This window comes from Egbenema bharatensis FJBBOT/2019 (assembly GCF_048077055.1).
GTDB lineage: Bacteria > Cyanobacteriota > Cyanobacteriia > Elainellales > Elainellaceae > Egbenema > Egbenema bharatensis.
Genome location: NZ_CP182236.1, coordinates 6,933,650 through 7,048,992 on the forward strand (window position 1 = coordinate 6,933,650; position 115,343 = coordinate 7,048,992).

Consider the following 115,343-nt stretch of genomic DNA (forward strand, 5'->3'; position numbering starts at 1 on the left):
CCAGACATTAATGAACTTATACTGGTCAGAACTTTATCAGTGAGAACCTTTATGTCAGTCGTTGTCTTCGGCAGTATCAACATGGATTTGGTAGCCCGTACTCCACGCCTGCCTGCACCGGGGGAAACGTTGACCGGGCATTCCTTTGAAACCGTACCGGGGGGAAAGGGTGCAAATCAGGCGGTGGCGGTGGCGCGATTGGGTGTACCCACGCAGATGGTGGGCAGAGTCGGACAAGATGCCTTTGGGCAGGAGTTGCTCAAGGGACTAAAAGCCAGCAACGTTGAGTGCGATCGCGTTTTGATTGATCCAGCCACCCATTCGGGCGTAGCGGTGATTGCTGTAGATGATGCCAGCGAAAACAATATTATTCTGGTGCCGGGAGCCAACGGCCAGGTTGATGAACGGGATGTCGATCGCCTCAAGCCAGTCCTCCCCCAGGCGAAAGTCCTGATGCTTCAGCTCGAAATTCCCCTGCCGATGGTAGTGGCGGCGGCCAAAGCGGCAAAGGACGCAGGTGTGATGGTAATGCTCGATCCGGCTCCAGCGCGATCGGACTTACCCAATGAACTGTACCCGTTGATAGATATCATGACACCGAATCAGGTGGAAACCAGTCAGCTGGTCGGGTTTGCAGTAGATGATTTGCAAACGGCAGCCAAAGCAGCCCACGTTCTTCATCAGCGTGGCATCCAAACGGTGATCACAAAACTCGGTAAGCTGGGTGCATTCTGCATTACCCCAGAGGAAACCTTTGAGATTCCGATTTTTCCCGTGCAGGCGATCGATACGGTTGCAGCGGGAGATGCCTTCAATGGCGGCTTGGCTGCGGCTCTGGCTGCAGGATTGAACTGGAAGGAAGCAACTCGTCAGGCATCAGCCGTTGCGGCCATTTCTGTAACGCGCCTGGGAGCACAGCCCTCGTTGCCGACGCGGGAAGAGTTGGAGGAGTTTTTGAAGATGAGGAGTGAGGAGTGAGGAGTGAGGGGCGCGGCTTTCATCCTAACGTTGGACAGCGTTTGCGACAAGCTGACAATGAGATCGTAATCCATACCTCCCAACCAGCCTAACCACCATTTTGCTGCTTGACTTGCTGCAACAACTCTTGAATGGATAAAACGGGTATAGGTGAATTCAAAAACCCTTGAGCATCACGGGTCACAATTGCTTCTAATCCTTGAGTAACGGCGCTAAAAATTTGAACAGCGTCTTCAAAATCAACCAAGCCAGAGTTGAAAGCCAATTCCAGAACGACTCGGTCAACCGGACAAATCATCATGGCGGTCAGTATTTCTGAGACTGCTTGCCGCGCTTGCTCACCACTACGGGTGTGTCTGCGTGAGATATGGAAAATATCCGTTAGTATTGTTGCTGTAACATAGCCAACAATATCGCCTATATCAATTGCCTGAACCAGCAGTTCTGCATCCTGAAAAAATGGTTTTCGTTGCAGCAAAAAATCTAGAACAATAGAAGCCGCTTGTACCGGGCTTTGTGACGATCAGCCCGTTTAGCAAAATTTTTAATAAGGTGATCGCACTGATAAAGAGCCTGCTGCTTTCTCTCCTTTGCAACTCACCGATCGCCTCTGTACCGTCCGCACCAACGCAGTGTTCGACAGCTGGCACTACCTTTGGACAAAACGCTGAGACAAGAACATTTGTTCACAATACTTGCAAGCATGCTGCTTTGGCAGTAGCATGGGTACCTGGTTTTAGTTTCGCGTCCGAAAGCATGGCTACCCAATACATCTCTGTAAAAGAGACATCTGAAATCTTAAACTGCTCAGAGCAATATGTTCGTCAGCTACTCCGGTGTGGCGAAATCAGTGGTGAGAGGATCAGCAGTCGGTGGATCGTAGCATCAGAGTCTGTTCAGAACTACCGTATCAAGGGAGAAGATACAAGCTTAAGCATTCCCGATCATGGGCGGCGTGCGTTCGGCAAACCTGGTCTAAAAGCGTTGAGTTTTTTTTCTGGTTGTATGGGTTTGGACTTGGGACTAGAAAAGGAAGGTATCCAGGTGTTACTTGCTTGTGAAATCGATGCAGCCGCCCGGAAAACTATTGAAATCAATCGACCAGATATGGCACTGATCGGGGATATTCGCGATTACTCAGCAGCAAAAATTCGAGAGAAAGCAGGACTGAGTTCGACTGATGAAATTGATGTAATGGTTGGCGGTCCGCCATGCCAAGCCTTCAGCAGTGCGGGAAAGCGCCAAGGATTCAATGATGAGCGAGGCAATGTCTTTTTAACATTCATCGATTTAATCATTGAACTTAAACCCAGATTTGCAGTAATTGAAAACGTTCGAGGATTGTTATCCGCTCCATTAAAACATAGACCTCATGAAATGAGAGGAAAGAATTTTCCACCATTATCTCAAGATGAACAAAGAGGAGGCGCATTACTTTTCATTACACAAAGGCTAAAAGATGCAGGATATAGTGTTTCTTTCAACCTGTACAATGCTGCTAATTTTGGGTCTCCACAACAACGAGAAAGGGTTGTCATCGCTTGTAGTCGTGATGGAGAAAAACTTCCCCATCTCGCACCCACCCATTCAGAGAAAGGTTTATATGGACTGCCAACATGGAAAAGTTTACGAGAGGCTCTAGAAGGTCTTCCTGAGGATGGACATCATTTTGTCAAGTTTCCTGAAAAACGACTCAAGTATTACAGGTTGCTAAAGGCTGGACAATACTGGCGGGATTTACCAGAAGAGTTGCATCAAGAGGCATTAGGGGCTTCTTATCATGCAGGAGGCGGAAAAACTGGTTTTTACCGCAGGCTAGCTTGGGATAAGCCTGCCCCGACGTTAGTAACTCATCCGGCTATGCCTGCAACTGACTTAGCACATCCAGAAGAAGATAGACCCCTCAGTATTGAAGAATACAAGCGTATTCAAGAATTCCCAGACGATTGGATTATCTCAGGTACTTTACTCGATCAATATCGGCAAGTTGGTAATGCCGTACCTTGCTCTCTAGGAAGAGCGATCGCTAGGATGTTGCTATCTCACTTGAAGGGTGAGATGCCTGTTACTTACCCAGATTTTCCGTATTCTCGCTACCATAAAACGGATGATGTCAGTTGGATGAGTGATATGGGTTGTTTTGAGAAATCCTCAGCAAAACAACTATCTCTTAACTTAGTTGGATGAATCCGATAAATCCTTCCAAGGATTATCCACTTCAATAGCCAAGGCATCTGGATTAACAATTAGAACTTGTTGAACAAAGGCAACAAAGTTTTCTTCCGAAAAGCGATCTGTATCGTACTTATCATTGAAATAAAACCATCGATAGGAACCTGTTTTGGCATCAACTCGATACCACTTTTCAATGGGCTGCTTAATTCTTACTCTGGACGATGAACTGTTTTCCGAGTTGCTGCGATTTTTGACCTGTAAGAGAGAACCATCGACATTGCAAAAATCTACGTGCCGAACAGATTCTCCCCAACAACAATACCAACCATAATCAGCAAGTTGCTCAGCTAGAAATTCCTCTAGTAGTAGTCCTTGAATATTTTCGGCGGACATCGATAGCCTATGGGCATATTTGATTTGCTCAAGTTGCTCTATTGTTAGTCCGGTCAGTCGAGCGTTGATGATTATACTGACGATTGGATCGGCAACTGTGCCTGGGAGTTGTGAGATCCGCCTTGAAATTCGATTTTTATAGCTGTCGTTATACTTCTTTAACCAAGCCTTGGCTAGCCTTTCTGGGGTGCTAGCTTTTAGAGTTGGAGAAAGTCCTGGATTTCTGTAGCAGGCTGAGAGAACCGTTTGGTGTGCTTCAAGCAATAGCTGATCTTGTCCAGAGAACGCATCTTCAAAAATCTTTAAAAAATTTTCTTCGGAACTTGAGGTGCTAATAATGCTATCGAAGTTAACAGGCATCTGATGTTTTCCCTCGGAACGTACAAATCATGCAACAGAAATGTCCACAATTGTACGCCACAGTGATTTTCCTGGATTTGCGCCTCAAAGCTTAAACGGTTGTCCTCGAACAGGTAAGATACCCCTCTTTAATCACTCTAAGCAGATGAAAAGATCAGTTGCCAGTTCAAACAACGCACCCGTGGACAGACAAACTGATTCATCTGGTGCATCAATTGCTCAAATCCAGCTTCTAATGACGCGATCGGGAAAACCTCCAACCATCGTTTGAGCCAGTTGAAACAAATCAACGGTTGAATGATCAATCGCAGGTTATTCAATAAATTCTGCCAACCGCCTTGATTGTTCTACCAAGGGTGTTGTGCAAACTGCTGATGAGCCAGGGGACAAGCATCATTGAAAGCATCGGCAAACAGACTGACCATGAGAAAGGCACTCATGACCAACTCCCACCATTTCTCAATCTGCTCATAGCTTGTCATGCGAAAGTCAGCCCAACCCAGTGTATCTTTGGCTTGCTTGAGTCCATACTCAATCCAGGTTCTAAAGCCATAGTGGTTGCCAATTTCACTCAAAGCGACCGCAGGGGCACAGACCATGACAAAGGAAGTCGAGTTGTCAGGTAAGGCTTGGGGGTCTGTGGTGAGCAGCCAATATTGCTGGCGACGACGCTTGCCATAAATCACCTCTGCCATGTAACGCACCTCCGTCGTGCCATTGCTGAAGGTGCGCTTGAATTCCTGCCAAGGTTCTTGGTAAACCTCCTCTTCTTCGGGTAACCAGAGTCCGTGGTTGCTGCGAATGGCCAGGATATAGGGCAACTTTAACTCGTCGAGGACATTGACAAAGTTGACTTTGCTTTCGCCGTACAAGCTGTCTGCCAGCACCAGTTCAAACTGAAATCCCATTGCTTGCAATTGCCGGATCATCTTAGCTGCAATTTGTGGTTTGCTCTGGTATTGCTCGCTGTCCTTCAGGCGTTCTCTGGGCTTATACACCTCAAACGTCAAAGGAAGAATCATCCCGTCTACCAAGCCATAAGCCGTAACCGCAACAATCCCGTTTTCCTTCTTGCCCACATTGCCAATGTATTGCCGTTTGACGTAATCGGTACTGTTTCCCTTTTTGCAATCGCCCGTCTCATCGATTAACAGAATCAAGGTTCTGCCATTAAGCACCTTGAGAATTAACTCCAATCTCTTTTGACGCAGTTGTTCTCCACTCCAGGGAGATTCAGTTAAGAAGTGATGTAACGATTGTTGGTTGTCTAAGCCGACCACTTTTGCAATCGCAGGCAAGGACTTGCGCTTGATGTCACTGATCATACCCAAGTGGAGGAGTTTGAAGGCTTCAAAGCTTCGCACTTATGGAAACAACCCCTCATACAATTGGCAGTATTCATCGACAAATCGAATCGTGGGTCGAGCCTCTCTTGAAGCAGACATAAATTCCAAAGCATCTTAAAACTCTCTATCCCCATTCTAAATTCTTCTCCTTAGATTAAAGAGGGATATTAACCTTCTTGTGGGATGGGCATCTTGCCCGTCCTTCTTTTTTCCGATCGACTCATCATCCGATCGACTCATTAGGCAGTCTGTAAAACCAAGGGCGATTCACAAAAAACAAGGGCGATTCACGAATCGCCCCTACAAACAATGGATGGATTGTTTCAACCGACCTTTTACCGATCGACCGATCCCATAATGATGTCGATGCTGCCCAGGATGGCGACAATATCTGCCACCTTCACGCCCTTCAGGATATGGGGCAAAATTTGCAGGTTGTTGAAGTCTGCCGCCCGAATCTTAAACCGCCAGGGAAACACATTGTTATCACCAATGATGTAAATTCCCAGTTCACCCTTACCGCTTTCCACCCGAACGTAGTGTTCGCCTTCGGGAATCTTGAAGGTGGGAGCGACCTTCTTACTGATGAACTGATAGTCCATACTCTTGGCCCACTCCGATTTCGGCCCTTCCGCAATCCGTTTGGCTTCCAGGTTTTCGTAAGGACCACCCGGAAGGGCATCCAACGCCTGCCGCAGAATCTTCACCGACTCGCGCATTTCCCGAATTCGGACAACATAACGGGCAAAGCAATCTCCCGCCGTTTCCCAATGGACTTCCCAATCCAACTCGTCGTAGCACTCGTAGTGATCGACCTTCCGCAAATCCCACTTCACGCCAGAAGCCCGCAGCATTGGGCCGGACAATCCCCAATTCAAAGCCTCATCATGGGTCACAGTACCCACTCCCTCAATCCGCCGCCGGAAGATGGGGTTGTTGGTAATCAGCTTCTCGTACTCATCCACCTTGGGCAGGAAGTAGTCGCAAAAGTCGTGGCACTTATCCACCCAACCATAGGGCAAGTCTACGGCCACCCCCCCAATTCGCCAGTAGTTGTTATTCACCATGCGGTAGCCCGTTGCAGCTTCCCACAGGTCATAGATCATTTCCCGTTCCCGGAAGATGTAGAAGAAGGGGGTTTGCGCTCCCACGTCCGCCAGGAAGGGCCCCAACCACAGCAGGTGATTGGCAATCCGGTTTAGCTCCAGCATGATGACGCGGATATAGCTGGCGCGTTTGGGGACGGGCACATCAGCCAGTTTTTCGACCGCATTGACGACGACCGCTTCGTTAAACATTCCCGCCGCATAGTCCCATCGGCTGACATAGGGAATGTACATCACCGGAGTCCGGTTTTCGGCAATCTTTTCCATGCCCCGGTGCAGGTAGCCAATCACTGGCTCACAGTCCACCACATCTTCACCGTCCAGGGTGACAATCAGCCGCAACACCCCATGCATAGAGGGATGGTGCGGTGCCCATGTTGATCACCATCGGTTCGGTTTTGGTTTCGATCATCGTCATAGGTCTATCGTCTCCCCGATCGCGTTTCGGCAGTTAGCAGGCGCAGAGGCGCAGAATTGTTCACTCTTCTTAAGATTATACGGATCGATCGGCAGAAAAGGCAGGACTGAGGACTAAGGACTGAGGACTGAGGACTGAGGACTGAGGACTGAGGACTGAGGAGAGTATGAGTAGAGTAGAAGTAGGGTGGGCACTGCCCACCACTATGACTGAGCGCAAGAGGCACCAAGATCAATACTCCCAAAAGATCCGCTGCAACTCTGCCGTATCATCCGTTTGGGTCAAAGCCACTGCTGCCAAGATACGAGCCTTCTGCGGATTGAGATCGTTGATAATCGATTCAATTACGACGGGAGTATTGTAAGCAATCACAATCCGTCGTCAATGGAAGAAAAGGAAAAGAAATAAGAGGAAATCAGCGAAAATCAGCCAGATTGTCAAGAAATCCTCACAGTAGTTAACAGTAGATATCCTAATTAAAGCCTCTATGAGGCCTTTAGTTTGCGTACTGCCTATCTTGCATCCAGACTCGTATCCAGACCGATCGCCCTACCCTTCCTCTAATTTGGCGCGAAGCTGCTCCAGTTCTGAGTCGATTTCAGCCGATTGAGCCGTAGACGGTTGATTGGAACCAGAGGGCAGACTGGAAGGGGTAGAGCCACCCGTCAGTTGTGCTTTGAGGGAAGCCAGTTCTGCATCGATATCGCCGCCCCCTTCTAAGGCTCTGAATTGCTTTTCAACATCATCTCCAGCGGCCAATTCAGCCGTCGCTTCTGCCTGAGCCTCCATTTGCATCACTTTTTCTTCCATCCGCTCAAACGCTTCGATCGTCTTGTTCGTGCCGGTGCGGTTGAGCATTTCATTTAACTGCTGAGAGGCTTTAGCAGAGCGAGCACGGGCAATGTACATATCCTTCTTGGTTTTCGCCTCAGACAGTTTGCTTTCCAGCGTTGCCATATTTTGCTTCAACTGAGAGACGATGCTTGCCTGTTGACTCAGTTGGCTGCGGAGGGTATCGGCTGTGTCTTGATAGGATTTGCGCCGCGTCAGGGCCTCTCGTGCCAGGGTCTCATCGCCCTTTTGTAATGCCAGCTGCGCCCGCTGATACCATTCTTCAGCCATTTGGGCAGACTGACTGGCTTGACGTTCCGTGCGCTTTTGGGTGGCGATCGCCTGGGCTACGGCTTGCCGCAATCGGACGAGTTCATCCTGCATTTCGATCACGGTTTGCTCCAAAATTTTCTCTGGATCTTCTGCCTGACTAATCAGGCTAGTCAGATTTGCTCGAATGACCCGTCCAAGGCGATCCAAAAATCCCATGATGGAACCCCGCTACCATATGACTGAAATGCTGAACGCTAAAAACGCCACGACTGCCAAGTGCGATCGCAAGCTAACTTTATAGTATCGTATCCTTTCGATCGGCTCGTCCGTCTTGTGAGGGACAACCGGGTAGGGAGCAAATCTTGCAGGGAACAATTGGCATCAGCGGTTCTGGGAGGTTCATTCATGTCCATCACCATCGATCAAACTCGTCGCGCCGATCGGGTGGTGCTGTATGGCATCAGTTGGCAACAGTTTGAAAACCTGCTTACAGATCTGGGCGATCATCGCGCTGCCCGTGTTGCCTACGATCGAGGCACCCTGGAAATTATGACACCATTACCCGAACACGAATATTTCAAAGAAACGATCGGCGATGCTGTCAAAGACATGGCTGAAACCCTGGAGCTAAATTATGAATGTTATGGCTCAACAACCTGGCGGCGAGAGCTGAAGCAGGCTGGGGTAGAACCGGACAATTGCTTTTATTTTCAAAACGAGGCTCTGGTGCGCGGCCAGTTAGATTTTGATTTGAATCAAGACCCACCCCCCGATCTGGCGTTGGAAATTGATATCACGAGCAAATCCCTTAATCGCTTCCCGATCTACATTCGCCTGGGGGTTCCAGAACTTTGGTGCTACGACGATGGAGCATTGAAAATTTATCACCTGAATCAAGACCGCTACGAGGAGGCAGAACGGAGCCTGGCCTTTCCCATGCTCAACGTTCGGGAATTGCCGCAGTTGATTGAAGCCCACCGCAGTGCTGGGAAATTGGCGTTCCGGCGATCGGTGCGAGCCTGGGTGAAGGCGCAGGTGGAGGCTTGATTGAATACGGGGTTAATTGACTGGAAGATAATTTGACTGGAAGATAATTGGCTTGCGGGCAGGCAAGATGCCTGCGCTACGGATTCTGTGGACTGAATGGTTAGTATTAGTTGGGCTTCATGACTTCCAGCAATGCAGCAAGAGCCTTGTCCTCTAAAGGATTCACCTGACGATCGAGTAAGGCAATTCCCACCGCTTTGGAAAGGGCGATCGCCGCCACATCTGCATCCAGCCCTTCCATCAGTTGATCCAGCGATTGCGGGACTCTTAACGCCGATCGAATTCCCAGTAGAGTTTCTTCCGCGAAGCCAAGGGATCTCAACTGCGGTTCCAGATTATCCCAGTCCACCGGACGATCGGGATCGCCCACCTGAATCACGTAGGCTAATAATCGCTGAAGTTTGGATTCTTGCTTAGGGGTAAGTTGCACGATCGACTGTCCGCCCTCATCCCCATTCTTTGTCGCTTGCAAATTATCTAGAATCTGCTGCCAGTCTCGATCGTCGCAGGCCTCCGGCTTACCCACCACCAACGACACGCAAATTCGATTGGATTCCGCATCAATCTCCGTCACCTCTGCCCGAACACCCAAAAAGCCCAACCACTGAGCAATCGTTTCCACCAGGGTTGATCGGGTTGCTTGCGTGTTTGCCAGTAGCCGGATTTGGGTGCGAACCATCGGGCGCACAATTTGTGAAAGCATAGCGGTTCATGCGAAGGGGATAAGGTAAAGCAGACAGAATCGCTGAGGGCAGCTCCTGTTCCTAAGATGATCCGTAGATCATCCCTTGTGGATTGCAGCAACTTTCACGCACCTGAACGGTTCTATCTGTTGCCATACACCATAGAATATCAGGCATTTCAGGTTCGGTATTTTTACGATCAGAAATATCTCGGATTTCCCGCGATCGCTACGAATATTGAATGGAGTAGATGTGATCCCCAACACAAGACCCGATCGCCCAACCCGGTACAATCTTCCTGAAATTCTTGCTCCGCCCAGTCCTTTCCCTGCCAATGACGAAGCCTGTCACCTAAATTCATTGGGTCAGTCACTTTTACCAGGGATTCTGGGAACACTCTATTTCGTAAGAGAATGTCCTGCATCCCCTATGGCTAACTCCTCGTCTCAACGGCGTGCCCTGGTCGTCCAACAAAACTTCTCACCGTTTAGCAACAAGCTGGTACAGTCTGGCTTTGTTAGCGGTGAGCAGATGCAGCAAGCCCTCATCGAAAGCCGGAAAACAGGCAGGCCGCTGACTGATATTCTGGCCATGATGACGGGGCAGCAGCTTCCGCCAGACTTGCTCCGCCAGTATAAAAAGCAGCAACTGTTTGAGCTTAAGATTCTTTACGGTGTTGAATCGCTGGATCCGGAAATCAGCCAGATCAACACCAGCCAGATGAATCAGTTGATTGAAACCCTGATTCCGATCGACCTTTGCCGTCGCTATCGCCTGATTCCCCTCTCCCGCAGTGAGTCAGAACCGCCCTTTGTGCTGGTGGCGATGGTTGATCCAGACGACCTGGCAGCTCAGGACGACCTGAATCGGGTGTTGCGCCCTCAAGGGCTGGCATTGCAGCGGATGGTGATCACGGCTGAGGATTATCAGCGGATTATTTCCCAATATCTAGACGAGCAGGTTGAACGGCAGAAGATCCTGGAGTTTCAGGCTAAAACCGACGTTAAAAGCGATATTGAAAACCTGGAATATCTGGAACTGGAAGAGGCGCTGGATGACGATGCCGAAGCCAACCTGGATGCAGCTCTCCAGGATCCAGAGGCGGCTCCAGTCGTTGCCCTGGCGAACAAAATTCTGGCAAAAGCTCTCCAGGACGGCATTTCTGATATTCACATTGAACCCCAGGAAGAACACCTGCGGGTGCGTTTTCGTAAGGACGGGGTGTTGCGTCAGGGATTAGACTCGCTGCCGAAGAAAATTATTCCCGCCCTCACGGCCCGCTTCAAAATTATGGCCAACCTGGACATCGCCGAGCGCCGACTGCCCCAGGACGGACGGATTCGCCGCTTATTCGATGGACGTAAGGTGGACTTCCGGGTGAATACCCTCCCCAGCCGTTACGGGGAAAAAGTGGTTCTGCGGATTCTCGACAACTCTGCAACCCAATTAGGGCTGGACAAGCTGATCACCGACCCTGAAACGCTGCAAATTGTTCAGGATATGGTGTCTCGTCCCTTCGGACTGATCCTGGTGACGGGGCCAACGGGTTCGGGTAAAACTACCACCCTTTACTCAGCCCTGGCCGAACGAAATGATCCAGGAGTCAACATCAGTACCGCTGAAGACCCGATCGAATATACCCTACCGGGTCTGACTCAGGTTCAGGTGATTCGGGAGAAAGGGATGGACTTTGCCTCCATTCTGCGGGCATTCCTGCGACAAGATCCAGATGTGATTCTGGTGGGAGAAACGCGAGACAAGGAAACCGCTAAAACGGCGATCGAAGCTGCTCTGACCGGACACCTGGTACTGACAACCCTGCACACGAATGATGCGGCGAGTGCCGTTGCCCGCCTCGATGAAATGGGGATTGAAACCTTCATGGTGTCCAGTTCGCTGATTGGCGTATTGGCCCAACGACTGGTACGGCGGGTCTGTCCCGATTGCCGGGTTCCCTACAATCCCACACCGGATGAGCTAGCCCGATTTGGACTCTCTGCCTCTGGTGAAGCCGATGTAGTCTTCTACAAAGCCAATACCCTCAGCGCTGAGGAAGCCAATTACGCCAGAGAAACGGATACCCTCTGTCCCACCTGTAAGGGCATTGGCTACAAGGGACGCTCCGGGGTTTATGAAGTGATGCGGGTGACAGAACCGATTCAGGCATTGATTACCGAAGGTGCGCCCACTGAACGCATCAAAGAGGCAGCCGTGGAAGAGGGGATGAAAACCCTTTTGGCTTACAGTCTCAATCTGGTTCGACAAGGGGCAACCACGCTGGAGGAAGTAGAACGGGTCACATTAACCGACTCTGGGGTAGAGGCAGAACTCAAAGCCAAGCGCAAAGCTTCCCTCACCTGCCGCTGTTGTGGGGCTGCTCTAAAGCAGGAATGGCTGGATTGTCCTTACTGCACCACATCGCGCTATCAGGACTAGAAATTTTGAATTTTGGATTGGCTAGATTGGCGATTTCGGCTTAAACCAGTCCCAATCAAACCCAAAATCTAAAATCCAGAATCTAAAATCGCTTGATCACCACTGAAGGGAGACAGACAACATGGAGTTGATGATCGAAGACTTGATGGAACAACTGATCGAAATGGGTGGTTCAGATATGCACCTGTCGGCAGGACTTCCCCCCTACTTTCGGATCAACGGTAAGCTCACCCCGATCGGCGATGAACCGATGACGGCAGAGCAGTGCCAGCGGCTGATCTTCAGTATGTTGAACAACACCCAGCGGAAAAATCTGGAGCAGAACTGGGAATTGGACTGTTCCTATGGGGTCAAGGGCCTCGCTCGCTTCCGGGTGAATGTTTACAAAGAGCGCGGCACCTATGCAGCCTGTTTGCGGGCTCTCAGCTCCAAGATTCCTAACTTTGAGAAGCTGGGCTTACCCGATGTGGTGCGGGAGATGTCTGAGAAACCCAGAGGTCTGATTCTGGTGACGGGTCCAACGGGGTCTGGCAAAACCACCACCCTGGCAGCCATGATTGATCTAATCAACCGCACCCGCGCGGAACACATCCTGACGGTAGAAGACCCGATCGAATTTGTGTACGAACCGATCAAGAGTCTGGTTCACCAGCGGCAACTCAGCGAAGACACCAAGAGTTTTGCTAACGCTCTGAGAGCCGCCCTCCGGGAAGACCCAGATATCATTCTGGTGGGTGAAATGCGAGACCTGGAAACCATCTCCCTGGCCATTTCCGCCGCCGAAACCGGGCACCTGGTCTTTGGTACATTACACACCAGTTCCGCCGCCCAAACCGTTGACCGGATGATCGACGTATTTCCTGCCGATCGCCAAACCCAGGTGCGCGTTCAGCTCTCCAACTCCCTGGTCGCTGTCTTCAGCCAAACGCTGGTGAGCCGAAAGAACCCGAAACCCGGCGAGTTTGGTCGGGTCATGGCCCAGGAAATTATGGTGGTTACGCCCGCTATTTCCAACCTGATTCGGGAAGGAAAAACGGCCCAGATCTACTCCATGATTCAAACAGGCGGTAAGCAGGGAATGCAGACCCTGGAAAAGGTGCTGGCTGATCTGTACAAAGCAGGAACCATCTCCTTTGAAGCGGCCATGTCCAAGACCTCCAAAGCCGATGAACTGCAACGGCTGATCGGCGGCGCGAATCCGGCGGCTCAAACCGCTAAAGCGGGGGCAGCCAGATAAACTCAATAGAGTTGAGGGTGTCCATCCGGTACGCCCTCATTCATCGTTTAAGCTGACTTTATTTAAAAACAGTTCATTCACCGATCGCTTTTAGATATCCTAAGGAATGAAAATTAAATTGATGTAATTCTTGTGGGGTGGGCATCTTGCCTGCCCAATCAACCAAATGGAACGGTAGAAACCTACCTCCTAAACCGGATTCATCCGCTGCCACCGCATTTCTCCTCGCTGAAGAGAGTCTGATTATGCCTACCTACGTTGTTCGTGCTAGAGACACCAAAGGAAATCTGCGCCGGGAAAAAATTACCGCTGAAACGCCCTCAGATGCCCGTACCAGTCTGCGAGAACGGGGGCTGTTTGTTCAAGATTTAAAGGAAGAGCGGAGCCTGCTGGAAACCCTGAAAAACACTGACCTGAAGGACATTCAAAGTTCGATGGCTAGTGTTACGGTGAAGGATAAAGCTGTCTTTTCCCGGCAGTTTGCTGTGATGATCAACGCTGGGGTCGCCCTGGTACGCAGTTTGGGGATTCTGGCGGATCAATGCTCAAATCCCAAGCTGAAAAAATCCCTCCAGGAAATTAGTGGTGATGTACAGCAGGGGACTAATCTTTCTGATGCCATGCGGAAACATCCCAGTTGTTTTGATGGATTGTACGTCAGCATGGTGCAGGCGGGAGAAGTCGGTGGGGTGCTGGACGAGGTGATGAACCGTCTGGCAAAACTTCTGGAAGACGTGGCTCGGTTGCAAAACCAGATTAAGTCGGCCATGACCTATCCGGTGGCAGTGGGCTTCATTGCCGTTTCTGTATTCCTGGGCATGACGATTTTCCTGTTGCCCATCTTCGCCCAAATTTTTGAAGACCTGGATGCCCAGCTTCCTCCCTTCACAGAACTCATGATGGGCATCAGCCGCTTTCTCAGGAATCCGGTACTGATGGGAATTTTGATCGTTTCGATCGTCGCGCTGATCTTTGCCTATCGGCAGTACTACAAAACCAAGTCTGGGCGCGTTACAATGGATGGCTTTTTCCTGAAAATGCCCCTGTTTGGTGATCTGGTACAAAAAACGGCCACCGCTCGCTTTTGCCGTACCTTCGGTGCCCTGTCTCGTTCAGGGGTGCCGATTCTGACCGCTCTGGAAATTGTTCGAGATACGGCGGGTAATCAGGTGATTGCCAACGCCGTAGACGAAGCCCGTAAAGAAGTCCAGACCGGTGGCATGATCAGTCTGGCCTTACAGCGGGAGCAAGTCTTCCCCACTATGGCGATTCAGATGATCAGCATTGGGGAAGAAACCGGTGAGATTGATACCATGTTGATGAAGGTAGCAGACTTCTACGAGGATGAAGTGGAGCAGGCTGTAAAAGCTCTGACCAGCATCATGGAGCCGATTATGATTGTGGTGCTGGGGGGAATGGTCGGGTCAATTCTTGTTGCCATGTACCTACCCATCTTCAGCATTATGGATGCAGTCAAGTAATGGCACGGTGCAGTTAACCCAGTTCCAGCAGTTCCAGCAGTATGGCGGTCAAGCAAATCTACTACGAAGAGGTACTGGCGGAGTGTAGTGATCAGGCGGGGGCGATCGGCTTATTGAAGCAGTATCGACCCTACCTGGAAAAGATTCCCAGTATGCGTCGTCCTCACGAAAGTATCATCACGATTCCCCTGCCTCTGATTCGGATTCGGGGCAGTATTTCTCCGGCTGTATCCGGTATTGCCAATGCGGTGTCGGGGGAAGCAGTGCGTTTACCCTGCGATGTAGCGGTGCTGATGTGTGACCCAGAGTGGAAGATCAAAACGGGTGTTGAGATCTTTATTTTCATCCATCAGCCCAATGAAGATTTTTCTCACTTTCTAGGACGCTGGCGGCAAACCCAAATCTATCTAGATAAGGGCTATGAGTGGTTCATGCCCAAACGGTATCAACACATTCTCAGCGAAGGGGCTGAAGAAACTCGCCCGCTCTTTGTCACCTTCCCGGATACCCCCGATCGCATCCATCGGGGGCTACGTGGAGCCTACCTGCCCTTTGTGACGCGATCGGTTTATGCACCGGAGGAACATGATCCTCATGACCCAGACGCACTTCCATCAGACCCTTTACAGACTGATGAGGGCGATCGATTGCGGGATTTAGATTGATGCCCCTGGCTATGGCAGTACTCTAATCACCGGAATGTATTCCAATGTTGCAGTTGCATGACCAATATTTCCCTGGCAGGCAAGATTCCTGCGCTACTCCTCAGTCCTCAGTCCTCAGTCCTCAGTCCTCAACTCCTCAACCGAAACAGCAAAAACTGCGTCGATTGCAGCAGATTAAAGTTATCATCGCTGACTAGAACCAGGCTTTGTGTTCCATCGGGCAACCTGGGCCCGATCGCCATACCTTCCAGATTATCCAGGGGAATACCGAGTTCTGCTAAATTCAGTTCGAGCTGCTTGTAAATTGACACAATTCCCGCCGTGTCGCCCTTCAGTTCTGGAATGCTTGAAATATCAGTCGCTCCTCCGATCGCCAGTTGGAAAATCTGAGCATTGAACCCAGTCAGCAACCCAAAGGAACGCTCCAGGCTCAGGAAATGCCCCCCTTGATCCAGAGTCACTAGTTCCGCCAACCCATTCATCGTGGCTCGTTCAGGGGGTGGCTCCACTAGATAGAGATGTTCAGATAGCAGGGTCGATCGGTTCTCACTGACCAGATAGTGAACCATCCGGGCGGGCAGTTGGGAAGATTCAGTCTCGGCTGAGGAGGACTGATCTGGAGCAGGTAAATCTTGATGCAGAGCCGACTCCGTGGCAGCAAAAATGCGGAAGGGTTCAATTTCTCCTACCCCATAGCCGTTCGCACTAATGGTCAATGCTTCAAAACCCAGATTATCCTGTACGCCAATCGGTGCTCCGGCTTCCGTTGTAGCAGGCAAATAGCGATCGGGCGTGGGAAGTTGCCCCAGCCATGCTCCAGTCTCCAAATCAAACTCAGCCACAAAGGGGGGAATATTGCGACGACTAACGCCTTCACTGGCAATAAACAGCGAATGCCTCGGCGAAAGGGCAATTCCTTCTAAATCAATCGTTCCCCGTTCAAAAGCATTCCCCGCCTGATCAAGCAGCGGAGTCACTTTCTCAACGTCCACCGATTGAATGCCACTTATGGTTTCTGAGGCTTGAGGATCGATCGCTTGAGGATCAATCGCTTGAGGATCGATCTCCGTAGCGGCAAACCGATCGGGGTTGAGATTCAGCTTCAGGGTATAAAATCGTGCCGGACTGTGTTCGCTGCGATCGTCTGAGATGGCATAGAATCGATCGAGCTGGCGATCGTAGGTGATGCCTGAGAGTCCGCCCACACGGGTTCCATCAAAGCTGAGTTTGGGTAGACGGTATTCCCCCAAAAAGTCTAAGGAAACCTCGAGAAACAACCGATCTTCGGCTTTAACCTGCGGTAAGTTGCAACTGGAAAGGAGGAGGGTGAGTCCCAGAACTAATATCAAAAACGATCGCTTCATTCGCTAGAAGTGGTTTCTAACCACAGATGCCTGATCACTATGTTTGGAACGCTGAACTGGAACGCTAACCCTACAGGGATTCCAAACACAGATCCTAGTGTACCGCTCTAGCAACTGCTACACATACTGAGGCGAGGCAACAAACGAATCAATTGCACCAGGTCGTCCAGGTGTTCAAACGGTTTACTGATAAAAACGTGATTTTCTACCCAATACAAGGCAGAATCATCAATGTGAAGCGTTTTTAAGATGCATCCTCGATCGGCAGCAAGTTGTGAAACTTCAAGGGTATTCATTTGGGTGGTAGGTTAAAGTAATAAATCGACAGTCAACTTGGGGAATTCAATAACAGCGTTAGAGAATTTAATCTTATTTTTAGAGTTTTTGTGGAATTCTTAATTCAGTGTTTTTGAGGATATTTCGCGGACTCTGGCTTAAGGTTCAACTTTTCTCCGCAACTTTAACGAGCTTCTGGAACAGTCTTTCCGTAGAGCAATCGCTCACTCATCACTCACCCACAGAAACTCCTCCCCGAAGCGTCTGCCTTTACCTTTCGCCTTAGATGCATTTATGACCCTGAAACTCTCGCAGATTCAAGATATCCTTAATGCCAAGCGGAATGAGTTTACAGCTTTTAGCCAGGAGACATGGCAACAGTTGCAGCAGTACCGCACCATGCTGGCACATCTCTCGCCTCAAGGAGAAGCTGATCTGCTAAAACAGCTCAAAAAGCAGCCGCGTGATGTGGGTGCCCGACTGTTAGAACCAATGGACAAAGCGGTGAATGGGGTAATTCCCGCTAAGCTGACCTGGCAAAATCGAGAGCAAAGTTTGGCCTGGGTACGCGATCGGCTCACAGGAATCAAAACCTTTGCGGTAGATGGTTCGCAAATCTACCCCGGCAAAGACCTATCAATTCCGGTGGCTCTGGTGCAAATCGGCTGGTTTGAAAATCCGCACCTTCCCCTAGGAGGTTATGAGAAAGACGTTCGAGTCGATGTGATGACTCCCAGTGATTTGAAAGCGGGTCATAGCGGCGAACCCGTCGATCGGCGAGTGAATATGCGGCGGTTTCAGATGGAAACTCAGCGGCTGGTGGAATACATCAAAGCCAATGACCATGCTGAAGATTGCCTGGTATTTCTGGATGGTTCCCTGGTTGCCACCTTTGCAGAGGCGTTTGATGCTCAAAGTCGTCAATTCTACGTTGATTGCCTAGTGGAATTACTGCAAGCCAGTGAAACCTATCGAGTCCCCTTAGTGGCCTATATCGATACATCCTATGCGCAGGATTTATCCGTAATGCTGAAAACCCTGTTTCAGCTACCCGACTCTCAAACCATTCATGATGCCTTGCTCCTCGGTAAATTTATGGAATGGGGCGATCGCACTCCCCTATTTCAATGCCAGCGTTCCGGCATCCTCAACGATTATTCCGCCCATCGGAATCAGATTGCGTTTACTTATCTCAAAACCACCCGTGAAGGACAACCCGCCCGTCTAGAGATGCCGATCTGGATGTATGAAGCTGCGTTGGTCGATCGGGTAGTGGATTGGGTGCGGGGAGAGGTGATTATTGGCAGTGGTTATCCCTACGTGATTGAAACGGCAGACCAAACGGCGGTATTGCAGGCGGAGGATCGCCAGACGTTCTACCGCATCTTGCAAGATTGGGCCGAACAGGAAGATCTGGATCTGCGGTTTTCTCGCAAGATGGTGAGTAAAGTCAGACGACGGTAAATGGAAAAATTTATTTTTCCGGAAAAATTGGGGAAATGCTGGAAGATAAAGACTAATTGTAGGTTGCGATCGAAACTAAGTTGGAAATGAAAATTTACTCAATTTACTCAAATTCTGATTCCTGGTAATAGGAGTCTAATTGTCAAAGCTGTACAAATGGGGAGTTTCAGTTATTAAATTCACAACCTTTAGTAAAAAAAGACATTCCTTCCATAAATTATTGCTGCTTGAAGTAAAGCTCACAATAGCTTTATTTTTCAGCGAAATCTAGTAAACTTTTCAGAAAGTGTGTTCAAATAACTAGAAAGAGAGAACCGAAGTAAGCGATTTTCTTAGTATCAAGCCATCAGACTTCAGTAATTTTAAGGTTTTAGCGACATACGGTTCAAGTTGGGTGCATTGACCTCCAGATTGTGTGATTCCGTCTCCCTGTTAAACAAGCTTGCTTGAGATGAGGAATACAACGAGAGTAGCTGATGTGAGGCTGTACCGCATTCCCATTGTCGTTTTATGAGTTTTTAAGTACTATGACCACCTCACGCGCCTTAGCCTTTTCCGTGTTTTTATCGGGGGTCGTATTTTCCGGTGCGACCCTGTTTCTGGTGATGACAGGTTCCCGCCCACTCACCATTCAGCTTGAAGATAGACCTGTCTTTAGTGGTCGAGTTCAAGATTTAGCATCCCCCTACTTAAGTGTTGTAGCTGGATTGAGTGTTGGTATTGGACTAACCTCCTTCACGCTATTGGGTTGGCGAAATGCTGTTCAGGAATTAGAGCAGGCAACGGAACAGGTTTCCATCTTAAAGCAACAATTGCAGCAGCAAGAAGGCATGGTAGAAAGTCTCAGATTTTCCGAGGCCAAACTACATGCATCAGGGCTGAGCTTTTTTGTGGATTCGGCAACGCCTGCAGGAGTCACTTCAGCAGTGCCTCTGAATTCAGCGAGCCAACCCATCTTTTCGGTCAATCCTGACCCGAACACCCCAGAACCAGTTCTTTCCAGGGAAGCCGTACCAATTCAAGCTCAGACTCCACCCCTGCGATCCCAACCCCAACCCCAACATCATCCTCAACACCATCCTGCCCAAATTGAAGAGTTAACGAATTCGCTGCGCCAAATTATGAACCAAATTGAGCAATTGAAAGTTGCTCAAGCATCCGATCGCACTGATGCGGTAGATGCTTCAATCCATATTTAGTTTGGTGATTCTACTCATATCTGGGTGATCTCCCCTCATATCTGGAAGAACATTCATCAGCTTATTCATCCTGCCTTCAGATCGGTTGAATCAAAAATTTCTTACATCCTGAAATTTCAGGTTTGATCTTGCGGATTCCTGAACCTGGTGTTTGTTTGGTTATTTGCTGAACTAATTTGTGTTCGCAAAGCATTGGTTTGGTTAAGCACCGGCTGTCTGGATTGAAGTAATAGTGTTTCTCAAATCGTGTCTCTCAAGCATATCTCTCAAGTCACAATTCTCAGAGAACTACTGCCTTCATGCCGTTGGCCTGTGCATTCTACGGCAAGTTTCCCTAGGGATTGAGTCCGCTTTCGATGCCCCTTCAGAAGTAACCATTATGATTCCCCCTTCTCAGTTGCGGTTGCGCTCTTACCGTCTCCATCGTTTAGCCTGGAGCAGTCTATTAAGCCTGGGGATTTGGAGTATGGGATTACCGCCGATCGGAATGCTCCAGGTTTCGGCTCAGACCGTTCCTTCTACCGTTCGTAGTGCGTATACCTTGTTGGATCAGGGCTTAGTCAATCAAGCCATTACTCGGTTTGAACGAGCCGTGCAGCAATTTCCCGAATCATTGGAAGCGCGCCTGGGATTAGCGATCGCCTATCGTCGGGCCGGACGGGATGCAGATGCGTTTCAAGCCTATGAACGAGTATTGGAACTTGAACCAAACAACCGTTTAGCCCTTTTAAGCTTAGGAACGCTGGGGGGATTTCGTCCCGAATGGCAGGAGCGAGGCATTGCTGCCCTGACCAGCTTACTTCAGCAAAATCCAAATGATGGAGAAGCCCGATCGCAGCGAGCCTTACTCTACATCTATGAAGGACAGTTTGAAGCAGCTCTAGCTGATTATGAGCTAATTTTGCAAGATAATCCCGGTCGGGATGCAATTGGTGGAGCTGCCCAGGCCTATGCTTACTCTGGCAATTATGAGCAGAGTTTGACTCTATTCAATCGCTATCTTCAAGGTGGAGGGACGCTAGCAGGAGATGCAGCAACGGCCTACGCCAGAGCCTTACGGGAAACGGGAGATGCCGCCGCCGCCGTCCAGATTTTAGAAACGCAAATTCAACGCCAGCCGGATCTGACTGGTTCTGTGATCCGAATGCGAGCGGAACAAGCTTTAAACTATGCTGCGATTGAACGGTTGAATTTAGCCACCGCAGTATTGGCTCCGTTGCGGGGACGGGAAGATGCTCGGATGGTGCTGGGACGAACCTTAATTGCGATCGGACGGCTGAATCAAAATGAAACCTTTTTAGAAGAAGGAATTCGCCTGTTTCAAGCGATCGCAACGGCAGCCGATACGCCGATCGTTCTCAAACGCGAAATTGCCGCAGTGCTGGCAGGGTTTCCTGCATCCCAATCTACAGCATTAAATGTGTATCAACAACTGATTCAGCAATATCCCGACGATCGCGGCCTACAAACTCAGGTTGCAGTCTTGCAGTATGAAACGGAGCAACTCTCCGAGGCAGAGTTGCTGACGCAGTTGTCCCAAATTCTCCGTACAATTCCCACGGATCTAACCCAGCGATCGTTGATTGTTCAGGCTTTAATTCGGCTCAGAACTCCCAGCCCCCAACTGTTGCCACTTTACGAAAATCTGGTGCGGGCAGGCGTAACCGAACCGCTGCTCTATTTCCGGATTGCTCAAATTTACCTGCGGCAGGCGGACTTTGCCACGGCGCGATCGGTGCTGGACACTTATCAAGCCAGCCGTCCGGAATTGGTCAGACAATCTGGGGCGATCGATCCGGCAGCGGAACTATTGCTAGCCGTGATCGATCAGCGAGAGGGTAAATTGCAGGAAAGTGTGCGTCGGTATCAGGCAATTATTGACAGTAATCCCAGAGATAAGAGCATTCTCAGTGGAGCACTGCAAGGGTTGGCTGGCATTTATCAGGGACAGGAACGATTCACAGAAGCGATGGTGTTGTACAACCGGGTGATGGCGTTGAATCCAAATGACCCGGTGAAACGCTTGGGACAGGCAGCTTTAGAGTATCAAGCCGGCGTATTGGCGCGATCGGAAGCGGAAGCAATTCTCAGCCAATGGTTAATGACCCAACCGCTGACCCAAACTCCTCCTGAACTGTACAGCTTGGTAGGCGCGTTGCCTGCCGCATCAAGCCGGGACTTGCTTTACCAGTCATTACTTCAGGTTGATCCGACGAACGTGCTGGTGCAAACCCGCTATGTCGAAATGCTGGCGAGCCAAAACCCCGGCGCGGCTATAGCCTATGTTGAGGCGTTAATCGCCCAAAATCCAGAGAACATTGACCTTTACTTTCTCCAGGGAAACATTGCTCAACGACTGGGGGATCTACGGCAAGCAGCGGCAGCTTATGAATCGGTTCTATCCCTGACTCCGGAAAATATTGATGCTCTCTCCGCGCTGGGGGGAATCCGGTTCCGGCAGCGACGTTATCAGTCAGCAGCAGAGTCCTATAGTCAAGTGTTAACCTTGCAGCCCGATCATGCCGTTGCCAGGGCTGCGCTGATCGACCTGGAACTGATCCTGCGGAGACGCTTTCCTGTCCTGCGCCAGGCAGAGCAAATTCGGCAAGCAGATACAGTTCAACCACCTGATCTGAGCCGGATACAGCCAGTTCCGCCATCCGAGGTTGAGTTTTTGCCCCAGGGAGATGTTCCCCTGCCCTGGCACGAGTGAAGCTGGGCATGATTACTCCTCCGATCGCCTGCAATCAGCACCCTTCAGTACGAATCTATGACTCCATCTCGCTGGTATTTCAAGGTGTCTCTAACCTCACTCTCAATCCTGATGGTTTTGATGGTCAGTTGTTCTCCCCCTCTACCAGGTGGATTTCCAGGAGCCGGTTCATCCTCAGCAGACTCCTCGATCGCTGCTTCTATGTCCCGTTCGGAAATCCTACAGGAAAGCTGGCAAGCTTACAAACGTCAATTTATTCAGGCTGATGGCCGGGTGATCGATCGGGAAGCCAACGATCGCACAGTTTCTGAAGGACAAGCCTATGCAATGCTAAGAGCGGTATTAATAGATGATCCAGAAACATTCTCGAAAACGCTGGAATGGGCGGAGAGTAATCTGCAACGAAGAACATCAGACGGACAGCCCAGTGATGCGCTTTGGGCATGGAAATGGGGAGAAGATGCGAACGGAAATTGGGGGGTTTTAGATCCCAATTTTGCCAGCGACGCAGACTTAGATGCGATTACCGCGTTGATCTTAGCGGCTCGTCGTTGGAACCGTCCTGACTATTTGACCCTGGCTCAAACCAAGCTAGACGATCTCTGGAATCTTTCTACTATGAGGGTTCCGGCTACTGCCCAACGCTACCTACTGCCTGGGCCAGCAGAATCGTTTGTGCAGCCCGATCGCCTGATCTTAAATCCGTCCTATCTCGCCCCCTATGCCTTCCGGCTGTTTGCCCAGGTGGATTCACGGGATTGGCTGAGTTTAGTTGACAGCAGCTATCAGGTCTTAAACGAAGCGGCATCCCTGTCGTCACAAGGATTACCAGGAGATTGGGTCGTGCTCAATTTGGGAACCCGGCGGCTAGAGGCAACTTCAGCGGATGAAACAGAGCCATCCATCTATGGGTTTGATGCCTACCGGGTCTGGTGGCGTGTGGCGCTCGATGCAGTTTGGTTTGAGGCTGATCAGGCTCAAGCTTTTTTACAAACCCATCTTCAACCTTTGCGGTATCAGTGGCAGGCTGAGCAAAAGATTCCAGCGCAGATGGATTTGCAGGGAGAAGCGATCGTCCCCTATGAATCAACTGCCCAGTATGGTATGCTCTATGCCGCTTTTTCCCTAGTTGATCCAGCCGTTGCCGCTGAAATTCAACAGCAGAAACTCTTGCCCACCTACCGTAGAGGAATCTGGGATAGCAATGATGCTTACTATACGCAAAATTTGTGCTGGTTCGGGCTGGCGTTTCCCTACGACGCGATCGCAGATTGGTTAAACGCAGAGGAATAAATTCAGGGTGTGCATGGATAGGTTAACCCCAATAATTGAGTGATGACAATAACACAATGAACAAAACCCCCAATCGTAGCATGATTGATTCCATCAATGTTTCTTCTAAATGAACAGAAATAGTTCATAAATTGCTAACTTAACCATTCATTTAGCTGTACTCAATTTACTGAATCCTATGATGCCGAACTGGTTTAACTTCGCTCGTCTCTGGCAGTTCTGCCGCAGAATTAGCCGCATTACCCTACTGCTTACCCTATTTGGTCTGCCGATCGGAGCTGTCAGCCTTGTGCCGGTTGTTCTCCATGCCCAGGAAACCCAGCCGGTACAGCAAGCAGAAGATCAGATTATTCGGCAATTTGCCCTGCCTGAAGCGCCTGCCCAACCGCCCGTCTATCGATCGCAACCTGCTGCCCCCGCTGCACCACCCCCCTCTGCGCCACCCCCAGCAGCACCTCCTCCCTCTGCGCCGCCTGCCTCCAACCTGACTCAAACTCCATCAGAGACAGAATCTTCAAGGGCTGAGGCAACTGAAGCGAATACTGAAGAAACCCCCATGCCTGATAGCGAATATGTGTGGGAATTCAACCGCTACCCTGAAATGGGCAATCGCATCCGGTTAGAGGGAGTTTATCCAACCGCTCGGTTTGGCTTTACCCGTCCGCGCAACTGGGAAGTTCAATCGGCTAAGGCTGTGATTCAGTTTCGTCAGTCTGCATCGCTATTGCCCGAAAAATCGAATTTGACGGTGCGAATCAATGACACCAGCGTTGGCACGGTTCCCCTCAATCGCACCAATGGGCAGATTGGCAATGTAGCCTTTGACATTCCCCCCAGCCTGATTCAACCTCAAAACGAGATTGCCATTCTGGCAGAACAACAAACCTCGGAAAGCTGTACCAACCCGAATACACCAACGCTCTGGACAGAGATTCTGCCTGCCTCTAAGCTGGTCTACACCTATCGCACGCAAACTATCCCCCTCGATTTCAGCCGCTATCCTTACCCGATCGTCGATGAGTATAATCCTGATCCCAATCAGATTGCCTATTTACGACCGCAGGCTATGACATCTGAATGGTTGACAGCGGTGAGTCGATTTCAGGCGCAGCTCGGACGACTGCTAGACTACCGCCCCGTCCGCTCCCGCGTGATTGACAACATCAGCCAGTTAACGGCACAGGAACAACTGGTGGTATTAGGAACCCCCAATAGTCAACCTTTACTGGCGAATCTAGAACTGCCTTTTACATTGAATCAAGGCAAGATTTTGGATGGACAACAAAAGCCTCTGCCGGATGATGTGGGTGTGCTCATGTTGACGACATTAGAAGAGAGCGATCGCACCACTCCAGTTCTAGTGGCGACAGGAAATGCGACCAGCGGTATGACGAAAGCAGTACAGTTTTTAGTTCAAGCGAAAGACCGACAAATTGGTACGGGACAAGCCATTACGGTGAATAATTTGGAAGAAATGGCTTCCCAAAATCCCCGCAGTTGGATTGGTCATTTGCCAAACGCTAATCGGTTTAAGTTTAGTGACTTAACCCTGGAAACCGATCGCTATTTTGTTGATACAACTGTCCATGGTTCTAACCCTGCTGCCATTGCAATTCCGTTTCAGGCATTACCCGGCGATCGCATTGCCCGGGGGAGCACGATTACGCTGGACTATACCTATGGCCCTCAACTGAATCCCCGCACATCAGCCGTGGAAGTCGCGCTTGATGACATTACCCTGGGAGCAGAGCGGCTCTCATCTAAAACGGGGGGGAGCCGATCGTTTACCGTCAATCTACCCGATGATGTCGTCCGTCCAGACTCAAAACTGTACGTCCGGTTTGTGCTAAACCCATTGCAAAACGGAGTATGTGGTATAGAAGCTGAGCAACAGCTTTGGGGCACTGTCCACAGCACCAGCCATGTCAACTTAACTAAAGATACGGTGACGCGCTTACCCGATTTGAACTTACTGAGGGTCGGTTATCCTCTGGCGGCTCCCCAGGATCTGAGCACCACTGCCCTGATCCTGCCCGATCGCCCCACGAATGGCGAATTTGATGTTTTCCTGAGCTTCAGCCGTCGCCTGGGGCAAATTACTCAGTCTGATTCCATCAAGCTCAATACCTACCTTGCTAAAGATCTCCCAGCCCAGGTGAAGGCAGAGCAGAATTTGGTGGCCATTGGGGTACGCGATCGATTACCCACCCCAGAAGCCCTGGTCACGAAGGGAGGGTTGAACTTACATACCGCTTCTCTGCGGCAGATGGGAGCCACTCAAGTCCAGGCAATACCCGATGGGGAAGGTGTGGTTAAAGCAGTGCTGTCTCCCTGGAATGAGAATCGACTGCTGCTGGCTCTCACAGCCCAACGGGATCAGGGCTTGCGTGATGTGCAGGATTTGCTCGACAACGATCGCTTATTTGGGCAGTTGCAGGGAGATACAACATTAATTCACCGCAATCAACCTGACCCTAACCCCTATGACAGAGAAGGTTATAGCATCACTTCCTTAAACAATGCCCCCCAGGAGCGCACCGTGGTGCAAGCCAGCTTTATGGGAAGACTGGTCATGTTTTTCCAGAATCACTGGTTACTGCTGCCCGTTGGGATTGTTCTGCTGCCGCTCTTGCTGTACGGATTTTCTCAAATCTTTCTAAATCACGTTGCCAATGGAGGAACCAGATCATGAGCCAAATGTCCTCTATCGATTCACCTAATTCTCGTTTTCCGGTACTTAAACGCTGGTTCTTAGGCATCCCTGGCTTGCTCGATCGTCTCTTCCCCAATGCTGGAAAATGGCAACTGTTTGCAATTGTAATACTGTTATTAGCGTTCTCGATTCCGTTCATCATTACGCCACTAACCATTTGGCAACAGGGAACGGTTGCTCTTGTTCTGAGCCTCATGGGATGGTTGATTGTATGGTCAGAACAGCGGCAAATTAATCGACGGGTCAGTGAGCATTTGCACCTGTTTTTAGCGTGGATTAGCATTATCACAACGCTACGCTATTTGTATTACCGCATCCAGTACACGTTGAATTTAGACACCTGGCTTAACGGTAGCTTCAGCATTCTGCTATTGGTTGCAGAGCTATACGCGATCGGGACACTATTCCTCTCCTATTTTCAGACGCTCCGTCTGCGCGATCGATCGCCAGTTGATTTGTCCTCCATTTCCCAGTCCCAGTGGTTTAGCGTAGACGTATACATCCCCACCTATAACGAAGATGTGGAGATTGTCCGAAAAACGGCTCTGGCGGCAATGGCGTTGGAGTATCCGGCTGACAAAAAGCGAGTTTATATTCTGGATGATGGACGGAAGTTTCCCCAGCGGCGGCTGAAGCTGCAAAAAATGTGTCAGGAACTAGGCTGTACCCTTCTGACGCGGGATACCAACGAACACGCTAAGGCGGGAAACATTAATACTGCCATGCGGCGAACGCAGGGAGAACTGATTTTGATTCTGGACTGCGATCATATTCCGGCGCGGCAGTTCCTCCAGCACACAGTCGGGTTTTTCTATAATCCGAAAGTGGCACTGGTGCAAACGCCCCACTGGTTCTATAACCCTGATCCGTTCGAGCGAAATCTGCTTACCGATGGTCGGATTCCAGTTCACAACGAACTGTTCTACAAAGTGATTCAAAAAGGGAATGACTTTTGGGGAGCCTCGTTCTTCTGCGGGTCAGCAGCTGTGATTCGCAAACAGCACGTTCTGGAAGTGGGTGGCATTGCGGTGGAAACGGTGACAGAGGACTGCCATACCTCGATGCGGCTCCATTCTCGTGGCTATGAGTCGGTTTACTACGACAAAATTATGGTGGCGGGACTGGCCCCTGAAAAGTTCTCTTCCTATGTGGGACAGCAGGTGCGCTGGGCCCGGGGCATGGCCCAAATTCTCCGCCTGGAAAATCCGTTGTTTAATCCCCGACTGAAGTTAACTGTGCCGCAGCGATTATGCTATTTCTCGGCTTGTTCCCACTTCTTTTTTGGCTTTCCCCGTCTGATGTATGCCTTCGCGCCGATTCTGTATCTGTTGCTTGGGCTGAATTTGGTGCGCGGTCTCGGTTTAGAAACCCTGTTTTATGCAATTCCCCATATCGCTCTGGGTCTCTACGCCAACTACATCACCAACAAAACGGTGCGGTTCTCCTTCTGGAATGAGATCTTTGAAAATGCCCTGGCGTTTCAGGATGGGATTGTCACTTTCCTGGCTTTAATCAATCCTAAGCTTGGCTCATTCAATGTCACAGACAAGGGAATGCAGGTCGATCGTCGGAGCTTTGATTGGCGATCGACCCGAGGCACCATTGGAGTTACGATTTTGCTGGTACTCTCGCTCATGGCGGTTCCCCTCTGGTTGGTGAATCAACCTCAGGCCCGGAAGCCATTATCATTAACGCAGCCTGGGCGGGCTTTAATCTATGCTTGCTGACCGCTGCTTTGTTAGTTGGCTTTGAACAACCCCAACTGCGACGCGCTCATCGGCTCCAGCGTCAACTCCGAGCTGTGATTCACAGTGCCGACCATACTACCTGCAACGGTATCACCTTTGATGTCAGTGAAACTGGAGCAAATATTCTGCTGGATTCCTGGGTTGATCTGCCTGATATTGTGGATTTGGAGCTTTTGGGCGATTTTGATGCTAGCGTTTCTCTCAGTGCCCAAATTACTCGAATCACTCCGAATAATACTAATCAGGTGACGATCGCCGTTGAGTTTGTTGATTTAAGTCAGGCCCAGTCCGATGCGCTCGTGCGAGTCATTTACTCTGATGTAGCAGACTGGTATTCCCAGGAGCGACAGGAAATTGATAAGCCGCTCAATTCCTTTGGGTTCTTAATGACTGGAATCGTTCGAGCCTTTCGCACTCGCAAACCCGCTCCCAGAGCAGTTCGTCAAAAACCAATTCAGGCTCCTGTACAGCTTTACTGGAACGGCAATTTTTATCCAGCAATTGCCACGGCTATGAACTCTCGATCGATTCACCTGGAGCTATATCCCGATGTGCTGGCGGATTCAGACCTGCTTCAAGTGGAGCGTCCCCCGGTTGGGCTGCTGCTGAGTTCTGACTATCAGGATCAGCATCCAATTCGCTTAATTGCCCAGGTTGAATCCGTAATTTGTGCCGATCGATCGTTGTTTATGGCGATGACTGATTCGCTTCAGTCTTCTGGATTAAGTTTGGAACTTCGCTTTCCCAAACACTTAGATGGACAACAGCGTACTAAAATTCGTCAACTATTGAAGACGCTGTAGGTTCAGATTGCTTGCGAACTAACGCAACATTGCCTCAAACTGCTGCTCCCAGGACTCATGGTTTCCCTTGGCCACCTGAATGATCGGCGATAGCCCCACCAGGGAGTTTACCGTCCAGTTCACCAGGGAGAGGGGAAACTTCAGAGGACGGGCAATGTCTAAAAACAGCACGACTCGGTAATCGTTCGTATCATTCCAAACTTCGTGGGGGAAGGTGTCATCAAACAGCAGGACTTTCCCCTCTTCCCAATGGGCGATTTCGTCGGCAATGCGAATTCGACAGGATTCTTTGGGTTCTGGGACTTTTAAAGCTAAATGACAGCGAATAATTCCCTTGTGCTTGCCCCGATGGGCTGGAATATGTTTCCCAGGAGCCAGAATGGAGAAAAAAGCCACCTTTAACCCTGGAATTTGCTTCAGGATTTTAGCCGTTTCAGGACAGCGATCGCAGTTTTTTTGTGATCGATAGCCAAAGGCGCAGAAAAAGTAAGTCTTCCACCGATTGTCATCCGCAATACTAGACTGGCGCGGGGAAATGTCCTGGAAGTTGGGTAGTGCGTCGGCATAGGGCATGACCTGATCCAACTCCTGCCGAATCACCTGCCAGTTTGCTTCCAGCATCTCTGTCCAGGGAAACTGCTCCTTTGAGAAGAAAATGGAATCTCCCACTAATGAATACCTGGGTACCAGATTTTCCAGCTTTTGAACAATGCTCACTTGTTCCAGGCGTACCCGTTCCAGCCGGGCGATCGTCTCTTTCCAAATCCCTTGCATTTACTCCTCCCTGTTTGGCTAGCTTCCATCCAGGACGGATAAGCAGTCGCCAGAAAAAATACAAGCAATATTGTATCTTTCCACCTGGCATTTCTGCTGGACTTAACCGAAAAGCCAATACAGAATTTTATGGGCGATCGCTGGACTGAGGAACCCGCCCATCAATGCAGCCAAAAACAGCGGGGTAAAATGATCGCTGCCCCCCTGGGTAAAGAGATTAAAGAATATGGCGATCGCGCTGGCGAGCAGGCAAGCCAACATCGAGCTTCCCAGTAGCCCGACTCCTTGAAAGAGTAGAACGTTGTCTCGCCTTCCCCAAAACCAATACCCAAACGCCGTTGACCAGGCACCCACAATCAGCCCGGTTCCCAGAAAAAACGGAAAGAAGACTACCAGTAAACCGATTCCGCCCCCCTGAGATTCAAAGGTTTCTGGCGAGAAGATTTGTAAGGCAGTGTAGCCGCAGATGACGGTCAGAATTCCACCCCCCACAATAAAGCCAATCAGGAGTAGCAACGCAACCAGAGATCGTCCTTTGATCAGGCTGAGAATACCGGCGGCAACAAAGGAAGAAATGAACAGTCCGAGTAGAACCTCCATCAGCGTTTTACCTCATCAATCTGCTACGATTTTTCAAATATCTATCCTGCCTGTAGGATTCCCTGATTACGGCTTGTTTTATCGATAGCAGCTTAAAAACGACTGAACATAGTAATGTCCAGTCCCTACAAATCCATACGCAGGAAACAAGCGGAAATCGGTAATGAATCAAGCAAAAAACCAGAAGTAGCTCAACCCAATCAACCGTGTTTTGCTGAAAACCGCAACTGAATTGACACAAAATTGATTGTATTCAACCGGCTGGTTTGGTCAGTGAGCATCGAAGGGGGTGCTGCGATCGATTATAGTGAAAAAAAGAAGAACGCTGGAGAGTTTAAGTTCTTCAAATTTTTTACTGCAATTCTGAAAGATTTTAAGAACAGTTACGGAAACTACTTTGGTTGGCAACAGGAAGCTCAGAAAGCCACCTTGGTTGCCCTGGGAGCGATCGAGGCTTGACGGGTTTTGGCATTCATGATCGCCCAATTGGTGAAAAGATCTTCTAGTGAAAAGATCTCCAATCAATCACCGAATCAGCGCAAGTAGGAAGGGCGATCGTGAATGCCCATAATGTGTTGAGCAATCTACGTGGGTTTAACCTTCGATCGCCTCCAGTCCTTTAACGGGAGGGCCGTGCAGAACTTCACCATCGCAGCTAAAACGGCCACCATGACAGGGACAATCCCAGCTTTTCTCTGCACTGTTCCAGTTCACAATGCAGCCCAGGTGGGTACAGGTTGCAGAAACCGCATGGACAGTACCTGATTCATCCCGATAGGCAGCCACTTTGTTTGTGCCAAGAGTGAGCAGCTTCCCTTCGCCGGGGGCAACTTCATCGAAGGAATTATCCTGAAGTCCTTTCAGCCGATCGCCAACCCAATGGATGCCCACATCCATATTTTCTTTCAGGGAAGTGGGTTTGACAAATGGAGTAGCGCGAGTGGAATCATACAAATTCGCCCAGGGATTCTCAATGCCCAACAGCAAGTCGGACAACAGCATTCCGGACATCGTACCATTACTCATTCCCCACAGGCTGAAACCAGTTGCCACATAAATGTGATCATTGAATGGAGTGAGCTTGCCAATGTAGGGTAATTGATCAAACGAAACCATGTCCTGAGTAGACCAGCGATAGTCGATCGACTGTACACCAAACCGACTACGGGCATAGTTTTCCAGGTTTTGGTAGCAGGTTTCAGTATCCGATCGACTGCCCACCTTATGACCTTCACCACCGATCAACAGCAGAAGCTTGCCATTGTAAGGCGTGGTACGAATCGAACGATACCCTTCCCCCGTCCCAATCAGCATACCTTCAGGAGCCTGTTCCGGCGAAATTTCTGCTCCAATAATATACGATCGCTTAGGATAGGCCTTAGCGAAGAATAACCCCTGATCAAGAATGGGCACATTGGTCGTTACGACAACATCCTTAGCGTGAACCACTCCCTGATTAGTGATAATCTGGCAAGGATCGCCCTCCTCTACCTGCGTCACTCGCGTATTTTCGAACACATAACTTCCATCCCCATAAATTTTCTTTGCCAGGTGAGCGAGATATTTTCGAGGATGGAATTGTGCCTGATTTGTGAATCGAATTGCCCCAGCGATCGGAAAGGGTAGAGATACTTCGGAGACATAGGAGGCAGGCAGTCCTAGCTGCATGGCTGCCTCAACTTCATCCTTGATTTGCCCTAAATTCTCCTCAGTTTCTGCAAAGGTGTAAGCATTCTGGCGACTAAAATCACAGGCAATTTGTTCCTCCTGCACCAACGCAGCAACCTGTTCAACCGCCGCTTGATTCGATTGCGCGTAAAGCTTCGCCTTTTGCTCTCCCGCTTCTTTGATCAAATTGGCATAAACCAACTGATGAAGCGAGGTTACTTTTGCGGTGGTATGTCCACTCACTCCGGTTGCAATCTCGTTTGCCTCCAATAATGCAACGGTTTTACCCGCCCGCTTTAACAGAAACGCAGTTGTAACTCCCGCTATTCCCGCGCCCACGATCGCCACATCAACGGATACACTATCAAACGTTGCTTGAATCAAGCTGGGAAAATTATCAGTTGAAGTAGAATCAATCCAATAGGAAACCGGTTTACCAGATATTTGTGACATATATTGACTTGACAAAATAGTGAGAGTTCGATCGTTAAGGTAAACGGTATCGAACGACTCACTCATCTGTCAGGCGATTGAGTTAGCCCTATGTCAAAAGATATGTTGAGATCAAACGATGGGTGGACGATCGTTCAGCCCATCTCTCCGAAAGCCCTATCAGTATATTCGTCCTTTAATTTGGGCCAGTGCCTCTGCTGCCAGCACTTCATCCTCCGAATAATAACCTGAAGCCTTCTTCGCCTCAATCTCCACCTGAGCATCCGCTGGAACCAGCTCAGGCGGGATAGGAACCCGTTGACCGACCGCAATTCCAGCATTTGTAATCGCGTTATATTTCATATTACTCATGGAAACCAGGCGATCGATTTTTGTAATCCCCAGCCAGTGCAGCACATCGGGCATCAACTCCTGGAAGCGCATATCCTGCACCCCTGCCACACACTCCGTTCGCAGGAAATAGGCATCCGCCCGATCGCCTCCCTCCTGTCGCTTGCGAGCATTGTACACCAGGAATTTCGTCACCTCTCCCAGGCCCGCCCCTCCTTACGACAATAGACAATCACCCCAACCCCGCCTTCCTGAGCCGTCTGAATGCAAACTTCAATCCCGTGAACCAGGTAAGGACGGCAGGTACAAATATCAGAGCCAAACACATCTGAACCATTGCACTCATCATGCACCCGCACAGCCAGTGGCTTCGTTGGATCGGTGATTGCAGTGTGATCACCCACGATATAAACCGTTGTGCCGCCGATCGGAGGTAGAAAAACGTGCAGATCAGGACGAGTGACCAGTTCGGGGAACATTCCTCCCGTTTGCTGAAATAAGGCTCGCCGTAATGTCCACTCATCGATATTCAGGCGTTTGGCAATACCCGGCAAGTACCAGACCGGATCGATCGCCGCCTTCGTCACCAACAAGCTCCCATCTGCCTTGAGCAGTTCTCCATCGACCGTCAACCGTCCCTGCTTAATCTCATCCTGAAGTTCTGGGATGTTGATATGGGCTTTAGTAATGGCGATCGTTGGAAAAATCTCATACTCCTCAGAATGAGCTGCAAACACTTCTCCAGCAACCGCCCCCAAAGGATCCAGAGAAACAATTTTGTCGGGATCGCCCCAACTGGGATGCGGCCCGATCGGCACCACCGGGGATGTATCGGTCAGATCAGCTTTGTGGGTGGGACTGAGCACACCACTGGCCACCGCCAACGCTCGATACACCCCGTACGCGCCCGAATGGGTTCCAATCACATTGCGATGCTTGGGACTGTGGAGTGAACCAATAATTGGCCCGCGTTGCTGTGGGTCGATCGCCCCCCACTGAATCGGTAGCGCGTTCGTGGGCCCGCGCTGATGAGAGGTCAGGATAATATGGTTAGAATTTGATCTGGCAGATAGTTGTTTTGCAGAGGAACCATTTGCAGATGCGCCATTTGCAGATGCGCCATTTGCAGAAAATTCGTTTGATGCATGAGTCATAACCTGATGTTGCACCCCGTAAAGCGATGGTAGCGGTGGTATTGTATTTTAGTATTTAAGGTTCCACGTTGTAGGGTTCTACTTCTAATTTCGGGTAACGAATAGGAGAAAAATCAGCAGTCTTTGATCTGCAAAAGTCCCTGATCCGTCACAGCAAATTTGGTCTAAATGAATACTGCTCAGGTCTTTGAAGATAGCGGATTGTAGAAACAGTAAACGGTATCATAACGCACCAAAAGAGTGCCGTGCAGGGGGAGCAATGACGGATATTACGGTGATTCAACATCCATTAGTGCAGCATAAGTTAACCTTACTGCGCCAGAAGGAAACCCACACCCAGGACTTTCGACGACTGCTGAAGGAAATCTCAATGCTGCTAGCCTATGAAGTAACCCGAGATTTGCCTCTCAAGTATGAAACGATTCAAACGCCTCTGATGCCGATGGAAGCCCCGGTGCTGGCAGCAGATAAAAAAATGGTGATCGTTTCCATCCTCCGGGCAGGGCAGGGTTTGCTCGATGGCATGCTGGAACTGATTCCCACCGCAAAAGTGGGACATATTGGTCTGTATCGAGAGCCAACGACGCTGATGGCCGTAGAGTATTACTTAAAGCTGCCCTACGATGTCGAACATCGAGATATGCTGATAGTGGATCCCATGCTGGCAACGGGAAATTCTGCTGTCGCTGCGGTCGATCGCCTCAGGGAAGCCAATCCTGCTTCCATCAAGTTTGTCTGCTTACTGGCTGCTCCTGAAGGCATTCAGCATTTCCATGCCCAGCACCCTGATGTTCCCATCTACACCGCAGCGATCGATGAAGGACTGGATAATCATGGCTATATTTTCCCTGGTCTGGGCGATGCAGGCGATCGGCTGTACGGGACACGGTGAGCATCAGTGAATCCTTCAAGGGATGATCACTCTGAGCGATCGTGGATCAAATAACCTGTAATCATTCTGCCTTGTTGAATGGGCGGGCAAGATGCCCACCCCACAAGAATTTCAGATTACTAAATTTGCATTCCTGAGCGATCGCCCGTGGTCATTGCTGCCAGAACGGACTGCTGGCTGACCTGCTCGTACACGGTCTTTAAGTAATCGGCAACGATCATCTGGGCCGAGCCAGTTGCCTGGTTGACCGCCGGATCCGCTTTGATGGGAATTGGCCCCAACACATTGAGTACAGTCTCGCTACTGGGTGGAGGCGCGATCACGACCAGTGAAGGTTCAAGTTGCTCATCGTATTGCCAGAAGGTATGCAGGTCGATCGGTGCCTCTGGAGAGGAAAGAGCAGCGGGTTCCTCTGGCTGTTCGGCATCTGACTGCCCACTGCGCGTTTGCCGAAGTGCGGACAGAATTTGCTCCTTTGCCCGTCCCCGCAACTGAAACAGCACAAAGGGATCTTCACTGAAGCGATCGCCTAACAGGTAATACACTGCTCCAATGTGCTTACAGGGATTAGCGGGATCGGGACAAGAGCATTTACTGTGAATATCAAACTTGGTTAGAGGAAACAAACTTAACCCATTGGCAGTAAATACTTCCTCAATATTCTGCGGCATTTCTCCCGCCAATAACTTAGCGGAAAAAATGGCTCGCTGCGACATGGATTCAATCACGTACTGCCATTGTTCGTCATCAAACAGATCAAGGGATAAAGACACATTGTAGGGTTCGGGAGCCGTTCCTTGAACCAGGGCGGATACCTTTGCCCCATCAAATTCAATCTGTAGGACATTTCCCTGGCGAGCATAGTTGCGGGCACGCTCAAGCCGTCGTCGCCATCCGAACGATTCCAACACATCTACCCAGCGTTGTGCCCACCACTCTCGACTTGACTGGATATCGTAGTTGGTCATGCTAATGTACCCGCAGCTTTGACAGATTTAAAGTAACGTTTCAACTAGTCTAACTGCTCACCCAGTATCCCACTCTAAATCAATTAAAAGATTTAGCTTTAATCCCGAAGTTAGAATATTTAGGAATTATAAAGACTTTCCTGCTAAATCTAACTATGGAAATGGCCTTCAGAATAATGCTGCTGACTCCAACACCGTTCCAGGTATTGCACCTGTTGTTGATACCAGAAGCGATTTGGATTCAGGACAATTGGGTCTTTAGGATCAAAAAGTCGTTGGTTTAAGTACTTCCAAAGAGGGAAACGTGAGTTCATAATCTGAAACCTATGAGGGAGCAAGTTACAAAGAAAGGGTAAATGAGGAACACCGGACGATGTATCTCTCAAAAGCGTGATATGAGAGGAATACAAGGTATTGAATGCTCTCAAATAGAGCTTGCCCAGATTTATGCAAGAACTCCCACTTTAAAGGGGTGACTCACGACTATGATTGAGTGTTAAAAAAGTTAAATGACCGTCAATGGTTCAGGATGAAGCATTTGTGATTTTCATGCTTCTATTAATTTCAGTGGATCAACGTTGAAGCAATTTCCTTCCTTTAGCCTGTCCGAATATTAACGGTTGACAACTTGCATAAAACCCACTTGAACCGATGCAACGGATTAAAGGGAGCATCTCATTGATGCAAACCAATCAATTTTCGTAGCGCAGGCAGCGTTTAACCTAAGCTCACGCCGAAGGTCCCACGCTGAAGTCTTGCCTGCCAGTGGTGATTTCTGATGCAGATGCAAAAGTGGGATACACTCCGGATTAAACCTGTAAAGAGCCTGGAATGCTTGAGATGGAGAGTAGGAGATTCGAACTCCTGGCCTCTGCGGTGCGATCGCAGCGCGCTACCAACTGCGCTAACTCCCCTGGCGTTAAACATTTTAACACTGGGGGTTATCCTTCAGAAATCGCAGGTTCTATTCCGTCAGTCCGTTCTGTGCCATCAAAGACCCGTTGCACTCGATCGAACTCCAGTTCCGTTAAATAATCCACTGCCCAGTTCGCCTGACGCTGCATCATGTGATAAGGGTAGGTGTTTGCCACCCCCACGACCTGCATCCCCGCTCGTTTTGCAGCTTCGATTCCGGCAAAGGTATCTTCAATTACCAAACAATGTTCAGGTTGCAACTGCAACTCTGGATCATGATCATTCAAGCGCATCACCGCCATGAGATAACCATCGGGTTCGGGTTTGCTGGCCTTGATATCATCCCCTGCCACAATGATGCTGACATGCTGCGTCAAATCCAACCGCTCCAACACCAACTCAATCTCCGATCGCATTGCCCCGCTCACCACCCCAACTGGCAGCGGCACCGATCGAATTTCTGCCATCAACGCTGCCACACCAGGGTAGGTAGGAACTTCCTCCAGCGATGCTAACTCCTGCTGATAGGCCTGCGACTTTCGCTCCAGCAACTGCATCAGGTAGGCTTCCGTCACCACTCGTCCGCGTCGGGTGAACAGATCCAGCAGACAGGCTCGATCGCTCCGTCCCAGGCAAACCTCTTGATATTCCCCTGGCTTCAAGCGCAGATTTTCTTCAATTAAAAGCTGCTCTATCAGCTTCTCATGTACTCGCTCATCGTTAACGATGACACCATTGAAGTCAAACAGGACAGCCTTAAGGGACATAAAACAAAAGGAAATACCAACGAACCAAACTGCGCATGTTACCTATTCTGCAAGGATTATACAGCCAATTGAAAGGTGGAAGGCGGAAGGCGGAAGGTTCCAAGCTACAGCCAATTGAAAAGCGGAAGGCGGAAGGCACTCGCAAGGCTCCAAGTTTTAGTTGCAGGCAAGATGCCTGCGCTACGGTTTCTCCTCACTCCTCACTCCTACGGGCTTCGCCTACGCTCCGCGAACACTCCTCACTCCTCACTCCTTATTCCTGCCGTTCCACCATCGCCTCCATTGTGCTGGTGAGGTAATGCCCTGCCATGACGCTGCTAGACAGGCAATATTTGTCAGGACTGAGTTGGTGGAGCGTTTCAAACCCCGTCCGCCGCTGTCGATCGCCCAAGACCCAGTAGCGTTGCACAATCGATTCTGGAGCAATCCAACCCTCTCCCTCGACCCGTCCAAGCTGACTATGCTGGAGCACAAAGGTATATTGGCGATCGCCTGTGTTCAACCGTCCCCGGTATTGGAAGGAAATTTCTTCTCGATCGCTGCCTGGAAAGATCAGCTTTGTGACCATCGTGTACCATTCATCTCGGCTCCAGGCCACCAGAATTTTACCCTTCACGGTGGCTGGCATGGTATCTCGATCGAGCCAGTTTCCTTGAAGCGTCCAACGCCCTGATTCCAAAAGAAAGGTGTGAGCCACAACACTAGTCCTCAATATCCAACTCCAAACGATGCCAGGCCCCGTTAGATTGACCTCATGCTAGCCGTCTGGAAATTAAGTCACCAGGTGAATTTCCCCTAAAAGCATAGAACGCCTTGCCCCTGTCACCTCCGGAAGATTACCAGGAATATTACAGTATCGCCAATAGGCTAGCACAGCAAAGCTAATCGCCTCTTTGAAGTCAGCACTCAAGCCCATTTCATCAGTCGTATGTACCGTTGTAGACGGCAGGTTCGCCTGGATGCGCTGGCGCAAATAGGGATTGCGGCTTCCTCCCCCGCACAGCAGTACTTGATCGGGCATTTGGGGTAGAAACGTCTGGTAGCTATGGGCGATCGAAGCGGCGGTCAGCTCAGTCAGAGTGGCCAGAATATCGGCAGCGCTGAGGGAATAGGCGGCGGCATCCTGGAGGCAACGATCGAGGTAGTCTGCACTGAACAATTCTCGCCCGGTGGATTTGGGGGGTGGTTGCTGGAAGTAGTCTTGCTGAAGCCATTGCTCAACTAACGCCAGGCAGGGAGTTCCCTGGGCGGCCCAGGTGCCATCCTGGTCAAAGGTTTGCTGTCCCTGAGAGAGGCGATACACAGCCAGATCCAGGAGAGCATTGCCCGGGCCGGTGTCCCAACCCTGGATGGCGGCGGAATTCGGAAGGCGGGAGGCAGGAGCAGCCCAAGACGGGGACGAGTTCGGAGGGAAATCTTGGTCTGGTTCCCTGGAATTGCCGATCGGGGGGAGATAGGTCAGATTGCCGATGCCGCCGAGGTTTTGGATGCAGCGATGGTAGGTGGGGTGGCTGAGAAGACAGACATCAATGGGGGAAACCAGGGGTGCGCCCTGTCCACCAACGGCAATGTCGGCAGCGCGGAAGTTGCTGACGGTGGGAAGGTGGGTGAGGTGGGCAATCAGGGAACCGCGGCCGAGCTGAAGGCTGTAGCCAAGGGAGTCGGGAGTGGGGGGACGGTGGTAAACGGTTTGGCCGTGGGAGCCAATCAAATCTACAGCCGGAAATTTGGACTGAAGGGTGAGGGCAGCCTGGGCGAAGTGATGGGCGATCGCATCATCCAGGGTGGCCAGATCGACCATTGCTAGAGGCGCACCGCCGCAGACCGATAGGATTTGCGATCGCAGTTGCTCTGGGTAGGGGTAGGTGTCCGCAGCAATCAGGTCAACGCTCAGATCGGTGGTGGAACCGGAAATCGAAACGAGGGCTGCATCAATCCCATCAACGGAAGTGCCGCTAATTAAGCCAATGACATTCATAGATGACATTCATACAGAGACGATTTTAGACAGGAACAATTTAGACAGGAACAATTTAGACAGGAACAAACAAAACCTGCGATCGAACGGTGAGCGTTTACACAGGCAACTGCTCAATTCCCCGGTTATCACCGATCACCACCATCAGCCATCCTTTTTGTAGGCGCATGACCGGGCTGGGATTAATTTCAAAGTGATCGCCTGTGCCAACGGCCAGCAGGTTTAGCCCATACCGCTTGCGTAAATCCAACTCGACGATCGTCTTGCCATCAAACACCGCCGGAACGACAATTTCTACAATGCTATTGTCTGGGTCAAGCTCGAAGCGATCGAGGACTCCCGGTTTCGTCAGCGATCGGGCCAGGGCACATCCCATTTCATGCTCTGGGAAAACGACGTGGTCGGCTCCAACCCGCTTTAAGAGCTTGCCATGCACATCAGAAGAGGCTTTTGCCACCACGTTAGGAACACCGCCTTCCTTCAGGTTCAGCGTCGTAACAATACTTTCCTGAATGAAGTTGCCGATCGCCACAATAACAGTGTCAAATTCGTACAAACCTGCTTCTTTTAAGGCAGTGGGTTCGGTGGAATCCAGCTGAATCGCATGGGAAACATACTGATCAGTAATAATTTGTGCCACTCGCCGCTCGTCTGAATCTACCCCCAAAACCTCGTATCCCAGATGGTGGAGAGTCATGCAAACGGCACGGCCAAACCGTCCCAACCCAATTACCGCAAACTGACGACCACTGGTTCGCAGGGTTTTGAAAAAACTTAGGGAAGATAAAGAGAATAAACTCACGGTTAAAGGAGTACGTTATGGATTAATTATAAATTCTTAAGGTATAGATCGTTCTGCCACTTAACCTTAACCCACCAGCAGGTTTTCTTCTGGGTAGTGAATTGATGAAGGGCTAGGATCACCCAGGACAGCAGCCATTGAAAGTAAGACCCCCACCCGCCCAATATACATCGTGGCAATGAGTACCAGCTTAGAAAAGATGGAAACGTTGGCGGTAATCCCCGTGGAAAGACCGACCGTCGCAAAGGCAGATACGGATTCAAACAGGAGCTGAATAAAGTCTACTTCTGGATCGGCGATCGCAATCACAATGGTGGTGATCACAACCGTCATAGCTGACCCAAACACAACCCCTACTGCCTTGAGTAACAGCGTCACTGGAATTTGCCGTTGATAGATCACAACCTGCTCCTTGCCGCGTAGCACCGCTTTGGTACATTCAAACACCAGCCGCAGGGTAGTCGTTTTCATCCCGCCTCCCGTACTTCCCGGACTGGCTCCGACAAACATCAAGGCGATCGTCATAAACAAGCCCGCTGTTGACATTTGCCCGTAGTCAATACTGTTGAATCCTGCCGTCCGAGGCATCACAGAATGGAACCAGGAAATCAGCAATTGGTCGCTCAAATTCATCCCGCCGATCGTCGCTGGATTGCGGTATTCCACGGAGAAAAATGCCACTGTGCCAACGATCAGGAGCAGTATTGTGGTGCTGGTGACAATTTTAAAGTTGAGGGAAAACAGTCCTCGTTCCGATCGTCCCTTGACGCGATTGGCTACCCACGTATACATTTCCATAATTACCTGATAGCCGATGCCGCCAAAGATGATCAGGAAAGGAATCACCAGATTAACCGGAACGTTGGTAGCGTAGCGCGTCAGATTATCGGCAAATAGGGAGAAACCCGCATTGTTAAAGGCACTGATGCTATGAAACGCCGATAACCAAAGCGCATATCTCATCTCATAGTCCGCTGCAAAAACCGGGAACAGTAAAAAAGTGCCACTGAGTTCAAAAATGAGCGTCATGGCAATAATGGATTTGACCAGTTGCCCCACGCCAGACATACCAGTTTTGTCCAGGGATTGCTGAATCGCAATTTTGTCGCGTAGTCCTAAACGTCGTCCGAGCAGCAGCAACAGAAATGTCGTCGCCGTCATGTAGCCCAATCCCCCCACCTGAATCAGTGCCAGGATCACAAGCTGACCAAAAAAGGAGAAATGGCTGCCCGTATCGACTACAATTAAGCCTGTGACGCAGACCGCAGAGGTTGCCGTAAATAAGGCTGTGACTAAATCTCCCCAGTGACCGTCTGCACTAGAAAAGGGCAGCAGTAGGAGGAGGGTACCGATCGTGGCAACTGCTAGAAATCCCAGGCAAATCGTGCGAGCTACGGTCATAGGTGGGTTTGATTAAAAGAACAAGGAGTGGTAAAGAAAAATAAACCTACTATGAGCTTACCGTTCCGATGACTCTCACTCTACAGCAACAAATTCAGCAGTTTTATGATGCCTCCTCTGGACTCTGGGAGCAAGTTTGGGGCGAACATATGCATCATGGATACTACGGCCCTGCGGGAACGGAGCGGAAAGAACGACGGCAAGCTCAGATTGATTTGATTGAAGAACTGCTGGCATGGGCAGAGATTCGACAGGCAGCACAAATTTTAGATGTGGGATGTGGGATTGGCGGGAGTTCACTCTACCTGGCTGATAAGCTGAATGCCTCTGCCACTGGCATTACCCTGAGTCCGGTGCAGGCGAACCGCGCTACGGAACGATCGCAGGCAGCAGGGTTAGAGCCGCGATCGACTTTTTTAGTGGCCGATGCCCTGGCAATGCCCTTTCCCGATCAGTCCTTTGATCTGGTATGGTCCCTGGAAAGTGGGGAGCATATGCCCGACAAACGGCAATTTCTCCAGGAATGCTATCGCGTCCTCAAACCCGGTGGTACTTTGATCATGGCCACCTGGTGTCATCGGCCCGCCAGCCCCCCGAACCCACCCCTCACCCCCGACGAACAGCAGCATTTAGAAAAAATCTATCAAGTCTACTGCTTACCGCACGTCATTTCCCTTCCCGAATATGAAGCGATCGCCCAGGAGTTAGGCTTCCAGCAAATTCACACCGATGATTGGTCCCAAGCCGTTGCGCCCTTCTGGGATGTGGTGATTGGTTCTGCCTTCACACCTAATGCTCTGCTGGGGTTACTCCGCGCCGGACGCACCACCATTCAAGCAGCCCTATCTCTGGGACTGATGCGGCAGGGTTATCAGCGTGGATTAGTCCGGTTTGGGTTGTTAAAGGGCATTCGCGTCGCAGACTAATGATTAAATTTGCATTCCTTAGCTAGACTTTCCAGACGATCGCCATCAATATCGTCATCAATAACGAGAAACCTGGGTAGAGTTGCGCTTTGTTAAGAACTGCTTATGGTCAGCCAAGGAACTTCTGCGGTCTTCAGCCCATGCAAGCCGCCCCGCAACGGTATACTAGGGCTGGAGGTTTTTGCTTAAAAAACTTCATATACCTTGTTGCCAGCAGGAAACATGAGTTCAGGAATTGATTTGCAAGGAAGTTTTATCCAGATTCTTGAGGGGCTAGGCTTGCCTCATGGCGTAGCTAAAGTCGTCTGGATTCCGTTACCGATGGTAATCATTGTAGGAGCTGTAACGGTTCTGGCATTGGTTTCCACATGGCTAGAGCGAAAAATTTCAGCCGCCGCCCAGCAGCGCATTGACCAGAGTACATGGGGCCATTGGGAATGCTGGTTCCCGTTGCCGATGTGGTGAAGCTCTTATTTAAAGAGAATATGCTGCCCGCCAAGACAGATCCCTGGTTGTTCATCTTGGCTCCAATTCTCGTTTTTATCCCAGTGTTTTTGTCCTATCTGATTGTGCCGTTTGGGCAAAACCTGGTCATCACAGATTTAAATGTAGGGATTTTTCTCTGGATTTCCCTCTCCAGCATTGCGCCGATCGGCTTATTGATGGCGGGTTACGCTTCAAATAACAAGTATTCTCTGCTAGGGGGACTGCGGCCGCAGCTCAGTCCATTAGCTATGAAATTCCCCTGGCCCTTGCCGTGCTGGCGATCGTGATGATGTCCAACTCCATGAGTACGATCGACATCGTGGCGCAGCAGTCGGATTACGGCATTCTGAGCTGGAACGTTTGGCGACAGCCCGTCGGATTCTTGATTTTCTGGATTGCAGCCCTAGCAGAAGCCGAACGAATGCCCTTTGACCTGCCGGAAGCGGAAGAAGAGTTGGTGGCAGGGTATCAAACGGAGTATGGGGCTGTGCGCTTCATGCTGTTCTATGCCGGTTCCTATGCCAACTTAGTACTGTCTTGTTTCCTGATTGCAGTGCTGTACCTGGGCGGGTGGGAATCCCCAATTCCAGTCAGCTTACTGGCTAACTGGTTGGGAGTCAGTGAATCAACCGCCTGGATTCAGGTGATTACTGCGAGCCTGGGTATTGTCATGACGCTGTTCAAGACATATTTAATGCTTTTCATCGCCATTCTGCTGCGGTGGACTGTGCCCAGAGTCCGGATTGACCAATTGCTAGACTTAGGGTGGAAGTTCCTCCTTCCGGTTTCCCTCGTTAACTTGCTCCTGACGGCAGGACTGAAACTGGCATTTCCAGTAGCATTTGGGGGCTAAACCCAAATTCCTTTTGTTCAACCGACCTGAGAGAGACACACGATGCTGAAGTTCCTCAAGCAAGTGGGTGATTACACCAAAGAGGCAGTCCAAGCCGCAAAGTACATTGGGCAGGGCTTGTCTGTCACCTTTGACCATATGCAGCGTCGCCCGGTCACGGTGCAATATCCCTACGAAAAACTGATTCCCTCAGAACGATTCCGCGGCCGGATTCACTTCGAGTTTGATAAGTGTATTTCCTGCGAAGTTTGCGTCCGGGTTTGCCCAATTAACCTGCCTGTGGTGGATTGGGAATTCAATAAGGAAACGAAGAAGAAAAAGCTCAACCATTACAGCATTGACTTTGGAGTCTGCATTTTCTGTGGCAACTGTGTCGAGTATTGTCCGACTAACTGCCTCTCCATGACGGAGGAGTATGAATTGTCTACCTACGATCGCCACGAGTTGAACTACGATAACGTGGCGTTGGGACGATTGCCTTACAGCGTCACCCACTCTGACCCGATGGTGACTCCGATCCGCGAATTGGGCTATCTGCCGAAGGGCGTTCTCAATGGGCATGATCTGCCGAAGGATACCCGTCGGGCAGGGCAGCTTCCAGAGGAAATCCTGGAAGAAATGGAATCCCAAAAGAGCGCAGAAGCGAAAACAGGGGCAGAAGCAAAGTCGTAGGGCGATCGGGGTTAGGGAGCTAACTGGAGGGGCAGGAATTTTAGACTGTTATGCTCTGGGTTCAATCCTAAACCCTTGTAGAATATTCCCTGGTATGGCTACTGCGCATAGCCATTAGCAGTCAACATAGCGGGTTCGAGGAGCCAGAATCGTTGTGAATTTAGCTGACGGAGTCCAACTTGTTTCGTTTGCCGTACTGGCAGTCATGATGCTGGGAGCAGCATTGGGGGTTGTATTGCTGACGAGCATCGTTTACTCAGCGTTTTTGCTGGGGCTGGTGTTTGTCAGTATGGCTGGGATGTACATTCTGCTCAATGCTGGGTTTGTTGCTGCGGCTCAAATCTTAATCTATGTGGGAGCGGTCAATGTTCTGATTCTGTTCGGAATCATGCTGGTTAACAAGCGTGAGGATTTTGTCCCCGTCAAAAATGTCTGGCTGGGTCGGGTAGCAACTGGCGCAGTGTGTCTGGGGCTGTTTGCTCTGTTGGGCACGATGATTCTGGCCACCCCCTGGTCAATTTCCTTTGCCTTTCCGGCTGGGGATGAGGCCATGCTGGTGATTGGGAAGCATTTCTTTAGTGACTTTCTCCTGCCCTTTGAGCTGGCTTCAGTTCTGTTGCTGATGGCGATGATTGGGGCGATCGTCCTGGCACGGCGAGATCTCCTACCGGATGAACTGGCCGAACGGGATGGCCAGGAATCTTCTACGGATCTGCGGTTGCCTGAACGCCCCCGCGAGTTGATTTCCACTAAGAAATAGTTGCCCAGGATGCAGATCTGTCCTCTGGCTTCTGCCTGCCGATCTTGTTTCACGCTGAGTAAAGGATGCAAAACTGAACGCTATGCAGCTTGAGTATTTTCTGTTGGTTGCCGCCGCCCTTTTCTGTATTGGGATTTATGGTTTAGTTACCAGCCGCAATGCCATTCGGGTGTTGATGTCGATCGAACTATTGCTGAATTCCGTTAACCTGAACCTGATGGCCTTTTCCAACTACCTCGATCCGCAAAGCATTCGGGGTCAGGTCTTTGCAGTCTTTGTGATTTCGATCGCAGCAGCAGAGGCGGCCGTAGGATTGGCGATCGTTCTGGCAATTTACCGGAACCGGGATACGGTGGATATGGAGCAATTTAACCTGCTGAAGTGGTAGGTGGTACGACTGGATTTTTCGCTTCAGGATCAGCCGTCGATTCGTCCAGAATGCTAAGTTAAATGCGATAGGCGATTTGGGCGATCGGGCAGCGTGGAATTAAATCAGGTCATTATTGTTCATAAGGCAGGCGATCCGCTCAGCAAACGCTGGGCAGAGAAATGTGCAGCACAGCTAGAGCAGCGTAACTGCCGAGTATTATTAGGCCCCTCTGGTTCCAGGGACAATCCCTATCCTGTATTTCTGGCATCGGTGCAGCAGCCGATCAATCTGGCGATCGTCCTGGGTGGCGATGGGACAGCCCTGGCAGCGGCTCGTCATTTGGCTCCAGAAGGAATTCGGATCTTAGCGGTTAATGTCGGGGGACATCTGGGTTTTTTAACCGAATCTCCCGATGAATTTCGCGATACAGAAACGGTGTGGGATCGACTGCTGGACGATCGGTTTGCAATTCAGCGACGCATGATGCTGCAAGCGATGACCTTTGAGGGCAACCGCACGAACCTTGACCCGATGAGCGATCGCTATCTGGCCCTGAACGAAATGTGCGTCAAGCCTGCCTCCGCCGATCGGATGATTACCTCGATTCTGGAAATGGAAATTGATGGAGAAGTGGTAGATCAGTATCAGGGCGATGGGTTAATTGTCGCAACCCCTACTGGCTCCACCTGTTATACCGTGGCCGCCAGTGGCCCGATCGTGCATCCCGGCATGGATGGTTTGATCGTGACTCCCATTTGCCCCTTGAGCCTGTCCAGTCGCCCGATCGTGCTTCCAGCCGGATCAGTGGTCAGTATCTGGCCGTTGGCCGATCGAGATTTGAATACAAAACTCTGGATGGATGGGGTGATGGCGACGGCGATCTGGCCGGGACAGCGGGTGGATATCCGCATGGCCGATCGACCGGCTGAATTTATTATTTTGCGAGAAAACTACTCCTACTTCCAAACGCTGCGGGAAAAACTAGCCTGGGCAGGGGCCGGATTCGGTACAGCAACGATCATCGCAACTAGCTCCAGCCCACCTGGAAAAAAATTTTGGTTTTCCCCAAATTCACACATTATATGCTAACCTTGTATACGGTCTGGAAATTAAGCAGACTAAGCGAGGGTCGCTAGCTCAGCGGTAGAGCACTCGGCTTTTAACCGATTGGTCCTGGGTTCGAATCCCAGGCGACCCATAAAAAACTGTCCATTTTGTAAGGATTCCCTATACCTTATCTCGCAGGGCTGGATTTGGCTGATGTCGTTAAAGCCCCCTTCATAACCCGCGACGACAACCCGCATATCTGGGTCAAACTGGGATAGTGTTTCGATGAGTTCTCGAATATTCATAGAGTTCTTATGCCTCCAACTCACTGATCACCAACACTTTCAACTCAGTCACCCGCTTTAGCTGAGTATCATTCGTCAGAAATGCCTGACAACCAGCCTCTAGTGCCGTTGCCAGTTGCAAAGCATCTGTCAGTTTTAAGTTATGCTTCACTCGTAGCTGAACGATGTTCCTGGTCTTCCCTTCTTGTGCGTGTCACCCATTCCTGGGCATCCTCTTCAACCAGTGGGTAAGGTGCAGTGCCAGCAATATCTAACCACTTGCGCTTCGGTTTATTGAGCGTTACCGTTCGTTGTTTTAATTGTTCGGCAGTATAGTTGAGGACTTCAAATTGTTCTTCCAGGGATAATTGGTCAATTTCCTGTAATACCCGCTGTAGTAATGGACTCATAGCCCCAGCCTCCTGAGATTTTCCCGAATCGCTACTTCTAGTTTGGCACTTTCCGCAAACTGCTCCTCTAACTTTGCCGTCAACCGCTGCATCTTCTCCTCAAACAGCTCATCGTCATCCTCTGCTTCCTCCGTTCCCACATAGCGTCCGGGCGTTAGCATATACCCTTACGACTGGATCTCCTCCAATGTCGCACTCTTACAGAACCCTGGTACATCTGCATACTCACCCGCCCCAGATTCTCCACGCCACGCATGATAGGTATCGGCAATCCGGGCAAGCTCCTCCTCCGTCAACTCCTGATAGGTACGATCGACCAGATACCCCAACTTCCGGGCATCAATAAACAGCCTTTCACCCCGGCGATCGCGTAAGGTGGTAAAACCCTTTCCACCATTCCCTGCTTATTCATTGTTCGATCGGTCTGTCCTGACCGACCTTTGCCATTGTAGAAAGATCCAGGAAACCCGATCTATAGTTGTTCCGTAACGTAACTCACACTTCATCACAGGATGCCTAAAACTGGCAAGCGATACATTGAACATTTGAACGTCAGGGTTCCCACCTCAGAGATGGAACTCCTGAGACAGTACTGCCAGGATACCCATCGCACTCAGTCGGATGTGATCCGGGAGTTTATTCGGAGCCTGAAACCCACTGTGCCGCAGCAAGATGCCCCTGAAAAACCTCGCTAAACAGTCGATCGCCCCCTACCGTACCCTCTGAGAAGACCTATGCCAGACGATGCCGAAAACCTGATTGGACTCGCTGACCTGATCGAGCAAGTGAAGCAAGATTTGCAGTCAACAGCACTCGATCGCGCTGCAGAGGTGCCTTTGTTTAGTGTGGATGCGGTGGAGTTAGAGCTACAAGTAACCGTTAAAAATGAAGGGAAAGCGGGCATTAAGCTCTATGTCGTGGAGGTGGGAGGCGGTGCCAGTCGAGATGATGTGCAGAAGGTGAAGGTGTCCCTCTCGCCCCTGCTGAGTAAAGAGCAGCTTTTGCGCCTTTACAAGCAACGCTACCCGGAAAAATGGAACGAGTTTCTAGCAACGATTAGCGACGCGCTATTAAAGGGCAGCGACGATCCGGGGATCTAGAGAGGTGAACTGTGAGCCGCCGACCTGAACTTTTAGAACTTCTCCTCTCTCCCTTATCTGCAACACCCAACCAATTTAAGGTGACGGTGACGCAATCGCCTGCGGGCGAAGGATCAGCAGAGTCTGACTTACCCTTTGTAGAAGCAGGGCAGGATTGGCGATCGACGCTCATCCGTACTCTAGAGCTGGTCAGCTTTAAGCCGGAGTACTTTACAGCGGCAGAGCAAGCCTGGATGGTGAAGGCTCAACTGTTAGCAGAGAACGCCCAAGTTTTCCATCCCCATCTCCGCCAGACGATCGGGCAAGTGCTTTACCGTGCCTTGATTCCACCCCAAAGTAAGGTGGAGCGACTTCTAAATGAATCAATTCAAATTGCCAAAACTCGTGGGGTGCAACTGCTCGTTCAGTTGAAGTTTGAGGAAGATGCGGTACAAATTGCCCGCTTGCCCGACTACCCCTGGGAGTTGATCCATGATGGGACAGGTTTTCTGCTGCACAATCAGGTTGGCTTCTCGCGCTATATTGCTTTTCCTGCTGTCCCTCCCAGTCTCCCTGCGGTTGAACAGGTTAATGTCTTACTAATTTCCTCTGGGGCTTCAGACCGATCGTTGGGCTTTAACCCTCTGCCGAAGAAGGAACGATCGACAATTGCTAAATCATTGAAGGCGGCGATCGGCTCCCAGCGAATCCAATTAGAGGAATTGCCCGAACCCACTCTGGATGAATTGGCGGCCTATCTGACCCGACATTCAGGGAAGGAGGCACCCCATCTGCTGCATTTTGATGGGCATGGGCTATTCGGTAAGCAGTGCAGTGAATGTCGCAGGATGCATAAAGGGATTAAAGCCCAGCAGTGTCAAAGCTGTAGTACGCCTTTGCCTGATGCTCAGGGCTATTTGCTGTTTGAGGATGAGTATGGTGATCCCGATTATGTCAGTGCTTCGCAATTGGGGACTCTGTTGCAGCAAACGCGCCAGAGCGATGGCACCCATCAAACTGGAGGAGTGGCAGCGTTAGTGCTGAGTGCCTGTCAATCGGGTATGGCGATCGAGGGAGAATCCGTATTTCAGGGGACGGCTCAAAATCTGATCTATCACGGTGTTCCGGCTGTGGTTGCCATGCAGTATTCCGTGAGTGTGGAGGGGGCGATCGCCTTTGCGAAACAGTTTTATCGATCGATTGGGGAGAAGAATTCGCTGGCAGTGGCGGTGAGCCAAGGACGGGCGATGATGCGGGTAGATGAGAATCAGTGGTATCGTCCAGTGCTTTATCTGCGGTGGCAGGACAATGAGGGGGGACAACTGTTTACTCCAAGCGCTACGAATCTGGCTAGAGTTCTGGATGCTAGGATAGTTGAGCGGTATTTGCGATCGATTGCCAATGACTACAAACAGTGGTGGAACGTTTATCGCCTGACCGAAGCAATCTCTGCCCGGCAGGCAACCTTTACGTTTGAGCAGATTGTGCAAACTAAGGACTCAAATAAAAACTCTTTGCCTCTGCTTCAAGGAATTATTCAATATGCTAAATCAGGCGTTGCTGAATCAAGGGATAAATTGTCGAGCGATCACGATTCTGACGATTCTCAAAGGGCTAAAGTCAATTCCCAAAACCCTATACCAGAACATGTTTTATTAATAGGTTCTCCAGGTGTTGGAAAATCAACTACATTACTACGGCTCTTGGTCGCCCTAGCAGAACAAGAGCAGCAGAACCCGGAACCCTGCATTCCTGTTTTGGTGAAACTGAAGAATTATCAACAGCCTCCTTCTGGCTCTGAAGATAACTCAGGAATGTTAGCTCTTATCAAAGAAGCATTAGAACCGGGGCTATCCTTAGAAATTTCAGAAATTAAAGCGCTTCTGTTTGATGACAAACGCCTATTTCTGCTCTTGGATGGATTGAACGAAATACCTGCGGACATTGTTCGCAGCAAGCTGGCAGATTTTCGAGCAAAATGCGCTCGCGCCAAAATCCCACTCGTTTGCACTACACGTAGTCTGGGCGATGATTTGGGCATCGAAAGACGACTGGAGTTACAAACCCTCAGTAACCTGGAAATTACAAGGTTTTTAAGGGAATGTATGCCAGGTCAAGAGGAACAAGTCTTGAAGCTTTTGAACAAAGGCAAACCAGATCTTGGAAAAACACCATTTGTTTTATGGATGCTGTATGACCTGTTCAAAAAATCGGGTCAGATTCCAGAAAGTTTGGGAGAAGCATTCCGCAGATTCACTAAAAGCTATACAAACTACAAAATTAACCAAGAAGGTATTCCGATTTCTAAAGAGGATCTTCAGTATTGGAGCTTATTGCTAGAATATCTGGCTTTTGAGATGTTGCGCTTGTCCAGTCCTAGAGATTCAGGTTTAATAATTTCGGAAAAACAAGCAGCAAACACTCTGGCTCGATTTCCAAGCGAAAAGGTAATAGACTTACTCCAAGCTCATTCACTGCTCAACAATCTCCTTCACTATCATTTGCTTCAAAAATCCCATAAAGATGAAGTCAGTTTTTGTCATCAGTTGATTCAGGAATACTATGCTGCTGAATATTTATTACAACAGCTTCCTGCTCTGCTTAAGAATATGAACAAGTTCAAACAGGATTACCTCAACTATTTGAAGTGGACAGAACCGATTGCTTTGATGCTGTCCCTACCTGAAGTAACTCAGGAGCAAGCATCGCAGCTAATTCAGATAGCTTTAGACGTAGATTTGATGCTAGGAGCAAGATTGGCAGGAGAGGTACAACAAGATTGGCAGGAAATGGCGGTTACTTCTGTAGTTGAAGAAGCTAGAAAGCAAGAAGTTTCTTCAATCTATGAAATCCAACTTTTAGGAAATACTCACTCTGACTATGCAGTTCCAATTTTGCTGACAAAACTCACTGATGAAGAAAATCAAAATCTGGCTGTTGAATCTGCCCTTGCACTAAGAGAACTTGGTAGTCGAGCAGCAATTCCAAAACTATTGTTGGCTTTAGAAGATGAAAAGCCATTTATTGCTACGATCGCACTTTTTATCTTGGGAAGGCTAGGAGATGAAGAAATAATACCAGATTTGCAAAAGGCATTATGTCATCCAACAAATGATAACATCCGAGGGCAGGCTGCTGGTGCATTAGGCGAGTTGGGTGCTAATGCAGTAGTCCCAGATTTACTCAATGCTTTAACGGATGAAAGCTACAAGGTTCGAGGAAAAGCTGTTGAAGCTTTGGGGAACTTAAGAAATAAATCAGCAATTCCAGAACTATTGAGAATTGCTCTAGAAGATCATTCTATTTATCTTCCTTGGGCGGCGGCTGAAGCACTCAAGAAAATCCATCAAGAGCAAGCAACTAAGGAATTACTAAAAGCACTCAAAGACAAAAACTATGAAATCCGGGAAAGGGCAGCAGAGGCTTTAGGTAAAGTAGGCAGTGAAATAGCGATTGATGGTTTAATTGAGGCACTAGAAGACGGCTACACTGATTGGCAAGCTGCTGGAGCATTAATAGAAATAGGTAGCAAAAAAGCACTTCCAGGATTGTTTAAAGCACTTGAGCGTTCAGTTCCTTCCGAACAAGCCGCCTTCGTACTTGGTGAATTAGGAGATGCCATAGCGGTTCCAAGCCTAATCAATGTCCTCAACCACTGGTATCCTCAAGTTCGAGAGAGGGCGATTGAAGCATTAGGAAAATTGGGTGATAAAGCAGCGATTCCCAGGTTGTACGACCTTTTTCAAGACAATCCAAGGGATGACCTTCGTAAGAAAATTGTCGTTGCACTAGGAAAACTAGGCGACGAACGAGTATGCCGAGAACTACTGGAAATGCTAGAAAGTCAAGCTTCTGGTTCTGCTCGCGCTTGGTCTGGTCAATGGCAGATTTTTGAGGCACTTGAGAAGATAGGGAGTAGACCAGTTGTTCAGTCATTAATCCAAGCATTAGGAGCGAAAACGGCTCGCATCCGTTGGAAGGCAGCCGAGGTATTGGGTAATCTGGGTAATGAAGCTGCTATTGATAGCTTATTCACAGCATTAGCAGATGAAAATTCCACGGTTCGTTGGCAGGCAGCAAAAGCTCTGGGTAAGTTTGACAGCCAATGGGTGGTACCCAAGCTATCCTCACTCTTGAAACATGAAGATGATCCGAATATTCGGGAAGGTGCTGTTCAGGTATTGGGTTATTTGGAAGATGAAATTGCTGTCACAGCGTTATTAAGTGCATTAAATGATTCAGAGTTTAATGTTCGCTATGATGCAACTCAATCGTTAGTTAAGCTAAGTGGTTCAGACGTAAAGCTTGGTGTTTCAAAAGTCTTGGGACATGCTTGGAAAAAGAAATTACTGAATGATGGCTTTGTTTACCCATTGCAAAAACTGCAAGAAAATTTCAAGTTCTACAACTACGAAATCGCCCAAACTATTTTGGATTTGTGATTTTAGATTTTGGATTGGGAACGTTCCAAAGCTTAATCCTCATCTTCCAACAGCTTGCCAAGATTGTGAGTCTCCATTAGGTCTTTGTATCGATCGGGCAGACTTTCTCTGAGCGTGTCTTCGACGATGCTGCTTACTGTTTGATCGCTAAGACCAGATAGCGTCTTCAACAGCCTATCCAAGTTAGGCGAGATATATAGGCGCAATTCTGCTTTCTTTTTCCTAGCCATTTAAAGTTCTTAATGCCCACCCAGCCTCAGCAACTCAACGATCGTAGCGAGGTTTGAGGATTATTCTTTATTTTTGGCATTTCTGCATTGTACGAATTGCCGAATTAAGCTATAGTGAGATCACATCAAAAACGCCCAGACCCCACGGAATCTGGGTTATATCCCTATGAGCTTATTGACTATGATTACCCTTTCCCCCGATGAGGTCGCCCTCATTCGATCGATCCTGACTGCCCTACGCGCCATCAAAGTCCGAGACATCGACAAAGCACTGGTCATCCTCAGCAAAGCAGAACACCAGTCCAACGACCCATATCACCCATAGTTGAGGAGCAATCCATGCTGGTCTTAAACGATGCTCAAGCCCTGGTGATTGAAAACCTGCTCACCAAAATGCTGATCAACGACAGTTATTCCGTTGCTCAACTGGAAGAAGCCATCGGCTGGTTGCAGCGAGAAGGCGATCGGGTTTCCTGCCCCTTTGAACAAGTGTGGAGTCAAAATCTAGCCCAGGAAATTGTCCGAGAGTTACGCAATCAAGCCTGATCATCCCGTGCCAGATGGATTACTGCCCTCAGTCTTGAGTCTGGCACATCACCCACACAGAGACAGTGCGATCGTAGATTACTGAAATACTAAGGAATGCGAATTCAATAAACTGAAATTCTTGTGGGGTGGGCAGCGTTTCGACTGAGCTCAAGCCGAAGTCTTGCCCGCTCAGTCAACGAAGTAGAACAATTTACAGGTTATTTAATTCACGCTCCTAACTGGGTGGGTGCTGTAGCTGTTCAAATGAATGGGTTAATAATGCGGAGTTTGTTTTCAAGCAGTTGATTGTGCTGCATATCCTCAGAGTAGAGGGTCGTGCAGTCACTGGATAGGGCCGTGGCAATAATCAAGCTGTCCCAATAGGTGTAGCCATAGCGCGAGTGAATTTCTATTGCTTGAAACACTTTTGGGGTATCGATCTCAAGGATTTGAGAGGCATTTACTAATTCAAGAATAATCGTGTTTGCCTCCGAAGTCGAAGTGATTTTTTTGCGAGTTAAAACGTGAAACAACTCACCTAACACCTGGGTGCTCACTTCAACCAGGCGTTCAGGATCTACCAGTAGTTCTTGGATCTTTTGAAATTTTTCTACAGGCATCTTGCTATAAAAATAAATCCAAATATTGGTATCAAAGAAAACCTTATCGCTCATAAATTTCGTTTCGATCGAACTTGTAGTCAGGCGGTAGGTCAAAAGAGTGTTTTGCTGCTGCATCCAAAAATCGCTGTCTTCTAGCTTGGGGAGACAGTTCTTCGCCATTCAGCTCATTGGTTTCAAGGATCATCACTTTCAGCTTCTTTCCCTCCAGGGCTGGATCGATCGCCTCGCTGAGGATGAGAGTACCATTGCTGTAAGTCGCTTCTAAAATCTTAGTCATGATCAACACCTCTCCAGGGAAGTGCTTCTAGTATAGGTTACGCCTCCAGTGCAAGCAGGCAGAATCCGCTCCATTTTCAATGGTTTGCGCGATCGAGGTTTGGGTTTGGGGCTAGAGGCTGGCTCGCAGGTATCGAATCGCCGCACTGGTGTTTTGTTCATAGGCAATTCGCAAGCATTCAGCAGTGATAGCGGGTAGAGGAAGTTCAAGGCGATCGGGTGAAATGATAGCAAACATGAGATGCTGATCCTTTATGCTGCGATTGCTTTGATTATTGCAGCTACGATTGAGATATAACCTGGGTTGAAGCAGATACTCGTCAACCCCGTCAGCCCTCAACCGATCGCGTATGCTATCTATCTAGTCCTTGCTCAATTCTTCCCATGCTCGAATTTTGGACAAAAACCAGCGGCACCTGGATTAATATTGCCACCGTGTTAATTGGAACAGGATTGGGATTGTTGATGCGAGGCCGGCTACCCGTGCGGATGCAGCAGATTATCACGCAGGGGATTGGACTGATTACCCTGTTTATTGGGATAACGATGGCTAGCAGCCTCACAGAAGTACAGGCTGGGCAGATCGATGGGGTGATTTTGGGTTTGCTGGCGATCGTTCTGGGGGGCTTGCTGGGCGAGTGGGCCCGGTTGGAGGAAATGCTGGCGGCGATCGGCGATTGGCTGAAACAGCGGTTTCAGGGTAAGGGAAATTTCACAGAGGGCTTTGTTGCAGCGAGTTTGCTGTTTTGTGTAGGGCCACTGGCTTTAATTGGCAGCTTGAATAATGGCTTAACCGGGGATAACACTCTGCTGGTTCTGAAAGCGGTGATGGATGGCATTGCTTCGATCGTCTTAACCAGTAGCTACGGGATGGGGGTCGGTTTTTCAGCCCTGGCAATTTTGCTTTATCAGGGGGGACTCTCCCTGGCGGCGGGAAATCTGGCTCAAGCGATTCCTGATCCGGCAACGGCTCAACCGGTATTGTTAGTAACAGGGGTGGGTGGACTCATTATTTTGGGTTTAGGGCTGAATCTACTGCAAGTCGCTAATATTCGCGTTGCGTCGCTGCTGCCTTCGTTATTTTTGGCCCACTAATGTACTGGATTGGCGATCGGATCAATTAAGCACATGGATAGATTGCAAATTTAAGAAATCTTCCTTAGGGTATAGGGGGCAATTTTTTGCCTTGCACCTGTCCTAACAATCAGGAGTGAATACCATGTCGATCAACGCAATTGAGCCTGCTGTGGATTTGGCAGCGACCAGCGTGTTACCAGGCCCCCTGCAAGCTGCTCTGACTCCACTACAGCTCACTCAGGCGGATGCGAACGCATTCTTAGAGGATGTAGCCCTGTCGATTCGGGAAGCCAGTGGAACGTTAAGTTTTGAAAATGGCATCCTGACCAGTAATGTCACTTCTCCCTTGGGAGAGTTGATTGGAACGTTTAATCTAGTTGAGCTAGTGACGGATTTGGCTACGTCAGTCGAACCGCTCACGGGTTCATTTACGCTGGAAGGGGGAACGCTGGTTGGTGAGGTTTCCGAAGCCGATGAATTGCTGTTTGGCGGAACCTTCCAGGTGACTCAGCTCGTTAATGATGCGCTGACGGCCTACCTGCCCCAAATCTCTGGCACAATACCCTTTGCCGATGGCGCGTTTCTCGTTGATCTGTCCACTCCGTTTGGCGATGTCAGTGGCACGATCGATTTCGGCCAGGGTGCTCTGGTTTCAGATCTCACAACTCCCTTCGGCACCCTCAATGCCACGATCGATCTGGGTGATAACGCTCAAATCCCTATCACGGTTGATGGTACGGGGATTGATCTGGGGCTGGCCTTTTTACCGATTCCGGCTTCCTTTGGCGCACTCCTGGATCTCTCCAATGGCTTCATTACTGCTGATCTAACCTCAGTTCTGCCTGGGCTGGTTGTATCCTTACCGCTCAGTGACCTGTCAGGAACCATTACCCTGGCTGACGGCCAGGCTACCGTTGCCACCAATACGCCGATCGGAGTCGTTGAAAGCTCCTTTGAAGCTGCGCCTGCTGCCAGCAGCCTGATTCTGCCGATTCTGGAAAATGCTTCGGGGACTCTCGACCTGGCAGAAGGACAGTTAACAACCGCTCTCACGACCGCCTATGGTGACTTTGCTGGTTCCCTAAATGTCGTCAGCTTCCTGAACAATTTTGCTAGCTCCCTCTCAGAGGTTTCGGGTACGGTGAGTATCGCAAATGGAATCTTGACTAGTAACCTCACGACACCCTTTGGAGATTTGATTGGCAACTTTGATCTGAATGAGTTCTTAGACGCATCTACACCCTTTTCAGAAACCCTGACCGGAAGCCTTGCAGTATAGAATTAGAGCGAAATGAGCGATGATCAGCGATCGTTTTTTCCATCTGTACCCTGAATTTGGATTGAAATAGAAAGATTGCTGAATCGGTTTTATGTTCCTGATTGATCGGCTAGAGTTCTTGAGTCATTTCTATCCCTAGAGCTATTCCTATCGGACGCTCGATCGGTATCGTCACGCAAAATTGAATCCAGATTCCAGGAAACGACCGTATAGAGAGGTAAACAAGAAATCTGAATCCTTGAGTGAAGGAAAAATCTGAGTCCAACAGAAAAGGATAGAGACTCAGTTGTGCTGGTAAGGTGCCAGTAAAATGAATCGTACAATACTTTCTATTGTTAAACAAAGTTTAGGTTCAACCGTAAGATTGATGATGCAACCAGTGGGATAGTGTGAGACTCCTAGGTATGTGCATATCCGTATGTACGAATAGATAAGGAGAACACACATGGTATCGACGCTTGATGATACAAAACGAGCTTCTATTGCTAGAAAACTGGCAGAAATGAGAGCCGTTCAGGATTTTCTGATTAATAACGAAAAGAAGCTGATTTCGTCTATTTCTGATGAAAAAATCCGCGAACGATTCCAGAGTATTTTAGAAGATGATCAAAAAAATCTGGGCGTTTTAGACACTGCAATTGTGCAGTATGGGGTGCGATCGGAGCCTTCTGAAACGGTTAACCAAATGCTTAAGAAAGCGGAAGAAATGATGTCTGCTTCCCAGCTTTCTGTGTTTGAAAAGGTGTTTCAGCACGAAGCCCTTAAGCATCAGCAAGTAATGACAGGCTTATTGCTGCACAAAGCGGCTCAAAAAGTCGGGGCAGATGTGGATGCAGCGATCGGCCCAATTAACACCGTCAACTTTGAAAACCGGGCCCATCAGGAACAGCTCAAAGGGGTTCTAGAAGTTCTGGGTGTGCGGGAACTGACTGGACAAGAAGCCGATCAAGGTCTGTGGGCCGGGTTCAAGATGCCGTTGCCGCTTTGTCTGGCGTTGCGGGTAGTGTTGTAACTCAAGCTTCCGACAAGTCAGACATGAACCTGCAAGATGTGATTCGTATGGATCACCAAAAGGTTAATGTCCTGTTTGGCGAAATTGCGAGTGCGAAGGATGCCAACAAGATTCAGGAATACTTCGGTCAGTTGTACAAAGACTTGACCGTGCATGCGATTGCGGAAGAGCAAGTGGTTTATCCCGCTGTGCGGCCTTTCTATGGCGATAGTGATGTGCAAGAGCTTTATGATGAGCAGGCTCAAATGAAGACAATGCTGGATCAAATTAAAGCTACCAGTCCCACTTCACAGGAATTCAAGGATGCAGTGAAGCGACTGCAGGATGTGGTCATGGATCACGTTCGCCAGGAAGAAAGCACCATGTTCACCGCGATTCGGAATAATTGCTCCAGTGAACAAAGTGAGCAGTTAGCAACTGAATTTAAGGCAGCGAAAGATCGCCTACAGAAAGAAATGGCTAGCTCCTCCAGCTAATCGTTAAGGTTGGCTGATCCAGATCCTCCTGTCCTTTACGGGATGGGAGGATTGAAAACGCAAATGTAAAACCACATTTTATTCCCAAAGGCAAGAGGCGAAATGACACAGACTCCCAACATTCCACCAATCATTGAGAGTGACGATCGTGAATACCGCGATACTGGTGTACCCAGTACTGTAGCCGTTGCTGGACATCCCCTCCATCCATTGCTAGTCACTTTTCCGATCGCCTTTTTGACGGCTGTACTGGCCACCGATCTGGCTTATTGGTTTACCCAGGATGCATTTTGGGCTAGAGTTTCAATCTGGTTGATTGGTGCAGGGATTTTAACGGGTGTAATTGCGGCAATCACCGGAATGCTGGATTTCCTGAAGATTACCCGCGTCCGGCAGCATAGTGCTGGATGGATCCATATGGTCGGTAATGTAGTGGCACTGGGTCTTTCGCTGATTAACTTTGGACTGCGTTGGGGGAATGTCACGGGAGCCGTCGTCCCGGTTGGATTGATTCTGTCTCTGATTGTTGCCGCCGCGTTGGGAATTACGGGTTGGTTCGGAGCGGAACTGGTTTACCGCCATAAAGTTGCAGTAATTGGTTACGGGCCAAACGAACGGCCTTGACCAAACTATCAATCGGAATAAAAGACTACCAAATTTATGATCGTTAATCTACTGGATGATGGCTGGGAAGTCATTTATCATCGCGCCCATGCCCTATTAGCAGCGCAAATCGCTGGACAATGGTGCAGGGCAAATGCCCCTGAACGGCTGTACGAAACCATCGCCGCCATTTCCCACCACGATGATTTAGAGCGGGAATGGGAAGGGGATCGAATTACAGACGCTGGAGCACCCTTGGACTTCATGCTTGACTCTGAAGCCTCGATCGACAAGTTGAGGGAGCTGATTGCCAGTGCATGGTATCGCAGCAGATGGGTCACATTGCTCACCTCAAAGCATATTTGCTTTTTGCACCAGAGCCGCAAGGGTTCATCAAAAGAATGGGATACTTTTTTGAATGAGCAAGAGAAGCTGCAAGAACGGTGGCAAAAGCAGCTCAAGATTAAACCGGAGCAAGTTGAGCGAGCATATCAATTTATGCGGTGGTGCGATCGCCTCTCATTAATTCTGGCCCAGCGTCAAATCCCTATGGCGGGAAGGGCTGTGGAGATTACAAGCGGCATTGATGGGCAGCGTTATGATGTGCGTCAATTGGATGATGGTCGGTTGACGGTGGAACCCTGGTGTTTTCAAGATCATGAGTTCACAGTCAATGTGGAAGCGGCTCACCTTTCAGAACTCAAGTACGACAATAATGAAGCCTTAACGGAAGCACTTAAGGATGCCCCGATTCGGGTATTAGAGTGGACGTTTGTTAAGCAGTAATGCGTACCAATGAATTTGAGCAGGAATTAAGCAAGGATTAATCAAGGATATTCAGCAATGCAAACTTATGATGTTGTAATCATTGGCGCAGGACATAATGGGCTGGTCTGTGCTGCTTATCTTCTAAAAGCAGGCCATAGCGTATTGCTGCTAGAAAAACGATCGGTTCCCGGTGGGGCAGCCACAACGGAAGAAAGCTTACCAGAGGAAGCACCAGGGTTTAAGTTTAATCTGTGTGCGATCGATCATGAGTTCATCCATCTGGGCCCAGTTGTGGAGGAACTGGAGTTAGAGAAGTATGGATTAGAGTATCTTTACTGTGATCCGATTACATTCTGTCCCCATCCCGATGGCAAGTACTTCTTCGCACACAAATCCGTAGAGAAAACCTGTGCAGAGATTGCTCGGTACAATTCGCGGGACGCGCAGAAGTATGCTGAATTTATTGACTACTGGCAGCGTTTACTCCAGGGCATTGTTCCCGTTTTTAATGCGCCCCCGAAGTCAGTGCTGGATATTTTAGGCAACTACGATCTGGCGAAGTTAAAAGATTTGTTTTCCGTCGTTGGGCTATCCAATAAGACGCTCGATTTGGTGCGAACTTTATTGAGCAGTGCGGAAGATAATCTTAACGAATATTTTGACTCGGAATTTCTCAAAGCTCCCCTATCCCGTCTGGCTTCTGAACTGGGAATGCCACCAAGCCAGAAAAACCTGTCGATCGGCGCGATCATGATGGCGATGCGGCACCACCCCGGAATGGCCAGACCGCGAGGCGGAACCGGGGCCCTGACTCAGGCATTGCTGAACTTAGTCAAGGCTTTAGGGGGAACGGTGCTGACCGATCGCTCCGTGGAAAAGATCCTGATTGATGATGGTCGTGCGGTGGGCGTGCGCGTGGCGGATGGCACTGAATATCGGGCCACACGAGGCGTAATCTCCAACATCGATGCTCAACGACTGTTTTTGCAACTGATGGATCAAAGCGAATTACAGCAGGCTGATCCAGAATTAAAAGAACGGTTAGAGCGACGTACTGTCAACAATAACGAATCAATTCTGAAGGTCGATTGTGCCCTATCAGAGGCTCCCCGATTTGAGCATCATCAACATCGGGATGATTATCTGATTGGTTCCGTTCTAATTGCCGATTCTGTGAAGCAAGTAGAGATCAATCACCACGACACGACCATTGGCAAAATTCCGGATTCCGATCCGTCTATGTATGTAGTGGTTCCCACGGTGCTAGATCCGTCGATGGCTCCGGCAGGGAAACATACGCTATGGATTGAGTTTTTCGCGCCTTACAAAATTGAAGGCTTGGAGGGAACCGGGCAGCGAGGCACGGGTTGGACGAATGAATTGAAAAACAAAGTGGCCGATCGCCTGATTGATAAACTGGCGGACTATGCGCCGAATGTCAAACAGTCCATTATTGCGCGACGGGTAGAAAGTCCTCCAGAATTAAGCGATCGGCTGGGTGCATTGAAGGGCAACCACTACCACATTGATATGAGCCTGGAACAAATGGTATTCTTCCGGCCAATGCCCGAATTGGCTAACTATGAAACCCCGATTGAAGGACTGTATTTAACGGGTGCTGGAACCCATCCCGGTGGATCGATTTCGGGAATGCCAGGACGCAACTGCGCACGTGTCTTTATTCGAGCGCAACAGCCTCTCTCTCAGGCTCTTAAAGGTATCCGATCGACCGTCGGTTCAACGGTTGGGTCTATCTTACCCCCTTTCTAAGTTCCTGTTCGAGTTCCTGCCCGAAAGCGAAATGGTGCTTTGAAAACACAAGTTTCCTGCATTCGGGTAGGGGCTAAACATATTGCTGTGAAATAAACAAGGATTATGACAAAACGAGTTTTAATCATAGGAGGTCGAGGACGGATCGGCAGCAGTATTGCCGAAGATTTATTGCAACATACGCAAGCTGAAATCACCATCACCGGACGGACCAGCGATCCCAAGCAGTCCTGGAAAGCCCAACTGGGCGATACGGTTAAATTTGTGCCTCTCCGAATCAGCGATGATAGTCAGCTAACCCAGGCAATTTCCTCTACAGATCTGGTGATTCACTGTGCCGGGCCGTTCCGCTATCGAGAAGGTCAGGTTTTAAAGAAGTGCATTGAACAAGGGGTAAATTATGTTGATGTCAGTGACGATCGACGATTTACCCAGATGGCGTTGGCACTGGGAGAGGAGGCTCAAGCGGCTGGGGTGACCGCGATCGTTAATTCCGGCGTTTTTCCTGGTATTTCCAACAGCATGGTGCGCCAGGCCGTCGAGCAGCTCGATACAGTGGAGAAAATTCACCTCAGCTACGTGGTGGCCGGATCGGGGGGCGCAGGCGTAACGGTACTCCGAACGACCTTTTTAGGCTTACAAAATCCATTTGATGTCTGGGTGAATGGTCAGTGGAAAACCGTCAGTCCCTACACTGGACGAGAGGCGATCGAGTTTCCGGCTCCCTTTGGGCGGGTAGGCGTATACTGGTTTGATATGCCAGAAGCCTTTACCCTGGTGGACGCTTTTCCCGCCCAGTCAGTGGTAGTAAAGTTTGGTTCTGCACCTGATTTGTACAACCATCTCACCTCGCTGGTGGCAAATTGGTTCCCGAAAAAGCTGGTGCAAAATCCGGCTTTCGTTGAAGTATTGTCAAACATCAGTTATGGGATGACCAACTTGAGCGATCGAGTCAGCGGCATTGGTGTGGCGATGCGGGCTGATGTGAGTGGGCAAAAGGCGGGAGAGGCAGCGCACTATACCTCTGCTTTCGTCCATGAACATACGTCAACGGCAGTCGGTTACGGGACTGGCAGTCTGGCAGAACTGATTTTGGAGGGTCAGTTAACTAAGCCAGGGGTATGGGCCGTGGAGCAAGCTTTGTCCACCGATTTGTTTGAGCGGGCGATGCAGAGTCGCAAGGTGAAGATTCAGCAGGGATGGGTGAACTGAGGATTGTGTTTCAATCTGCGTTTCAATTTTCATACAGCACCCCGATTTCCCGGAGTTTGGCTGTAGGGTGAAGAGTGTATTTAGGCGATCGGTAGGCGATCGGGGAGCGGTAATTTTTTACTTTTACCCTTTCCCTGCTGCTACTCTCGATGCCCCAACGCGCTGCTTCTCCATCTTCAGCCCTCAGCCTTCCCATGCTCTTCCTCTCCAAACTCATCCCACTTTTCCTCTACCCTCTGGGTTTTGCCAGCCTGATGCTGATTGGCGCACTCCTGACCCTGTGGAAACGGCCCCGTCTGTCTGCCATCTTTGTGCTGCTGGCGTTACTGGCGATCCTGCTACCGGGGAATACCTGGCTCTCCAATCACCTGGTCAAGTCTCTGGAGTGGCAATATCTTCCTGCCAGTGATTTGCCCAATGCGGATGCGATCGTAATTTTGGGTGGAGCCACCCGCCCTCAGGAACCCCCTCGTCCCTGGGTAGACCTGACTGAGGAAGGCGATCGGGTAATTCATGGCGCGCAGCTATACCTTCAGGGAAAAGCTCCGATCGTCATCATGAGCGGAGGACGGATTGATTGGCAGGAGAATCAGGGAGCCTCTGAGTCCGCAGATATGGCAGAGATTGCAGAAGCCCTTGGCGTACCCTCAGCGGCAATTTTGCAAGACCCAACTTCGCTCAACACCCATGAGAATGCAGTGAACGTCAAACAAATTTTGCAAGACCGAGGCATCGATCGCGTTTTGCTCGTTACTTCTGCCATGCACATGCCCCGCTCGATCGCGATTTTCAGGAAACAGGGGATTGATGCGATTCCCGCCCCTACAGACTTTCTGGTTGCTGAAGCAGATTTACAATCTACCCAAACGTCCCAGGATACGATTTTAGCTTTGCTACCAGATTCCGGCAGCCTGCACCGCTTCACCCGTGCCCTGAAAGAATATATTGGCATTGGGTTTTACTGGCTGCGGGGTTGGCTGTAATGCGTAGAACCTGATTACCGAACCCTACTCTTCCCCTGGAAAGACGTATTTATCGTAAGGCTCTGATTCTATGGAAGGCAGAGATAGAGTCTAACGATCGCATTCAGGGGAATGGGGAGATTTGAATTATGACCTTGCAAGGTGTACTGCTGGATATCGATGGCACGCTGGTTCTCAGCAACGATGCCCATGCCCAAACCTGGGTGGAAGCATTTGCTGCCTATGGATACGAGATTGAATTTGAGCAGGTTCGACCCATGATTGGCATGGGGGGTGACAAGATCATCACCAAACTGGTTCCGGGGCTAACAAAAGAATCAGGGGATGGTCAGGCGATCGATGAACGGCGGAAGGAACTGGTGTTGAACCAATATGCAGCTCAGATGGCTCCTGCAAAAGGTGGGCGGGAATTGGTATTAAAAATGCAGGAAGCAGGATTGCATCTTGTGGTCGCCAGTTCTGCTTCTAAAGAGGAACTGGAAACATTACTCAAGGCGGCTCAGGTAGAGGATTTACTAGAAGAAGCAACCACCTCCAGCGATGCGGAATCCTCGAAACCAGCCCCCGATATTGTCCAGGCAGCCCTTGATCAAGGCAAGTTCCAACCCGATCGCGTTGTGATGCTGGGGGATACACCCTACGATATTGAGTCTGCTGGGAAAGCAGGGGTAGAGGTGATTGCGGTACGCTGTGGTGGGTTTAGTGATGAGCAGTTGTCCGGTGCGATCGCTATTTACGACGATCCGGCTGACTTACTGGCTCACTACGATCAGTCGCCATTGCTCAAAAATGACTAACTGGTGCCGGAAAAATGTTAGATCTGGACATGAAGCAGCATGATGAGTAGACGATAGACGATCGAGTGAAAACAGACAGCATTTTCTATCGCTTGTTCCAATATTGTGTATAAGTTCACTCATCTGAGTCGCGAGGAGGTGGAAGCGATGTTAGGACTGAGCGATTTGAAACAAACCAGAGTTTACCAGGAAGCCTTACAGGAAGGTCGGCAAGAAGGTCGGCAAGAAGGTCGGCAAGAAGGTCGGCAAGAAGGTCGGCAAGAAGGTCGACAGGAGGGTCGACAGGAAGCTCAGAGGGAGATGCTTGAAAATCTCCTGCAAGCTCGATTTGGAGAAGTAGATGAGGAATTGAGGGCGATTATTGAACCATTACTTCAGTTGTCTGCCGCTGAATTTATGCCGCTGCTGCTACAACAATCGCGGGATGAATTAATTGCCCAATTCAGGGATCTGCACTAAAATGACATCCCAATCTTGAAAAAGATCTGTTAAAAAACCTGTTGTAGATCCTATGACCCTATGACCAGCCCAGAAACAAATCCAGCTTCCTGGTACATCATCAAGCGATCGGATGGTCACTGTGACATTGTTCCAGGTGATTCGGAATTAGCCAACCCAGACCCATCCACCTCAAATACAGAGACGATCGATTCATCCGAACAGTGGGGCCCCTATGACTCCCAATCCGAAGCGATCGCTCGGCGAGTGGGATTAATCCGGGCTGGAAAATGCCAACCTGTGTAGGAATACAGACTCAAAATCTTGTGGGGTGGGCATCTTGCCCGCCCCTTTAAACAAGCTTTATCGCTTCTACATCTTGCTGCTTCTAGCTGCTACTGTGCGGCTCTCGTCCCCGATCGCTGCTGAGCAATCAGTTGGTCAAGCTGTTGCAGGGCAGTCTGGAATTGCAGATCATCTTCCGTACCGATCTTGTTGCTGACTCCAAACAATTCCTGACGTTGCTCATCCGTCAGTTCCACGACAATGTCAGGATCAATCCCTGCCTGGTTGATGTCTCGACCACTGGGAGTCAAATATTTTGCCACCGTCACCGCCAGCCCAGAGCCATCACCCAGACCCCGCACCGATTGCACCAGGCCCTTGCCAAAGGTACGAGTTCCCACCAGCACGGCGCGATCGTTATCCTGAAGCGCACCCGATAAAATTTCGCTGGCACTCGCAGAACCACCATCTATCAGAACCACCAGAGGCTTATTGGTCAAAGCTGTTCCATTGGCTTGTTCCTGCTCTGAAATCTCCTGACGGTTAACGGTGGAAACAATCACCCCTTCATCCAGCCACATCCGAGCAATATCAATGCTGGCGTAGAGCAATCCGCCGGGGTTGATTCTCAAATCCAGGACGTAACCAGATACCCCCTGAGACTCTAGATCCAGAATCGCCTGGCGCATTTCTTCCGAAGCATTGGCACTAAATTGATTCAGACGAATGTAGCCCACCTGCTCACCGTTTTCCTGCTGCACGGAATAGCGGACTGGGTGAATTTCAATCAGGGCACGCTGAAGCGGGAATTCCATTTCCTCATCGCCCCGACGAATTCTCAGGGTTACCTCTGTGCCAACGGGCCCACGAATCAGGTTCACAGCCGCGTTGGTATCCATGCCCTCAGTGCTCTGTCCGTCAATGCTGACGATGACATCCCTTGCCATAATTCCAGCATCAAAGGCAGGCGTATCTTCGATCGGCGCGACAACAATCAGTTCTTCTGTTTCTTCATCCTGAGCCAGTTGAATTCCAACCCCCGTCAATTCCCCAGAGGTATCAATCTGCATATTGCGGAACTCTTGGGGATCCATAAAGCGAGTATAAGGATCATTCAGCAGTTCCAGCATCTCGCGGATCGCATCATAGGCCTGCTCACGGTTCGTGTAGGCTCGACCTAGATATTGCTGCCGTACAGCCCTCCAGTCCGTTTGGTTGAACGTGCCGTCTACGAAGTTGCGATCGATTAACTGCCAAACTTCGTCAATGAGTTCCTTTGGACTCTCTTGAAAAAAGGCTTGCCCTTGAGACGAGTGCAAGCCAACACCTGTAACAGCAACGGCAGTAACTGCGACCGCTGTTGCACCGAGAACGAGTCCACGTTTTGTCATGCTCATACCCTTGAACTGAAGTGGAAGGACAACTGTAAGGCAAGTACGCCCAATCTAACACAGGCTACAGGAAACAGTCGTTAAATTCGATGTAACCTATTTAGATTTTTAGTGATGATTCCGATGAACAGGATCACCGTGAATTCACGCACCCATTGGGGAGCACTCGCAGTGAGGATGATCAGGAATTGAACCAACTTCAGAGAAATTTAAGGATCAACCCACCGGTCATCTGCCTTGATCAAATTAATCAACTCCTCAACACCTTGATCTTCAGGGACTTTTTTGATTTCTTCCCGCCCCCGGTAAAGCGCGATAAAGCCAGCCTGCTTGCCGACATAGCCGTAGTCTGCATCCGCCATTTCACCGGGGCCATTGACGATGCAACCCATAACCGCAATGTTCAGCCCCGCTAAATGTTTTGTCGCTTCCCGGACTTTATGCAGCACCTCTTCCAAATTAAACAGGGTGCGGCCGCAGGAGGGACAGGCGACATACTCTACCATTGTGCGTCGTAAACCCAGGGCTTGCAAGATGCCGTAGCAAACCGGGATTTCTTTCTCTGGAGCTTCCGTGAGGGAAACGCGGATCGTATCACCAATTCCCTCAGCCAGAAGGGTGCCAATTCCAGCGGTGGACTTGATGCGACCATACTCCCCGTCGCCAGCCTCCGTCACGCCAAGATGCAAGGGGTAATCCATCCCCAATTCATCCATACGCTGCACCATCAAGCGATTCGCCGAAATCATCACCGGGACGTTAGAGGCTTTTAGGGAAATTTCAATGTTGTAAAAGTCCATCGATTCACACAGGCGGATGAACTCCAATGCCGATTCCACCATGCCTTCCGGAGTGTCGCCATAGGTGAACAGCATCCGTTCCGCCAGGGAACCGTGGTTCACGCCAATCCGCATCGATTTGCCCTGATCCCGCAGAGAAACGACCAGCGGTTCCAGGGTTTCTCGAATCCGATCGCCAATTTCATCAAATTCCGCCTGAGTATATTCAGTCCGGTTCGCCTTGGGCTTCTCAAAGACGTAAAGTCCAGGATTAATCCGCACATTATCTACGTGCTTGGCGGCTTCCAGGGCAATTTTCATCCCGTTGTGGTGCACATCGGCTACCAGGGGAACGGGCTGATACGTGGTAAACACCCGATGGCGAATTTCCTCCATGGCCTTGGCATGGGCCATGCTGGGTACGGTGACACGAACAATTTCGCAGCCAATTTCATGCAGCCGCTGAATCGCTGCCACTGAAGCGTCAATGTCCAGCGTATCTTCGTTGATCATCGACTGAACGGCGATCGGGTGTCCACCACCAATGAAAATGCTCCCGACTGGCACGGGACGGGTTTTACGACGACGAATTTTGCCATCGGTTGCCAGGCAAATCGGAGAAGAATCGTTGCTGACTGTAACAGGATTTGGAAGAGTTTGCATACCCTACAGATTGTGTCGTGCGACGGAATGGGTTGAAGGACTGAGTCCTGAGGCTGATTCCCAAAGAGGATAGACTCCGTTCTTCAGGGAACATTCAGGCATCAGGAAGACCCTGCTCTCAACCAAATGTAAAATTCAACCTGAATATACACTTGCTTAAGACATAAAGTTTAACCCTAGCTCCAGAGTGCCACAGATCTGGGGCCATTGCGTTAGAAGCTAGGACACAAAGTTAGAGAAATGGAAGTCAGGGCGTACGGCAATATACTCCTGCCAGGTACGTTATGGATATACGGCAAAATAACGTACCTAGTAGGGGCGCACAGCAGTACGCCCTCACAGCAGATTTCTTCAAAAATTGGGATGCCATTTTGTTGCAGATCCCTGTGTGCTCCGCATACCCCATCGTCGGGGTATGACGATCTTCCTCGTTATTCCCCCTTCGTAGACTGGCTGTCCGTACTCGTTTTGGCTGTTTTGCGAGACTTGGCTGCCGTTTTAGTGGTTTTCTTCGTAGTACTTGCTTTCTTGGTGGTTTTGCTGCTGCTGGTAGTGGATTTGCTGGCGGCTTTGCCCGAAGATTTGCTGGACGATTTGCTGGACGACTTGCCAGACGACTTGGTGGAACTGCTGGAGGAGCTGCTGGAGGACTTGCTCGATCGCCCTTTCTTCTTGGTATTGGCTTTTTCCGTCAGGGCCTGAACTGCAATGTCCATCGTCACAGACTCCACGGTTTGCCCTTCAGGCAGGGAAGCATTGATCTTGCCGTGTTTGATGTAGGGGCATGGGGCCGTCATAGACATTGACAGGTTCGTTGTCCTCTGGATGGGCACCCAACTCCCGCAGGGGTTTTGCCGCCGCCTTACTGCGTCCTCGACCGGATTTCGGTTCAGAAAGCAGTTGCAGGGCCCGTTCTAGCGTCACCGTCAGCACATCATCTTCTTTCTTGAGCGATCGATACTCTGGTTTGCCCTCTGCCCCTTTGGCGTGCATGACGTAGGGGCCAAAGCGTCCCAGGTTTGCCTGAATCTTGGCTCCCGTTTCGGGGTGAACCCCCAGGGTTCGGGGTAGGGAAAGGAGACCTGTCGCCAGATCCATCGTGACATTCTGAATCGTGACTCCCTTCGGCAAAGAAGCCCGCTTGGGTTTGGGATTCTCGTCTGTTTTGTCACCCAACTGCACGTAGGCCGTAGGGGCCGATCAGGACATAAATTGGCTCTCCTGTGTCAGGATGCAGCCCCAGTTTTTCGGGGCCTTCGGTCTTCTGGCGTAGCAGGATCTGCACCTGTTCCGCATCTAGATCCGCAGGGGGCATATCCTGGGGAATGTTTGCCCGAACGGGGCCCGATTCATCCTCCGCTTCAATGTAGGCTCCGTAGGGACCCACCCGGACTTTCACATCCAGATCCTCCAGCAAAATCGATCGCGCCTGGTTGGGATCAATCTGACTTTCCTGCTGTTTGACCTGGGTTTCCAGCCCCGTTTCACCCAGGTAGAACTGATGCAGGTAGGGCAACCAGGCTGCCTCGCCTGTAGAAATTTCATCCAGGGTGCGTTCCATACGAGCGGTGAACTGGGTATCCACCAGATCGGGGAAGTAATTTTCTAGAAGGCCCGTCACTGCAAACGCCGTGAAGGTGGGCACCAGACTGTTGTTCACCATCTGAACGTAACCGCGATCGATGATCGTCCCGATAATGCTGGCGTAGGTACTGGGCCGACCAATGCCTTCACTTTCCAGGGTTTTGACCAGGGAAGCTTCCGTAAACCGGGCTGGGGGTTGGGTTTCATGACCGATCGCCTCCAAGTCTTGACATTCGGGATGATCCCCTTGCTGAAGCCGGGGCAGAATCACTTCCTGATCTTCGATCGCTGCATCGGGATCATCGGAACCTTCCACATAGGCGCGGAAGAAGCCTGGAAAATCGATTCGCTTCCCGGAAGCCCGGAAGCCTGCTTCACCCGCCTCTAGCTGCACCGTGATGTTGGTCTGGCGAGCTTCAGCCATCTGAGTGGCAACCGTCCGTTTCCAGATCAGGTCATACAACCGGAGTTCTCGTCCTTCTAACCCGGTTTCCTGGGGCGTGCGGAATGTGCTGCCAGCGGGGCGAATAGCTTCGTGGGCTTCCTGGGCCCCTTTGCTCTTGGTGGCGTATTGGCGAGGTTTAGGGCTGAGATAGTTTGAGCCATACATCTGCTCGACACAGCTCCGGGCAGCGGCGATCGCCTGCTGGGACAAATGCACCGAGTCAGTACGCATGTAGGTGATATACCCTTGTTCGTACAGACTTTGAGCCACCCGCATTGTGTCACGGGCTGAAAGCCGCAGCTTCCGGTTGGCTTCCTGTTGCAGGGTGGAGGTGGTGAAGGGAGCGGAGGGTTTGCGCGTGGTGGGACGTTCCTCAATGCTGGCCACCGTCCAGACTTCTTGCTGCAGCTGATCCTGGAGCGATCGAGCTTCCTCCTCACCCAGGAGTAGCACTTCCCGTCCCGCCGCAATCTGTCCGGTAGATTCATCAAAATCTGCCCCGGTGGCAATTCGAGTGCCTCGTAGCGAAACCAGCTTGGCTTCAAAGGGCGTTTTTTCCTGACTGAGAGTCGCTTTCAGATCCCAGTATGATCCTTTGCGGAAGGCGCGGCGTTGTTTCTCCCGGTTGACTAACACTCGCACTGCAACCGACTGCACCCGTCCCGCCGATAGACCTGTGGCTATTTTTTTCCAGAGTAACGGCGACAGGGTATATCCCACCAGGCGATCGAGAATCCGTCGGGTTTCCTGGGCGCGGACAAGCTGCTCATCGACATCGCGGCATTGATTGAGGGCGGATTGAATCGCATCTTCGGTGATTTCATGAAAGACCATGCGCTTAATGGGCACTTTCGGCTTCAACACCTGAAGCAAATGCCAGCTAATGCTCTCTCCTTCCCGGTCTTCGTCTGTGGCCAGCACTAACTCATCCGCATTGCCCAGGGCATCTTTCAAGGCTTTCACCACCTTCTTCTTGTCCTGCGGAATCACGTATAGCGGCTCAAAGTCCGCACCCACATTTACCCCAATCCTGGCCCAGTCTTCACCCTTGACGGAAGCAGGGATTTCACTGGCAGACTGTGGCAAATCACGGATGTGCCCCATAGATGCCTCGACACGATAACCACGAGGCAAATAGTTGCGGATGGTTCGGGCTTTGGTTGGGGATTCAACGATGACAAGAGTTGACATGGGATCAAATGCTCTTTAGAAAACTAGCAGCAAGCGGAAATGGATGGAATTCAGCAGGGATAACCAGGGATGACGAAGCGATCGAAGGGGGATATCAATCATTGGTTTGGCGTTTCAGCGCACCCTCCACCGAGGAATTCGGGGTGAAACCAGGCGCACTGGGGTAGACGATCGCATGGAGATCAACAAGTAAATCAAAAGAGGGCATATTCTTTAACATACCTTTGATGACGAGATTGATGCTGAAACTGGAACAGGATTTGCTGATATCTCCCTCAAATATGGCTACATCATCTGTCCTCAATGATCCGAATATAATCCGCAATAATCAGCCGTGGTTCCTGGTAAAAAGGGGCAGTACCGGGCAGTTCGGAATTTCTGTTCCGACGGTTCGATGCATTTTCTAGACCATACTCCAGATCCCTACTTTATAGTTCATACCAGCCAAAGCCTAGATTTGTCTTTTAAGATTGTCATCCTAATTTAACGGACAATTTAGCTGAGATGAAGTGGTTTCACGGGGTATGATCCACTATAAAGAATCGTTTACGATTCTCAAGGACTGCTGATACTATTCAACTTGCCAAAATCCTATGGACTTTGCCAACCTTGCCGCCCAGTTAAATACTGGAGTTATTCTGCCAGAGGGAATCGTCTTGGTGACCCTCATCACCGTGCTGGTGGGTGATTTGATCACCGGACGAGCCTCTTCTTCCCGTTGGTCGCCCTACGTCGGGATCGCTGGGCTGCTGGCGGCGATCGTTTCCCTCTACTTCCAGTGGACGACCACCGATAATCCCATTTCTTTCCTGGGAGCCTTTAACGGCGATGCCCTCAGCATTGTGTTCCGGGGGATCATCGTCCTATCCTGCGTAGTCACCCTGCTGATTTCAACTCGCTATGTCGAGCAATCCGGCACGGCCCTGCCAGAATTCATTGTGATTTTGCTGACTGCAACCCTGGGCGGAATGTTTCTGTCTGGGGCAAATGAACTGGTAATGATCTTTGTGTCTTTGGAAACCCTCAGTATTTCTTCTTACCTGCTGACGGGTTACATGAAGCGGGATCCGCGATCGAATGAAGCGTCCCTGAAGTACCTGCTGATTGGGGCAGCCAGTTCTGCCATCTTCCTCTATGGCGTTTCGCTGGTCTACGGATTATCCGGTGGGGAAACACGCCTCAGTGCTATTACAGAGAGCATTATCGTCAACAATGGCGAACAGTCTTTAGGGGTGGTTGTAGCCCTCGTGTTTGTGATTGCCGGAATTGCCTTTAAGATTGCAGCGGTTCCCTTTCACCAGTGGACTCCCGATGTCTACGAAGGATCACCCACTCCGGTGGTTGCGTTTCTGTCTGTAGGGTCAAAGGCTGCCGGGTTTGCCCTTGCCGTTCGCCTGCTGGTCAGTGCCTTCCCGATGGTGTCGGAACAGTGGCAATTTGTCCTTACGGCTCTGGCGATTCTGAGCATGATATTGGGGAACGTGGTTGCCCTGGCTCAAACCAGCATGAAACGGATGTTAGCTTACTCCTCGATCGCCCAGGCAGGATTTGTGATGATTGGGCTAGTGGTCGGGACGGATGCCGGGTATGCCAGTATGGTGTTTTACCTGCTGATTTACCTATTTATGAACCTGGGTGGATTTGCCTGTGTCATTTTGTTCACGCTCCGTACGGGCACAGATGAAATCACCGAGTACAGCGGACTGTATCAAAAAGATCCCCTGTTGACCCTTTGCCTCAGCATTTGCCTGCTTTCCCTGGGAGGCATTCCACCTTTGGCTGGCTTCTTCGCCAAAATTTATCTGTTCTGGGCGGGCTGGCAGGCAGGAGCCTATACTCTGGTACTTTTAGGCTTAATCACGACGGTCATCTCGATTTATTACTATATCCGCGTCGTCAAGATGATGGTGGTGAAAGAGCCAGAGGAAATGTCCGATGCGGTGAAGAATTACCCAGAAGTCAGATGGAATTTGCCGGGAATGCGTCCGCTGCAAGTTGGACTGATTATTTGTCTGGTCACAACCTCTCTGGCTGGCATTCTCTCCAACCCGCTGTTCACCCTGGCTAATAACTCCATTCTGCGTACGCCCATGCTATCCTCTGCGATCGTCACTCCAGTCGATGGAACGGCACTGTTCGATGAACCCTCGCTGCTTCCACGGGAACTGCGCTAAAGGTAAGGGCGCACAGCAGTGCGCCCTTATTACAGATGCCAGTTTGTTGCGGATCCCTGATTCGTGCAAAAATCCAACAAAAATCCAACCGGATTAACCCCCGATCGTTCCCGTCAAGGGAGAACTGGCACTGGCATAGGTTTTAATTGGAATCCGTCCCGCTAAATAGGCCAGCCGTCCCGCTTCCGTTGCTAATCCCATCGCTCGTGCCATTGCCGCTGGAGCCTGAGCCTGGGCGATCGCCGTATTGATCAGTAGGGCGTCTGCTCCCATTTCCATTGCTTGAGCTGCTTCGCTAGGAGAGCCGATCCCGGCATCGACCACAACAGGGACGTTAGCATTCTCCACAATAATTTGAATATTGGCTGCATTTTTGATGCCTTGCCCAGAGCCGATCGGGGAACCCAAAGGCATGACCGTAGCGCAACCCACTTCTTCCAGCCGTTGAGCCAGGAGGGGATCTGCATTGATGTAGGGTAATACGGCAAATCCTTCTTTGACTAGCTGTTCTGCTGCTTCCAATGTGCCGATCGGGTCGGGTAAGAGGTACTTGGCATCGGGAATGACTTCCAGCTTGACGAAGTTGTTATCCTCCTGTCCCAGCAGCTTTGCCATTTCTCGTCCCAATCGCGCCACGCGGATCGCCTCTTCAGCAGTTTTACAGCCTGCGGTGTTGGGCAGCATCCAGATGGTATTCCAATCCAATGCCTCTGCCAATCCTTCATGACCCGGAGCATTCGTCTGAACCCGTCGTACTGCAACAGTGACAATTTCACAACCGCTCGCCGCGATACTTTGGCGCATCTGATCAAAGTTGCGGTATTTTCCAGTTCCCGTCATCAGGCGCGATCGGAAGGTGCGTCCGGCGATGGTCAGGGGAGCGTCGGAGGGTGAAGGGGGAGTGGGGAGTGGGGAGTGGGGAGTGGGGAAGGAAAGGGAGGAATTAGTCGTTGAGGGATGAATCATTTGAGAGGAATTGGAGGGGGATTGTGAATGGGCCTGTTCGTTAGGAGATGGGGCGTTGGGGGATTGTCCCTGGGCGGACTGTCCGTTCGGGGAGAGGGACTGGGGGGGAGAGGGAGCCAGGAATCGCTCCCAGGAGAAGTGGGGGAGGAGTGGATCGGTCTGCTGGTTCCAGATGAGATCTGCAATCAGGCGGGCGGTCAGAGGGGCAAGCAGGATGCCATTGCGATAGTGGCCTGTTGCCAGGGTCAGGTTTGAGCACCGACTGGCTCCCAGGATGGGCAGTTCATCGGGGGTAGCGGGACGGAACCCCCACCAGCATTCCTGAATCGGAAAGTCCTTTAGGGCAGGATAAAGCTGAATTGCCGCATTCAGCAGCGTTTGCAGCCCAGCAGGAGTGTTGCCCGGAGTAAAGCCAACGTCCTCGACCGTTGCCCCAATGACGATTCTTCCATCCTGTCTGGGTACGATGTAAACGGACTCACCGTAGAGAATGCGCTGAAGGGGTAAGCTTGCCTGCTCGGTGTGGGGAACCTGTATGGATAGCATCTGTCCTTTGCGGGGAGAGACGGCGATCGGCAATAGTTCCTGTCCCCAGGCTCCGGTTGCCAGAATGTATTGCCCTGCCTGTACCTCTCCAGCACTGGTTTTGACTCCTGTAACTTGTCCCTGCTGTTGTTGAATTGCCTGAACTGCTACCCCTTCAGCAATGTCTATGCCCAGGTTTTGCGCCGCCGCTTGCAATGCCTGCATTAGGGCGCGGCTATCTACCTGCCCCTCTTCGGGATACCAATACCCCCCAATTACCGCCGGACTCAGTCCGGGTTGGGCATGGTGAAGGGCGGGGCGATCGAGCCACAGAAGGGAGGAGGGAGGAGTGGGGAGGGAGGAGGGAGAAGGGGAAGATTCTGGGCGAGGCTGTGCCCCAGGGGTGATGGGCGGTTGTAAGGAGTCGTCTTCTGAGGATTGATCCTCTAAAACGGGAGCCAGGATACCGCAGGGCCAATAGCCGACGGATGTACCGCTCAAGCTCTCTATTTTGCTCACCCAATCTGGGTAAAGAGCCAGGCTATTCATGCAAAGCTCCAGCATGGGGCTAGGGGAAATATTTTCAGCGGTAGGAGCCAGCATTCCGGCCGCTGCATGGGCTGCTGCCTGGCGGGTGTCTCGACTGAGGACAGTGACAGAAGCTCCCCTCAGCTTCAACTCAATGGCGATCGACAACCCCATCACGCCGCCGCCGATGATTACAATGTCTCTAGTTTGGTTCATGCGGGAGACTCAGATTCCTATCACTATTCCAATGACTCAACATCCGATGACTTAATATCTAATGACTGAACAGCAGCGCGTCGCAGAAACACTGGCGTTGACTTGTCCCATTCAAATGTTTGCCGGATTAATTGCCGGATCTTCAGTATTGCTCGTTTCGCTCAAAATCTTCAATTCGGTCATCACCACAAACCTGAAATCGGCCGTCGATCGCCAGTCGTATCAGCAGGCTGAGATTGAACTGCGCGAGTCGCCTGTCCAGTAATGGGATCAGGATAGCCATCTGGCAATTGATAAATTAAATCATCTCGCTGTCCGATCGGCTGTCTGGGGCGTGGATCAGGAATCGTGATCGTCCCTGGAGGCTGTTGCCCAACTGGATCATCGGTGCCAAAAACAAAGTTATCAATGCGTCGCCCCAAATCTCTCAAGGATTCCGGTAGATTGAACTCTCGATCGGTAGCTCTGGGTGGAAACGGTTCTTGCCGACCAGGGGGTGGCAGCGTCGGATCCGTGCGCGTTAAGGCGGCAGCACAGCCCCGACCCATTAAAACCAGGAGCAAAAACCCCAGTATGCCCAGGAATAATAGTCTGGCAAAGTTTTTGACTAAGCTCAGAGCTGTGAAAAATAGCCCGATGAAAATAATGCCAATGACTGCTATGAGGATCAAAAACCACTCCGGCACGATCCAGCCTCCCTAATGCCCACTTCTTCCATCATCGCTCAGGACTCCCACTCTGCCAAAGGGATATTACCAAAATCCCTGAATTGGACTGGGAGAGGGACTGGGAGAGGGAGTTGGGGAAGGAGCGATCTGCAGAGGGGATGGAGAAGGCTCTTCGGTTATTTCTGCGTCTGTCGGGGTAGGAGTTGGCGTTGGCTCTGGCGGAAAAGCTTGATCAATCACGGGTTCCAGGTCTTCGGCAGCATCCTGCAATCCTTCGATCGCCTGTGGAGGGGGATCGTTACCAATAATATTTGGGGAACCTTCTCCCAGTTGAGCTGAAGCAAACAGGGAAAGAGCCAAGGCCAGTAATCCTAGAGTCAGTGGCCGCATCAATCCCCGAATCGCGGTTCCGACGATCGCCAGGACTGCACTTGTGATCAAAAACCCTAAAAGTCCACCCACTTTTTTTTCCGCTACTCGAATAAATTAATTCTAGCCCTATTCCTACCGCCCTACCGCGATCGCCAGACTCACCAATATCAACATAGCCAGGATAATCCAGCCCGTATTCCGTCGCAGCCAAAATCTCAAAGCGGACTGTGGACTGGGTTTGTATTGCTTTGCTTTTTCTGCCTGTTCCGCCTGGTTATAGTACAGCGTACATTCTTTGGCAAACGGTCGCTGCGGGAAATTACAGGTGTCGTCTTCGTGGTACAGGCAGGAATCACACAGATACTCCTCTCCCGCCGATCGATGGAGGGTCATTCCCGGATGACCATGGGCCTTGAGCGTCAACTGGCAGGTAGGGCATATCACTGCCTGGGCTTTGACAAACTGATGACAACGAGGACAAGTCGGCATTGGCTAAACGGTTTAGACTCAACAGATTTTCAGTCAAGCTGTAATAAGGAATGCAAATTCAATAACCTGAAATTCTTGTGGGGTGGGCAGCGTTTCGACTGAGCTCAAGCCGAAGTCTTGCCCGCCCAGTCAGCGAAGTAAACGTTACACAGGTTATTTCAATCTGATCTTAAGCGGTGGGGCAGACGCAATGCCCCCTGATCCTAGCCTATTTAATTCCGCTTCCTCACCTGATACCGTTTTGATTCTAATAGTTCATAGACATCACCCATCGCTTCAGCAAACTGGGTTTCAACCCGATCGAGTGCCTCCGCGGGAATGGCTTGCCACTGCTCAAACGTTTCCCAGTAAATCACCTGAACCACTTCCGATAAGTCATCTGGGCTGATCCAGACTTCTTTACTAATAAAACCGGGATATTGAGATAAAAACGGAGTCCAAAGCTCTGCATCAACCTGAACAAATCTTTCTCTAGAGTCGGGAGAGACGCGGAATTTTAGCCATTCAATTGTCATAACGTGATCATTTGCCAGAATAGGACTGTAGGCTAAAATTAGCCAAATTTAATCATGGACTTGATTGCTCTGATTGGCTAGCTGCTTGGCATACATTTTGCACGTATTTTAGGGAATCCAGGATAAGGAAACCACGATGGACAATAACAATCTTCTTCAGCAGTTATTGATGCTTGGCATTGGAACAACCTCATTGGTGACGGATAAGCTGCGTGAGGTGAGTGATGAATGGGTGAAAGATGGCAAGCTGGATCCTGATCAAGCTGCTAACTTTGCGAATGATTTGATGCAGCAACTCAAGTCTGAACAGGGGAATTGGGATAGTCAGATGAAGCGGCAACTGCGCAACATGCTTCAGGATCTGGGGGTGGCCCGGCAAAACGAAATGGATGAATTGCGTGGACGGATCGATCGCCTGGAGCGGCAAGTGAGGGATTTAGAGAATCGACTTTGGCGGTAAGGGAGTACAGCAGTAATTGCCAATAGTCGCCTCAGTCACACCGTCCCATCGCGGCATTCGTAGCGGTAACTTGTAGCGGTAAACTGAGGAGTGGATTGCAAGTTTTGGAGGAGAGACCTTGCGGGATATTCTCATCAGCTTTGGCGTAATGGTGGTTTGCATTGTGTTTCTGGTAGTGGCTCAGGTGGTCGGGCAAAAAGATGAAGCGATCGCCGCTCGACTGCCCAATCCAACTGCCCCTAATCCACCATCCTCAGTTCAAATTGCTCAATCTGACACGGGCGCGTCTGATCTCATGCTTGATAATCAAACCGAAGATAACCAAAACGTTGTTACAACCGAATCCGGGTTGCAATATATCGATGTCGTGGAAGGCGAAGGGGCAACCCCTCAGTCAGGACAAACCGTCTTCGTTCACTACACTGGAACCCTGGAAGATGGTACAAAATTCGACAGTTCCCTCGATCGCAACCGTCCGTTCTCATTCCGTTTAGGAGCCGGTCAGGTAATTCGCGGCTGGGATGAGGGCATCAGCACCATGAAAGTGGGTGGGCAGCGCAAGTTGATTATTCCACCCAATCTAGGATACGGAGCCCGGGGAGCAGGGGGAGTAATTCCACCCAACGCCACCTTGATTTTTGATGTGGAACTGCTACGGATTGGCGGGTAAATGAGAAAACAGTGGGTCTGGTCAGCGTTGCTGGGAATGGTCGTGATGCTTACCCTGGTTGGGTGGAGCTTACATCAAGACCGATCGCCCAGCTTAGTATTCAGTGATCAACCCCCTGTATCTCCTCAGCAGGCTGCTCAGTCCACGCCGATCGCTCCTACTGTGAATGCAGAACGGCTCATGGCTGATTTAGCTACTTTTTCCTTTGAACGGTTTACAGAAGCCGATCGCAGTCGGGCCCGCCAGGAATTGCGGCAATCTCTGGAAATGGCTGGTTGGACTGTACAAACTCAAGCATTTGAGCACGGCATTAACCTGTACGCTGAACGGATGGGAACTGACCCAACCGCTGGGACAATTTTGCTGGCAGCCCACTACGATACGGTAGAACGATCGCCGGGAGCCGATGATAACGCTACAGCGGTGGCAACCGTTTTGGAAGCAGCCCGGTTATTCAGCCAACAGCCGACTCCCCGCACCCTGCAACTGGCCTTATTTGACCTGGAGGAAACGGGGCTAGAAGGCAGCACTGCTTTTGCTGAGGAAGTCGCTCAGGATGACCTCCAGGGAGTCATTGTGATGGATATGCTGGGGTATGCCTGTCAGGAAGCAGGGTGTCAAACCTATCCACCACTGCCGATTACGCCGCCCACCGATCGCGGTAATTTCCTGGCAGTGATTGGCGATCGGGGTAATCCAGCCTTGATTGACAGCTTTAACCCCTCTGAACCAGCGGATCTTCCCCCCGTTCTAACCCTTGCGGTTCCCACCTTCGGGCAGCTGACCCCCGACATGATGCGGAGTGATCACGTTCCCTTTTGGCGTAGGGGGATTGGAGCCGTTTTAGTCACCGATACGGCGAACTTTCGTAATCCCTACTATCATCAACCTGATGATACGGTGGAGACGATCGATCAGGCGTTTTTTGTGGGTGCAGCCCAGCGGGTTGTGAATGCTGCGACAACCCTGCTAACTCCGTTTTAGACAGCGTTTTCAAACAGCGTACCTAGAGATAACATCATGTCTGCCCAGACCGTTTTGACCCTTGCTCGACAGGGTGATCCACGGGCGATCGCCACCTTGATGAATTGCATCACGCGCCCCCACCAACTGCATACTCGAGTGCAGCAACAGGAAAGCAGCCTGCATATTTTGTTTGAAGCCAAAACCCTGCCAGACCAAGAGGAATCCGTTGAATTTGCCTGCGATAGCATCATGGCGCTGGAGCTAGAGCATGTTTCACAACTGATCATCTATGGGCGACAGCAAGGGCAACGGGAGTCCGTCTGGCAAAAGGTAATCACGTTAACTCCCCAGGAACATCCTGACTCACTGGGCGATCGGCAAACGCCAACTGGATTCTTTGACCCCTTTACCACAGCGGATGAAGCCCTGGAGCCCATTCAAGCTGACTCTGAAGCACCTGAGTTGCTCAAGCGTCCTGAAGCAGTACTATTCATTATTTTCGTCAGTATTTTTGTCTTCTGGGATGCCTATCTATCTTTACTCGAACCCGTCGAACCAGCCGATGAAAATGCCCGATCGCGGCTCTCAACTCGCCAACTAGCCCAACGGTTGAACACCACGCCCACCATCCTCCGGCACAAGAAACGCCTGACTGACTTTGCCGAGTGGTCACGCCTGCGCGATCCAGAGGGACTCAGTTGGGCCTACAGCAAAGGAACTTACTCTTCCCAACCATGACTTCTATCACCCTGGCCGACAGTAACCCTGAGCTTTGCCAGATTATTATCCAACACATCCTGGAGCAGCCCCACCATCGGATTTCCTTTGCCACCTTCATGGACCTGGCGCTCTACCACTCCCAGCATGGCTATTACTCGACGAAACAAGCCCTTGGCGGGATTCAGGATGATTTTTTTACCTCGCCTCATTTAGGTGCAGATTTTGGTGAACTATTGGCCAGGCAATTTGCCCAGATGTGGGAACAGCTCGATCGCCCCCAGCCGTTCACGCTGGTAGAAATGGGAGCCGGACAGGGTTTGCTGGTTCAGGATATCCTGCGCTACCTGCATCGGCATCACTTCGAGTGCTTTGAGACTCTGGAATATATTGTGGTAGAAAAATCCACTGCCCTGATTGCTGAACAGCAGAAACGCCTCCGGGGACTCACCCAAAATTGGCACCACCTGCACTGGCGAACCTGGGAAGAAATTCCGGCTCAGTCGATCGTCGGCTGCTGTTTTTCTAATGAGCTAGTCGATGCCTTTCCAGTGCATCAGGTCGTGGTTGAGGCGGGTCAGTTGCAGGAAGTTTATGTCACAGTGCAGGCACAAGCTGATTCCGGTTCTCCTGATTCCTTCATCGAAATTCTGGCTCCCCCTTCCACCTCTCAACTGGCTCAATACTTTGAAACCCTGGAAATTGACCTGCTGTCCGATCGCTATCCAGAGGGGTATCGAACGGAGGTGAATCTGGCGGCCTTGGACTGGCTGGAAACCGTCGCCGATCGCCTGCACCGGGGCTATTTACTGACGATCGACTATGGCTATCCTGCCCATCGTTACTACAGTCCACCCCGCAGCCAGGGCACGCTCCAGTGCTACTACCAACACGCCCACCATTCTGATCCCTATCGGGCGATCGGCGGCAGGACATCACCGCCCACGTCAATTTCACAGCCTTGGAGCGGTATGGTGAATTGATAGGTCTGGAACCACTGGGATTCACCCAGCAGGGACTATTTCTGATGGCGCTGGGATTGGGCGATCGGATTGCCCATTTATCCACTCCCGATCCGGATGTTCCCGTGCAGGAGATCCTGCGTCGCCGCGAAAGCCTGCACGCCCTGATTAATCCCATGGGACTGGGTAATTTTGGTGTATTGATTCAGGGGAAAGGATTAGGGAAACCGCAGGCGCGATCGTTACAGGGATTGGCAATGCCAGGAATGTAAGAAATCGCCAACAAAAGAGCACCCAATCTGGGAAGAAATCTGCTGTCAGGGCGCACTATTTACCCTCCCTCCTGGGCAGGTTATTTTTTCGCATTCCCCTAAACTGATAGATTGTGAAGGGGTAAAACCTCCCCCTATAACCTCTAGAGACTGAAGAATGTCCGATATTTTTGTCCTGGTGCGGGATCAGGATAATGTGGCTCTGACCTCGATCGCTGGCATTCCCTTTGTGGCTCGCCTGCAACAAAATGGAGAAATCCTGGCAGCAGAAACCGTTGACCTGATCTATGCCGATGCAGGATTCGATGACCTACCGTTAGGTCATTATGTTGTGACATTGCACCATGAGCGGGTTGAGCCAAAGGACGTTTCCTATGAAGTGAAAATTGACTTATCCGATGAAGTGATATTACTGACGTTCGTTTATTTGGAACCAGAGCAGATTCTGCTAAATGTTCACGCTGCCAGGGAAAAGAGGTTGTAGGTTTATGTTGAGCAAGGTCATTCCATCCCATTCCATTAAGGCATTCCGCTATCGTGTTCATGTTCTGGAAAAAGATCTGTGGAAAGAACAGAACCCCAGGTGCCGTGCCAATTTAGCCATGCAGCTTGCCGATGCTGCAACCACATTAGCCCGGTTGGAAATGCGGGAAGCTCAAAGGTATCAACTGCTCGATGCTTCTGATTCGATGAATCCTGGTGTTAATGTTAGGGTCGATGGTCGTGGCGATGCGAAGGTCAATCACACCGTCGAACGGGATGATGGCAGGGATAACACTTGCAGGGCGGATCAATCTCCCCCTTCCCCGATCGATCGTCATCATGATTGCGAGGAATCTTAAACTTTACAACTGCCTTACATTTGCTGTTGGCAGAACGTCCAGGAAGCGGTCTAAACTGGATGCACTGCTGCAATAGCGGTAGATTCACCGATTAGCACAAGCTCAGTATTGACAAGCCTATTTATGATTAGCTGATTCATTATGGGTTGCAGCTACCTCCCATTGTCCTGACGGTCTTCCTGCCTTGCCATCATGGCTTTAAATTGGGGAGTTTATCCCTCAGTTTGGGCAAACTAAAAATGGATGTTTAAACGGGGTTTCTCCCTGGCTCCGGAGCAAATGGTTATCGTTCAAAGCGTTACCGTAGGCTTGGATCAGCGATATTTAATCTAGTATTAGGAAATAGTCAACATCTGGGAAAGCACTCAGTTGAGCGAGATGGAGTCCGACGAGAGACGCTCATGCCTATCATCAAAGAGAAATTCACGATTCGGTTTTGGGGAGTGAGGGGCAGCATTGCCTGTCCGGGGCAGAGTACGGTGCGTTATGGCGGCAATACGTCTTGCGTGGAAATGCGCGTTGGTAATCATCGCCTCATTTTTGATGGAGGAACAGGTTTAAGAGTTTTAGGGCAAACGCTGCTGGCTGAAATGCCTGTGACTGCCCATATGTTTTTTACCCACTCCCACTGGGATCACATTCAGGGTTTCCCCTTCTTTGTGCCTGCCTTTGTCCCTGGCAATCAGTTCACGATCTACGGTGCGATCGCCCCAAATGGTTCCACCATTGAGCAGCGGCTGAATGATCAGATGCTCCACCCTAACTTCCCCGTCCCCCTCCAGATTATGGGAGCCGATCTGGAATTTAAGGACATCGAAGCGGGAGAAACTGTGATGGTGGGAGACGATGTGCGGGTGGAGAGTGCCTTACTGAACCATCCTGGCGAGGCGATCGGCTACCGGGTGAACTGGGAAGGACATGCAGCAGCTTATATTACCGATACAGAGCATTTCCCGGATTATCTGGATGAAAATGTGCTGTGGCTGGCCCGCAATGCTGATGTAATGATCTACGATGCCACCTACACCAATGAAGAGTATTACTCGGAGCGATCGAGTAAGGTGGGCTGGGGCCATTCTACCTGGCAGGAAGCAGTCAAGATTGCGAAGGCGGCTAACGTAAAGCAGCTTGTGATTTTTCATCATGACCCGCTGCATGACGATAATTTCATGGATCAAATCAAGGAAAACACCGCCCGACAGTTTCCCGGCAGCATTGTGGCCTGGGAGGGGTTGGAAATTGATTTGCTGGCCAAAACTGCGGTCGTTTCCTAGTTATACTGGCTCATGACCGTTCTGTGTCAGAATGTAAAGCGTGTGGATTGTAGATTCTCTTGATCAAGTTAAAGCTCCAACCTTCGTTGCCCTGGGTAATTTTGATGGCATTCACCGGGGGCATCGACAGGTCATTCAGCCCATTTTGGGGACAACCTACGCCACAGTGGTGACGTTTCATCCCCACCCTCAGGAATTTTTTACTGGACAACGTCGGGATCTTCTAACGCCGATCGCTGAAAAATCTCGTCACCTGGCCGAACTGGGCGTACAGCAGCTCGTTCTGCTACCCTTTAACCGAGAATTGGCAGATCTCACTCCGGAAGCCTTTGTGGCAGAAATTTTGGTGCAGCAACTTCAGGCCCAGCAAATTAGTGTAGGGCAGGATTTTTGCTTTGGGCGGCAGCGATCGGGTACCACGGCAGACTTGCAATCGATCGCAGCAACGCATGGCATTCCAGTTCAGATTGCCCCCCTTCACACCTGTCAGGGAGAACGTATCAGCAGTTCTGCGATTCGCCATGCCCTGAGTGAAGGCAACCTGGAACGAGCCAACCAACTCCTGGGTAGACCCTATAGCCTGATCGGCCAGGTGATTCAGGGACAACAGCTAGGACGGACGATCGGCTTTCCCACGGCCAACCTTCAGCTTCCCCCAGAAAAGTTTTTGCCCCGCCAGGGGGTTTACAGTGTGTGGGTGTATCGACTGGATTCAGCACAACGACCGTTACCCGGCGTGATGAATCTGGGCAATCGTCCCACGGTGGATGGTGCCAAACTCTCCGTTGAAGTCCATTTACTGGACTGGTCAGAGAATCTCTATGGTGAGACATTGATGGTCAATCTGGAAGGCTTTCTGCGGGCTGAACAGAAGTTTGCCTCGTTAGACGATCTCAAGGCTCAGATTCAACGGGATTGTGATGTGGCTCGATCGCGGCTCACGGTGACACCGCTTTCAACTAACGGTCGTTCTATTTTGTGAAAGATAGAGAAAAACCATAGGGTCATGTTGTCTCGGTTGCTGACCCATGCAGGCAAGATGCCTGCGCTACGGTTGGCTGATCGTTATCGAAATGTAAATGGGCAATTAAGAAAGCGTTCAAATTGGGTACTCAGGAAAGGGGGCACTTTATTGTGAAGTTACTCTCAGATATCCATGAATGCACTTAGAGGAAAATGCTATGAAACGTCTTGTGGTTTGCTGCGATGGCACCTGGCAAGATTTAAGCAAAGAGTATCCCACCAACGTGGTGAAAATGGCGCAGGCGGTTAAAACCGAAGGGACAGCCATTCCCCAAATTGTGTTTTATGGACAGGGAATTGGCTCTGGCGGAGAGCTACTGAATCGTGTGGGCGGTGGAGCCTTCGGTTGGGGAATTGATGAAAATATTCAAGATGCCTATCGCTTTCTATGTTTGAACTACGATCGGGGAGACGAAATTTATCTATTCGGATTTAGCCGGGGAGCCTACACGGTGCGAAGCCTGGCTGGATTAATTCGTTGTGCGGGTGGATTGCTGCCCCGAAATGAAGTTCGTCAAACTCCCAGGGTGTACGACATTTATCGTAGCCAGGTACATAAAGACAATAAACAAGACATGAAGCGGAAAGCTCAGGAAATGCAGCAGGTTAGCTCCAGAATCCGGGCTGTTCGCATTACGTTGCTGGGCTGCTGGGACACAGTCGGTTCCCTCGGCGTTCCCCAAACCATTCCGCTGTTGAGCAAACAAGTTAACAAGAAATATCAGTTTCACGACTATCAACTCAGCAATATTATCGATCACGCGCTTCATGCCGTGGCGATCGACGAGCGGCGCAAAGTGTTCGATGTGACACCTATGGAGCAAAGCCAAAACAATATTAACGACGGGCAAAAACTGCGGCAGGTCTGGTTCCCAGGCGATCATGGCTGCGTAGGGGGGGGCACAAAGGATGTCCAGGGACTATCGGATGCGGCCCTGGAATGGATGATTAAAGAAATGCAGGCTATGGGACTGGGTCTAGAGCTAGATCCCAACCTGGTGGAATGTGACCTGACTGCAACCGATCCAGCCAAACGGTATGGGATTCACCCCAATCACGCCATTGAGTTTACAACTAAAGTGGGTCTGCTGTTTAGGATGGGAGGACTACACGATCGCCCCATTGCTCAATCGAACGAGAACCCTGCTGCCATCCTGGAACAACGCCTGCATGAAAGCGTGATGAAGCGGTGGAATTATGCATCACTTAAACCACCCTATAGACCCGAAAATTTGAAAAAGTTTAAAGATGCCATTGAAGAGTACCTGAAGAGAGCCGCTCAAGCCGCTCAAGAAGTGGTTGAAAAAGCGCAAGAGACGGTTCAGGACGTTGCTGGAAAGACGCAAGAGGTGGTTGATAACCTGGCCGACATGGCAACCGATCGAACAAACCAATAGGGCACAGTAACCGTAGGGGCAATTTGCGAATCACCCCTAAAAATGCAAATTGAATTATCTGTAATTCTTGTGGGGTGGGCATCTTGCCCGCCCAGTCAAACAGGCAGAATGATTACAGGGGATCTGTAATTCTTGTGGGGTGGGCATCTTGCCCGCCCAGTCAAACAGGCAAAATGGTTGCAGGTTGTTTGATCCACAAGCCCTACCGTCAACTTGCCGAAAAATGCGTGCTAACCTACCGTTCAGGGAATTCTTAAGGTAGAACAGTCCAGGGGGGATTCTTCCCACCGTCTACCTTTTTTCCTAAACCTTTTTTTCCCGAACTATGAGTGACAGCATTGCAACCCTCGTCCACAACCTCGGACGCACGATCGTCGGTAAACAAGATGCGATTCGCCTGGTGCTGGTCGCGCTATTTTCTGGCGGTCATGCCCTGCTGGAAGATGTGCCTGGCGTGGGAAAGACTCTGCTGGCCAAGTCCCTGGCGCGATCGATCGAGGGACAATTTCAGCGGATTCAGTGTACGCCCGACTTGCTGCCTGCGGATGTCACTGGTACAAATATCTGGAATCCCAAAACCGGCGAGTTTGAATTCTTACCCGGCCCGGTGTTTGCCAATGTATTGTTAGCTGATGAAATTAACCGCGCTACTCCTCGCACCCAATCGGCTTTGCTGGAAGTGATGGAAGAACATCAGGTGACGCTAGACGGCAAAACCCGATCGGTTCCTAACCCATTTTTTGTCATTGCCACCCAGAACCCGGTGGAATACCAGGGTACTTTTCCCCTACCGGAAGCTCAGATGGATCGGTTTGCCCTGTCCTTTAGCCTGGGTTATCCGACGGAAACAGAAGAACTCCAAATGCTGCAACGACTTCAGCAAAATCTGCAAGCGGAGGATCTTCAGCCCTGTATTTCCCTGGCTGAGGTAGAAGCTTTGCGCCAACGCTGTCGTCAAATTCGCGTCGAAGCTCCCCTACAACAGTACATTCTGGATCTGGTGCGATCGACCCGCCAAAACGAAGAGATCGTCCTGGGAGTCAGTCCCAGAGGTTCTGTCGCTCTCCATCGAGCCGTCCAAGCCTTCGCTCTGTTAAACGATCGAGACTACGTGATTCCCGATGACGTGAAATACCTCGCCCCCTTTACCCTGTCCCACCGAATTATTCCTGCCAGCGGACGGCAAGCCAAATTCCTGGTTGAACAAGCACTTCAGTCGATCGCAGTTCCCTGACCCAGATCATGATTGTGCGCCCTAGCCTGGAGCAGGTCGAGTCGGTCGAGAAAAGGATGATCCACCATTGTCTCCATTCCCGCCCTCTTCGTCTTCATCTTCGGGGTCTTCAGCCATGTTAGGGCTAATCAGCGTGATGTCGTACTCATCGGGGGGGACGGTGGTAATCGCATCCCGCCGCAGTAAGTAGTAAATCGCCTGCACCTGCGGACCAAATATTACCTTGTCCTGATCTTGCAAATCGTGAGCTTGCAGCTTGCGACCGTTAATCAAAAGACCATTTGCACTGGCTTTGCCCTTCAGGTTGCCATCGACAATTCGGTAGTAGAAACTGCCATCTTCATTCGGTAGCTGCACCAGCGTGGCATGGCGACGAGAAACGAACTGGGAAACCAGGCGGATATCACATTTAGGATCTCTGCCGATCGAGTAAACGGGACTATCCAGGGTGTATTCCCGCCTTCCCTTGTCATCCTCAATGATCAGTAAATGGCTTTGATGCGGTGCTGAAGTCATCGGGTGGAGAGTGGACACTAATAATGACGCTACTTACTAGATTTGTAAAGAATGATTGAAAAAGTCCGGATTGTGAAAAGAGTCTTAATTTAACGGCTTTGATTTTTTATCCTAGCCTCGAATTGCTCCTTTTGGATAAGGTTTGGATCAAGGGAGTTTAAACAAAGACAGAGAACCTAGAGCAGGACAATTTCTGCTTTTTCCTGTTCTAGCCTAGTCGCCAAACTTCTTCAAGCCATCGTTTTAATATTAATTTTCTTGAAGTCACAGATGAACACGGTGCTGAAACTATAGTTCCCTATTCTGAATTTGAATCAACTCAAATTTTACCAATCCCAAATCCTGCCAGAACCAGACAAGACTCGATATGATAGTTAGCCAGCCTGGTAGCAGCGGCTCAACCTGAGTCAGATTGGATCCGTTTAAATTGGTGAAATTGAGATGGTGAAATTGAGATGGTGAAATTGAGATGGTGAAATTGAGATGGTGAAATCCAGATGGCGAAATCCAAATGGCGAAATCCCAACTAGGGGAGGCAAAGTCCAGGGTGCAGGAGTTGAACCTGCCTGAGGCGAATTATGAGTTCGCTGCCTAAACCGCTCGGCCAACCCTGGAAAGATTTCTATATACTAGGCACTCATTGTATCCTGAGACAGTATGGATGTGCAGCTATGAAAGTAAATCCGGCAGTTGCTTTAACGTTAATTTTATTGTCCCTGATGCTGGGGGCAGGCATTACCAGCGCGATGTGGGGGTATCGGCTGGGGCGAGAGTCATTGAAGGGAGTGACTCAACCGAACACTCGACCCATCAGTGCTGAGGGTACTCAGGGGCCGACGGGTCGGCGTGAGGAATTAGTCTTTTTCAATGAGGACGATATTCTGGCTAATGTGAAAGCTCAAGTTCAAGGAATTCCCTCGGATGAAAACCCACCCCAGTAGTTTCTGGTTTGCCAATTATTTCCCTTTGCACTTGTAAATGATTCCCCTCGCCCTTGGTGTATTGGCAGCAGCCAGTTCTCTGTCTTCCCTGTCGGGGTCAGATATTTCTTTGCGTTTGCTGGCTGTTTTTGTCCTGATCGCGATTAATGCTTTCTTTGTAGCGGCTGAATTTTCGATCGTCTCAGTTCGTCGATCGCGGATTAATCAGTTGGTTTCGGCGGGTGATATTCAGGCCAAAACCGTTCAAGATCTCCAGCGGGGTCTCGATCGCCTCCTGTCTACGACTCAACTGGGCATTACCCTGTCTAGTCTGGCTCTGGGCTGGATTGGCGAAGGGACGATGGCGGTGCTGTTAGCAACTTGGTTTACAAATTGGCCCCTGCCGGAAGCCACTCGCGGGTTTATGGCCCATTCCATCGCGGTTCCAGTCGCTTTTTTGCTGATTGCCTACTTTCAAATTGTCCTGGGAGAATTGTTTCCCAAATCCGTTGCCCTGATGTATTCTGAGCAGTTGGCCCGGCTGTTGGGCGCACCAAGCATGGCGATCGCCCGGTTATTTAATCCATTTATCTGGGTGTTGAATCAGTCTACACGCTGGCTGTTACGACTGGTGAGGGTTCCCTACACGGGACAGGGCTGGTTTAGTCGAGTCACGCCTGAAGAGTTGCAGCTGATTATCAGTACTTCAACGGAGTCTCCGGGACTGGAGGAAGAAAAGCGAGAATTACTGACGAATGTATTTGAGTTTGCGGAGGTGACAGCGGGTGAAGTCATGGTTCCCCGGATCAGCATTGTGGCGATTCCCAAAGATGCCACCTTTACAGATGTGCTGCATGAAGTGATGGAGTCAGGGCATTCTCGCTATCCCGTGATGGGGGAATCTCTGGACGATATGCAGGGGATTCTCCACTTCAAGGCCCTGGCGGAACCGTTTGTTCAAGGGGAACTCACCCTGAATAGCTCGATTCTGGACTGGATCCGTCCGGCTCAATTTGTCTCTGAGACCATTCCTCTGGATGAATTGCTGCGCCTGATGCGGCGATCGGGGCAGGCGATGGTCGTCGTTGTTGATGAATACGGGGGGACGGCGGGATTGGTCACGTTGCAAGATTTGGTGGCGGAAATTATTGGAGAAACCCGCGAACCAGAGGATGATGACGAAGAACCCACCCTGCAAATTTTGGATGAGCAAACGTTTCTGGTGCAGGCCCAGACCGATCTGGAGGAGGTCAACGAACTGCTTGATCTGGGGCTACCGTTGGCGGAGGATTATCAAACCCTGGGCGGATTTATTATCTATGAAATGCAAAAAATTCCAACCGTTGGGGAAGTCCTACTGTACGGAGCCTACGAAATGACCATTGAGTCTGCCGATGGCCCCAGGCTCGATCGCATCCAAATTCGTCGTCTGGAACCCCCAGGGGACGATCGGTTCTCTGAGGATGATGTGGATTTGATGGAGATTCAGGATGAGGGCGATCGATCGGGGGCTGAGGCTGGGGAGAATTTTGATCCAGATTTTGATGCAGAACCCAGAGATCCCTTAGCGGATCCCCCGTCGCCACCGCCCACGTCTTATCCCAACGGGGATACCGACTCCCTCGGTTTTACCCTGGATTTTGATTCTGATCCCCCTAACTCATCGAATCATTTTCGTCAGGGTTAATGGGCCGTTGGGTCAGCAACCCGCTACAATCATTCTGATTTTGCCAATTTCTTGAATCCCTATCCTTTCTCGTCCCACTATGTCCTACTGGTTAATGAAATCTGAGCCTGCCGTTTACAGCATTACTGATCTGGCAACGGATCAAGAAACGATTTGGGATGGGGTGCGCAACTATCAGGCTCGTAATTTCCTGCGCGAGATGCAACCGGGCGATCGAGCGTTTTTTTATCATTCCAACACCCATCCCCCTGGCATTGCAGGTCTGATGGAGGTCAGCCAGGCGAATATTGATGACCCAACTCAGTTTGATGCTAAAAGCAAGTATTACGACCCAAAATCCCCGCCGGAAAATCCCCGCTGGCAAACGGTTAAGGTGAAATTTGTTCAGGAGTTTGCAACACCGATCGCGCTGGATGTGCTGAAGGCGACTTTTAGCCCGGAGGAACTTTGGGTGGTCAAGCGGGGCAATCGTCTGTCAGTGATGCCCGTCGCTGATGGGGTGGCTGAAAAACTTTTGGCGATGGGCCAGGCTCAGGAATGAAGTAACGGAGCTGGGCGATCGTTTCTGTCCGGCTGGGGGAAACAGTCAGACTGAACAAATGCGAAAGACAACGATATCACCAGCAAGTGTCGAGTATACGTGGTAGTTCGGGAGGAGATGCGTTGCCATCTTTTTGCAGTACGCTTCCCGTGATTCCAGGAATGATTACAACCATATCCTGCATTGGTGTCTTAGTAGTCATAGTTCCTCCTCCGATCTGTTATACCGGCGTATGTTTTCTGGTTCATTTCATCAATCATCTCGTAATCGTGAGTAAAATCTGGCGGGTTGTCCATTCCTGGCTGGGAGAAGCCGCGACAGTGAGTTTGCGGGTTGCAGGTTGTTCGGCATCGATCGCACTCAGTAATGCCTCCAGAGGACTGCCGCTGCGGGTAGTGAAGGATTTAGCTGGGAGTTGTTCATCCAGGGAGGGCAATTCTAACCAGCGGAAGTTTGCTGGATTCAGGGTGGCAAAAACTTTTGTAGTGTTTTCAACGGTATCGCTGCTCCCTTCCACGGTGGGACTGAGGGGAATCGTCTCCTTTTGACCGGGATCTAAAGTTACAAATAGTTCTCCGGGACGAGATGGATGAATCTGTTCCACTGACCAATCAGAACCAAAGTTCAGAACGGTCAGGTTCAGGGCTTGGGTTGCAGTGTTACTCAGGGACAGAAAAATGTATTCGCCTTCCCGGACGGTGGGCTGGCTGGGATCGGCGAAGGGAGTCAGCCGCGATTTGGGTGGAATCGGATCACCGGCTTCGTAGGTATCCGAAGTGCCCAACCATTCGATCGTCACTTTTCCTGCCAGAGCAGCGGTTTTGTCGGTGTTATCCAGTTCCAGGGCAGCGTGGTATTTCGCTAAATGGACGAGCCGTTTGACGACGATCGCGGCTGCATCGAAATCCTGCCAATGGACAGCAGGGGTGACATTGGCAAAAGGCGCACCCGTTCGATCGCAGATGATGTATTCTCCCTGGGCATTCAGCCGGACTTGATAGGCGATCGGATCATCGTCGCTATCTTGTTCTGTAGCAACTTCAATCCAGCGATTGCCTTGAAGGGCGGTGACCAGGGCGTTGAGGGCTTCAGATTGTGAGGCATAGACCTGATCAGGAAGCTGATCGGGGGGCACCGCATCAAGCCAGACTTTGCGAATCAGGTTGATGGAGGGAGAGATCAGCACCGCTTGATCCCCTTGCTCCACCTGAAGCGGTTGTCCCTGGATCGGTTTCAGGTGGCAGACTGACTGGGCGGCTCCCCGTTGCACAATCTGGGCGATCGCCACTCGCTCGACTGGGTTGCTCAGATCCGCACCACGGGGATAAATGGCAAACTCAGCCCCCTTACTGACTCCTGCCGACTGTCCGACGGCTAATATCGCTTGTGTGGCTCCAGTAGCATCGGCTTCAACGCGAATCACCGGGACGGCATACCGGACTTCTGCCAGGGTATTACCCCATGCACTGCGATTGCCCTCACCCATCAGCATGGGGGTTTGCTGGGGAAATTGGCTGTGGATTTTGGCGTTGATGCGATCGTATAAGTCTTTGTAGGTTTGTCCTGGATGCTGTTGTCGCAGGGTATCCAACAGCCAGTAGGTGAGGGCTCCGTTGCGCTCTTTGGTTTCCCGGTTAAAGGCATACTCATAGGCAAACTCATTCGGACGGCAGGCCGCCAGAACCACATAGTTTTCTGATTCGGGGAGTCCGCTGGCTTTGAGGGCCCGTGTTCCTTGCTGGGTGGAATCTTGCCATAGGGTTGCTAATGTCGCCAGGGAGGCAACCAGTTCTTGGGTGGATGAGAGCGGTTTATCATCGATCGCCCCACTCCCCCGAATTTCCACATCTCCTCGCGTTGCGCCACCAGAGTGACAGCAATCCAGCACCAGCGTCACCGTCAAGCCGCGATCGGCTAATTCTTTGAGTAACTGCGCCAGTTCTAAATCACGGATATATTGGGAGGTGCCAATGTCGGTGGGAACCAGTCCTTCATCGATCGCAGTCTCCCCTTTGATTTCAGGAAAGATAGTTTTTGCCCGTCCTCCATGACCGGAGAAGTGAATGTAAACCTGTGCACCTGCCGGAGCCATTTCTCCCAATTTTCTGAATTGAGCAATGATGTTTTGGCGAGTGGGTAAATGCTCTGGAGATTCTAAGGGCTGGGTGATGTCGTTGGGATTCACAGAAGCCGTAAGCTTGAGAATGCGATCGGCTGGAACATTCCGCATGGTTTGCAGAAAGGTTTCAACATGGGTAATGTCTCGCACACAGCCGCCTAAGTTGCGGTAGGAACTGCCATCGGGGAGACGGTTGGGCAAGTAAGCGTCGATGGCGATTAAGAGGGCATAGAGATCGGGAGTGGGGACAGACATGGTGGGATAGGGATGAGTGAAATCTCATCATTCTAAGCAACGGGTAACAGGGTAGCTTGCTGACTGGTGCCATTGATTACAGGTTGAGCTTAATGAACTTTGCCTCAGAGGGGACACCATTTTTGCTCATCAAAAACAACATATAGTAACCGGGTGGGGCAATGTTGCTATTTGGAGGAGCTTCTAGGAGCAGTTCATCGTCGAGGGTACTGTTGACGGTCTTCAACCCAACCCAGCGTTGCTGCATATTCAATGAGTGGGTTGCCGCACCAGGAGCGATGAAGCAGGCATAGTCAAAGGCAGCCGTATCAGAGGTGAACACACTGAAGATTTCGCCATAACCGACCTGGTTCGTGACCGATACAATTTTGGGTCTTGGCCCTTTAAACAAATAGGGGGGCTTAAACACCTCTACCCGATTTTCGGCGTGATCGAAGGGTGGCACGTTGTAAAACTTGTCAGTGCCGGAAGTCATCACCTCACCACTCGGCAACAGAATGGCTGCTGCGTGGTAAAGCCGGGGGACGTGCATCGAAGCCAGCTTTTTCCACTGATTGGTGCTGGGGTTGTAGAGTTCTGCCTGCATCACAGGCATCCGGGCAGCATCAGCGGTGCCAGTACTGCTACCACCACAGACAAATACAGTGCCATCGGGCAACAAAACGGCATCCGGTAGAACGCGAGGATGATTCATGGCAGCAACGACTTTCCACCCCTGATCCAGGGCACTGATGTTGAGGATTTCACACTGGTCGGTGCTGGGCCAGTCATCCCGAAAGTCTCCCTGGCAGTTCGTTTGAACCGGGTTGCCACTGATGGGGTCGATCGGCTGTCCCTGTCCACAGTTGGGGTTTTGAGAGGGTACAAAGGAGCAGGCTACACCACCCCCCAAAATCATCACCTTAGCCTGGTAGTTTTCTTCGGGTCGCAGGGGCAATAGGACGGTAGATCCCTCTGACGGGTAGGTACGAGAGGTTTTGAGCTGGGTTCTGGCTGGTAGAAGATCAACGGTATTGGTGTTGATATCTAAAAAATAGGTGCGGGTGTTGCCGTGGATCAAGAGTCGTCCGTCGGGCAGCACGTATACAAAGGGATACAACCCATACAAACCGAGGCTTTCTTCGCAGTCATCAAATAGTTCAGGGACAGGGATCGATGGAGCCTTCGTCGCCCCGTCAAAAATTTCGTAGGACTTGTTGACCTGGCGAGGCACACCCGGTGAGGCAAAGTCTTGAGAGCAGGTGGTTTGGTGAATGGTAGTGAAGACCTGAGCCGTACCTGCCAGGATCAGAACGCGACCATCGGGCAAGGTGGTGCAGGTTGGATACCAGCGGATGCCACCGCTCATTGCCCCAAAATCTGTCCAGGTGCCACTATCACCGTTGGGGGTAAAGGTATGTAGTGACTTGGCACTGGTTTCCCCTACGTTTCCTGAGGCCAGGACGAGTCGTCCGTCGGATAAAAAGGCGTGGCCACAGCAAAACTTATTGCGTTGAGGATTGGGTAGAACGTTGACCTGCTTACCCGTAGTGGGGTTGAGAATGCTAACGGTACTGTTCTCATTTTCAACAATGTCTTCGTAGCCAAGAAACAGCACATTGCCAGTGTGTAGCAGGGCAGCGTGAACGCCTACGGTGCCAAACTCCAGGGAATAGGGCACCTGCCACTCGCCTTCAGTCGCCATATTTGTTTTAGGCTGTTCTTCAAAGTGGCTGCCGGGGTTCCAGGTTAAATCTTCGGTGCTGGCATAGAAGTGTTCAAAGCGGCTTTCAGGTTTGGCGACTCGCGCTAACAGGTCTAGCCCAGTGGTGCTGGATTTGTTTTGCAGCAGGGATACAGCACTGACTGCACCGAAACTGCCGCCAAACTGGCTTTCTAATACCCATGAAGCATCCAGGTTGTTTTGCCGCCGCAGATGGGCCATGCCCCCATTCTGGAGTGGCACGACCAAATGAAAGTCTCGATCGCTGGTTTGGATGAATCCTGGTACGCCTGTCACCGCCAGGGGCACTGCCAGCCCGTCAGTAATGGACTGGGGCAGTAGCGTCCACTTGTAAGGAGGCTGGGACGATCGCCAGAGCGAAAAGAGTTTTGTTCCAGATCGAGCAATTACCTCTAAGTGTCCATCGGTTTCGCCAGCGTCAAGGTAGTCGCTTTGCAATAGTGCTACTGCATCAACCTGCCCCAATTCTTCAGCAAATCGATTTGCCCCTGACCAGGGTACATCGGGGTTGTCGTTGAAGCGCACGTAGTGGATCAGCCCGCTTTGCCCGTGGGGAACCACCACCTCAAAATTACCGAGGGTGCCAAAGGTACTCTGCACCATTGCCGGATTGCCCCGGTGCGGCTCACTGGATGGAATGTACAGGGGGCCAGTCCACAGTAGCGGTACGTTGCTGGCGCGCCAGTAGAGGGCCAGGCGATCGCCATGCCGAACGATCAATTCCAGGTGCCCATTTTTTGAGCCAAAGTCTTTGAAGTTGCTCTGAATTAACCCGACATCGGAGGCATCCCCACTGCCAAAAAAGCTGCCGTGCAAGTTTTTGCTGGTTTGACCCTGGGGGCTACAGGTGAAGGCGTACTCAGGGGGTAAGGGGCCGAACCAGGGAAACTGGCTCTGGGCATTGTCTCGATAGACCTGAGCTAAACCCGATACCCGACTGGGAAAGACAACTTCAAAGTTGTTGCTAAAGTCACCATAATCACTCTGCACCATGAATCCGCTATGCCGCCCAAATACGGGCACGATGGGCGGAGCTTGAGCAATCAGGGTTGAAAATTCGGCTAACGAAGAGCCGTTCTCAGCCTGGGCGGAGGGGCTGAAGCCGAAGGTAGTAAATCCAAAACCCGCCCCTAGAATCAAAAATTCTCGACGATTGATGGCCACAAAAGCCCCCTGTAAGTATGCCAGCTTTGCGGGTGAATACCCGACTTTTAAGAAATAAGAAGAATAAGAAACAAAAGTAAAACAGAAATAAGTTTAAGGAACAGAAATAAATCGAAATAATCAGAATCCGTTGGAAGCATGTCACTTTTGTCGCCCTCACCCTAAATCCCTCTCCTAAAGGGCGAGGGACTTTGATCCGGCTCCCCTGCTCCCACAGGGAGAAAGGGTTGGGGGATGAGGGTCAGACTTGCAAACGTGACATACTCCCAATCCGTCAAGCGTTAAAAGAACGTTAAAAGAAAGCAAATAGAAAAGAAATGACTTAATGAAACTTTTAGCTATTTCTCAGGTTTAAGCAATCTCAGAAATAGATGTTGCTGATGAACATATCATCAATCGATCGCACAATCAAGTTAACAATGCTACAGTCTACGATTTCATTTTTAGATGCGACTTTTGAATGCAACGATCGCCACTACGAAGATTGATACAGCAATCTAGACTGGCTCGAATTGAGGATTGGTTTGACCGCTAACGTTTGATTTCTTTCCCAGTAAATTTGTACAACAGAACACTTGACTGCGGCGATCGATCTGGTAATGTCTTAATTTATGGCTACATGGTGCGTATCGCAGTAGCCTGGTTCCAAAAACCTGGCGAGGTATGAAGTAGATAGCGACTACAGCATACCTCTAACCCCACAGACGACCGTAGCTGTCCGTCGGGCTTGGATTAGTTTAACGCTTTTGTTGAACGACCTCCTATCCCTGAGTTTGCGATGGTTGAACGTTGGGGGACAACCAGGTTTTTGGATTTCTTCTGCAAAGCTAATCCCTTAACCATTCAAGGAGTATTCCCATGACAGGTGACTTTAACCTGTTCGATCATCCTGCCTTTGGAGACGATTCTGATCCGAGTGCAGGACGAGAGCGGGTTCGCATTATTATCTTTGGCTCGAAAGAAGTGGTTCGCGCCACGATTCACGATCTCTATCTCAAAAACTTCCGCCGCATCGAAAGCTGGAGTCCTCTACTGCCAACGCCTGATCCGACGGTATTCATGTCCATCAGCACGGAGTATCGCCTCATGCAGTAACCCCTGTAGGGGCGATCGATCATTGTCCTCAGTGCCCTATCTCTTGTGGGGTGGGCATCTTGCCCGCCCAATCAACCAACTGAACCCAACAAAACCTCTTGTGGGGTGGGCATCTTGCCCGCCCAGTCACCGAGATTTTAGACAATCCTGAAATTGGTCAGTGGCGATCCAGAGTTACCGGGGTTTGGGCTGCGGATGGCTAAGATTTGGTAGTTACAGACTTTGCTCTCAAGCGACACCGTAATCTGTGTATTGTCGTTTGTAGGGAGGCTGCAAACCCAGCACGATATCTTCCCTGGGTACACCCATTTCAACCAATTCCTCTGCCGGATTGCGATCGGTCAGGTTTTGCTGAAGCCAGATTTTGCCATCTTTGATATCCAAATGGATGATGCAACGGTAAACTCGGCTGAATTCTTGCCAACCCACATTCATCCACTGGTAGTGATCGCGTTTGGTATCAAAAATCAGTTGGACTTCGATTTCATTGTTTGAGATATCATCTTTGGCGTACTGACTCAGGAGTGTTTGAACGTATTCTCGGTATTGAGCTACCTTGTCCATTGCACAATCACCTCGCTAACTGGCTCATATACAACCATCAAGACCTGATACCGTTGTACCGCAGATTGAGTGAACTCGTACTGAAAAAAGGTTTGATAAACATCAACTGGAACTGCCAGGTATAAACTCCGCTCCGGCTCGACAGATTCCAAAGCAAGACGATAACTGAGAAACTGCCCCAATGCAGCGTAAAAATCCGTAATTGCAGAAGGATTTAAGAAGCTTTTGATTTCGACTGCTATTTTTTCCCCAGCCCGTTCTGCGGCAAGTAAACGTTCTGCACCCAGATCGACCTGAAAGTTGACGTTACCGAACTGAAACCTGAGTGGATCGTCAGTAATGACCCACTGCTCTTTTTGAAGTGCCCGTTTGACTGCATCATGGAAAATGTGGCGTTGCATAATTGAAAGATGATTTAGGGTAATCTGCAATGCAATGTCCAGAGTGTGGGGCTACTCATATCCGTAAAAACGGTAAGAGGAAAGGTAAGCAAAATCACATTTGTGTCGCTTGTGGTCGTCAGTTCATTGATACCTACGACCCGCATCGAGGGTACTCAGACGAGTTCAGACGCGAATGCATCAAGATGTATCTCAACGGCTCTGGGTTTCGAGCGATCGAACGGGTCAAAGGAGTACACCATACCACGGTCATTACCTGGGTGCAGCAGGTCGCAACGCGCCTGCCGGACGCCTATGCACCGGAAACGCCCCCCGAAGTTGGAGAACTCGACGAATTGGAAACCTTTGTCGGCTCAAAAAAAACAAGATTTGGCTATGGACAGCCGTTGACCACTTCAAAAAGGGAATTTTAGGCTGGGTTCTGGGTGACCATAGTGCTGAAACCTTTGTCCCGCTCTGGCAGACTGTGGCGGACTGGAACTGCTATTTCTACGTCACTGATGGGTGGTCGGTGTATCCCGGCTTCATTCCCGATGGCGATCAGATTGTCAGCAAAACGTATATGACTCGAGTTGAAAGTGAGAACACTCGCTTGCGGCACTATCTGGCTCGACTGCATCGCAAAACGCTGTGCTACTCCAAAGCCGTAGAAATGCTGGCTCACTCTATTCGGTTGTTACTTCACTACCTCAGGTTTGACGATGTTCCAGTTCCTCCGAGGTTCATCTCTTGATTCAGCAACGCCGAAAATGTCTTTGGCAGACACACTCTTAAACTCAACACGGCATTCTCATGATACTGGCTGCTTTTCAAACCTCACCATTGCATTCCTTCGACCAGTTCTGACAAGGTGGGAGTACTCACGCCAAACCGCACGCCACCCGAAAACTGACTTTGGAGGAATAGTAATCCGGGGCGAGGTGGAAACGGAAAGCGGAACGGGAATTCATCGGGGCATCGAACCAGGCACCGCCACGCACCAGCCTTCGCTTGCTATTTCCACGTGTCCAAGCACTCCCATCGATCGGCGCACCCTGATAATTCTCATGCCGCTGATCCAAACACCATTCCCAAACATTACCGTGCATGTCGTACAGACCAAAGGCATTGGGAGGGAAACTACCTACATCAGTTGTTTGCTCTCGATACACCCCCTTTACTCCTAAACCGTAGGTGGAATTGCCGTTATAGTTTGCTAGATCCGTTGAAATCGTTTCTCCACAATGAAAAGGGGTTGTGGTTCCAGCACGACAGACATATTCCCATTCCGCTTCACTCGGCAATCGGTATTGTCTGCCCGTTTTTTGAGAAAGTCGATCGCAAAATTCCACTGCCTCATGCCAGGAAACTTGCTCAACGGGACGACGATAACCCTTGAAGTCAGATGGATCAGGATCAAGATCTTGATTTATTTTTGGTAGAGCCGCAACTGCTTTCCACTGCTCCTGTGTCACGACAAACCTACCTATGAAAACAGGCGGAACAGTGACTTGATGTTGAGGCAACTCATTCGCATAGTAATTTTGATAATCTTTTTCGCCAACCTCCTGAATTAACTGCTGCTTTTCTCCTTCTGTTTGTCCCATCATGAAGGTTCCACCGGGAATGAACACCATTTCCAGCGTCACCCCATTTCCCAAATCCTCACTAAAAAATTCTGCCTGACCATTTCGATAGGTAATGTTGCCGGTTCTCTCAAGACCTAAAAATTTCTCAGCTATTTCAATTTGAGGCACTTGAAACTCAAACACTTGAATCGGAGGTCTGCGTTTTGCCGCCTCTTGCTTCCTTTGCTCCTCTAACTGCTGCTGCCTTGCTAGTTCGCGCTGTCGTTCTAACTCATGCTGTCGTTGCTGTTCTCGCTGCTGTTCTAACTGTCGTTGATACTCAGCTTCCTTCAGCGCAACTATCGGTCGCTCAATTTGATCGACTTCCTCATCCATCAATCCCAAACTCTGCTGCAATTTCCATAACCCCTCCCGAATCGCTGCTTCGATCGGATACTGAGAATCGATCGCCTTTTTAAACACCTGCTCGTAACATTGCAGCTTCGCGTCATGCTTCTCCTGTGCCTGCTGCCTTAACCTGGCTTGACGGCGGTTTGCTTCTGTCCAATGTTCTGCAAATCTGACCGCCGCTCGTGCTACCTGCTGCCTTAACCTGGCTTTACGATTCGCTTCTGCCTGGTCAATAATTGGTCGAGAAATTTCATTCACCTCTACATCCGTAAGATTTCTCTGAGTTTGAAACGCCTTGAGTTCTCTCTGAATTGCATCATTGAAGGGGTAATATTTAATCAATACCCTTAATCGTCTTGCATACGCCTGCCGCGCTTGTCGAATCGGTGCGTACTCTTCTTCCAAAACCCGATCGGCTTCTGCCTTGGATAATCCCAACTCTTCCCGCAGTGTCTCCAGCAGGTCTTTTTCATAATCCGCCAACTTCCGTTTTTGCAAATATCGCTTGACCTGTTCCCGAAACTGCTCCAGGCTCGTCTCCTCCTCACCCAAAGCCCGATCGACCTCTAGCTGAATCTCCTCCCGCCTCTCCTGGGTCAACGGTTGATGAGATGGAACAGATTGAACTGCCCTCAAGTCCGATCGTTTTTTGAGAATTGGTTTCAAATGCTCAGGAATGATCGTCTTTGCCACCGCATCCACCACTTCTAACCTGCGCTGTGGCTCTGGTACAGCCGATCGCACCTTAGAACTGCCTGTAATCTCTAGCTGAATCGCATTCTTGCCAAACTCAAACGCCTCTTCGATCGAACACTCATACCCCAACGCCCGATAAAATCCCTTCGAGAACGCGATCGCTGCATCATCCTGAATCGTCTGGTTCATGCCAATCACATAATCAATGTGGCTGACGATCGCATCGGCTTGCGTTTCCGAATAGCAGGCATTCAACAACACACAGCCCACATGACTGGAAAACAACCGAAATAGATCCGACAGGGCCTCCGTTCGCACCCACTGCTCACCACCCCCATTGCCCTCAAACACCAAACCCTGTTGCCCACTGCCATGACCACAAAAATGCACAATTTCCGGTCGATGCTGAAACAACAGATCTTGCAAATCTCCCACCCGCACCGCCAGCGCATCCGCCACCTCAAACTGCTGTCGATGCCGCGACTTCTCAATCACATCCCGCAAGTCCCGAATCTCCCGATCGAGACGCAAATCTTGTCTGGGATTAGAGGCAAGAATCAGGATTTTCATGGAAACAGCATTATGGCAGGGCGATCGCTACTGATAACAGGTATAACCTAACCTACAGGCAGGCGATCGAATTTTCGGCAAAATTCCCCCTCGCTTCATTCACCAGGCTGGAAAATCTGATGCACCGTCAGGGGCAAATTTGGGAAAGTTGGGGAAAACAGGCGATCGTCGCTGCGAAACTGCTGGAGTTCATATTCCCCCTCTACCAACGTGCAAACCGTCAAAGTCGGTTGCTTGGGTGAGCCAATGTAGCGACGACCCCCAATTCCCAAGTAATCAACAATCCAGTACTCTTGAATGCCAAATGCTTCATAGTCTGCCAACTTGACCAGGTAATCATCCCGCCAATTGGTTGAAACCACTTCAACCACCAATTTGATGGACTGGCTGAACGTGACAATCGATTCTCGCTCCCACCGAGGTTCATTTGCGATCGCCAATTCATCTAAAACCACAATATCGGGTTCGTATCCCGTGTCATTGGCAATTTTGAGTACACATTCCTTGGGAATGAAATAGAGTTGGTTCGCCTGACGGATTGCTGCGCCCAGATCAAATGCCAAATCCCCTGCCAACCGGGAATGCTTGCCCCTCGGTTTAGGCATTTCGATCACCCCCCCCCTTCTCAATTCATAGCGATTCTCAGAATTCTCTGGATACCAATCCATGAATTCATCAAATGACATAGGAGATTTATCAGACACTGCAATCATGGCGATCGCTCCTCCTCTGCTTCCAATTGAAAGTCATCCCAACAAATAGAGATGCCAAATTAATCAGTCATGGCGATTGGGCAATCGTCCCATCGGCAGGCAAGATACCTGCGCTACGGATGAACCCATTCAATGCTTAACTTCTATTAGTTTAAAGGGTAGAAAGGGGCGATCGAACAAGGGAACTAAATAAACTAAATCTCTTGTGGGGTAGACATCTTGCCCGCCCATTCACCCCAGGAAAACCATTGTCCCGGAAGAAGGGCGCACAGCAGTGCGCCCCTACCGTTCCTCACATGTTCGTCTTGCTCCTGCCTCCAAACCATTTCCCGGATTCCGAAACACCGCATGATCCTGCAACTGCTGACAGGCTGCCTCCAGCCAGTCACTCCATCCCACCGTCCTTGCCAGACGAATCGTGCCATCCCGACTACTGCTGATAATCTGTTGCCCATCTGGGGTAAAGAGAGCCGCAGACACCCGATCGCTGTGATTGCTCAACAGGGCAACCGTCCTGCCGTCTATCGTCCACCAGCGCACCGTCCGATCGTCGCTACTGGACACCAGGAAGTGACCATCGGGACTAAAATCGATCGCAGTAATGGTGGCTTGGTGTCCCTGGATTGGTGTTCCGATGGGGTTGCCCTGCCCATCCCAGAGGCGAATAGTGGCATCCGCTCCACCACTAGCGATGATTTGTCCATCGGGGCTAAAAGCAACAGCAAATACGCCTTCCCCATGCCCCTGAAACGACGGGGCGATCGGATTACCCTGCTGATCCCACAATCGCACCCTGCCATCGGCACCGCCTGTCGCAATCCGCTGACCATCGGGACTAATTGCCACCGCATGAACACCAGCCTTTGTATCAGCTGAAATTGGATTCGCAATGGAATTCCCCTGGCGATTCCACAACCGCACCGTTCCGTCATCACTGCCACTGGCAAACCATTGACCATCGGGACTGATCACCACCGTTCGTATCGCTGCCAGATGTTCGCGGATGGGTTCCACTAATGAATTCCCCTCCCGATCCCACAACCGCACCATGCCATCCTCTCCGCCACTGACAATCCAGTCTCCTGCGGAGCTAAACGCCACTGATCGCACCGATCGCTCATGCCCCTGAAAAGGAGGCTGCAAGGTATTTCCCTGAATATCCCAAAGCCTTACTGTGCCGTCGCTGCCCCCACTCACCAGAGCTTGTCCATCCTCAGCCAGATCGATCGCATTCACCGCACCTTGCATAGCGTTAAAGGGATAGCTAAACGGGCTGGGCTGCAAATCCCAGAGTCCGATCGTGCCATCGCCGCCACCGCCGATAATGGTTTGGCTATCGGGAGTAATAGCGATGGTGTTAATTCCGTTCATTAACGGGGTCAGAATCTGTCCGGATGGACTACCATCTAATTTCCAGGTGCGAATCGTTTCATCTTCCCCCCCACTCACTAAAGTTTGCCCGTCTGGACTAAAGGCTACCGTAAATATCGTTCCTCGATGGCCGCGCACCGGATTCCCGATCGAGTTCCCTTGAAGATTCCAAATTCGCACTGTCCCATCGCTACCACTGCTGACAATCTGCCGTCCATCTGGACTAAAATCTATATCCTCAACGTTTCCCTGATGTCCTTGAAAGGGAGGAACAATCAAATTCCCCTGCAAATTCCAGAGGCGTACCGTACCATCACTACTACCCGTAGCAATCTGCGGCTGATTTGGGCTAATGGCGATCGCTTCGATCGTTCCTGCCTCTGCATCGATCGCTGTCCCTAAGGGTTGCCCTTGCCGATTCCAGAAGCGAATCGTGCCATCTTTTCCCCCACTGGCTAACCCCTGTCCATCCGCAGTCATGGCTAAAGCCAATACCTCTCCAGTATGTCCCCGCAACGGAGGCGCGATCGGTTCTCCTTGAGGAGTCCAGAGCCGAATTGTCCCATCGCTGCCCGCACTGGCAATCGTTTCCCCATTGGCACTGACCGCCACCGCTCGAACCTGTCCTTGCTCCGCAGGAATAGGAGAACCCAGCCGATTGCCCTGGAGATCCCAAATGTTGATCGTGCCATCCCTGCCGCCACTCACGATCGTCGTCTGACTCACCGCTACGGCATTCACCCGCTTTTGGGTATCTGCTGAAAACCGATTGCGCTCCTTTGCCACTTCCAATGCACTGAGGAGACTGGCATCCACCGCTTCGATCGGCCTTGTCCAGAGGCGGGCTGCCACTGCTGCATGGTTTTGTCCCACGGCTCGAATTGCTCTGAGTAAACTTTCCAGGGGGTCGATCGCCAGCAGGCTTTTTACCGTAATGGCTTCAGCTTGCAAACTGGAGGTACGGTTAGCCCGAACTGCGCTAAAGGTAATGCCGCTTAAAACCAGAATTGTACTCGCCACAATGCCCCAACGCAGGTAGGTATTCCGCCGCCGCTGCCCAACACTCCGCCGGACAAACTCTGTTTCGACTTGATTGAAGCCATGATGGGAAGTGTGCAAAATCTGATTCAGCCACTCCAAACGCGGATCGGCATTCCAGAGGTATTTCGCGCTTTGTTGCTGCTGCCAATCCTCTGCCGCAGGGGTAAGCCGGCGTTGCAAAATTAGCTTTTCCTGAGCCTCGTTTTTCCATTGCAATAGCCGTTGCCATCCCCGCACCAGGGCATCATGGGCAGGTTCAATAAACGGGCGATCGTCGTTATCGGTTCCTCGCACCAGTAACCGGGCATTCGTAAACTGATTAAGAACCTGATTCACCCGCGTTTGTTCCGGTTCGGGATAGGTCAGTTCTGAAAGAAATACTCGACGACGGGCCAGTTCATCTCCGCCTAACGCAATCATCCGGAGCAAAACATGACGCACCGTATGGGCACAATCGGCATCCATTTTGACCAGGGACTCATACTCCTGATCGGCTCGTTGGGTCAGCGATCGCGCCACGCCTCCCAGAGCATCATAATCCGCCTGAGTAATCGCCCGATCGACCGTGTTTCCCTGGCTTCGGGCAGTATCCTGGCGTTTGAGGTAGGACAGATACAGTTCGCTCAACGTAAAGGAGAGCAGCGGTAAGGCTCCTGGCATCAGCATCACTTCATCAATCAGTTGATCCACTAAGCGATGGGGATCAAAATACATGACTCGTTTAGAGGCGGGTTCTTCGATCGCTGCTCGCAATTCTGTTCGGTTCATGGCAGGAACGATAAATCGAGAATCAAACCATAGCGAATCTAATCCACCTTTGCGAAATTGGGGCTCAAAATCCGATCGCACCGTTAAGACTAAATGCAGGCGATCGGAATACTTTTTTACTGCTTCAGCTAATAGATTAAAGAATACACTTTGTTCTTCCAGATCACGACAGAGGGTGATGAGTTCTTCAAACTGATCAATCACCATTAACAGATCAGTATCAGGATGTTTGTGGAACCACTCATCAAATCCCTGCATACAGGCTGATGGTAGAGATTCAGACTGTTCTAATCCCACCGACGTACTCAGCGAATGGAGGGCAGCATACAGGGCTTTACAGGGGGATTCTCCCAGGCGAAATGGCGGCACAATCTGCCAGGGAGGCTCTAACTCAGACTGTCGCAGGTGAGGAATTAAACCCGCCTTGACTAAACTGGATTTTCCAGAACCTGATGCGCCTAATACAACGGTTAAAGTGTGACGATTTACAAATTCTGCGAGTTGCTGAGTCAGTGCCTTGCGCCCAAAGAACAGATCGCGATCGGATTCATCAAAGGAAGCCAAACCGCGATAGGGATTCTGAGAGGCATCCAGTGGTGGTGCAGGTGGAAGGTTTAAAGCATGTCCGGGGGTGAGAAAAATATATTCACCTTTATCATGCTTGCCCAATGTCCATAGCCCTGGCGTTTGGCGAGTGGTGGAGCGTTCCGTTAATTCTTCCACCTGATTGCGCAGATAAATATACAGTTCAGTGGCCGTCGTTAATCCATCTCCCGCAGGCTTGCCTGGACGGGGGGAGGACTTTGATCGGCAGCACCGGCTAAGGCATCCATCAGGGCCAGGGCAAAGGGGGAATGGTTGGCAACTTCACCCCGATCGTCGGACACAATGTCCCAGGCATACTGATCGGAACCAGCCGAAGTAATCACCTGCCAGGCCGGATCTTGAATGAAGCGATCGTATCGTTCTTTGTGAATGACTTTCGGAACGGCCGCGAGTTTTCGGGTACTCGACCAGCGAAAAGCACCGGCAAAACAGCAATCGAGAATCGCTAAGAAATGACGGCAAGGCAATTCACTCAGGGCTTGATTCAGGCGCAGCATGGGGAGATAGCTGCTCACCTCGCCTAGGCGGGCATCCTGCGGAATCAAGAAGCCTTCCGGGCCGTCTTCCCCATTTAAGGCAATGCCGTGGCCGCCAAAGTAAAACAGGAAGCGATCGTCTGAACGCACGGACTTGGTCAATTGCTCAAACAGTTGTTCCAGATTGTCCAGGCTGGCTTGTTGATCCAGCAGTAATTTAACCTGGTACTGATGCTGCGCTTTCAGGAGGTGGGCGATCGCGGTGGCATCCTGAGTGGCAGTGCGCAGGGGAGAAATGCCGTTGCGATAATCGTTAATCCCAATCACAATAGCAATGTTGCGTTTGAATCGAGACACAACAAACCTCCCATAGATAAGTCGAAACTTGAGTGATTAGCCGACAGAACTGAACCATTCCTATTAGGGATTTTACTATCACAAACTCAAGCTCGATGATTCCTGGCGCAGACATTCGAGCAAACAAATTCAGGCAAATAGGACGGAAAGCAATTGCATCAGTGGGAGGTTCCCGTAATTCCTGCAACCTCACCCCAGTTTTCAAAAATGTAAAGAAATGTATCATGTAAATGGGTGGTGCTCAGATTGATTCTGAACCCGATCGTCTGCCATCCCCCAACCTTGCCTTTGATAGTCTCAAAACCATGCCTGAACCTCGGATTCTGATCTGGTATCGCAACGACCTGCGAATTCATGACCATGAGCCTCTACATCAAGCCCTCAAGCAGCGAGGACAAGTATTTCCGGTGTACTGTTTCGATCCGCGGCAGTTCGGGCAAACCTCCTTTGGCTTTCCCAAAACCGGAGCCTTTCGCGCCCAATTTTTGCGAGAAAGCGTGGCAGATCTGCGGCGATCGTTGCGAACCCTTGGCAGTGATCTGGTGATTCGGATGGGAAAACCGGAAGATGTCATTTCTGAACTGGTGCAGCAGTGGCAGATTGATGCCGTTCATTATTCTCAAGAGGTGACGGCTGAAGAATTGGCGATCGAGGTAGCGTTGCAGGAACGCTTAAAGGCGATTAATGGAACTCTAAAAGGATTTTGGGGGCATACCCTCTATCACCCCGATGATTTACCCTTTGAAATCACCCACTTACCGGAGATATTTACCCAGTTTCGTAAGCAGGTAGAAAAGACTGCAACGGTGAATTCAGTTTTACCTTCTCCCAGAATACTGAAGGGATTACCAGAAGGAATTCAAGTGGGAACGCTACCAACCCTTGAGGATTTGGGTTTAGTCTCTCCTCCAGTGGACGATCGCGCAGTTTTACCCTTCCAAGGCGGAGAAACCGCCGGACTGAATCGGTTGGATTCCTATTTTTGGAAAGGCGATCGACTACGGATTTACAAAGAAACCCGCAATGGTATGCTAGGAGCCGACTATTCCTCGAAATTCTCCCCATGGCTGGCGTTGGGCTGTTTATCGCCTCGCTATGTCTACGAACAAGTACAGCAATACGAACAGCGGATTCGCAATGATTCAACCTACTGGCTAATTTTTGAATTGCTCTGGCGTGATTACTTCCGCTTCATCTGCGCCAAACACGGCAACAAAATCTTTTATACTTCTGGACTGCAAGGAACATCGATTCCCTGGAAAGCAGACTGGGAACGGTTCGATCTCTGGTGTACTGGACAAACGGGCTTTCCCCTGGTCGATGCCAATATGCGGGAACTGGCGGTTACTGGTTTTATGTCCAATCGCGGTCGGCAAAATGTGGCCAGCTTTTTAACTAAAAATTTGGGCATTGACTGGCGCATGGGCGCGGAATGGTTTGAGTCGCTGCTGATTGACTACGATGTTTGCAGCAATTGGGGCAACTGGAACTACACGGCAGGCGTAGGCAATGATGCCCGAGGCTTCCGGTTTTTCAATATTTTGAAGCAATCAAAAGACTACGATCGCAATGGTGAATACGTGAAGCACTGGCTTCCAGAACTGGCGGAGGTTCCGGCGGCCAAAGTCCATGAACCCTGGAAGCTCCAACCCGTTGAGCAAAAACGGTTTAACGTTCGCATTGGCGTGGATTATCCAAATCCGATTGTGGATTTATTCAAATCAGCCGCAGCGAATGAGAAGGTTTACAATGCAGCGATCGGGCGGAAGTAAAGCTGCCGTGTAGGATTTCGTAACGAATGGTGATGGAAAGGTAGATGATTCATCCCGATCCAGGAGAGTCCGACCCATCATCCTTCCGCCTGTAGTGTCTGGGGAACACTGGCTGGAGAAATCACCGTTACCTGCTTTTTGGTAAAGACGAGCTTGTGATCGACTACATCAATCTGAATGGTATCGCCTTCGGTGAAGGTATTCTCTAAGATCTTAGTGGCGATCGGATTCTCGATTTCTTTTTGAATCGCTCGCTTCAACGGCCGTGCGCCATACACCGGGTCGTAGCCCACATCTGCCACATAGTTCTGAGCCTCGATCGACAGCTCCAGTCCAATCTTCTGTTCTGCCAGCATCCGCCGAACCCGCTGAAGCTGAATCCGCACAATCTGACGCAGTTCTTTGACGCTGAGAGCATGGAACAGAATGATGTCGTCCACCCGATTGAGAAACTCTGGACGGAAGTGCGATCGCAAGGCCTGCATGGCCCGCTTTTGCATCTCATCGTACTGCGCATCATCACCAGACACATCCAAAATGTGTTCGCTGCCAATGTTACTGGTCATGACGACGATCGTATTCCGACAATCCGCCACTCTTCCTTGAGAGTCTGTAATTCGTCCATCATCCAGCAGTTGTAGCAGAATATTAAACACATCGGGATGGGCTTTTTCCACCTCATCCAGCAGCAGCACCGAATAGGGATGACGACGAATGGCTTCCGAAAGCTGCCCCCCTTCTTCGTAACCCACATAGCCCGGAGGGGCCCCCACCAGCCGCGCCACCGAGTTTTTCTCCATATACTCGGACATATCCAGCCGGATTAGCACTTCGTCCGTATCAAATAAACATTCCGCCAGGGCCCGAGCCAGTTCCGTTTTTCCGACCCCCGTCAGGCCAAAAACATGAAAGAACCGATCGGCCGTCCGGGATCGTTCATGCCAGCCCTGGCTCGACGAATGGCGGCCGCCACGGCTTCCACTGCCTCCTGTTGCCCAATCACCCGCTGATGCAGATAGCTTTCCAGTTGCAACAGCTTTTGCCGCTCCGATTCCATCAACCGGTTCACCGGAATGCCCGTCCACTTCGCCACAATTTCCGCAATATCGGATTCCGTCACCTGTTCCCGCAGCAACGTCATGCCGCGATTCTGAATTTCGATCAGGCTGGTTTCCTTTTCCTCCAGTTCATCATGGAGGGAAGCCAACCGACCGTACTTGAGTTGAGCGGCCGTATTCAGGTCGTAATCTCGCTCGGCTTTCTCAATTTGTCGCCGCAGGTTTTCCTCTTCTTCCTTCAGAACGTTGATCGCCTCCAGCAGATCTTTTTCGAGCTGCCACTGGGAACTGAGCTTATCCTGCTCAGACTTCAGCGTGTCAATTTCCTGCTCAATTTTCTCCAATCGATCCTTTGCGGTGCGGTAAAGTCCGATCGCAATGGAGGACTGCCCTTCTCCCTCCAGGGACAGCTTTTCCATCTCCAATTGAATTAGCCGCCGATCGATGGATTCTAGCTCCACGGGTTTGGAGGTGATTTCCATCTTCAGCTTGGCCGCCGCTTCATCCACCAGATCGATCGCCTTATCGGGCAGGAACCGATCGGAAATATAGCGATCGGATAGGGTGGCCGCTGCCACCAGGGCAGAATCCGCAATCTTCACCCCGTGATGAACTTCGTAGCGTTCTTTCAGTCCCCGCAGGATGGAGATCGTATCTTCAACAGAGGGTTGACCAATATAAACTTGCTGGAATCGCCGTTCCAGGGCCGCATCTTTTTCAATGTGCTTGCGATACTCATCCAGAGTAGACGCACCAATACAGCGCAATTCACCCCGGCCAGCATCGGTTTCAGCAAATTGCCCGCATCCGTCGAACCCTGGGCCGAACCTGCTCCCACAACGGTATGGAGTTCGTCGATGAACAGGACAATCTGCCCTTCCGAACTGGTCACTTCCCGCAGCACCGATCGCAGCCGATTTTCAAACTCCCCACGATACTTGGCTCCGGCAATCAATGAGCCCATATCCAGGCTGATCAGCAGGCGGTTTTTCAAGGATTCGGGCACATCACCGTTGATAATGCGCTGGGCCAGGGCTTCCGCGATCGCCGTTTTCCCCACCCCCGGTTCCCCAATCAGAACCGGATTATTCTTGGTGCGGCGCGATAGTACCTGAATCACTCGCCGAATTTCCTCATCTCGCCCAATTACCGGATCGAGCTTACCGGCTCTGGCCCGATCAGTCAGGTTGATCCCATATTTTTCTAAAGCGGAATAGCCTGTCTCCGGATTGCGGTCTTTAACTTTCTGCGTTCCCCGCGCCGCCTTAATCGCTGCCTCTAGCTGTCGCACATTGGCATTGTTATCCCGAAATAGCCGTCGCCCAATTCGCTCATCTTCGGCCAAGGCCAGCAGGATATGTTCGATCGAAATAAAATCATCCTGCATTCCCTTGCGGACTTCTTCACTGCGATCGAGCAGGCTATCTAATCCTTGCCCCAGATACAGCGTATTGTCGTAGGTGACTCTGGGCTGCCGCTGGGCATACCCTTCCATTTGCTGCTTGAACCGAGCAATGTCCACCCCCGCTTTGCCCAACAGGGTGCTGGCTAACCCTTCTTCCTGTTCCAGTAAGGCGATCGACAAATGCTCCACCTCCAGGTTTTGGTGGCGGAAGCGGCGAGCAATATCCTGCGATTTGACGATCGCGTCCCAGGCTTTCTCTGTAAATTTACTTTCGTCGGTGGGCTGCATACGCTAACGGATCTAAAAACGGAACCGGGATAATCAGGAGAGACTTAGCGACTTCAGTATAGCAATCGATGACGAACCCCTGACGATTCCAGGTGAAGGGTTCGCCGCCCGGTGGTAAAGACGCTGTTAGCTGCCAATTATTCCAGGGTGGGCAGCAGAGATCTGTTCAATAGGAGCATGATGGGGCAACAATCTCCCCCCGGAAAACTTGCATTTTCTCGATTCCTGCATAACACTGGTTTAGGCTCAGGAATCAGGAATATCCTGAGCGGTGCCCGAATCCTTCTTAACTCCCGTATAAACCTTTGAGTTCTTTTATCAGTCCGGCCCAACGCCCTCAATTCTGAAAACTATGCTCCAGAGAATTCGTCGTCAACTCAGTTGGAAAGCATTGACTCAACCCTGGCGAGATGTAGACTGGCTGCTGCTGGTCATCCCGATCGCCCTGACGGTACTGGGGGGACTGATGATTCGCAGTACTGAACTCCAAACGGGTACAACCAGTTGGATTCAGCATTGGATAACGGGGGGAGTTGGAGTTGTGATCATGCTGCTGCTGGCTGCCTTTCGCTATGAGGCGTTGACCCAGTGGTATTGGCTGATTTACGCCTTGACGAATCTCTCGCTGATTGCAGTTCGGTTGATTGGAACTACGGCACTGGGAGCAGAACGCTGGATTTCGATCGCTGGATTCCATGTGCAGCCGTCTGAGTTTGCCAAGATTGGTGCCATCATTACCCTTGCAGCCTTTCTAAGCAATCGTCCTTCACTGAACTTAATTGATGTCAGTAAAGCTCTCACCATTATTGCCCTGCCGCTAATTCTGGTGTTTCTGCAACCCAGTTTGGGAACCTCATTAGTCTTCGGAGCCATTACATTAGCCATTTTGTACTGGGGCAATGCCAATCCGGGTTGGTTAATCCTGTTGATTTCGCCGATTCCTGCGGCAATTCTGGCGAATCTCTTTCTACCGCTCTGGTTTGTCTGGGTGGTGCTGATGGGTATTATAGCCTGGCGAACGTTGCCCTGGATGCGCTTGGGAGCTTTCATGATGGTGGTGCTGAATCTGGTGGCCGGTAGCATGGGGCAGGTGTTATGGGGCGTACTGCACGATTACCAGAAGGCACGAATTACTCTGTTTCTTGATCCCTACCAGGATCCTTTAGGCGGGGGCTATCACCTGATTCAGTCGCGGATTGCGATCGGGGCAGGACAACTGTGGGGCTGGGGTTACACCAGGGAACCCAGACGCAACTTCACTTCATCCCAGAGCAACATACGGACTTTATCTTTGCAGCGATCGGGGAAGAATTGGGGTTTGTCGGAGCATTTTTGGTACTGTTTGTCTTCTGGTTACTCTGCTTGCGGTTGGTTTTAATTGCCCAAACCTCCAAGGACAATTTTGGCTCCCTGCTGACGGTGGGAGTATTAGCCATGATCAGCTTCCAAACCCTGGTCAATATCAGTATGACGATCGGGTTGGCTCCGATTACGGGAATTCCGCTGCCCTGGTTGAGCTACGGTCGATCGGCCCTACTGACCAATTTTATTGCGATCGGCTTGGTGGCTTCGGTGGCCAATCATCGACGACGGCTGAAGTTTTGATCGGACAGTACCTGATGAATGACTCAGGGCAGCTCCGCATATCCACGTTCTACAAACCAGTTCACAGCCTGCCGCAGGGATTCCTTGATCGGCGTTTGGGGCAATCCTAACTCTCGCACGGCCTTAGACGGATCGTAGTACATATATTGCATCGACATTCGTACCCCATCGATCGGCACAGCAGGCGGTTTACCCAGTTTTGCCAACACCTTTTCGTCAATCCAGGCGACGCTGAGGGGAATCCAGGCGGGAATTGATCGGGCTGGCGCAGGCCATCCAGTGATGTGAGCCAGTTGGTCTAATACCGATTTCAGCGTCAGATTTTGATGGCCCAAAATGTAGCGATCGCCCGTCTTTCCTTTCTGCAAAGCCAGCAGATGCCCTCGCGCCACATCCTGGACATCAATAAGGTTTAGCCCGGTATCTACATAAGCCGGCATCTGGCGACGCAGAAACCGCAGAATGATATCTCCCGTCGGGGTTGGCTTCACGTCCCACGCTCCGATCGGACTACTGGGATTGACGATCACCACATCCTGTCCAGTTTTCGCAGCTTGAACCGCTTCCTGCTCCGCCCAATATTTCGACTGCTTATAATATCCGACTAATTTCTCTACAGGGGATTGGTAGGTTTCATCCACGGGAAGGCCATTGGCTCCAACTCCGATCGCCGCCACTGAGCTGGTGTACACCGTGCGATCGACCCCTGCCTGCCGTGCTGCGGCCAACACATTCCGAGTGCCCAACACATTGTTTTGGTAGAGCATCTCTCGATCGGACTGCCACAGGGAATAGTGGGCCGCCACATGAAACACCGCCTCACAACCCTGCATCAGGGAGGTTAAATTCGGATCCCGCAAATCCCCCTTCACCACTTCCACATCCAACCCTTGCAGGTTGTCTAAGCGACTGGTCGATCGCGCCAAAGCTCTCACCGCATATCCGTCTGCCAGCAAAAGTCGCACCAGATTCGCCCCCACAAACCCCGTTCCACCCGTGACAAAAACCCGCATACTGAACCCAAGTGTTGAATTTAAGAACTATTCTTGTGGGGTGGGTATCTTGCCCGCCCAGTGCAAGTATAAGCCTTTGAAGATTCAGACTTTGAAGATTCAGACTTTGAAGATTCAGACTTTGAGCTTTGCGATCGAACTGAAAAAGAAATTTGTGAACCGATCTGGAATCAGAATCTACAAGGATAAAAAGCGTTATTGTCACCCGCTAAGGGGGAGCACAGCAGGGTGTATCCCACTTTTGCATTTGCATGATGGATAGTTCACTGGCAGGCAAGATGTCTGCGCTACGGAAATCGATCCATTTGCATCAATGGGATGCTCCCGCACAGCAGTGCGCTCTTACAGCCGATTTTTTCAAAAATTGGGATGCCATTTAAGTGCAGATCCCTGAATTCATGATCCTCAGGACTCGATCGGGATCGAATATCAGAGTTTGCTCCGGGTCAGTGGGTGCTGGAAGGTGGGCAGTGCCCACCCTACTGATTGCTAAACTGTTGCGGCCGAAAGGGCAGGTTTTGCTGCATCACGGAGTAAATCCGCTTTGTCAGTCTGTTCCCAGGGTAGCTCTAGATCCGTACGACCAAAATGACCGTAGGCTGCTACATCTTGATAGAAACGTCCTTCCCGTTCAGACGGTAACCGACACAAGTTGAAGGTTTGGATGATTCCCGCTGGACGCAGTTCAAAGTTTTGTTTGACCAGTTCCAACAGCCGATCGTCATCTACCTTACCTGTACCAAAGGTGTCAATCATAATGCTGACGGGATGGGCTACCCCGATCGCATAGCTGAGTTGGATCTCACACTTTTCTGCAAGACCAGCCGCCACAATATTCTTAGCGACATAGCGAGAAGCATAGGCTGCACTGCGATCGACCTTTGTGGGATCCTTTCCGGAGAAGGCTCCACCCCCATGCCGAGAATAGCCGCCGTAGGTATCGACAAT

At 50.5% G+C, this 115,343-nt stretch carries 91 protein-coding genes, 3 tRNA genes and 12 pseudogenes (1 of these 106 cut by a window edge); 58 read left to right on the forward strand and 48 right to left on the reverse strand.

Translation table 11 applies throughout. The features are described 5' to 3' along the window. The first annotated feature begins 51 nt into the window (after positions 1-51). Positions 52-978 (forward strand): ribokinase, encoded by a 927-nt coding sequence (gene rbsK / locus ACM1PF_RS32275; RefSeq protein ID WP_416670518.1) that lies wholly within the window; start codon positions 52-54, stop codon positions 976-978. A gap of 88 nt (positions 979-1,066) precedes the next feature. On the opposite strand, the gene ACM1PF_RS32280 is transcribed toward rbsK, so the two are convergent. Continuing rightward, the gene (locus ACM1PF_RS32280; protein ID WP_416676902.1) at positions 1,067-1,471 is read right to left on the reverse strand and encodes a type II toxin-antitoxin system VapC family toxin; all 405 of its coding nucleotides are present in this window, start codon (positions 1,469-1,471) and stop codon (positions 1,067-1,069) included. A gap of 263 nt (positions 1,472-1,734) precedes the next feature. Here ACM1PF_RS32280 and ACM1PF_RS32285 point away from each other — a divergent pair, with 263 nt between their 5' ends. Then, on the forward strand, positions 1,735-3,165 hold the full coding sequence (locus ACM1PF_RS32285; protein WP_416670519.1) for a DNA cytosine methyltransferase: 1,431 nt from the start codon (positions 1,735-1,737) through the stop codon (positions 3,163-3,165). Here the strand turns inward: ACM1PF_RS32285 and ACM1PF_RS32290 are convergent. From ACM1PF_RS32290 to ACM1PF_RS32310, 5 genes and pseudogenes are all read right to left on the reverse strand, one after another. Beyond that, on the reverse strand, positions 3,154-3,906 hold the full coding sequence (locus tag ACM1PF_RS32290) for a SinI family restriction endonuclease (RefSeq protein WP_416670520.1): 753 nt from the start codon (positions 3,904-3,906) through the stop codon (positions 3,154-3,156). The two genes, ACM1PF_RS32285 and ACM1PF_RS32290, sit on opposite strands and share 12 nt — an antisense overlap. 137 nt (positions 3,907-4,043) lie before the next feature. Continuing rightward, positions 4,044-5,231: pseudogene (locus ACM1PF_RS32295) on the reverse strand (IS701 family transposase). Positions 5,232-5,587: 356 nt separating this feature from the next. Beyond that, positions 5,588-6,776 (reverse strand): annotated as a pseudogene (locus tag ACM1PF_RS32300) (NAD(P)H-quinone oxidoreductase subunit H). Between the two features lie 231 nt (positions 6,777-7,007). Next, positions 7,008-7,112, reverse strand: a pseudogene (locus tag ACM1PF_RS32305) (hypothetical protein); the annotation flags it as partial. 213 nt (positions 7,113-7,325) lie between these two features. Beyond that, positions 7,326-8,096, reverse strand: a complete 771-nt coding sequence (locus ACM1PF_RS32310; RefSeq protein WP_416670522.1) for a PspA/IM30 family protein — start codon at positions 8,094-8,096, stop codon at positions 7,326-7,328. A gap of 189 nt (positions 8,097-8,285) precedes the next feature. Here ACM1PF_RS32310 and ACM1PF_RS32315 point away from each other — a divergent pair, with 189 nt between their 5' ends. Further along, positions 8,286-8,927, forward strand: a complete 642-nt coding sequence (locus ACM1PF_RS32315) for a Uma2 family endonuclease (RefSeq protein WP_416670523.1) — start codon at positions 8,286-8,288, stop codon at positions 8,925-8,927. 106 nt (positions 8,928-9,033) lie between these two features. On the opposite strand, the gene ACM1PF_RS32320 is transcribed toward ACM1PF_RS32315, so the two are convergent. Continuing rightward, positions 9,034-9,630, reverse strand: a complete 597-nt coding sequence (locus ACM1PF_RS32320) for a hypothetical protein (protein ID WP_416670524.1) — start codon at positions 9,628-9,630, stop codon at positions 9,034-9,036. 409 nt (positions 9,631-10,039) lie between these two features. Here ACM1PF_RS32320 and ACM1PF_RS32325 point away from each other — a divergent pair, with 409 nt between their 5' ends. From ACM1PF_RS32325 to ACM1PF_RS32340, 4 genes are all read left to right on the forward strand, one after another. Further along, complete coding sequence (locus ACM1PF_RS32325) at positions 10,040-12,046, forward strand: GspE/PulE family protein (protein WP_416670526.1); 2,007 nt, start codon at positions 10,040-10,042, stop codon at positions 12,044-12,046. 121 nt (positions 12,047-12,167) lie between these two features. Beyond that, positions 12,168-13,283, forward strand: a complete 1,116-nt coding sequence (locus tag ACM1PF_RS32330) for a type IV pilus twitching motility protein PilT (RefSeq protein ID WP_416670527.1) — start codon at positions 12,168-12,170, stop codon at positions 13,281-13,283. A gap of 245 nt (positions 13,284-13,528) precedes the next feature. Next, positions 13,529-14,764 (forward strand): type II secretion system F family protein, encoded by a 1,236-nt coding sequence (locus ACM1PF_RS32335; protein ID WP_416670528.1) that lies wholly within the window; start codon positions 13,529-13,531, stop codon positions 14,762-14,764. 41 nt (positions 14,765-14,805) lie between these two features. Then, complete coding sequence (locus ACM1PF_RS32340) at positions 14,806-15,429, forward strand: hypothetical protein (RefSeq protein ID WP_416670529.1); 624 nt, start codon at positions 14,806-14,808, stop codon at positions 15,427-15,429. Between the two features lie 128 nt (positions 15,430-15,557). Here the strand turns inward: ACM1PF_RS32340 and ACM1PF_RS32345 are convergent, their stop codons facing one another. Then, the gene (locus ACM1PF_RS32345; RefSeq protein ID WP_416670531.1) at positions 15,558-16,793 is read right to left on the reverse strand and encodes an esterase-like activity of phytase family protein; all 1,236 of its coding nucleotides are present in this window, start codon (positions 16,791-16,793) and stop codon (positions 15,558-15,560) included. A gap of 107 nt (positions 16,794-16,900) precedes the next feature. Then, the gene (locus ACM1PF_RS32350; RefSeq protein WP_416670532.1) at positions 16,901-17,089 is read right to left on the reverse strand and encodes a hypothetical protein; all 189 of its coding nucleotides are present in this window, start codon (positions 17,087-17,089) and stop codon (positions 16,901-16,903) included. 274 nt (positions 17,090-17,363) lie between these two features. Between ACM1PF_RS32350 and ACM1PF_RS32355 the strand changes: the two genes are divergently transcribed. The 7 genes from ACM1PF_RS32355 to ACM1PF_RS32385 all read left to right on the forward strand — a co-directional run bounded on the left by ACM1PF_RS32355 (position 17,364) and on the right by ACM1PF_RS32385 (position 29,002). Continuing rightward, entirely contained in the window at positions 17,364-18,533 is a 1,170-nt protein-coding gene (locus ACM1PF_RS32355; protein WP_416670533.1) for a DNA double-strand break repair nuclease NurA, read from the forward strand. 527 nt (positions 18,534-19,060) lie between these two features. Further along, the gene (locus ACM1PF_RS32360) at positions 19,061-19,732 is read left to right on the forward strand and encodes a hypothetical protein (protein WP_416670534.1); all 672 of its coding nucleotides are present in this window, start codon (positions 19,061-19,063) and stop codon (positions 19,730-19,732) included. A 379-nt stretch (positions 19,733-20,111) separates the two neighbouring features. Then, positions 20,112-22,445 carry a tetratricopeptide repeat protein gene (locus ACM1PF_RS32365; RefSeq protein ID WP_416670535.1) on the forward strand — a complete coding sequence of 778 codons (2,334 nt, stop codon included), beginning with the start codon at positions 20,112-20,114 and terminating at the stop codon, positions 22,443-22,445. A 57-nt stretch (positions 22,446-22,502) separates the two neighbouring features. Then, entirely contained in the window at positions 22,503-23,738 is a 1,236-nt protein-coding gene (locus ACM1PF_RS32370) for a glycosyl hydrolase family 8 (protein ID WP_416670537.1), read from the forward strand. Positions 23,739-23,916: 178 nt separating this feature from the next. Then, entirely contained in the window at positions 23,917-26,430 is a 2,514-nt protein-coding gene (locus ACM1PF_RS32375) for a cellulose biosynthesis cyclic di-GMP-binding regulatory protein BcsB (RefSeq protein ID WP_416670539.1), read from the forward strand. Next, positions 26,427-28,178 carry a glycosyltransferase family 2 protein gene (locus ACM1PF_RS32380; protein ID WP_416670541.1) on the forward strand — a complete coding sequence of 584 codons (1,752 nt, stop codon included), beginning with the start codon at positions 26,427-26,429 and terminating at the stop codon, positions 28,176-28,178. The genes ACM1PF_RS32375 and ACM1PF_RS32380 overlap by 4 nt, the downstream gene beginning before the upstream one ends. Then, complete coding sequence (locus ACM1PF_RS32385; RefSeq protein WP_416670542.1) at positions 28,172-29,002, forward strand: PilZ domain-containing protein; 831 nt, start codon at positions 28,172-28,174, stop codon at positions 29,000-29,002. Before ACM1PF_RS32380 ends, ACM1PF_RS32385 begins: the two co-directional genes overlap by 7 nt. Before the next feature lie 18 nt (positions 29,003-29,020). Here the strand turns inward: ACM1PF_RS32385 and ACM1PF_RS32390 are convergent, their stop codons facing one another. Together ACM1PF_RS32390 and ACM1PF_RS32395 are read right to left on the reverse strand one after the other, a co-directional pair. Further along, the gene (locus ACM1PF_RS32390) at positions 29,021-29,776 is read right to left on the reverse strand and encodes an aspartyl/asparaginyl beta-hydroxylase domain-containing protein (RefSeq protein WP_416670543.1); all 756 of its coding nucleotides are present in this window, start codon (positions 29,774-29,776) and stop codon (positions 29,021-29,023) included. A gap of 102 nt (positions 29,777-29,878) precedes the next feature. Continuing rightward, complete coding sequence (locus tag ACM1PF_RS32395; protein ID WP_416670545.1) at positions 29,879-30,376, reverse strand: hypothetical protein; 498 nt, start codon at positions 30,374-30,376, stop codon at positions 29,879-29,881. A gap of 273 nt (positions 30,377-30,649) precedes the next feature. On the opposite strand from ACM1PF_RS32395, the gene ACM1PF_RS32400 reads away from it, so the two are divergent. Further along, positions 30,650-30,835, forward strand: coding sequence for a hypothetical protein (locus ACM1PF_RS32400; protein ID WP_416670547.1), 186 nt, complete (start codon positions 30,650-30,652; stop codon positions 30,833-30,835). Positions 30,836-30,970: 135 nt separating this feature from the next. Here the strand turns inward: ACM1PF_RS32400 and ACM1PF_RS32405 are convergent, their stop codons facing one another. Next, positions 30,971-32,497: an FAD-dependent oxidoreductase gene (locus tag ACM1PF_RS32405; RefSeq protein WP_416670549.1), complete on the reverse strand. Its 1,527-nt coding sequence runs from the start codon at positions 32,495-32,497 to the stop codon at positions 30,971-30,973. A gap of 159 nt (positions 32,498-32,656) precedes the next feature. Then, positions 32,657-33,981: pseudogene (locus ACM1PF_RS32410) on the reverse strand (GTP cyclohydrolase II). 259 nt (positions 33,982-34,240) lie between these two features. Here ACM1PF_RS32410 and upp point away from each other — a divergent pair. Beyond that, positions 34,241-34,873, forward strand: coding sequence for a uracil phosphoribosyltransferase (upp, locus tag ACM1PF_RS32415; protein ID WP_416670550.1), 633 nt, complete (start codon positions 34,241-34,243; stop codon positions 34,871-34,873). 119 nt (positions 34,874-34,992) lie between these two features. Here upp and ACM1PF_RS32420 read toward each other — a convergent pair whose 3' ends face one another. The 8 genes from ACM1PF_RS32420 to ACM1PF_RS32455 all read right to left on the reverse strand — a co-directional run bounded on the left by ACM1PF_RS32420 (position 34,993) and on the right by ACM1PF_RS32455 (position 41,704). Beyond that, the gene (locus ACM1PF_RS32420) at positions 34,993-35,841 is read right to left on the reverse strand and encodes an SWIM zinc finger family protein (protein ID WP_416670551.1); all 849 of its coding nucleotides are present in this window, start codon (positions 35,839-35,841) and stop codon (positions 34,993-34,995) included. Between the two features lie 149 nt (positions 35,842-35,990). Then, the gene (locus tag ACM1PF_RS32425; protein WP_416670552.1) at positions 35,991-36,155 is read right to left on the reverse strand and encodes a hypothetical protein; all 165 of its coding nucleotides are present in this window, start codon (positions 36,153-36,155) and stop codon (positions 35,991-35,993) included. Between the two features lie 527 nt (positions 36,156-36,682). Beyond that, positions 36,683-36,755, reverse strand: a tRNA-Ala gene (locus tag ACM1PF_RS32430). A gap of 27 nt (positions 36,756-36,782) precedes the next feature. Further along, on the reverse strand, positions 36,783-37,523 hold the full coding sequence (locus tag ACM1PF_RS32435) for an HAD family hydrolase (RefSeq protein WP_416670553.1): 741 nt from the start codon (positions 37,521-37,523) through the stop codon (positions 36,783-36,785). A gap of 253 nt (positions 37,524-37,776) precedes the next feature. Next, complete coding sequence (locus ACM1PF_RS32440) at positions 37,777-38,220, reverse strand: hypothetical protein (protein WP_416670554.1); 444 nt, start codon at positions 38,218-38,220, stop codon at positions 37,777-37,779. 75 nt (positions 38,221-38,295) lie between these two features. Next, positions 38,296-39,501, reverse strand: coding sequence for an anhydro-N-acetylmuramic acid kinase (locus ACM1PF_RS32445; protein ID WP_416670556.1), 1,206 nt, complete (start codon positions 39,499-39,501; stop codon positions 38,296-38,298). A gap of 97 nt (positions 39,502-39,598) precedes the next feature. Continuing rightward, entirely contained in the window at positions 39,599-40,303 is a 705-nt protein-coding gene (locus ACM1PF_RS32450; RefSeq protein WP_416670558.1) for a potassium channel family protein, read from the reverse strand. 66 nt (positions 40,304-40,369) lie between these two features. After that, positions 40,370-41,704, reverse strand: coding sequence for a TrkH family potassium uptake protein (locus ACM1PF_RS32455; protein WP_416670560.1), 1,335 nt, complete (start codon positions 41,702-41,704; stop codon positions 40,370-40,372). A 68-nt stretch (positions 41,705-41,772) separates the two neighbouring features. On the opposite strand from ACM1PF_RS32455, the gene ACM1PF_RS32460 reads away from it, so the two are divergent. The 7 genes and pseudogenes from ACM1PF_RS32460 to ACM1PF_RS32490 all read left to right on the forward strand — a co-directional run bounded on the left by ACM1PF_RS32460 (position 41,773) and on the right by ACM1PF_RS32490 (position 46,969). Further along, positions 41,773-42,630: a methyltransferase domain-containing protein gene (locus tag ACM1PF_RS32460; protein WP_416670561.1), complete on the forward strand. Its 858-nt coding sequence runs from the start codon at positions 41,773-41,775 to the stop codon at positions 42,628-42,630. Positions 42,631-42,852: 222 nt separating this feature from the next. Continuing rightward, positions 42,853-43,969 (forward strand): annotated as a pseudogene (gene nuoH, locus ACM1PF_RS32465) (NADH-quinone oxidoreductase subunit NuoH). 45 nt (positions 43,970-44,014) lie between these two features. Beyond that, complete coding sequence (ndhI, locus tag ACM1PF_RS32470) at positions 44,015-44,641, forward strand: NAD(P)H-quinone oxidoreductase subunit I (RefSeq protein WP_416676904.1); 627 nt, start codon at positions 44,015-44,017, stop codon at positions 44,639-44,641. A 154-nt stretch (positions 44,642-44,795) separates the two neighbouring features. Beyond that, positions 44,796-45,401 (forward strand): NADH-quinone oxidoreductase subunit J, encoded by a 606-nt coding sequence (locus ACM1PF_RS32475; RefSeq protein WP_416670562.1) that lies wholly within the window; start codon positions 44,796-44,798, stop codon positions 45,399-45,401. Positions 45,402-45,483: 82 nt separating this feature from the next. Further along, complete coding sequence (gene nuoK, locus ACM1PF_RS32480; protein ID WP_416670564.1) at positions 45,484-45,789, forward strand: NADH-quinone oxidoreductase subunit NuoK; 306 nt, start codon at positions 45,484-45,486, stop codon at positions 45,787-45,789. Positions 45,790-45,882: 93 nt separating this feature from the next. Beyond that, positions 45,883-46,802 (forward strand): annotated as a pseudogene (locus ACM1PF_RS32485) (NAD(+) kinase). Between the two features lie 95 nt (positions 46,803-46,897). Continuing rightward, positions 46,898-46,969, forward strand: a tRNA-Lys gene (locus ACM1PF_RS32490). A 161-nt stretch (positions 46,970-47,130) separates the two neighbouring features. Here ACM1PF_RS32490 and ACM1PF_RS32495 read toward each other — a convergent pair. The 3 genes and pseudogenes from ACM1PF_RS32495 to ACM1PF_RS32505 form a co-directional block, all read right to left on the reverse strand. Then, positions 47,131-47,274 (reverse strand): type II toxin-antitoxin system VapC family toxin, encoded by a 144-nt coding sequence (locus ACM1PF_RS32495; protein WP_416670565.1) that lies wholly within the window; start codon positions 47,272-47,274, stop codon positions 47,131-47,133. Then, complete coding sequence (locus ACM1PF_RS32500) at positions 47,264-47,512, reverse strand: hypothetical protein (RefSeq protein WP_416670566.1); 249 nt, start codon at positions 47,510-47,512, stop codon at positions 47,264-47,266. Before ACM1PF_RS32500 ends, ACM1PF_RS32495 begins: the two co-directional genes overlap by 11 nt. After that, positions 47,509-47,886, reverse strand: a pseudogene (locus ACM1PF_RS32505) (N-6 DNA methylase); the annotation flags it as partial. The gene ACM1PF_RS32500 and the pseudogene ACM1PF_RS32505, both read right to left, overlap by 4 nt. A gap of 138 nt (positions 47,887-48,024) precedes the next feature. On the opposite strand from ACM1PF_RS32505, the gene ACM1PF_RS32510 reads away from it, so the two are divergent. The 5 genes from ACM1PF_RS32510 (at position 48,025) to ACM1PF_RS32530 (ending at position 53,809) form a co-directional block, all read left to right on the forward strand. Then, complete coding sequence (locus tag ACM1PF_RS32510; RefSeq protein WP_416670567.1) at positions 48,025-48,207, forward strand: ribbon-helix-helix protein, CopG family; 183 nt, start codon at positions 48,025-48,027, stop codon at positions 48,205-48,207. Positions 48,208-48,246: 39 nt separating this feature from the next. Beyond that, positions 48,247-48,612, forward strand: a complete 366-nt coding sequence (locus ACM1PF_RS32515; RefSeq protein WP_416670568.1) for a trypco2 family protein — start codon at positions 48,247-48,249, stop codon at positions 48,610-48,612. A gap of 233 nt (positions 48,613-48,845) precedes the next feature. After that, a complete protein-coding gene (locus ACM1PF_RS32520) occupies positions 48,846-53,033 on the forward strand; it encodes a HEAT repeat domain-containing protein (protein WP_416670570.1) in 4,188 nt (1,395 codons plus the stop codon). 396 nt (positions 53,034-53,429) lie between these two features. After that, positions 53,430-53,588, forward strand: a complete 159-nt coding sequence (locus tag ACM1PF_RS32525; protein WP_416670572.1) for a hypothetical protein — start codon at positions 53,430-53,432, stop codon at positions 53,586-53,588. A 14-nt stretch (positions 53,589-53,602) separates the two neighbouring features. Next, positions 53,603-53,809 carry a hypothetical protein gene (locus ACM1PF_RS32530; protein ID WP_416670573.1) on the forward strand — a complete coding sequence of 69 codons (207 nt, stop codon included), beginning with the start codon at positions 53,603-53,605 and terminating at the stop codon, positions 53,807-53,809. A gap of 242 nt (positions 53,810-54,051) precedes the next feature. Here the strand turns inward: ACM1PF_RS32530 and ACM1PF_RS32535 are convergent, their stop codons facing one another. The 3 genes from ACM1PF_RS32535 to ACM1PF_RS32545 all read right to left on the reverse strand — a co-directional run bounded on the left by ACM1PF_RS32535 (position 54,052) and on the right by ACM1PF_RS32545 (position 54,928). Further along, complete coding sequence (locus ACM1PF_RS32535; protein WP_416670574.1) at positions 54,052-54,465, reverse strand: PIN domain-containing protein; 414 nt, start codon at positions 54,463-54,465, stop codon at positions 54,052-54,054. After that, on the reverse strand, positions 54,455-54,691 hold the full coding sequence (locus ACM1PF_RS32540; RefSeq protein WP_416670575.1) for a hypothetical protein: 237 nt from the start codon (positions 54,689-54,691) through the stop codon (positions 54,455-54,457). The genes ACM1PF_RS32535 and ACM1PF_RS32540 overlap by 11 nt, the downstream gene beginning before the upstream one ends. 111 nt (positions 54,692-54,802) lie before the next feature. Then, positions 54,803-54,928 carry a hypothetical protein gene (locus ACM1PF_RS32545; protein WP_416670576.1) on the reverse strand — a complete coding sequence of 42 codons (126 nt, stop codon included), beginning with the start codon at positions 54,926-54,928 and terminating at the stop codon, positions 54,803-54,805. 146 nt (positions 54,929-55,074) lie between these two features. Between ACM1PF_RS32545 and ACM1PF_RS32550 the strand changes: the two genes are divergently transcribed. The 11 genes and pseudogenes from ACM1PF_RS32550 (at position 55,075) to ACM1PF_RS32600 (ending at position 65,411) form a co-directional block, all read left to right on the forward strand. After that, a complete protein-coding gene (locus tag ACM1PF_RS32550) occupies positions 55,075-55,785 on the forward strand; it encodes a DUF554 domain-containing protein (RefSeq protein ID WP_416670577.1) in 711 nt (236 codons plus the stop codon). Positions 55,786-55,909: 124 nt separating this feature from the next. Then, complete coding sequence (locus ACM1PF_RS32555; protein ID WP_416670578.1) at positions 55,910-57,046, forward strand: hypothetical protein; 1,137 nt, start codon at positions 55,910-55,912, stop codon at positions 57,044-57,046. Between the two features lie 445 nt (positions 57,047-57,491). Further along, positions 57,492-58,534: pseudogene (locus ACM1PF_RS32560) on the forward strand (hemerythrin domain-containing protein). Positions 58,535-58,636: 102 nt separating this feature from the next. Beyond that, positions 58,637-59,158 (forward strand): DUF2231 domain-containing protein, encoded by a 522-nt coding sequence (locus ACM1PF_RS32565; protein WP_416670579.1) that lies wholly within the window; start codon positions 58,637-58,639, stop codon positions 59,156-59,158. Between the two features lie 36 nt (positions 59,159-59,194). Then, on the forward strand, positions 59,195-59,923 hold the full coding sequence (locus tag ACM1PF_RS32570; RefSeq protein WP_416670580.1) for a DUF3891 family protein: 729 nt from the start codon (positions 59,195-59,197) through the stop codon (positions 59,921-59,923). 57 nt (positions 59,924-59,980) lie between these two features. Then, entirely contained in the window at positions 59,981-61,675 is a 1,695-nt protein-coding gene (gene crtO, locus ACM1PF_RS32575; RefSeq protein ID WP_416670581.1) for a beta-carotene ketolase CrtO, read from the forward strand. A gap of 105 nt (positions 61,676-61,780) precedes the next feature. Then, positions 61,781-62,887, forward strand: a complete 1,107-nt coding sequence (locus ACM1PF_RS32580; protein ID WP_416670583.1) for a saccharopine dehydrogenase family protein — start codon at positions 61,781-61,783, stop codon at positions 62,885-62,887. Positions 62,888-63,036: 149 nt separating this feature from the next. Beyond that, on the forward strand, positions 63,037-63,870 hold the full coding sequence (locus ACM1PF_RS32585) for a YdcF family protein (protein WP_416670585.1): 834 nt from the start codon (positions 63,037-63,039) through the stop codon (positions 63,868-63,870). A 128-nt stretch (positions 63,871-63,998) separates the two neighbouring features. Then, positions 63,999-64,667, forward strand: coding sequence for an HAD family hydrolase (locus ACM1PF_RS32590; RefSeq protein WP_416670586.1), 669 nt, complete (start codon positions 63,999-64,001; stop codon positions 64,665-64,667). A gap of 147 nt (positions 64,668-64,814) precedes the next feature. Continuing rightward, on the forward strand, positions 64,815-65,126 hold the full coding sequence (locus tag ACM1PF_RS32595) for a hypothetical protein (RefSeq protein WP_416670587.1): 312 nt from the start codon (positions 64,815-64,817) through the stop codon (positions 65,124-65,126). A gap of 60 nt (positions 65,127-65,186) precedes the next feature. Next, a complete protein-coding gene (locus ACM1PF_RS32600) occupies positions 65,187-65,411 on the forward strand; it encodes a DDE transposase family protein (RefSeq protein WP_416670588.1) in 225 nt (74 codons plus the stop codon). Between the two features lie 89 nt (positions 65,412-65,500). On the opposite strand, the gene ctpC is transcribed toward ACM1PF_RS32600, so the two are convergent. The 3 genes and pseudogenes from ctpC to topA form a co-directional block, all read right to left on the reverse strand. Beyond that, complete coding sequence (ctpC, locus tag ACM1PF_RS32605) at positions 65,501-66,787, reverse strand: carboxyl-terminal processing protease CtpC (RefSeq protein ID WP_416670589.1); 1,287 nt, start codon at positions 66,785-66,787, stop codon at positions 65,501-65,503. A 203-nt stretch (positions 66,788-66,990) separates the two neighbouring features. After that, complete coding sequence (ispG, locus tag ACM1PF_RS32610; RefSeq protein WP_416670591.1) at positions 66,991-68,223, reverse strand: (E)-4-hydroxy-3-methylbut-2-enyl-diphosphate synthase; 1,233 nt, start codon at positions 68,221-68,223, stop codon at positions 66,991-66,993. Between the two features lie 431 nt (positions 68,224-68,654). Further along, a pseudogene (topA, locus tag ACM1PF_RS32615) lies at positions 68,655-71,443 on the reverse strand (type I DNA topoisomerase). Positions 71,444-72,036: 593 nt separating this feature from the next. On the opposite strand from topA, the gene ACM1PF_RS32620 reads away from it, so the two are divergent. Beyond that, complete coding sequence (locus ACM1PF_RS32620) at positions 72,037-73,617, forward strand: NAD(P)H-quinone oxidoreductase subunit N (protein ID WP_416670592.1); 1,581 nt, start codon at positions 72,037-72,039, stop codon at positions 73,615-73,617. Positions 73,618-73,710: 93 nt separating this feature from the next. Here the strand turns inward: ACM1PF_RS32620 and thiO are convergent, their stop codons facing one another. The 5 genes from thiO to ACM1PF_RS32645 form a co-directional block, all read right to left on the reverse strand. Beyond that, on the reverse strand, positions 73,711-75,852 hold the full coding sequence (thiO, locus tag ACM1PF_RS32625) for a glycine oxidase ThiO (protein ID WP_416670593.1): 2,142 nt from the start codon (positions 75,850-75,852) through the stop codon (positions 73,711-73,713). Positions 75,853-76,034: 182 nt separating this feature from the next. Further along, complete coding sequence (locus tag ACM1PF_RS32630; protein ID WP_416670594.1) at positions 76,035-76,538, reverse strand: hypothetical protein; 504 nt, start codon at positions 76,536-76,538, stop codon at positions 76,035-76,037. A gap of 66 nt (positions 76,539-76,604) precedes the next feature. Next, entirely contained in the window at positions 76,605-76,982 is a 378-nt protein-coding gene (locus ACM1PF_RS32635; RefSeq protein WP_416670595.1) for a hypothetical protein, read from the reverse strand. A gap of 42 nt (positions 76,983-77,024) precedes the next feature. Further along, positions 77,025-77,381, reverse strand: a complete 357-nt coding sequence (locus ACM1PF_RS32640; protein WP_416670596.1) for a zinc ribbon domain-containing protein — start codon at positions 77,379-77,381, stop codon at positions 77,025-77,027. 212 nt (positions 77,382-77,593) lie between these two features. Next, positions 77,594-77,896: a TIGR03792 family protein gene (locus tag ACM1PF_RS32645; protein WP_416670597.1), complete on the reverse strand. Its 303-nt coding sequence runs from the start codon at positions 77,894-77,896 to the stop codon at positions 77,594-77,596. Between the two features lie 136 nt (positions 77,897-78,032). Here ACM1PF_RS32645 and ACM1PF_RS32650 point away from each other — a divergent pair, with 136 nt between their 5' ends. The 11 genes and pseudogenes from ACM1PF_RS32650 to ACM1PF_RS32700 all read left to right on the forward strand — a co-directional run bounded on the left by ACM1PF_RS32650 (position 78,033) and on the right by ACM1PF_RS32700 (position 87,713). Next, positions 78,033-78,356, forward strand: a complete 324-nt coding sequence (locus ACM1PF_RS32650; protein WP_416670598.1) for a phasin family protein — start codon at positions 78,033-78,035, stop codon at positions 78,354-78,356. 118 nt (positions 78,357-78,474) lie between these two features. After that, positions 78,475-79,026, forward strand: coding sequence for an FKBP-type peptidyl-prolyl cis-trans isomerase (locus ACM1PF_RS32655; protein WP_416670599.1), 552 nt, complete (start codon positions 78,475-78,477; stop codon positions 79,024-79,026). Continuing rightward, positions 79,027-80,010, forward strand: coding sequence for a M28 family peptidase (locus tag ACM1PF_RS32660; RefSeq protein ID WP_416670600.1), 984 nt, complete (start codon positions 79,027-79,029; stop codon positions 80,008-80,010). Positions 80,011-80,046: 36 nt separating this feature from the next. After that, a complete protein-coding gene (locus ACM1PF_RS32665; RefSeq protein WP_416670601.1) occupies positions 80,047-80,730 on the forward strand; it encodes a hypothetical protein in 684 nt (227 codons plus the stop codon). Then, positions 80,727-81,943: pseudogene (locus ACM1PF_RS32670) on the forward strand (class I SAM-dependent methyltransferase). The gene ACM1PF_RS32665 and the pseudogene ACM1PF_RS32670 overlap by 4 nt, the downstream one beginning before the upstream one ends. Positions 81,944-82,100: 157 nt before the next feature. Further along, entirely contained in the window at positions 82,101-82,427 is a 327-nt protein-coding gene (locus tag ACM1PF_RS32675) for a hypothetical protein (RefSeq protein ID WP_416670602.1), read from the forward strand. A 4-nt stretch (positions 82,428-82,431) separates the two neighbouring features. Continuing rightward, positions 82,432-82,785 carry a hypothetical protein gene (locus tag ACM1PF_RS32680; RefSeq protein ID WP_416670603.1) on the forward strand — a complete coding sequence of 118 codons (354 nt, stop codon included), beginning with the start codon at positions 82,432-82,434 and terminating at the stop codon, positions 82,783-82,785. A gap of 401 nt (positions 82,786-83,186) precedes the next feature. Then, complete coding sequence (locus ACM1PF_RS32685; protein WP_416670604.1) at positions 83,187-84,059, forward strand: MBL fold metallo-hydrolase; 873 nt, start codon at positions 83,187-83,189, stop codon at positions 84,057-84,059. A 40-nt stretch (positions 84,060-84,099) separates the two neighbouring features. After that, complete coding sequence (locus tag ACM1PF_RS32690; RefSeq protein ID WP_416670605.1) at positions 84,100-85,041, forward strand: bifunctional riboflavin kinase/FAD synthetase; 942 nt, start codon at positions 84,100-84,102, stop codon at positions 85,039-85,041. Positions 85,042-85,240: 199 nt separating this feature from the next. Then, entirely contained in the window at positions 85,241-86,479 is a 1,239-nt protein-coding gene (locus tag ACM1PF_RS32695; RefSeq protein WP_416670606.1) for a DUF2235 domain-containing protein, read from the forward strand. 325 nt (positions 86,480-86,804) lie between these two features. Further along, complete coding sequence (locus ACM1PF_RS32700) at positions 86,805-87,713, forward strand: AAA family ATPase (protein ID WP_416670607.1); 909 nt, start codon at positions 86,805-86,807, stop codon at positions 87,711-87,713. 21 nt (positions 87,714-87,734) lie between these two features. On the opposite strand, the gene ACM1PF_RS32705 is transcribed toward ACM1PF_RS32700, so the two are convergent. Then, entirely contained in the window at positions 87,735-88,229 is a 495-nt protein-coding gene (locus tag ACM1PF_RS32705; RefSeq protein WP_416670608.1) for an FHA domain-containing protein, read from the reverse strand. Positions 88,230-88,770: 541 nt separating this feature from the next. Continuing rightward, positions 88,771-88,843: transfer RNA gene (locus ACM1PF_RS32710), tRNA-Ile, on the reverse strand. 57 nt (positions 88,844-88,900) lie between these two features. Between ACM1PF_RS32710 and ACM1PF_RS32715 the strand changes: the two genes are divergently transcribed. From ACM1PF_RS32715 to ACM1PF_RS32725, 3 genes are all read left to right on the forward strand, one after another. Next, a complete protein-coding gene (locus ACM1PF_RS32715) occupies positions 88,901-89,170 on the forward strand; it encodes a hypothetical protein (RefSeq protein WP_416670609.1) in 270 nt (89 codons plus the stop codon). Between the two features lie 37 nt (positions 89,171-89,207). Next, a complete protein-coding gene (locus tag ACM1PF_RS32720; RefSeq protein WP_416670610.1) occupies positions 89,208-90,836 on the forward strand; it encodes a hemolysin family protein in 1,629 nt (542 codons plus the stop codon). Positions 90,837-90,915: 79 nt separating this feature from the next. Then, complete coding sequence (locus ACM1PF_RS32725) at positions 90,916-91,377, forward strand: EVE domain-containing protein (protein ID WP_416670612.1); 462 nt, start codon at positions 90,916-90,918, stop codon at positions 91,375-91,377. Positions 91,378-91,633: 256 nt separating this feature from the next. On the opposite strand, the gene ACM1PF_RS32730 is transcribed toward ACM1PF_RS32725, so the two are convergent. Beyond that, complete coding sequence (locus ACM1PF_RS32730) at positions 91,634-93,751, reverse strand: caspase family protein (RefSeq protein WP_416670613.1); 2,118 nt, start codon at positions 93,749-93,751, stop codon at positions 91,634-91,636. Positions 93,752-93,827: 76 nt separating this feature from the next. Beyond that, positions 93,828-96,638: a galactose oxidase-like domain-containing protein gene (locus ACM1PF_RS32735; protein WP_416670615.1), complete on the reverse strand. Its 2,811-nt coding sequence runs from the start codon at positions 96,636-96,638 to the stop codon at positions 93,828-93,830. 858 nt (positions 96,639-97,496) lie between these two features. Between ACM1PF_RS32735 and ACM1PF_RS32740 the strand changes: the two genes are divergently transcribed. Continuing rightward, a complete protein-coding gene (locus ACM1PF_RS32740; RefSeq protein ID WP_416670616.1) occupies positions 97,497-97,733 on the forward strand; it encodes a hypothetical protein in 237 nt (78 codons plus the stop codon). Positions 97,734-97,961: 228 nt separating this feature from the next. On the opposite strand, the gene ACM1PF_RS32745 is transcribed toward ACM1PF_RS32740, so the two are convergent. Beyond that, positions 97,962-98,297, reverse strand: a complete 336-nt coding sequence (locus tag ACM1PF_RS32745) for a XisI protein (RefSeq protein WP_416670617.1) — start codon at positions 98,295-98,297, stop codon at positions 97,962-97,964. Continuing rightward, the gene (locus ACM1PF_RS32750; protein WP_416670618.1) at positions 98,285-98,698 is read right to left on the reverse strand and encodes an element excision factor XisH family protein; all 414 of its coding nucleotides are present in this window, start codon (positions 98,696-98,698) and stop codon (positions 98,285-98,287) included. The genes ACM1PF_RS32745 and ACM1PF_RS32750 overlap by 13 nt, the downstream gene beginning before the upstream one ends. Before the next feature lie 29 nt (positions 98,699-98,727). On the opposite strand from ACM1PF_RS32750, the gene ACM1PF_RS32755 reads away from it, so the two are divergent. Next, positions 98,728-99,431 (forward strand): IS1 family transposase gene (locus ACM1PF_RS32755; RefSeq protein ID WP_416665731.1). Its coding sequence is split into 2 segments (ribosomal slippage): positions 98,728-99,063 and positions 99,066-99,431, totalling 702 coding nucleotides; the frame shifts between segments, so codons are not numbered across the junction. Between the two features lie 127 nt (positions 99,432-99,558). On the opposite strand, the gene ACM1PF_RS32760 is transcribed toward ACM1PF_RS32755, so the two are convergent. The 4 genes from ACM1PF_RS32760 to ACM1PF_RS32775 all read right to left on the reverse strand — a co-directional run bounded on the left by ACM1PF_RS32760 (position 99,559) and on the right by ACM1PF_RS32775 (position 107,254). Further along, on the reverse strand, positions 99,559-101,922 hold the full coding sequence (locus ACM1PF_RS32760; RefSeq protein WP_416670619.1) for an SUMF1/EgtB/PvdO family nonheme iron enzyme: 2,364 nt from the start codon (positions 101,920-101,922) through the stop codon (positions 99,559-99,561). A 95-nt stretch (positions 101,923-102,017) separates the two neighbouring features. Next, positions 102,018-102,635 (reverse strand): Uma2 family endonuclease, encoded by a 618-nt coding sequence (locus ACM1PF_RS32765; RefSeq protein WP_416670620.1) that lies wholly within the window; start codon positions 102,633-102,635, stop codon positions 102,018-102,020. A gap of 282 nt (positions 102,636-102,917) precedes the next feature. Continuing rightward, positions 102,918-106,538 carry an nSTAND1 domain-containing NTPase gene (locus tag ACM1PF_RS32770; RefSeq protein ID WP_416670621.1) on the reverse strand — a complete coding sequence of 1,207 codons (3,621 nt, stop codon included), beginning with the start codon at positions 106,536-106,538 and terminating at the stop codon, positions 102,918-102,920. 38 nt (positions 106,539-106,576) lie between these two features. Continuing rightward, positions 106,577-107,254, reverse strand: coding sequence for a caspase family protein (locus ACM1PF_RS32775; RefSeq protein WP_416670622.1), 678 nt, complete (start codon positions 107,252-107,254; stop codon positions 106,577-106,579). Between the two features lie 305 nt (positions 107,255-107,559). Here ACM1PF_RS32775 and ACM1PF_RS32780 point away from each other — a divergent pair, with 305 nt between their 5' ends. Then, positions 107,560-109,026, forward strand: a complete 1,467-nt coding sequence (locus ACM1PF_RS32780; protein ID WP_416676906.1) for a DASH family cryptochrome — start codon at positions 107,560-107,562, stop codon at positions 109,024-109,026. Positions 109,027-109,103: 77 nt separating this feature from the next. Here the strand turns inward: ACM1PF_RS32780 and clpB are convergent. Continuing rightward, positions 109,104-111,777, reverse strand: a pseudogene (gene clpB / locus ACM1PF_RS32785) (ATP-dependent chaperone ClpB). Between the two features lie 352 nt (positions 111,778-112,129). Between clpB and rodA the strand changes: the two are divergent. Next, positions 112,130-113,382 (forward strand): annotated as a pseudogene (gene rodA, locus ACM1PF_RS32790) (rod shape-determining protein RodA). A gap of 23 nt (positions 113,383-113,405) precedes the next feature. Here rodA and hpnA read toward each other — a convergent pair. Continuing rightward, positions 113,406-114,395: a hopanoid-associated sugar epimerase gene (hpnA, locus tag ACM1PF_RS32795; RefSeq protein WP_416670623.1), complete on the reverse strand. Its 990-nt coding sequence runs from the start codon at positions 114,393-114,395 to the stop codon at positions 113,406-113,408. 489 nt (positions 114,396-114,884) lie between these two features. Then, on the reverse strand, positions 114,885-115,343 hold the 3' portion of the coding sequence (gene metK / locus ACM1PF_RS32800; RefSeq protein WP_416670624.1) for a methionine adenosyltransferase. Its footprint extends 804 nt past the window's final position; 459 of the gene's 1,263 nt are visible here — the last part of the coding sequence; the start codon falls outside the window, past its right edge; it ends in the stop codon at positions 114,885-114,887.

Coding starts and splice junctions, on each gene's coding strand:
- rbsK (WP_416670518.1), top strand. CDS start 52: ATGTCAGTCGTTGTCTTCGGCAGTATCAACATGGATTTGGTAGCCCGT.
- ACM1PF_RS32285 (WP_416670519.1), top strand. CDS start 1,735: ATGGCTACCCAATACATCTCTGTAAAAGAGACATCTGAAATCTTAAAC.
- ACM1PF_RS32290 (WP_416670520.1), bottom strand. CDS start 3,906: ATGCCTGTTAACTTCGATAGCATTATTAGCACCTCAAGTTCCGAAGAA.
- ACM1PF_RS32310 (WP_416670522.1), bottom strand. CDS start 8,096: ATGGGATTTTTGGATCGCCTTGGACGGGTCATTCGAGCAAATCTGACT.
- ACM1PF_RS32315 (WP_416670523.1), top strand. CDS start 8,286: ATGTCCATCACCATCGATCAAACTCGTCGCGCCGATCGGGTGGTGCTG.
- ACM1PF_RS32320 (WP_416670524.1), bottom strand. CDS start 9,630: ATGCTTTCACAAATTGTGCGCCCGATGGTTCGCACCCAAATCCGGCTA.
- ACM1PF_RS32325 (WP_416670526.1), top strand. CDS start 10,040: ATGGCTAACTCCTCGTCTCAACGGCGTGCCCTGGTCGTCCAACAAAAC.
- ACM1PF_RS32330 (WP_416670527.1), top strand. CDS start 12,168: ATGGAGTTGATGATCGAAGACTTGATGGAACAACTGATCGAAATGGGT.
- ACM1PF_RS32335 (WP_416670528.1), top strand. CDS start 13,529: ATGCCTACCTACGTTGTTCGTGCTAGAGACACCAAAGGAAATCTGCGC.
- ACM1PF_RS32340 (WP_416670529.1), top strand. CDS start 14,806: ATGGCGGTCAAGCAAATCTACTACGAAGAGGTACTGGCGGAGTGTAGT.
- ACM1PF_RS32345 (WP_416670531.1), bottom strand. CDS start 16,793: ATGAAGCGATCGTTTTTGATATTAGTTCTGGGACTCACCCTCCTCCTT.
- ACM1PF_RS32350 (WP_416670532.1), bottom strand. CDS start 17,089: ATGAATACCCTTGAAGTTTCACAACTTGCTGCCGATCGAGGATGCATC.
- ACM1PF_RS32355 (WP_416670533.1), top strand. CDS start 17,364: ATGACCCTGAAACTCTCGCAGATTCAAGATATCCTTAATGCCAAGCGG.
- ACM1PF_RS32360 (WP_416670534.1), top strand. CDS start 19,061: ATGACCACCTCACGCGCCTTAGCCTTTTCCGTGTTTTTATCGGGGGTC.
- ACM1PF_RS32365 (WP_416670535.1), top strand. CDS start 20,112: ATGATTCCCCCTTCTCAGTTGCGGTTGCGCTCTTACCGTCTCCATCGT.
- ACM1PF_RS32370 (WP_416670537.1), top strand. CDS start 22,503: ATGACTCCATCTCGCTGGTATTTCAAGGTGTCTCTAACCTCACTCTCA.
- ACM1PF_RS32375 (WP_416670539.1), top strand. CDS start 23,917: ATGATGCCGAACTGGTTTAACTTCGCTCGTCTCTGGCAGTTCTGCCGC.
- ACM1PF_RS32380 (WP_416670541.1), top strand. CDS start 26,427: ATGAGCCAAATGTCCTCTATCGATTCACCTAATTCTCGTTTTCCGGTA.
- ACM1PF_RS32390 (WP_416670543.1), bottom strand. CDS start 29,776: ATGCAAGGGATTTGGAAAGAGACGATCGCCCGGCTGGAACGGGTACGC.
- ACM1PF_RS32395 (WP_416670545.1), bottom strand. CDS start 30,376: ATGGAGGTTCTACTCGGACTGTTCATTTCTTCCTTTGTTGCCGCCGGT.
- ACM1PF_RS32405 (WP_416670549.1), bottom strand. CDS start 32,497: ATGTCACAAATATCTGGTAAACCGGTTTCCTATTGGATTGATTCTACT.
- upp (WP_416670550.1), top strand. CDS start 34,241: ATGACGGATATTACGGTGATTCAACATCCATTAGTGCAGCATAAGTTA.
- ACM1PF_RS32420 (WP_416670551.1), bottom strand. CDS start 35,841: ATGACCAACTACGATATCCAGTCAAGTCGAGAGTGGTGGGCACAACGC.
- ACM1PF_RS32425 (WP_416670552.1), bottom strand. CDS start 36,155: ATGAACTCACGTTTCCCTCTTTGGAAGTACTTAAACCAACGACTTTTT.
- ACM1PF_RS32435 (WP_416670553.1), bottom strand. CDS start 37,523: ATGTCCCTTAAGGCTGTCCTGTTTGACTTCAATGGTGTCATCGTTAAC.
- ACM1PF_RS32445 (WP_416670556.1), bottom strand. CDS start 39,501: ATGAATGTCATTGGCTTAATTAGCGGCACTTCCGTTGATGGGATTGAT.
- ACM1PF_RS32455 (WP_416670560.1), bottom strand. CDS start 41,704: ATGACCGTAGCTCGCACGATTTGCCTGGGATTTCTAGCAGTTGCCACG.
- ACM1PF_RS32460 (WP_416670561.1), top strand. CDS start 41,773: ATGACTCTCACTCTACAGCAACAAATTCAGCAGTTTTATGATGCCTCC.
- nuoK (WP_416670564.1), top strand. CDS start 45,484: ATGCAGCTTGAGTATTTTCTGTTGGTTGCCGCCGCCCTTTTCTGTATT.
- ACM1PF_RS32500 (WP_416670566.1), bottom strand. CDS start 47,512: ATGAGTCCATTACTACAGCGGGTATTACAGGAAATTGACCAATTATCC.
- ACM1PF_RS32510 (WP_416670567.1), top strand. CDS start 48,025: ATGCCTAAAACTGGCAAGCGATACATTGAACATTTGAACGTCAGGGTT.
- ACM1PF_RS32515 (WP_416670568.1), top strand. CDS start 48,247: ATGCCAGACGATGCCGAAAACCTGATTGGACTCGCTGACCTGATCGAG.
- ACM1PF_RS32520 (WP_416670570.1), top strand. CDS start 48,846: ATGGTGAAGGCTCAACTGTTAGCAGAGAACGCCCAAGTTTTCCATCCC.
- ACM1PF_RS32525 (WP_416670572.1), top strand. CDS start 53,430: ATGAGCTTATTGACTATGATTACCCTTTCCCCCGATGAGGTCGCCCTC.
- ACM1PF_RS32530 (WP_416670573.1), top strand. CDS start 53,603: ATGCTGGTCTTAAACGATGCTCAAGCCCTGGTGATTGAAAACCTGCTC.
- ACM1PF_RS32535 (WP_416670574.1), bottom strand. CDS start 54,465: ATGAGCGATAAGGTTTTCTTTGATACCAATATTTGGATTTATTTTTAT.
- ACM1PF_RS32540 (WP_416670575.1), bottom strand. CDS start 54,691: ATGACTAAGATTTTAGAAGCGACTTACAGCAATGGTACTCTCATCCTC.
- ACM1PF_RS32545 (WP_416670576.1), bottom strand. CDS start 54,928: ATGTTTGCTATCATTTCACCCGATCGCCTTGAACTTCCTCTACCCGCT.
- ACM1PF_RS32550 (WP_416670577.1), top strand. CDS start 55,075: ATGCTCGAATTTTGGACAAAAACCAGCGGCACCTGGATTAATATTGCC.
- ACM1PF_RS32555 (WP_416670578.1), top strand. CDS start 55,910: ATGTCGATCAACGCAATTGAGCCTGCTGTGGATTTGGCAGCGACCAGC.
- ACM1PF_RS32565 (WP_416670579.1), top strand. CDS start 58,637: ATGACACAGACTCCCAACATTCCACCAATCATTGAGAGTGACGATCGT.
- ACM1PF_RS32570 (WP_416670580.1), top strand. CDS start 59,195: ATGATCGTTAATCTACTGGATGATGGCTGGGAAGTCATTTATCATCGC.
- crtO (WP_416670581.1), top strand. CDS start 59,981: ATGCAAACTTATGATGTTGTAATCATTGGCGCAGGACATAATGGGCTG.
- ACM1PF_RS32580 (WP_416670583.1), top strand. CDS start 61,781: ATGACAAAACGAGTTTTAATCATAGGAGGTCGAGGACGGATCGGCAGC.
- ACM1PF_RS32585 (WP_416670585.1), top strand. CDS start 63,037: ATGCCCCAACGCGCTGCTTCTCCATCTTCAGCCCTCAGCCTTCCCATG.
- ACM1PF_RS32590 (WP_416670586.1), top strand. CDS start 63,999: ATGACCTTGCAAGGTGTACTGCTGGATATCGATGGCACGCTGGTTCTC.
- ACM1PF_RS32595 (WP_416670587.1), top strand. CDS start 64,815: ATGTTAGGACTGAGCGATTTGAAACAAACCAGAGTTTACCAGGAAGCC.
- ACM1PF_RS32600 (WP_416670588.1), top strand. CDS start 65,187: ATGACCAGCCCAGAAACAAATCCAGCTTCCTGGTACATCATCAAGCGA.
- ctpC (WP_416670589.1), bottom strand. CDS start 66,787: ATGAGCATGACAAAACGTGGACTCGTTCTCGGTGCAACAGCGGTCGCA.
- ispG (WP_416670591.1), bottom strand. CDS start 68,223: ATGCAAACTCTTCCAAATCCTGTTACAGTCAGCAACGATTCTTCTCCG.
- ACM1PF_RS32620 (WP_416670592.1), top strand. CDS start 72,037: ATGGACTTTGCCAACCTTGCCGCCCAGTTAAATACTGGAGTTATTCTG.
- thiO (WP_416670593.1), bottom strand. CDS start 75,852: ATGAACCAAACTAGAGACATTGTAATCATCGGCGGCGGCGTGATGGGG.
- ACM1PF_RS32640 (WP_416670596.1), bottom strand. CDS start 77,381: ATGCCGACTTGTCCTCGTTGTCATCAGTTTGTCAAAGCCCAGGCAGTG.
- ACM1PF_RS32645 (WP_416670597.1), bottom strand. CDS start 77,896: ATGACAATTGAATGGCTAAAATTCCGCGTCTCTCCCGACTCTAGAGAA.
- ACM1PF_RS32650 (WP_416670598.1), top strand. CDS start 78,033: ATGGACAATAACAATCTTCTTCAGCAGTTATTGATGCTTGGCATTGGA.
- ACM1PF_RS32660 (WP_416670600.1), top strand. CDS start 79,027: ATGAGAAAACAGTGGGTCTGGTCAGCGTTGCTGGGAATGGTCGTGATG.
- ACM1PF_RS32665 (WP_416670601.1), top strand. CDS start 80,047: ATGTCTGCCCAGACCGTTTTGACCCTTGCTCGACAGGGTGATCCACGG.
- ACM1PF_RS32675 (WP_416670602.1), top strand. CDS start 82,101: ATGTCCGATATTTTTGTCCTGGTGCGGGATCAGGATAATGTGGCTCTG.
- ACM1PF_RS32680 (WP_416670603.1), top strand. CDS start 82,432: ATGTTGAGCAAGGTCATTCCATCCCATTCCATTAAGGCATTCCGCTAT.
- ACM1PF_RS32685 (WP_416670604.1), top strand. CDS start 83,187: ATGCCTATCATCAAAGAGAAATTCACGATTCGGTTTTGGGGAGTGAGG.
- ACM1PF_RS32695 (WP_416670606.1), top strand. CDS start 85,241: ATGAAACGTCTTGTGGTTTGCTGCGATGGCACCTGGCAAGATTTAAGC.
- ACM1PF_RS32700 (WP_416670607.1), top strand. CDS start 86,805: ATGAGTGACAGCATTGCAACCCTCGTCCACAACCTCGGACGCACGATC.
- ACM1PF_RS32705 (WP_416670608.1), bottom strand. CDS start 88,229: ATGACTTCAGCACCGCATCAAAGCCATTTACTGATCATTGAGGATGAC.
- ACM1PF_RS32715 (WP_416670609.1), top strand. CDS start 88,901: ATGAAAGTAAATCCGGCAGTTGCTTTAACGTTAATTTTATTGTCCCTG.
- ACM1PF_RS32720 (WP_416670610.1), top strand. CDS start 89,208: ATGATTCCCCTCGCCCTTGGTGTATTGGCAGCAGCCAGTTCTCTGTCT.
- ACM1PF_RS32725 (WP_416670612.1), top strand. CDS start 90,916: ATGTCCTACTGGTTAATGAAATCTGAGCCTGCCGTTTACAGCATTACT.
- ACM1PF_RS32730 (WP_416670613.1), bottom strand. CDS start 93,751: ATGTCTGTCCCCACTCCCGATCTCTATGCCCTCTTAATCGCCATCGAC.
- ACM1PF_RS32740 (WP_416670616.1), top strand. CDS start 97,497: ATGACAGGTGACTTTAACCTGTTCGATCATCCTGCCTTTGGAGACGAT.
- ACM1PF_RS32745 (WP_416670617.1), bottom strand. CDS start 98,297: ATGGACAAGGTAGCTCAATACCGAGAATACGTTCAAACACTCCTGAGT.
- ACM1PF_RS32750 (WP_416670618.1), bottom strand. CDS start 98,698: ATGCAACGCCACATTTTCCATGATGCAGTCAAACGGGCACTTCAAAAA.
- ACM1PF_RS32760 (WP_416670619.1), bottom strand. CDS start 101,922: ATGAAAATCCTGATTCTTGCCTCTAATCCCAGACAAGATTTGCGTCTC.
- ACM1PF_RS32765 (WP_416670620.1), bottom strand. CDS start 102,635: ATGATTGCAGTGTCTGATAAATCTCCTATGTCATTTGATGAATTCATG.
- ACM1PF_RS32780 (WP_416676906.1), top strand. CDS start 107,560: ATGCCTGAACCTCGGATTCTGATCTGGTATCGCAACGACCTGCGAATT.
- hpnA (WP_416670623.1), bottom strand. CDS start 114,395: ATGCGGGTTTTTGTCACGGGTGGAACGGGGTTTGTGGGGGCGAATCTG.